Origin of the sequence: Mesorhizobium sp. M0088 (genome assembly GCF_040322895.1) — a bacterium.
Taxonomy (GTDB): Bacteria; Pseudomonadota; Alphaproteobacteria; order Rhizobiales; family Rhizobiaceae; genus Mesorhizobium.
This window is the reverse complement of record NZ_JAMYUI010000009.1, coordinates 54,464-166,316: the sequence shown is the minus strand read 5'-3', so window position 1 is coordinate 166,316 and position 111,853 is coordinate 54,464. Positions and strand designations below refer to the sequence as shown.

At 61.4% G+C, this 111,853-nt stretch carries 110 protein-coding genes and 3 tRNA genes; 65 read left to right on the top strand and 48 right to left on the bottom strand.

Features of this window, described 5'->3' with window-relative positions; translation table 11 throughout:
- Positions 1–6 precede the first annotated feature (6 nt).
- From NKJ67_RS13270 to NKJ67_RS13230, 9 genes are all read left to right on the top strand, one after another.
- Complete coding sequence (locus NKJ67_RS13270; protein WP_352581602.1) at positions 7–246, top strand: helix-turn-helix transcriptional regulator; 240 nt, start codon at positions 7–9, stop codon at positions 244–246.
- A 137-nt stretch (positions 247–383) separates the two neighbouring features.
- The gene (locus tag NKJ67_RS13265) at positions 384–623 is read left to right on the top strand and encodes a ubiquitin family protein (protein ID WP_352581601.1); all 240 of its coding nucleotides are present in this window, start codon (positions 384–386) and stop codon (positions 621–623) included.
- Positions 620–1,210 carry an MT-A70 family methyltransferase gene (locus tag NKJ67_RS13260; RefSeq protein WP_352581600.1) on the top strand — a complete coding sequence of 197 codons (591 nt, stop codon included), beginning with the start codon at positions 620–622 and terminating at the stop codon, positions 1,208–1,210. The genes NKJ67_RS13265 and NKJ67_RS13260 overlap by 4 nt, the downstream gene beginning before the upstream one ends.
- A gap of 58 nt (positions 1,211–1,268) precedes the next feature.
- Positions 1,269–1,454, top strand: a complete 186-nt coding sequence (locus NKJ67_RS13255) for a hypothetical protein (protein WP_352581599.1) — start codon at positions 1,269–1,271, stop codon at positions 1,452–1,454.
- Positions 1,451–2,323, top strand: a complete 873-nt coding sequence (locus NKJ67_RS13250; RefSeq protein ID WP_352581598.1) for a toprim domain-containing protein — start codon at positions 1,451–1,453, stop codon at positions 2,321–2,323. The genes NKJ67_RS13255 and NKJ67_RS13250 overlap by 4 nt, the downstream gene beginning before the upstream one ends.
- A complete protein-coding gene (locus tag NKJ67_RS13245) occupies positions 2,323–3,528 on the top strand; it encodes an AAA family ATPase (RefSeq protein ID WP_352581597.1) in 1,206 nt (401 codons plus the stop codon). The genes NKJ67_RS13250 and NKJ67_RS13245 overlap by 1 nt, the downstream gene beginning before the upstream one ends.
- 353 nt (positions 3,529–3,881) lie before the next feature.
- The gene (locus NKJ67_RS13240; RefSeq protein ID WP_352581596.1) at positions 3,882–4,145 is read left to right on the top strand and encodes a hypothetical protein; all 264 of its coding nucleotides are present in this window, start codon (positions 3,882–3,884) and stop codon (positions 4,143–4,145) included.
- Positions 4,138–4,461, top strand: a complete 324-nt coding sequence (locus NKJ67_RS13235; protein ID WP_352581595.1) for a hypothetical protein — start codon at positions 4,138–4,140, stop codon at positions 4,459–4,461. Before NKJ67_RS13240 ends, NKJ67_RS13235 begins: the two co-directional genes overlap by 8 nt.
- A 53-nt stretch (positions 4,462–4,514) precedes the next feature.
- Positions 4,515–5,075, top strand: a complete 561-nt coding sequence (locus NKJ67_RS13230; RefSeq protein WP_352581594.1) for a terminase small subunit — start codon at positions 4,515–4,517, stop codon at positions 5,073–5,075.
- 100 nt (positions 5,076–5,175) lie between these two features.
- On the opposite strand, the gene NKJ67_RS13225 is transcribed toward NKJ67_RS13230, so the two are convergent.
- On the bottom strand, positions 5,176–5,850 hold the full coding sequence (locus NKJ67_RS13225; protein ID WP_352581593.1) for a peroxiredoxin-like family protein: 675 nt from the start codon (positions 5,848–5,850) through the stop codon (positions 5,176–5,178).
- Positions 5,851–6,072: 222 nt separating this feature from the next.
- Between NKJ67_RS13225 and NKJ67_RS13220 the strand changes: the two genes are divergently transcribed.
- Both NKJ67_RS13220 and NKJ67_RS13215 read left to right on the top strand, forming a co-directional pair.
- Positions 6,073–6,900, top strand: a complete 828-nt coding sequence (locus NKJ67_RS13220) for a recombinase family protein (protein ID WP_352581592.1) — start codon at positions 6,073–6,075, stop codon at positions 6,898–6,900.
- A gap of 37 nt (positions 6,901–6,937) precedes the next feature.
- On the top strand, positions 6,938–7,210 hold the full coding sequence (locus NKJ67_RS13215) for a hypothetical protein (RefSeq protein WP_352581591.1): 273 nt from the start codon (positions 6,938–6,940) through the stop codon (positions 7,208–7,210).
- A 153-nt stretch (positions 7,211–7,363) separates the two neighbouring features.
- Here the strand turns inward: NKJ67_RS13215 and NKJ67_RS13210 are convergent, their stop codons facing one another.
- The 3 genes from NKJ67_RS13210 to NKJ67_RS13200 are packed head-to-tail and all read right to left on the bottom strand — an operon-like array spanning position 7,364 to position 9,899.
- On the bottom strand, positions 7,364–7,864 hold the full coding sequence (locus NKJ67_RS13210; RefSeq protein ID WP_352581590.1) for a hypothetical protein: 501 nt from the start codon (positions 7,862–7,864) through the stop codon (positions 7,364–7,366).
- A gap of 1 nt (position 7,865) precedes the next feature.
- A complete protein-coding gene (locus NKJ67_RS13205) occupies positions 7,866–9,050 on the bottom strand; it encodes a hypothetical protein (RefSeq protein ID WP_352581589.1) in 1,185 nt (394 codons plus the stop codon).
- A gap of 30 nt (positions 9,051–9,080) precedes the next feature.
- A complete protein-coding gene (locus NKJ67_RS13200; RefSeq protein ID WP_352581588.1) occupies positions 9,081–9,899 on the bottom strand; it encodes a hypothetical protein in 819 nt (272 codons plus the stop codon).
- Between the two features lie 161 nt (positions 9,900–10,060).
- Here NKJ67_RS13200 and NKJ67_RS13195 point away from each other — a divergent pair, with 161 nt between their 5' ends.
- Together NKJ67_RS13195 and NKJ67_RS13190 are read left to right on the top strand one after the other, a co-directional pair.
- Positions 10,061–10,393, top strand: a complete 333-nt coding sequence (locus tag NKJ67_RS13195) for a hypothetical protein (RefSeq protein WP_352581586.1) — start codon at positions 10,061–10,063, stop codon at positions 10,391–10,393.
- Complete coding sequence (locus NKJ67_RS13190; RefSeq protein ID WP_352581585.1) at positions 10,390–11,628, top strand: hypothetical protein; 1,239 nt, start codon at positions 10,390–10,392, stop codon at positions 11,626–11,628. The genes NKJ67_RS13195 and NKJ67_RS13190 overlap by 4 nt, the downstream gene beginning before the upstream one ends.
- A gap of 130 nt (positions 11,629–11,758) precedes the next feature.
- Here the strand turns inward: NKJ67_RS13190 and NKJ67_RS13185 are convergent, their stop codons facing one another.
- Positions 11,759–11,947, bottom strand: a complete 189-nt coding sequence (locus tag NKJ67_RS13185; protein WP_352581647.1) for a recombinase family protein — start codon at positions 11,945–11,947, stop codon at positions 11,759–11,761.
- Between NKJ67_RS13185 and NKJ67_RS13180 the strand changes: the two genes are divergently transcribed.
- From NKJ67_RS13180 to NKJ67_RS13170, 3 genes are all read left to right on the top strand, one after another.
- Entirely contained in the window at positions 11,934–12,203 is a 270-nt protein-coding gene (locus tag NKJ67_RS13180; RefSeq protein ID WP_352581649.1) for a hypothetical protein, read from the top strand. The genes NKJ67_RS13185 and NKJ67_RS13180 overlap by 14 nt on opposite strands.
- A gap of 702 nt (positions 12,204–12,905) precedes the next feature.
- Positions 12,906–18,758, top strand: a complete 5,853-nt coding sequence (locus NKJ67_RS13175; protein ID WP_352581584.1) for an ATP-binding protein — start codon at positions 12,906–12,908, stop codon at positions 18,756–18,758.
- Positions 18,759–18,853: 95 nt separating this feature from the next.
- Positions 18,854–20,653, top strand: coding sequence for a hypothetical protein (locus NKJ67_RS13170; RefSeq protein WP_352581583.1), 1,800 nt, complete (start codon positions 18,854–18,856; stop codon positions 20,651–20,653).
- A gap of 363 nt (positions 20,654–21,016) precedes the next feature.
- Here the strand turns inward: NKJ67_RS13170 and NKJ67_RS13165 are convergent, their stop codons facing one another.
- The 5 genes from NKJ67_RS13165 to NKJ67_RS13145 form a co-directional block, all read right to left on the bottom strand.
- A complete protein-coding gene (locus NKJ67_RS13165) occupies positions 21,017–23,602 on the bottom strand; it encodes a DEAD/DEAH box helicase (protein ID WP_352581582.1) in 2,586 nt (861 codons plus the stop codon).
- A gap of 23 nt (positions 23,603–23,625) precedes the next feature.
- Positions 23,626–24,624, bottom strand: coding sequence for an ATP-binding protein (locus NKJ67_RS13160; RefSeq protein WP_352581581.1), 999 nt, complete (start codon positions 24,622–24,624; stop codon positions 23,626–23,628).
- Positions 24,625–25,061: 437 nt separating this feature from the next.
- Positions 25,062–26,051 (bottom strand): hypothetical protein, encoded by a 990-nt coding sequence (locus NKJ67_RS13155; RefSeq protein WP_352581580.1) that lies wholly within the window; start codon positions 26,049–26,051, stop codon positions 25,062–25,064.
- 612 nt (positions 26,052–26,663) lie between these two features.
- Positions 26,664–28,346: a DEAD/DEAH box helicase family protein gene (locus NKJ67_RS13150; protein ID WP_352581578.1), complete on the bottom strand. Its 1,683-nt coding sequence runs from the start codon at positions 28,344–28,346 to the stop codon at positions 26,664–26,666.
- Positions 28,343–30,697, bottom strand: coding sequence for an ATP-binding protein (locus NKJ67_RS13145; RefSeq protein WP_352581576.1), 2,355 nt, complete (start codon positions 30,695–30,697; stop codon positions 28,343–28,345). Before NKJ67_RS13145 ends, NKJ67_RS13150 begins: the two co-directional genes overlap by 4 nt.
- Positions 30,698–30,772: 75 nt before the next feature.
- On the opposite strand from NKJ67_RS13145, the gene NKJ67_RS13140 reads away from it, so the two are divergent.
- Positions 30,773–31,465: a hypothetical protein gene (locus NKJ67_RS13140; protein WP_352581575.1), complete on the top strand. Its 693-nt coding sequence runs from the start codon at positions 30,773–30,775 to the stop codon at positions 31,463–31,465.
- 14 nt (positions 31,466–31,479) lie between these two features.
- On the opposite strand, the gene NKJ67_RS13135 is transcribed toward NKJ67_RS13140, so the two are convergent.
- From NKJ67_RS13135 to NKJ67_RS13115, 5 genes are all read right to left on the bottom strand, one after another.
- On the bottom strand, positions 31,480–32,007 hold the full coding sequence (locus tag NKJ67_RS13135) for a class I SAM-dependent methyltransferase (RefSeq protein ID WP_352581574.1): 528 nt from the start codon (positions 32,005–32,007) through the stop codon (positions 31,480–31,482).
- 395 nt (positions 32,008–32,402) lie between these two features.
- Positions 32,403–33,587, bottom strand: a complete 1,185-nt coding sequence (locus NKJ67_RS13130; RefSeq protein ID WP_352581573.1) for a DNA cytosine methyltransferase — start codon at positions 33,585–33,587, stop codon at positions 32,403–32,405.
- Entirely contained in the window at positions 33,574–34,005 is a 432-nt protein-coding gene (locus NKJ67_RS13125; RefSeq protein WP_352581572.1) for a very short patch repair endonuclease, read from the bottom strand. Before NKJ67_RS13125 ends, NKJ67_RS13130 begins: the two co-directional genes overlap by 14 nt.
- 452 nt (positions 34,006–34,457) lie before the next feature.
- Positions 34,458–35,027, bottom strand: a complete 570-nt coding sequence (locus NKJ67_RS13120) for a hypothetical protein (RefSeq protein WP_352581571.1) — start codon at positions 35,025–35,027, stop codon at positions 34,458–34,460.
- A 425-nt stretch (positions 35,028–35,452) separates the two neighbouring features.
- A tRNA-Asn gene (locus tag NKJ67_RS13115) sits at positions 35,453–35,527 on the bottom strand.
- A 223-nt stretch (positions 35,528–35,750) separates the two neighbouring features.
- Here NKJ67_RS13115 and NKJ67_RS13110 point away from each other — a divergent pair.
- From NKJ67_RS13110 to NKJ67_RS13070, 9 genes are all read left to right on the top strand, one after another.
- The gene (locus tag NKJ67_RS13110; RefSeq protein WP_352581570.1) at positions 35,751–36,008 is read left to right on the top strand and encodes a hypothetical protein; all 258 of its coding nucleotides are present in this window, start codon (positions 35,751–35,753) and stop codon (positions 36,006–36,008) included.
- Positions 36,009–36,458: 450 nt separating this feature from the next.
- Positions 36,459–36,532: transfer RNA gene (locus tag NKJ67_RS13105), tRNA-Cys, on the top strand.
- A gap of 90 nt (positions 36,533–36,622) precedes the next feature.
- Positions 36,623–37,291, top strand: a complete 669-nt coding sequence (locus NKJ67_RS13100; protein WP_352581568.1) for a protein-L-isoaspartate O-methyltransferase family protein — start codon at positions 36,623–36,625, stop codon at positions 37,289–37,291.
- 181 nt (positions 37,292–37,472) lie between these two features.
- A complete protein-coding gene (locus tag NKJ67_RS13095) occupies positions 37,473–38,864 on the top strand; it encodes a TolC family outer membrane protein (RefSeq protein ID WP_127322716.1) in 1,392 nt (463 codons plus the stop codon).
- 205 nt (positions 38,865–39,069) lie between these two features.
- Positions 39,070–39,894, top strand: coding sequence for a DUF2497 domain-containing protein (locus NKJ67_RS13090; RefSeq protein ID WP_352581567.1), 825 nt, complete (start codon positions 39,070–39,072; stop codon positions 39,892–39,894).
- A 220-nt stretch (positions 39,895–40,114) separates the two neighbouring features.
- Positions 40,115–42,898 carry a valine--tRNA ligase gene (locus tag NKJ67_RS13085; protein ID WP_352581566.1) on the top strand — a complete coding sequence of 928 codons (2,784 nt, stop codon included), beginning with the start codon at positions 40,115–40,117 and terminating at the stop codon, positions 42,896–42,898.
- A 358-nt stretch (positions 42,899–43,256) separates the two neighbouring features.
- Positions 43,257–44,477: an outer membrane protein transport protein gene (locus tag NKJ67_RS13080; protein ID WP_352581564.1), complete on the top strand. Its 1,221-nt coding sequence runs from the start codon at positions 43,257–43,259 to the stop codon at positions 44,475–44,477.
- Positions 44,478–44,783: 306 nt separating this feature from the next.
- Positions 44,784–46,508 (top strand): dihydroxy-acid dehydratase, encoded by a 1,725-nt coding sequence (ilvD, locus tag NKJ67_RS13075; RefSeq protein WP_352581563.1) that lies wholly within the window; start codon positions 44,784–44,786, stop codon positions 46,506–46,508.
- Positions 46,495–47,334, top strand: coding sequence for a tetratricopeptide repeat protein (locus NKJ67_RS13070; RefSeq protein WP_127270686.1), 840 nt, complete (start codon positions 46,495–46,497; stop codon positions 47,332–47,334). The genes ilvD and NKJ67_RS13070 overlap by 14 nt, the downstream gene beginning before the upstream one ends.
- 48 nt (positions 47,335–47,382) lie before the next feature.
- Here the strand turns inward: NKJ67_RS13070 and NKJ67_RS13065 are convergent, their stop codons facing one another.
- From NKJ67_RS13065 to erpA, 4 genes are all read right to left on the bottom strand, one after another.
- Complete coding sequence (locus NKJ67_RS13065; protein ID WP_352581562.1) at positions 47,383–47,544, bottom strand: hypothetical protein; 162 nt, start codon at positions 47,542–47,544, stop codon at positions 47,383–47,385.
- A 155-nt stretch (positions 47,545–47,699) separates the two neighbouring features.
- Positions 47,700–48,494 (bottom strand): exodeoxyribonuclease III, encoded by a 795-nt coding sequence (xth, locus tag NKJ67_RS13060; protein WP_127270660.1) that lies wholly within the window; start codon positions 48,492–48,494, stop codon positions 47,700–47,702.
- A 17-nt stretch (positions 48,495–48,511) separates the two neighbouring features.
- Positions 48,512–48,907 (bottom strand): VOC family protein, encoded by a 396-nt coding sequence (locus NKJ67_RS13055; protein ID WP_127329517.1) that lies wholly within the window; start codon positions 48,905–48,907, stop codon positions 48,512–48,514.
- A gap of 1 nt (position 48,908) precedes the next feature.
- Positions 48,909–49,256, bottom strand: coding sequence for an iron-sulfur cluster insertion protein ErpA (gene erpA, locus NKJ67_RS13050; protein WP_127270656.1), 348 nt, complete (start codon positions 49,254–49,256; stop codon positions 48,909–48,911).
- A gap of 90 nt (positions 49,257–49,346) precedes the next feature.
- Here erpA and NKJ67_RS13045 point away from each other — a divergent pair, with 90 nt between their 5' ends.
- The 13 genes from NKJ67_RS13045 (at position 49,347) to NKJ67_RS12985 (ending at position 65,364) form a co-directional block, all read left to right on the top strand.
- Positions 49,347–50,561: a deoxyguanosinetriphosphate triphosphohydrolase gene (locus NKJ67_RS13045; protein WP_127270655.1), complete on the top strand. Its 1,215-nt coding sequence runs from the start codon at positions 49,347–49,349 to the stop codon at positions 50,559–50,561.
- Positions 50,562–50,636: 75 nt separating this feature from the next.
- Positions 50,637–52,394: an arginine--tRNA ligase gene (gene argS / locus NKJ67_RS13040; protein WP_352581560.1), complete on the top strand. Its 1,758-nt coding sequence runs from the start codon at positions 50,637–50,639 to the stop codon at positions 52,392–52,394.
- 103 nt (positions 52,395–52,497) lie between these two features.
- A complete protein-coding gene (locus NKJ67_RS13035) occupies positions 52,498–55,866 on the top strand; it encodes an SPOR domain-containing protein (RefSeq protein WP_352581559.1) in 3,369 nt (1,122 codons plus the stop codon).
- Between the two features lie 132 nt (positions 55,867–55,998).
- Positions 55,999–57,018 (top strand): beta-N-acetylhexosaminidase, encoded by a 1,020-nt coding sequence (nagZ, locus tag NKJ67_RS13030; protein ID WP_352581557.1) that lies wholly within the window; start codon positions 55,999–56,001, stop codon positions 57,016–57,018.
- A gap of 60 nt (positions 57,019–57,078) precedes the next feature.
- Positions 57,079–57,879 (top strand): segregation and condensation protein A, encoded by an 801-nt coding sequence (locus NKJ67_RS13025; RefSeq protein WP_050596706.1) that lies wholly within the window; start codon positions 57,079–57,081, stop codon positions 57,877–57,879.
- Entirely contained in the window at positions 57,876–58,640 is a 765-nt protein-coding gene (gene scpB / locus NKJ67_RS13020; protein ID WP_127267597.1) for an SMC-Scp complex subunit ScpB, read from the top strand. The genes NKJ67_RS13025 and scpB overlap by 4 nt, the downstream gene beginning before the upstream one ends.
- Positions 58,641–58,809: 169 nt before the next feature.
- The gene (locus NKJ67_RS13015) at positions 58,810–59,031 is read left to right on the top strand and encodes a twin-arginine translocase TatA/TatE family subunit (protein ID WP_023812188.1); all 222 of its coding nucleotides are present in this window, start codon (positions 58,810–58,812) and stop codon (positions 59,029–59,031) included.
- A 29-nt stretch (positions 59,032–59,060) separates the two neighbouring features.
- Positions 59,061–59,882, top strand: coding sequence for a Sec-independent protein translocase protein TatB (gene tatB, locus NKJ67_RS13010; RefSeq protein ID WP_256747577.1), 822 nt, complete (start codon positions 59,061–59,063; stop codon positions 59,880–59,882).
- Positions 59,879–60,754: a twin-arginine translocase subunit TatC gene (tatC, locus tag NKJ67_RS13005; protein WP_127320714.1), complete on the top strand. Its 876-nt coding sequence runs from the start codon at positions 59,879–59,881 to the stop codon at positions 60,752–60,754. Before tatB ends, tatC begins: the two co-directional genes overlap by 4 nt.
- Positions 60,755–60,950: 196 nt before the next feature.
- The gene (gene serS / locus NKJ67_RS13000; RefSeq protein ID WP_352581556.1) at positions 60,951–62,255 is read left to right on the top strand and encodes a serine--tRNA ligase; all 1,305 of its coding nucleotides are present in this window, start codon (positions 60,951–60,953) and stop codon (positions 62,253–62,255) included.
- Positions 62,255–63,013, top strand: coding sequence for a 5'/3'-nucleotidase SurE (gene surE / locus NKJ67_RS12995; protein ID WP_023812184.1), 759 nt, complete (start codon positions 62,255–62,257; stop codon positions 63,011–63,013). The genes serS and surE overlap by 1 nt, the downstream gene beginning before the upstream one ends.
- Positions 63,010–63,663: a protein-L-isoaspartate(D-aspartate) O-methyltransferase gene (locus NKJ67_RS12990; protein WP_352581555.1), complete on the top strand. Its 654-nt coding sequence runs from the start codon at positions 63,010–63,012 to the stop codon at positions 63,661–63,663. Before surE ends, NKJ67_RS12990 begins: the two co-directional genes overlap by 4 nt.
- Positions 63,664–63,855: 192 nt before the next feature.
- Complete coding sequence (locus NKJ67_RS12985; protein ID WP_352581554.1) at positions 63,856–65,364, top strand: peptidoglycan DD-metalloendopeptidase family protein; 1,509 nt, start codon at positions 63,856–63,858, stop codon at positions 65,362–65,364.
- A gap of 99 nt (positions 65,365–65,463) precedes the next feature.
- Here NKJ67_RS12985 and NKJ67_RS12980 read toward each other — a convergent pair whose 3' ends face one another.
- On the bottom strand, positions 65,464–66,339 hold the full coding sequence (locus NKJ67_RS12980; RefSeq protein ID WP_352581553.1) for an ATP-binding protein: 876 nt from the start codon (positions 66,337–66,339) through the stop codon (positions 65,464–65,466).
- Between the two features lie 276 nt (positions 66,340–66,615).
- Between NKJ67_RS12980 and yajC the strand changes: the two genes are divergently transcribed.
- The 6 genes from yajC to NKJ67_RS12950 all read left to right on the top strand — a co-directional run bounded on the left by yajC (position 66,616) and on the right by NKJ67_RS12950 (position 72,268).
- Complete coding sequence (yajC, locus tag NKJ67_RS12975; protein ID WP_127270542.1) at positions 66,616–66,954, top strand: preprotein translocase subunit YajC; 339 nt, start codon at positions 66,616–66,618, stop codon at positions 66,952–66,954.
- Positions 66,955–67,005: 51 nt separating this feature from the next.
- Positions 67,006–69,555: a protein translocase subunit SecDF gene (gene secDF / locus NKJ67_RS12970; protein WP_352581552.1), complete on the top strand. Its 2,550-nt coding sequence runs from the start codon at positions 67,006–67,008 to the stop codon at positions 69,553–69,555.
- Positions 69,530–69,964, top strand: a complete 435-nt coding sequence (locus NKJ67_RS12965; protein WP_352581550.1) for an Mth938-like domain-containing protein — start codon at positions 69,530–69,532, stop codon at positions 69,962–69,964. Before secDF ends, NKJ67_RS12965 begins: the two co-directional genes overlap by 26 nt.
- A gap of 1 nt (position 69,965) precedes the next feature.
- The gene (locus NKJ67_RS12960) at positions 69,966–70,808 is read left to right on the top strand and encodes a phytoene/squalene synthase family protein (RefSeq protein WP_352581548.1); all 843 of its coding nucleotides are present in this window, start codon (positions 69,966–69,968) and stop codon (positions 70,806–70,808) included.
- Positions 70,809–70,943: 135 nt separating this feature from the next.
- On the top strand, positions 70,944–71,318 hold the full coding sequence (locus NKJ67_RS12955; protein WP_352581547.1) for a hypothetical protein: 375 nt from the start codon (positions 70,944–70,946) through the stop codon (positions 71,316–71,318).
- The gene (locus NKJ67_RS12950; RefSeq protein ID WP_352581546.1) at positions 71,318–72,268 is read left to right on the top strand and encodes a sterol desaturase family protein; all 951 of its coding nucleotides are present in this window, start codon (positions 71,318–71,320) and stop codon (positions 72,266–72,268) included. Before NKJ67_RS12955 ends, NKJ67_RS12950 begins: the two co-directional genes overlap by 1 nt.
- 17 nt (positions 72,269–72,285) lie before the next feature.
- Here NKJ67_RS12950 and NKJ67_RS12945 read toward each other — a convergent pair whose 3' ends face one another.
- The 5 genes from NKJ67_RS12945 to NKJ67_RS12925 form a co-directional block, all read right to left on the bottom strand.
- Positions 72,286–72,618 (bottom strand): type II toxin-antitoxin system RelE/ParE family toxin, encoded by a 333-nt coding sequence (locus NKJ67_RS12945; protein WP_081738917.1) that lies wholly within the window; start codon positions 72,616–72,618, stop codon positions 72,286–72,288.
- Entirely contained in the window at positions 72,602–72,892 is a 291-nt protein-coding gene (locus tag NKJ67_RS12940) for a type II toxin-antitoxin system ParD family antitoxin (RefSeq protein ID WP_027039163.1), read from the bottom strand. The genes NKJ67_RS12945 and NKJ67_RS12940 overlap by 17 nt, the downstream gene beginning before the upstream one ends.
- Positions 72,893–72,964: 72 nt before the next feature.
- Positions 72,965–74,383: a methylenetetrahydrofolate--tRNA-(uracil(54)-C(5))-methyltransferase (FADH(2)-oxidizing) TrmFO gene (trmFO, locus tag NKJ67_RS12935; protein ID WP_352581545.1), complete on the bottom strand. Its 1,419-nt coding sequence runs from the start codon at positions 74,381–74,383 to the stop codon at positions 72,965–72,967.
- Positions 74,384–74,767: 384 nt separating this feature from the next.
- A complete protein-coding gene (locus NKJ67_RS12930) occupies positions 74,768–74,908 on the bottom strand; it encodes a DUF1127 domain-containing protein (RefSeq protein WP_013531314.1) in 141 nt (46 codons plus the stop codon).
- Positions 74,909–74,957: 49 nt separating this feature from the next.
- The gene (locus NKJ67_RS12925; RefSeq protein ID WP_013531315.1) at positions 74,958–75,098 is read right to left on the bottom strand and encodes a DUF1127 domain-containing protein; all 141 of its coding nucleotides are present in this window, start codon (positions 75,096–75,098) and stop codon (positions 74,958–74,960) included.
- Between the two features lie 237 nt (positions 75,099–75,335).
- Here NKJ67_RS12925 and NKJ67_RS12920 point away from each other — a divergent pair, with 237 nt between their 5' ends.
- From NKJ67_RS12920 to NKJ67_RS12910, 3 genes are read left to right on the top strand one after another with little or no spacing between them, the layout of a single operon-like run.
- The gene (locus tag NKJ67_RS12920; RefSeq protein WP_352581543.1) at positions 75,336–76,454 is read left to right on the top strand and encodes a DUF2157 domain-containing protein; all 1,119 of its coding nucleotides are present in this window, start codon (positions 75,336–75,338) and stop codon (positions 76,452–76,454) included.
- The gene (locus NKJ67_RS12915) at positions 76,451–77,035 is read left to right on the top strand and encodes a GDYXXLXY domain-containing protein (RefSeq protein WP_352581542.1); all 585 of its coding nucleotides are present in this window, start codon (positions 76,451–76,453) and stop codon (positions 77,033–77,035) included. The genes NKJ67_RS12920 and NKJ67_RS12915 overlap by 4 nt, the downstream gene beginning before the upstream one ends.
- Positions 77,036–77,061: 26 nt before the next feature.
- Positions 77,062–78,510, top strand: a complete 1,449-nt coding sequence (locus NKJ67_RS12910) for an aromatic amino acid lyase (RefSeq protein ID WP_352581541.1) — start codon at positions 77,062–77,064, stop codon at positions 78,508–78,510.
- A 241-nt stretch (positions 78,511–78,751) separates the two neighbouring features.
- Here the strand turns inward: NKJ67_RS12910 and NKJ67_RS12905 are convergent.
- The 3 genes from NKJ67_RS12905 to NKJ67_RS12895 all read right to left on the bottom strand — a co-directional run bounded on the left by NKJ67_RS12905 (position 78,752) and on the right by NKJ67_RS12895 (position 80,730).
- A tRNA-Leu gene (locus tag NKJ67_RS12905) sits at positions 78,752–78,837 on the bottom strand.
- 282 nt (positions 78,838–79,119) lie between these two features.
- A complete protein-coding gene (locus NKJ67_RS12900) occupies positions 79,120–79,785 on the bottom strand; it encodes an outer membrane protein (protein ID WP_128304023.1) in 666 nt (221 codons plus the stop codon).
- Between the two features lie 93 nt (positions 79,786–79,878).
- Positions 79,879–80,730, bottom strand: a complete 852-nt coding sequence (locus tag NKJ67_RS12895; protein WP_352581540.1) for an alpha/beta fold hydrolase — start codon at positions 80,728–80,730, stop codon at positions 79,879–79,881.
- A 147-nt stretch (positions 80,731–80,877) separates the two neighbouring features.
- Here NKJ67_RS12895 and ade point away from each other — a divergent pair, with 147 nt between their 5' ends.
- On the top strand, positions 80,878–82,686 hold the full coding sequence (ade, locus tag NKJ67_RS12890; RefSeq protein ID WP_352581539.1) for an adenine deaminase: 1,809 nt from the start codon (positions 80,878–80,880) through the stop codon (positions 82,684–82,686).
- A gap of 293 nt (positions 82,687–82,979) precedes the next feature.
- On the opposite strand, the gene NKJ67_RS12885 is transcribed toward ade, so the two are convergent.
- Both NKJ67_RS12885 and NKJ67_RS12880 read right to left on the bottom strand, forming a co-directional pair.
- Entirely contained in the window at positions 82,980–84,143 is a 1,164-nt protein-coding gene (locus NKJ67_RS12885) for an alpha/beta hydrolase (RefSeq protein ID WP_127409048.1), read from the bottom strand.
- 143 nt (positions 84,144–84,286) lie between these two features.
- Positions 84,287–85,360 (bottom strand): alpha/beta hydrolase, encoded by a 1,074-nt coding sequence (locus NKJ67_RS12880; protein WP_352581538.1) that lies wholly within the window; start codon positions 85,358–85,360, stop codon positions 84,287–84,289.
- A gap of 465 nt (positions 85,361–85,825) precedes the next feature.
- Between NKJ67_RS12880 and ilvA the strand changes: the two genes are divergently transcribed.
- Together ilvA and NKJ67_RS12870 are read left to right on the top strand one after the other, a co-directional pair.
- The gene (ilvA, locus tag NKJ67_RS12875; protein ID WP_352581537.1) at positions 85,826–87,082 is read left to right on the top strand and encodes a threonine ammonia-lyase IlvA; all 1,257 of its coding nucleotides are present in this window, start codon (positions 85,826–85,828) and stop codon (positions 87,080–87,082) included.
- Entirely contained in the window at positions 87,079–87,645 is a 567-nt protein-coding gene (locus NKJ67_RS12870; protein ID WP_128308265.1) for a DUF1697 domain-containing protein, read from the top strand. The genes ilvA and NKJ67_RS12870 overlap by 4 nt, the downstream gene beginning before the upstream one ends.
- 8 nt (positions 87,646–87,653) lie before the next feature.
- On the opposite strand, the gene NKJ67_RS12865 is transcribed toward NKJ67_RS12870, so the two are convergent.
- The gene (locus NKJ67_RS12865; protein WP_292660526.1) at positions 87,654–87,947 is read right to left on the bottom strand and encodes a DUF2218 domain-containing protein; all 294 of its coding nucleotides are present in this window, start codon (positions 87,945–87,947) and stop codon (positions 87,654–87,656) included.
- Between the two features lie 146 nt (positions 87,948–88,093).
- Positions 88,094–88,534: a lactoylglutathione lyase gene (gene gloA / locus NKJ67_RS12860; protein WP_127332092.1), complete on the bottom strand. Its 441-nt coding sequence runs from the start codon at positions 88,532–88,534 to the stop codon at positions 88,094–88,096.
- 217 nt (positions 88,535–88,751) lie between these two features.
- Between gloA and NKJ67_RS12855 the strand changes: the two genes are divergently transcribed.
- The 3 genes from NKJ67_RS12855 to NKJ67_RS12845 are packed head-to-tail and all read left to right on the top strand — an operon-like array spanning position 88,752 to position 90,721.
- Positions 88,752–89,348, top strand: coding sequence for a cold-shock protein (locus NKJ67_RS12855; protein ID WP_032901396.1), 597 nt, complete (start codon positions 88,752–88,754; stop codon positions 89,346–89,348).
- 24 nt (positions 89,349–89,372) lie between these two features.
- Positions 89,373–89,933 carry a DUF192 domain-containing protein gene (locus NKJ67_RS12850; RefSeq protein ID WP_256746161.1) on the top strand — a complete coding sequence of 187 codons (561 nt, stop codon included), beginning with the start codon at positions 89,373–89,375 and terminating at the stop codon, positions 89,931–89,933.
- A 20-nt stretch (positions 89,934–89,953) separates the two neighbouring features.
- A complete protein-coding gene (locus tag NKJ67_RS12845; protein WP_292567339.1) occupies positions 89,954–90,721 on the top strand; it encodes an alpha/beta fold hydrolase in 768 nt (255 codons plus the stop codon).
- Between the two features lie 38 nt (positions 90,722–90,759).
- Here NKJ67_RS12845 and speB read toward each other — a convergent pair whose 3' ends face one another.
- The 7 genes from speB to NKJ67_RS12810 form a co-directional block, all read right to left on the bottom strand.
- A complete protein-coding gene (gene speB / locus NKJ67_RS12840) occupies positions 90,760–91,725 on the bottom strand; it encodes an agmatinase (RefSeq protein ID WP_352581536.1) in 966 nt (321 codons plus the stop codon).
- Positions 91,726–91,737: 12 nt separating this feature from the next.
- Positions 91,738–92,508 (bottom strand): creatininase, encoded by a 771-nt coding sequence (locus NKJ67_RS12835; RefSeq protein WP_127291462.1) that lies wholly within the window; start codon positions 92,506–92,508, stop codon positions 91,738–91,740.
- A 12-nt stretch (positions 92,509–92,520) separates the two neighbouring features.
- Positions 92,521–93,228: an SDR family NAD(P)-dependent oxidoreductase gene (locus NKJ67_RS12830; protein ID WP_352581535.1), complete on the bottom strand. Its 708-nt coding sequence runs from the start codon at positions 93,226–93,228 to the stop codon at positions 92,521–92,523.
- The gene (locus NKJ67_RS12825; protein ID WP_352581534.1) at positions 93,222–93,977 is read right to left on the bottom strand and encodes an SDR family NAD(P)-dependent oxidoreductase; all 756 of its coding nucleotides are present in this window, start codon (positions 93,975–93,977) and stop codon (positions 93,222–93,224) included. Before NKJ67_RS12825 ends, NKJ67_RS12830 begins: the two co-directional genes overlap by 7 nt.
- Complete coding sequence (locus NKJ67_RS12820) at positions 93,974–94,744, bottom strand: ABC transporter ATP-binding protein (protein ID WP_128308272.1); 771 nt, start codon at positions 94,742–94,744, stop codon at positions 93,974–93,976. Before NKJ67_RS12820 ends, NKJ67_RS12825 begins: the two co-directional genes overlap by 4 nt.
- Before the next feature lie 10 nt (positions 94,745–94,754).
- Positions 94,755–95,537, bottom strand: a complete 783-nt coding sequence (locus NKJ67_RS12815; RefSeq protein ID WP_352581533.1) for an ABC transporter permease — start codon at positions 95,535–95,537, stop codon at positions 94,755–94,757.
- A gap of 103 nt (positions 95,538–95,640) precedes the next feature.
- A complete protein-coding gene (locus NKJ67_RS12810; RefSeq protein ID WP_256746166.1) occupies positions 95,641–96,633 on the bottom strand; it encodes an ABC transporter substrate-binding protein in 993 nt (330 codons plus the stop codon).
- A gap of 121 nt (positions 96,634–96,754) precedes the next feature.
- Here NKJ67_RS12810 and NKJ67_RS12805 point away from each other — a divergent pair, with 121 nt between their 5' ends.
- Positions 96,755–97,660, top strand: a complete 906-nt coding sequence (locus NKJ67_RS12805) for a LysR family transcriptional regulator (RefSeq protein ID WP_256746167.1) — start codon at positions 96,755–96,757, stop codon at positions 97,658–97,660.
- Positions 97,661–97,690: 30 nt separating this feature from the next.
- Here NKJ67_RS12805 and NKJ67_RS12800 read toward each other — a convergent pair whose 3' ends face one another.
- Positions 97,691–98,296: an HD domain-containing protein gene (locus tag NKJ67_RS12800; protein WP_128308274.1), complete on the bottom strand. Its 606-nt coding sequence runs from the start codon at positions 98,294–98,296 to the stop codon at positions 97,691–97,693.
- A gap of 147 nt (positions 98,297–98,443) precedes the next feature.
- Between NKJ67_RS12800 and cysE the strand changes: the two genes are divergently transcribed.
- Together cysE and NKJ67_RS12790 are read left to right on the top strand one after the other, a co-directional pair.
- A complete protein-coding gene (gene cysE / locus NKJ67_RS12795; protein WP_013531333.1) occupies positions 98,444–99,292 on the top strand; it encodes a serine O-acetyltransferase in 849 nt (282 codons plus the stop codon).
- 151 nt (positions 99,293–99,443) lie between these two features.
- The gene (locus NKJ67_RS12790; protein WP_013531334.1) at positions 99,444–99,647 is read left to right on the top strand and encodes a DUF3126 family protein; all 204 of its coding nucleotides are present in this window, start codon (positions 99,444–99,446) and stop codon (positions 99,645–99,647) included.
- 69 nt (positions 99,648–99,716) lie between these two features.
- Here the strand turns inward: NKJ67_RS12790 and NKJ67_RS12785 are convergent, their stop codons facing one another.
- On the bottom strand, positions 99,717–100,442 hold the full coding sequence (locus NKJ67_RS12785; protein ID WP_352581531.1) for a hypothetical protein: 726 nt from the start codon (positions 100,440–100,442) through the stop codon (positions 99,717–99,719).
- Between the two features lie 125 nt (positions 100,443–100,567).
- Here NKJ67_RS12785 and NKJ67_RS12780 point away from each other — a divergent pair, with 125 nt between their 5' ends.
- The gene (locus NKJ67_RS12780; RefSeq protein WP_127291442.1) at positions 100,568–100,909 is read left to right on the top strand and encodes a DUF6949 family protein; all 342 of its coding nucleotides are present in this window, start codon (positions 100,568–100,570) and stop codon (positions 100,907–100,909) included.
- A gap of 19 nt (positions 100,910–100,928) precedes the next feature.
- Positions 100,929–101,456 (top strand): gamma carbonic anhydrase family protein, encoded by a 528-nt coding sequence (locus NKJ67_RS12775; RefSeq protein WP_352581530.1) that lies wholly within the window; start codon positions 100,929–100,931, stop codon positions 101,454–101,456.
- Between the two features lie 43 nt (positions 101,457–101,499).
- Here NKJ67_RS12775 and NKJ67_RS12770 read toward each other — a convergent pair whose 3' ends face one another.
- The 4 genes from NKJ67_RS12770 to NKJ67_RS12755 form a co-directional block, all read right to left on the bottom strand.
- Positions 101,500–102,060 carry an ankyrin repeat domain-containing protein gene (locus NKJ67_RS12770; protein WP_352581529.1) on the bottom strand — a complete coding sequence of 187 codons (561 nt, stop codon included), beginning with the start codon at positions 102,058–102,060 and terminating at the stop codon, positions 101,500–101,502.
- A 269-nt stretch (positions 102,061–102,329) separates the two neighbouring features.
- Entirely contained in the window at positions 102,330–102,938 is a 609-nt protein-coding gene (locus NKJ67_RS12765) for a transglutaminase-like cysteine peptidase (RefSeq protein WP_352581528.1), read from the bottom strand.
- Between the two features lie 271 nt (positions 102,939–103,209).
- On the bottom strand, positions 103,210–103,827 hold the full coding sequence (locus NKJ67_RS12760; RefSeq protein WP_023812149.1) for a PilZ domain-containing protein: 618 nt from the start codon (positions 103,825–103,827) through the stop codon (positions 103,210–103,212).
- Positions 103,828–104,004: 177 nt separating this feature from the next.
- Positions 104,005–104,637, bottom strand: a complete 633-nt coding sequence (locus NKJ67_RS12755; RefSeq protein ID WP_023812148.1) for a PAS domain-containing protein — start codon at positions 104,635–104,637, stop codon at positions 104,005–104,007.
- A gap of 388 nt (positions 104,638–105,025) precedes the next feature.
- On the opposite strand from NKJ67_RS12755, the gene NKJ67_RS12750 reads away from it, so the two are divergent.
- Both NKJ67_RS12750 and NKJ67_RS12745 read left to right on the top strand, forming a co-directional pair.
- Positions 105,026–105,784: a rhomboid family intramembrane serine protease gene (locus tag NKJ67_RS12750; protein WP_352581526.1), complete on the top strand. Its 759-nt coding sequence runs from the start codon at positions 105,026–105,028 to the stop codon at positions 105,782–105,784.
- Positions 105,785–105,871: 87 nt separating this feature from the next.
- Positions 105,872–106,303, top strand: a complete 432-nt coding sequence (locus NKJ67_RS12745; protein WP_027039198.1) for a CBS domain-containing protein — start codon at positions 105,872–105,874, stop codon at positions 106,301–106,303.
- Between the two features lie 48 nt (positions 106,304–106,351).
- Here the strand turns inward: NKJ67_RS12745 and NKJ67_RS12740 are convergent, their stop codons facing one another.
- Complete coding sequence (locus NKJ67_RS12740) at positions 106,352–106,609, bottom strand: YjhX family toxin (protein ID WP_127269620.1); 258 nt, start codon at positions 106,607–106,609, stop codon at positions 106,352–106,354.
- 296 nt (positions 106,610–106,905) lie between these two features.
- Between NKJ67_RS12740 and gatB the strand changes: the two genes are divergently transcribed.
- From gatB to NKJ67_RS12725, 3 genes are all read left to right on the top strand, one after another.
- Entirely contained in the window at positions 106,906–108,405 is a 1,500-nt protein-coding gene (gatB, locus tag NKJ67_RS12735) for an Asp-tRNA(Asn)/Glu-tRNA(Gln) amidotransferase subunit GatB (protein ID WP_352581525.1), read from the top strand.
- Positions 108,406–108,409: 4 nt separating this feature from the next.
- Positions 108,410–108,898 carry a GNAT family N-acetyltransferase gene (locus NKJ67_RS12730; RefSeq protein WP_352581524.1) on the top strand — a complete coding sequence of 163 codons (489 nt, stop codon included), beginning with the start codon at positions 108,410–108,412 and terminating at the stop codon, positions 108,896–108,898.
- An 83-nt stretch (positions 108,899–108,981) separates the two neighbouring features.
- Positions 108,982–109,326, top strand: coding sequence for a VanZ family protein (locus NKJ67_RS12725; RefSeq protein ID WP_023812139.1), 345 nt, complete (start codon positions 108,982–108,984; stop codon positions 109,324–109,326).
- 100 nt (positions 109,327–109,426) lie between these two features.
- Here the strand turns inward: NKJ67_RS12725 and panC are convergent, their stop codons facing one another.
- The gene (panC, locus tag NKJ67_RS12720; RefSeq protein ID WP_352581523.1) at positions 109,427–110,278 is read right to left on the bottom strand and encodes a pantoate--beta-alanine ligase; all 852 of its coding nucleotides are present in this window, start codon (positions 110,276–110,278) and stop codon (positions 109,427–109,429) included.
- Positions 110,275–111,117, bottom strand: coding sequence for a 3-methyl-2-oxobutanoate hydroxymethyltransferase (gene panB / locus NKJ67_RS12715; protein ID WP_352581522.1), 843 nt, complete (start codon positions 111,115–111,117; stop codon positions 110,275–110,277). The genes panC and panB overlap by 4 nt, the downstream gene beginning before the upstream one ends.
- 228 nt (positions 111,118–111,345) lie before the next feature.
- On the opposite strand from panB, the gene NKJ67_RS12710 reads away from it, so the two are divergent.
- A complete protein-coding gene (locus NKJ67_RS12710) occupies positions 111,346–111,744 on the top strand; it encodes an NADH:ubiquinone oxidoreductase subunit NDUFA12 (protein ID WP_013531353.1) in 399 nt (132 codons plus the stop codon).
- Positions 111,745–111,853: the final 109 nt, after the last annotated feature.

Genomic DNA, 111,853 nt, shown 5'->3' with positions numbered 1-111,853 from the left:
AGAAGGATGCAGCAATCTGATCCTCTGGACGAACTGATCGACGATCTTGTCGATGAGGCAGATGCCTGTCGCATTATCGGCGGTCGGAATACGCCGATTCATCGCTCGACGTTGTGGCGCGGCATCAATGCGGGTCGCTATCCCAAGCCCTTGAAGATTGGACCGAATTCCAACCGCTGGCGGAGCGGTGAACTTTACGCGGATCTCCAGAAAGCAGCTGCCGCGCGCCACGAGAGCACCGAATAGCCAGAAGCCGCCGCGATTGTGGGAGCGCGAACGGCTTCGAAGGGACATTATTGGGTACCGGAACAGTCGGAATTTAGTCCTGCGAAACCTGAAGCGCAAGCGTCGCGGCGGTTCTCCAACCCTGGAGGAACCCCAGCATGAACAGCGTTCCCATCAAGGCAATCCTGCGGACACTCTGCGAACGGCTCGAGGCACTTTGCGATCAGCAATCCTCTGATGATCTCATGGCAGCCGTTGCGATCCTTGAGGAACTTGCCCGGACAAATCCCCGGCTTGAAGCGATGCGGCCCGAGCTGCAGCGCATCCTCGAAGCTGACGACCGGCTTCTTGATGAGATCGCTCTCAGCATTGCGGCGCCGTATGGAGGCAAACAGTGAACGCGTCCATGCTTCCGGCCGGCCCTTTTGGGTGCCTGCTTGCCGATCCGCCGTGGGCTTCCGGCACGTACAGCAACAGGACCGGCACGACGCCGCATCGCGGCAAGGACGATCACTACAGCGTCATGTCCTTCGATCAACTGGCTGCCCTGCCGGTCGGCTCTGTTGCGGCCAGGGACTGTGCGATGTTCATGTGGGTTGTCGACTCGCACCTCGACGCGGCGCTGCGGCTCGGCGAGGCCTGGGGCTTCCGGTTCAAGACCTGCGCATTTGTCTGGTTCAAAAGCCGGAACGAGGGCGTCCTTCCCAAGATCGGCATGGGGTACTGGACCCGAAAGCAGACGGAGCAGTGCTGGCTGTTCACACGAGGCAGGCCTCCGCGCCTGAGCAAAGGTATTCGGCAGGCGATCTTCTGCGAGCGGGGGCTGCATTCGGCGAAGCCCGATGAACAGTACGAGCGCATCGAGGCGCTGGTGGCCGGACCTTACCTCGAACTGTTCGCGCGCCTTTCCCGCCCTGGCTGGACGGCTTGGGGCGACCAGAGCGGGTTCCGCGACACCCTATTCGGGAACGAGGCCGTGGCATGACGCGCTTTGATGCGGCTCACAGCGGTAGTCCCCGCTTTGTCGGCCGGGAGTTTCGGCCATGACGGTATCCATCCTTGAGCTGCTCCGGACCTGTCGTGATCTCTTCGACCTGCGCGAGCATGATATCGAGCGGCTTTTCGCGAAACAGGAGTCTGTGCTTCGCCTCGTTCTGGCACAAGTTAAGAACGGCCATGTCACTGCGGCGAAGGACATCATTCGGCGGCAGTTGGGGGCACGGCCATGACGGTCGATTACACCGCGCTCGCCTGGCTACTCGGCAGCCAAGACCGCGCCGACGTGCCGTGCCCTGCTTGCAGCCCCCATCGCAAGCCCGCCAACCGGCGCAAGCCGGTGCTGCGCCTGTGGCGGATCGTGGAGAGGCTCATCTCCTACCATTGCGTCCACTGCGAAATTTCCGGGTGCGTATGGGAAAGCGGCAAGCCGGGCCCGATCAGTCCCGAGAAGCTGATCGAGGCGAGACAGCAACGCGAAGCGTTGCAGGCCGAGGCTGTTGCGGCGTCGCGTGAACTTGCGCGTTCCATCTATGCACGCCGTCGGCCTATCGAAGACAGCTTAGGCGAGGTGTACTTCCGCCAGCATCGCAAGATCACCTGCAGGCTGCCTGCTACGATGGGCTTCCTGCCAGGCGACGGGCGCTACCCGCCAGCGGTCGTTATGCCGTTTGGACTTGCGCACGAGGTCGAGCCAGGGCTGCTGGCGATCCGACCAGAGGCGATCATGGCTGTCCACCTGACGCGCCTCACCAGCGGCGGCGACAAGCACACCGTGAATGCGAAGCTCATGATCGGACACGGTGCGCAAGGATTTCCCATTGTCGTCGCGCCGCCAAACGATCTCCTCGGGCTGGCAATCACGGAAGGCGTGGAGGATGCGCTCTCTGTGCATGAAGCGACCGGGCTCGGCGCATGGGCGGCAGGTTCGGCCTCGCGGCTGCCGGCGCTGGCGGGCATTGTGCCCGGCTATATCGATTGCGTCACCGTGCTGGCGGATGACGATGCCGCCGGTCGGCGCCACGCGCCGGCTTTGGTCGAACGGCTGGTTCAACGCGGCATCCAAGCCGAATTGAGCGCCCCCGGAACGGAGGCTCTGTGATGGCTCGTGATGCCAACGACATCCTGCGCGAAAATGGCGAGGCGATCCTGCGGGAGAAGATCGACCGGACCCGTCAGCCGGAAGCGGCGACGAAGCCATCGAGCTACGACAGCAATACCCGATATCAGCCTGAGTACAGCGCTACATGGTCCGATCACCAGGAAATGAGGACGGCGAGACGTAGCCGGCGCAATCGCGACTTTCACGACCTGATGTCGTCGGCGGAGTTTGTGGCGCTGATGCGCCCGCCGGATTATCTGATCGATGGCCTGCTGCTGCGCGGCGCTGCCTACACGCTTACCGGCAACGCCGGCCACTGCAAGACGCTGATTGCTTTGCTGCTGGCAATCAAGGTTGCTCGGGGTGACTGGTTTTGTGGCAGAAAATGTAAGCAGGGCACAGTCGCCTTTTTCTGCGGCGAGAACCCCGAGAACGTCATGGTCCAGTTCTATTCCCTGTGCCGCGACCTCGAAATTGACCCGCAGATGCTGCCAATCATCTGGCACAAGGGTGCCTTCGATCTCGACGGCGCGTTGAAGAAGGCGCGCGCTGCGCTGGCCTCGTATTCTGACCTCGCCCTCTGCGTCTACGATAGTCTGCAGGCCTTTTTCAGCGGCGAAGACGACAACCAGAACATGGCAGTGCTCGCTGCCGCTATCGACTTCCGCAACCTTTCGGAAGGCCATCCAAACCGGCCCACCAGCCTGATCCTCGCCCATCCCGTCAAGAATGCCTCGCGCGACAACCTACTGCCGCGCGGCGGTTCGGCGCTTACCAACGAGCTTGACGGAAACCTGACTTGCTGGCTCGACGGCGAAAGAAACGTGGTGACGCTGCACTGGCACGGCAAGATCCGGGGCGTGCCGTTTGACGCCATCAAGCTGGAAACGAAGGTGATCAAGCCGGAGGGCCTCGTCGATGCCGACGGCAACCAGATGCCCTGCACCATCATCCGACCGCTGCTGGACAGCCGCGAGGCCGAACTGACGCAACAGAGCAATGCACGCGAAATCGCGATCTTGCAGGCCGTTCGGGTATCGCCCACCATTCCGCAAACGCAGTTGGCGAGCCTGCTCGGTGTTGGCCGGTCCACGGTCCAGCGGGAAATTGCGGCGCTCAAAAAGAAGAAATGGCTGCGCGATTACTCCGGGCGTTTCAAGCTCACGAAAGAGGGCGAAACCGCCCTCGAACTGGGGTCGGGCTGAATGCAAAAATCTCCCCGACTTACGGCGAGTAATGGTGCCAAAAAGCGGTGGGCAGGTGCCCATGCCAACATTAGCCTGCCCGCGCGGGTGCCCAGACAAAATATTGAATGGGCAGCCATGACGAATTTCGCAATCGTTGCAATAGGTTACTTCACAATATTGCACGGGCAGCTTCAGGCCGGCGACCATCTCCCGCCGTGGTGCCCGCCCAATCCCAATCCCTTAGGGATTGGGGCGGGCATCCAAGGGAGGTTTTGGGCGTCGCGCGTAGGCAGAAAGATACCAAACCCATGCACGACCGCCATTCCGCCGGATGGCAAGCCAGAGGGCACCCCTCACCGCAGGAGCCTGCCATGACCGAAGCCGAAATTTTGGAATTGTACCGTAAGCACCGCAAGAAAATTAAACAGGCGCTGAGATCAATACCGCCCATGCCGGTCTTCGGTCCCGACGGCTCGTTTGAGGGCATCAGGCACAACTACGTGATAATGCTGACCGGCGCTCTGCTCGCATCCGGTGTGCCAGTGGGCGATGCCAAACAGCTGGCCGTCGACATCGGTATGGCCGCCGGCAGCCGGGTGCGCGAAAACCTGGGCCGTGAGGCCGGGCATGGATGAAGAGGAGGAAGGAATGATGATTGCCAATTCCAAGCTTGATGCGCTGATCGATGATATCCTGACTGGGATCAGGGACGCCGGTTTAGATCCGACCGAGCTTCTGGTCGAACAGGACAACGAACCGTTTCCCGACGAGTTGATGGCCATGATCGAGCGGAGCAGTCGCGTCTGTGCTGATGATTGCTCGATCACCGACGCGCTGATGTCAGATGTGAATTTTCAGCGACTGAAACGGAACCCGATCCTCCATCGACATCTCTTACTGCAAGGCGTGCTCGTTCTGCTCGGAGAACGGCTCGAAGCGCGCAGGCGCTGACAGCGCGCACAATTTGCCACCGCGCTCGGTTGCGCTATTCTCCGGACATGTCGATGCTTAAAAACCCGCGCCACGAACGTTTTGCGCAAGGTCTCGCTAAGGGCCTGAGCGGCAAGGCTGCCTACGTCGAAGCCGGTTATCGGTCGACCGGCAATGCCGCTGAAGTCGGAGCAACGAAATTGGTCAGGAATGGTAAGATTGCGGCCCGTGTTGCCGAATTGCAGGCGCGGCAGGTGCGGCGGCTCGATGTGACGGTCGAAAGCATCGTAGCGGAGTTGGAGGAGGCACGCGCGGCTGCGCTGGCCCACAAACAGCTTGCAGCGGCGGTCGCGGCCTCCTTGGGCAAGGCGAAGCTCTTGGGGCTGATTGTCGACCGGGCCGAGGTCGAACAGGTCCAGCGCAAGCCGCTGCGCGAGCCCGGCGAGGCCAAGCAGATGAGCTTGGAGCAGTGGCAGAAAGAATTTGCGCCGAAGATGCTCGATCCGAAGCCCAGCGACGGCGACGGCGCCGCCGAACCGGAGAAGCCGGAGCCGGCGGACGAGATCGGGATCCTCGAAACCATCCGGCGGGCCAAGGCGGCAAGACGTGACAGGTCGACCTCGCCTAGGGGTTAAAGCCCAATCACCCTGAACGACCGAGTTCGACCCAGTTCCTGTGCCCCAGTCGTGCAGCTTCTTCCCCTGCCGCTTGCAGCCGATGTCCGCAACCGCGCCGCTACTGACCAATATGCGACGCGACCGACATCATCGCCTCAGAGTTCGGGTGGGCGCCCAAGCCGCCATCGAAAACCTCGGAGAACGTCCAGCGAACGACGCCGTTGCGGTCGAGCAGAAACTGGCCGGTGAGCTGGCCCACGCCGGTCGCCATCATTTGCTGGTCCGCTTCAGTGATGTCGTAATTGTCTTTTTTGTTCAGATATTCGAGCGTGGCAAACGGATCCATCGGCTCAGGCATTTCGCCCGGCACGTTGAGCCGCATCGCCTTCACATCGCTCATCGAAACCTTTTGCGGCCATGCGCTTTCGCCGTCGGTGATCTGCATATTCGGCAATCCAAAGGCTCGGTGTGACGCCCGCTCCGGATCGGATGCAGCAAGCAAACCAACCATCGGATGGTACCGGAGATAAAGGCGCGCCCGCTCGATGGGCGTGTTCACCACCGTGAGGCTTTCGATGCCCTTTGCGTTGAGGGCGGGTGTGAGCAGCGAAACGGTCGCGATATGACGCCTGCAAAACGGACAATGCAGACCTCGATACAGCCCAACCAGCACTGGCTTCTCGCCGCGGAAATCGTCGATAGCTATCTTGCCCTCGCGAGTAATTGCGTCGAGTACGAAATTGGGCGCTCGTTCGCCCAGTTGCAGAGGGCCTACGTCGGCGCGGTCAGACATGCTTGATCCTCCTCGCGGGTCAATCCAGCAACGAAAGCGCGGGGCTCCAGCCCGTGTTCGGCACACACTTCCTGTGCGTGTTGAAATTGCAATGTAGCACAAGATGGGCGGACGTTGGGGCGCTACCTTAGTGTCGGCACTTTCTGAGCTTGATTTCCGGCCATTTTCGCGTCAAATTTATCAAATGCTGAAGCAATCGATATGGAATTTTGGCGACAAGCTATGACTAGCAAGGTTTTGAGACAGGCTGTGGCTTATCTTCGTACCTCGTCCGCAGCCAACGTTGGCGCCGACAAAGACAGCGAGCGGCGCCAGGGCGAGGCCGTTGAGGCGTTTGCCCGGTCAAACGGCTATGAAATCATCGAGAGCTATTACGACGCGGCGGTGAGTGGCGCCGATGCAGTCACAGCGCGCCCCGGCTTTTCCGCGATGCTCGAGCGGCTCCTGTCAAATGGCGTGCGCACCATCCTCGTCGAGACTGCCTCCCGCTTCGCCCGCGACCTGATCGTTCAGGAGACTGGCTACGAGATGCTGAAATCACGCGGGATCGAGCTGATCGCTGTCGACAGCCCAGACAGTTTTGTCGGCAACACCCCGACGGCGAACCTGATCCGCCAAGTGCTCGGCGCGGTCTCTGAGTTCGAGAAGGCGATGCTGGTGGAGAAGCTCAAGGGTGCCCGCGAGCGCAAGCGCCGCGAGACCGGAAAGAAAGTCGGCGGGCGCCGAAACTATACCGAGATTCTCGGCGGACTTGAGATGATTGCGCTCGCAAAGAAGCTGCACCGGTACCCGGTCAATGGCCACCAGCGCACCTTGGCCGATATTGCGAAGGCGTTGGCGGGGGCCGGGTATCTGTCTAGTGCTGGAACGCAGTACACACCGACTGCCATCTCGCGAATGCTGGCAGCAAGGGTAGGTGAGCGCAGGACGACACAAAAGATCGTAGCCAAGTCATCATCGTCGACGCTTAAACCAATTGCCACCGAGCTGAAAAACGACGCCGAGACCGCGGATCCCTTGATGCGGACACCCCTCGGATCGCGGTGGTAGCCATGCTGCCGATTGTTTTGATTTTTGGGAGGACGGGATGGCTCTTCAGCTCTGGGTCAACGATAGCGGCCACTATTTCGTGGATACTATGCTTGGCGGTATCCAAGTAGGCCAAACTTGGTGCACGCCTTATGGCGACTGGGCGGTTGAGGTTAACGATGAGGAGCTTTCCGCGCCCGACCTCGAGGCAGCAAAGCGGTTGTTTGTCGACCTATATGATCGAGCCAAGGTAATGGTGAGCCCATTCTCCGTTTCGGCCGAAGGAGACGACTTGGAAGCGGATTTCAAAATTATCGACCTGCGCCGATAAAAACGCGCAGGCAATCTGCCATCGTAGCCGCTCCCGGCACCTGCCCCGCCGGGGTGTTGTCGGTGGCGGGGGGTAGGGGTGGCTTGTGGGGCCCCTATCAGGCGCGCCCGTTCGACATCCTCGTTCGCCACGCGACTCATGTAGTCACGCATACTAGTCGCTTGTATGACCCGTAGGTGGTTTCCTTGACGCGGGCGCCAGCGTGTGTGACTCGTCTCTTGGTGCTACCGCATCTGAACCAAACAACGCACCAACAAGAAGGGCCGCATAGCCAGCGAACAATGCCTCAGCGATGCCCAACAGTATCTTAAACTGCTCAAACGATGTGATACCCAAATTTGCTGCCCTAAGGACTACCAAGCCGACTATTGCCACAACGAACATGATCGGGATGAAGGTCGAAATGAAAGAAAATACGAATGTTTGTGGTGCGTCTCGGTGCGGCTGAGTCTTGGCGTCGCGATGCTTGACTGAAAATCGTATGATGCCAGAGGCATAAGCCGCAAACACCGGAGCAACTATAGCCACCGTTGTAGTCGTCTCATCAAATGTGAAACCTCGCAGAAAATAAAGGACTATTACGAGGAATACGGTCAAAATGTTTGAAGTGATGAACACCACCGCCACGAAACCAGCCAAAAAGCGCTCGCTCACGTCATCCCCCTAAATAAGTTTGCAGTGCAGTGGTCAGTTCGTCTGAATACTTTTGGAGTTGTTCAAAATAGTCACGATCCATATCGCTATAACTTTCTTTGGACGGGCGAATCGAACCGATACCGCCAGCATACCGTCCGGTCGTATTGATAAAGAATTCTGTTTTCTGACGATCCTCTGAGAACACGCAATTAACTAGCAACACTTCCCAGAAGCCTTCAGCCGGAAGAACCTCCCCACGCAAACCATCAATCATTATCGAGACTCGTTTTTCGCTCTTTTTTAATATTATTACGTCAGCCTTGCTAAGATAATCTTGCTTGAAAAACTCAACAGCCCTTTCGACGGTTGTAGTCGCCCTGGTCGATGCGGGGAGCACTGGTACTCTCGGTTGTCGATTAAGTGCCTCGTACTCCGCGACAAGGCCCTGACTGTCCACTGCTGCCAACTCAAGTCGTGCGCGGGACGCCTCAGCGACTTCCGGCAGCCGTTTTAGAAATCTTACCCACGCCTCTTCCGATCCCACATCTACACTTATCGTGTAGTACGTCTCGTCGCTATGGCCGATGACCTCGGTCTTCATGAAAGCGTGAAGATCATAGGATGCGCTCAGCCTCTCACGTCCTTCATCTGCTCGACCAATACGGAATTGAACGGAAATATAGCCGGGAGAAAGTATGGCTCCTCCGCACACCACACCGGCATTTTCAGATGCGGCGCAATGGGGAGAGGACTTAAAAGAGCGATACATCACACCGTTGGCGGCGCGGTAAATATACACCGCTGTTCCGCCATTGCAGTTCAGATTGCGAGCCCCCGTAACATGCGTCTTCAGATCGTCAAAAGACGAGTATTCGATGGCGAGAGCGGGAGCCTTATTAGATAGAACGACAAGAACTGTGGATGTGTCTGTGGGCGTAACGTGGATACTCTTGTTCTGACCCTCAATGTATTCGGCCATAGCACGGCAAAAACCTGAGGCTGCCAACACGCGGGCTGTGCTGTCGGCGTCGATAGTTGGGATCTCCGGGTAGTTCTCCATGGAGGATGAGGCACTAAGGCCGCAAAATACCCCAAGAAGCACAATACCGGCAGTAAGAAATAGCTGGGAGGCGCCTAGGGCACGCCAAGCGCCCTGCGCCTGTTGGGAGGAGTAAGGACCGAATTTGAACTGAGATCGGCTCATTTGCCCACGTGCCGCTTCAACAGAAGGTGTTTATGCTAGTCCCTCTGCAGGGGCGAATGCTGGAAACCGGGGCTCCCCACAGTTGACATGTCGGCAAGCCTCGTCGAGTGCATGTTGAAGGGTCTTTCGCTCTTCGGAGCTCTCCCACAGTTCTTTTATGTGGTTCTTTCGCCGCTCTTGAGCTTTGGCCCGGGCGCGATCGCGCCCATTGCGGTCAAAGGGTACCCGCGTGTAGCTAGCAACGTCAACGAATTGTCGGTCAAAATAGTACCCGACGGTAGCGACGAGACCTTCCCCAGCGCCTACCTCGGCTGTCTCGAAGACCCCGCCGCTAAATCGCCGGGCGTTTATTGTCTCAACACCGGCTAGAGCACCCTGAGTTCCATCTCTGATCAAAACGAACTGCTCAAGTGCGCTATCAAAATCACTGGCCTTGCGCAGTTTCGTTAGCTCGATATGCGCAAATGCCCGGGCACAACTGACGAGCAGCCATGCGACAAAAAACTTATGATATTCTATATCAACCGGAGCGAAATCTCTTATCCTTCGGGCAAGCTCTGTCTGAGCACTAATGCCGTCTATAGATGTAATATCCTGAAGTCGCTTGTATTCTTCTCTTCCTCTGTCATAGCTCCTGAATACTTCTATTATTGCAGTCGCAGCGTCCAGCAGCCGTTCATCGTTCACCTCCCGAATGGTCGAGAGTATCTCCACTTTTGCAGCATTGATTGCCTCGAGGATTCGCCTTTCCATGCGTTCAAATCGCTCGGCCTGCTCCCTCTGCGCGTACTGATCGGCGGCGTAGGTCGCGACCGCTTTGATTACGCCAAGAGCAACCTCGGTATACATCTGTTTCTCCCTTCAATAATACAACATAGTATTCATGCACGCCCTCATTGCGATTGCAATCAGATTGTTGGGCCGTCTCGAAATCGCCCTGGGGTCGAGATATTCCTAGTGTGGGGGTTCGACTTGTGTTTAACTTTGGTTGGAGTTTGGGGAGGGTTAACATGCGTCTTGGGGAACTCTATGCATTCAGTCGCGATACCAGAACCATTAGGGTCGGTCAGATTGGCCGGCGGGTCCGAAAGATTCTGGACCCAAACGGAACCATAGGGGTCAATACAACGGACCCGCTAACCAAATTCTTCGCCGGTGGCAACCCGGCGAATATATTGCCCAACATGATCAATAGCGATCCCGCATTCAGGGCCGACTTCAACGCCGTGAATGGAATGGGCATCTCAGTTGGCGAATTGCGCGACGCCGAAACCGTCCTCGATGTCATCACCGTGATTGTGGACGAGTATCAGGACCACAGTTGGAACGTGAGGGCCGGATGAGCGCTCGCTGTTCGACCGCCGGTCTGTCGGCAATTCTCTGGCTCGTTCTGCATTCACCCGCGGCGGGCCAAGATACTGATGCCTCCCGCTTCGATCTCGATCGAGACGGTTTTCTTGAGGCGGGTAAGGAGATGCATGTGCTCGCCCTCCACATCTCGAGTCCGATCCTGAGGCAGTACGACAACGCTCCGCTCGACGGCCGGCTGAGCGACAACGAGATCGCCATGATCTATGCCGACGCGGAGAAGAAAGCCGTCTCTCGCGCCGTCCTTGGCGTGCTTGCGCTCGTCGACGACAAACTTCTAGAGAACGACCGCGCCCCCGTCGGCGAGATCAAGATCCCTGACCTAACAAGCATCGACGAGGCGCTAGATACCGCGACCAAGCAGCTCGATCCGGAATGTGAGGTGAAAGATCGGTTTTTCATCAGGCGCGACAAGATCGACATGTCGATATACAATAAGAAACTCGGCGTGAAGGAAAAGGCGGGAGCGTCGTTTGTACTTGACCGGGACTTTGTGGACAATGTGACCTCGGCGACGATAGATGCCGCCGCCGCGTTCGTCCTGTTCCGCAACACGTGCCGCGACTTTGGTCCCGGCAATGACTTGGATGACGCGTTCGCCTCGGGCTTTTCTCTCGCGACTTACGCGGACCTGGCCGGCAACATCGGCTTTGACGAACCTTCGAGAGGCAATGCTCAATTCGGCCTTGACGGGCAACTTGAGCTTCAGGGCGGGCTGTTTCGCTACCAGTATCTGACGGCGGGCGTGTACGTCCTGACTGATTTCGACGGCAATGGTTTCGCTTATGGCGGCGAGTTCACATGGGAACCGGTCGACGAGCGTCTCCACATGGGCATCACGCGCCGCGGAAACCCGTGGCTCGAATGGTATTGGTCGCCAATCTTCCGAGTAGATGGCCTGCGCACGGTTGATGCGGGGAGCTTCAACCTCGACCCCGAATCCAACTATGTCTGGCTCGGAGCCGATATCGAATTCACGGCGAATCTGCTGCCGTCGATGTTCGACCAGCGTCTGTACGCCAAGGCCTTCGCCAATCTCTACTGGGAAGCCGTCACCTATGAGTTCACTGACCAATATGGCGCGGGTCTGTTCTATAACATCGATCCGGCCGGTTTTACTTCAGTCTCGACGGAGTATGTTTACGGCACAGACCGGAAAGAGCGCGTACATGAAGAGGCTCTCACGATGCGCTTGAACTTCAAATACTGAGCCAACCAGTCGCGCGATCAACTTTGCGCCACCCCTATCGGGCGTAGTTGCGGGGGAACTCAGGCGCGTCGATACCGGCGAAATGGGTGTGCGGCCGTCCATGCGAGCGGTGTCGAGAGTAAATTCCCATCTAGCAAAAGCCTGTCGGCGCTCTCGCTACTAGATAGCGGACGTTCGATACCTGCCAACGTCCCCCTCGCGCAGTTCGGACTCCGCGCCCGTTCAGGGCATCGGCAATCCCCCGATAGCTCGTTGCGGCAGCCTCGCTCAGCCTGGCGATGGTCGGGTAGAACTCCTGCCGCGTAGTGGTTGGCCGCATCGACCTGAGCCTGCCGCCCTGCCAATGCCGCATCGCTCGCATTCCGCGGATTGCCCAGCTTCGCCCCGCACATATCTGGTATGACGGTGGGGAGCAGGGCTACCCTTCTCGCAATCGGCCCTTGGGATGTCTGCCCGCCGCCGACCTGGGGCGAATTCTTCACCAGGAAGGCATTGCATACGCCACCGAACTCGAATTCCACGCTATCTGGGAAAAGCACGGGATCGGCCCGGAGGATTACGACGAATCGGGTTGACGGGTGGTTCTGGGAAATCCGCTTCGATCTCGAGACCGGCCCGTGCGCCAAGGCCTACCACCGGCTGAAGAAACTTGATCTTGGTCCAAAGCTCAGGCGCGGGAGCGATGAGCCACATCTGATATTCTGCGAGGGCGACGTCGCCAACGACGACAGCCGGTGGGTTGATGCAAGGGATCAACTCACCGTTGGGGTGTACCCAACGGACACTATGCTGGTTTTCCTCCCACGATTTTGGGGATGATAGCAGACAGGAACACGCCGCTCCGGCGACGGTCGACACCCGCCCCGGGGGGTGTCGGCGGCGGGGGCGGGGGTGGCATGTGGGGCAATGCTAGTCGGATATGCGGTGTGCGACAGCTAAAATTCCTGCGTCTGCTTTCGCCCAGAGCCGCACATGGATCATCCGACGATAAATGACCAGGTCAGCGCCGTTCCCGATCGTAGGCCGTTCTCTCCGATAGTTCTGAAACTGGGCAGAAATGGAGGGACGTCCCGCCTATCGCGTGGGAAGCAGGAGAGCACGCGCGTTTGCTGGTCACCGTCCCTCCGTCCGGAACGAGTAACAAATAAAGTGTTCATGCTGCTTAGGGCGGATTGATCTGGCGGCAAATCTGCTCTTCTTGGATAAGGAAGCCTAGGCGCGACTCGTCGCATCATTTGGATGGTTTTGTATTTGCCGAGGAGGGGTTGGAAATTCTAGTGGCTGCATCGACAAGGACGGGCGAGCTGCAAGAGCAGTCTTTGCCGCTCATAAAATGCTGGCCGCTAGATCCTGACGGGCCGCTTCCGCCTCAGCTGATCGACGCTGATGTTGTTCGCTCAGCGATATTTGAAACCTTGCCGGCCCTTCGCAAGTGGTCAACCTCGGCTGTACGGCAGGCGCTCAAGCACAACGCCAAGCGACTTGGCCTTACGGTGGAGAGAACGACGCAAACCAGTGGCGACCCGCAGCCGCTGCGCGACCGCGCCCTTGCCCTAGCCTTCGCCGACAGTCCCATCGGGCGCGCGCAACTTCCTTCCATCGACGTGTACGTAGACGACTACGCGCGCGGCCGGCAGCGCCGACGAAGTTTTCCGATCGAAAGCACGCTGCCAGACCTGATATGGAGCTGGCACTGCAACAATCCAGCGTTCGACGCGCTGACGAAATGGGCACTAGACGTGAGCATCCCGCGCCCTGACCTCAACCAGAATGGCTATTTTATCACATTCGACGTTTTCGTTGGCGCAGCGGTCAATGGGAAACTTCCTACACCCGTCGAGAATCCTGATCTGGGGAGAGCGCTTCTCCTGTTTGCCTCGAAACTGCCGCGCGAAGAGGCGATCCAATTGCTTCAGGGTGCGGCCGAGCTCGGCGTCATCTGTTTCTCCGAACTCCGCGACGAACATGCAAGTGTTGCGCCCGCCGTTCCGGTTGATAGCCCGGCACCTGGGATCGAATTGATGCCGCAGCCGCAGGTGGAGGATGATGCGCAACGAGCGACGCAGTGGGAGTTCCGTCCTCGGTTGATCATGGCAACGCTAGCAGATTGCGCTCTCGCTGAGCTTGCGCCAGCGCGATCTGACATGATCGAAGCGATCGAAATCCTACGACGCAGGAAGGCGGAAGCGAGCGATGCTGAAGAAGCTATACGCGGGCTTCCATCGACAATTGCGATAGCCAAGATCGTGGCGCTGCCGTCGAGCGACTATGATGAGTTTCTGAGCATCATCAAGCAAGTTCGAACGGGCCGCGAGCAACTTGCGACAGAGCTGGAAGCCCGGCGCGCGCAGGTTCGGCGGCAGCTCGAGCGCGCACTTGGCATCGCGCAAGCACCAGTTGCGGGATGGTTGGTGCAGCTGGTTGACCAGGCGTCGCCCGACCAGTTGTGCGACCTTGCCATACGCGTCGACGGAATGGATCAACTCGTATCCGCGCGGCTTACGCCCCAAGAGCAGGGCTTGTGGGCCCCGATTGTCGCCCAGGCGAAAGATTTTCACCAGTTGGTGGACGCATATCGCCGTCTACCGTCCCTGAGGGCAGAAATAGCTGCGCACGCCGATGCAGAGGCGGCGTTCGTTGCCGAGGCCAAGGTCTTTCTAAAGGCTAGCCCTCCAGGGTCGGCGGCGGAGTGGCTGTTGGGGCTTAGCAGTCTCGAGATAGCGAGCTTGCTGCGTGAAATGCCAGCCCAGCAGTGGTCTGTGCAGCGCAGTCTGCTCTTTCGGCTTGGCTTTGAGACGGGCGCGGCGTTTATCGACTTCTGCCAGCGCGCGCTGGCAGAAGAGGAGGATCTCCACGCTCGTCGCGCCGCTTTGACCTTCTTCAATCCGGCCTCCGTGGCGATCGATCAGCATCCGGTCTTGCAACGCATCATGGCTGCTGAGCGGTTCCTTGATCTTGTCGAGTTCGGTCCGCTCGCCGCGATCACCGATCCGACCAGCCGGCTGGGAGATGCAGAGCTAGTCGGGAACCCCATTGCGGAACTCGTAGGCGCAATCGTGAGGCATCTTGATGTTGTCGGCGCAGGTGCAGAGCTCAAACGCCTTGCTCGTGCCGACCGGCCGCTCGACGACGGCGCCGCGCAAGCGCTGCTGGTATTCGCGACGACCTCGCTAGGTTCGGCCAACATCTACTATCAGCTCAAGGAGATCGCGCGGGAGCAGTTCTTCGCGCCTATTTTTCACGGCGGCAAGATTGTCCCGGCCGAAGCCATGAGGCTCGCGCAGACATTCAATGTCGAGGACGCTCTGAGCTATGCCGTGGAAACGATAAAAGAGACGGTTGCAAGGTCGGCCAGGGTAGAGAAGCGCCATGAAGCAGCGCTGGAGCGCTACCTCCGAATAGGAGGTGATCTGCTCAATGCTTATGCTGCCGTAGTACGACCGGATAATCAAAGCCGCCGTCGCGCATTCAAGCGTTCTCTCCTTGAGCACGTCTCCACGCTCTCCACCGCGCCCGGCCCCCGAGGCGGCAAAGCATGGCTCGAGCAGCAGATCCGTTCGATGCTTCTCGATCCCGATGGAGACGACCTTCAGCCTACCTTGTTGGGCGATGCGACGCCTCTTTCGCAGCAGTATTGGACCGAAGCTGACAGCTTGCGCGTGCAGGAGTCTCTGCTACTGCCGGAGTTCTATCTCGAGGACCCCTTGACGCGCCTTGACGTGTGCGCGCTCAGCCTCCGCTGCTGGGCAGCGGACGAGTCGCCGACGGCTTCAATCGTCGTCGAGGAACTGCTCTCGCGAGAGCGGTACCCCGCTGCCATCTCGCTCGTTGAGCAGGCGCCGCTCGCTGAAGACGTTCGCACGGCGCTCCGAGACCGTGTGACAACGTCCATTACCGTAGCAGCCGCCCCCCTCAGACAGCAGCTGGCGGAGTTGGAGACGAGGTTTGGCGAGGATGTGGTCGCGGCATCGATCGGGGGCCAAGGTATTAGGGCGGCGCTCGATAGAACCGACTTGGCCGACGCTTGCGCCTATCTGGAGCTGACTGAGCTCGAACTCACCGAAGCTGAAGAGCGCGGTCCAAGGCCGCTGTCAGAAGCGCCGTTCGACCCCGAGGCGAATGAGCTGCTGCGCATCTTGCTCAAGGCGGGCGTCGAAGGGGTGAGCGCCTCATGGACCGCGAAGGACCTCGAAGCGCGATGGCGCACGGAACTGCAGCAGCGCGTCGGGGAACGGTCACACCTGCTTCTCGTAGAACGAGCGCTTCATCCTGCGCTCGATAACCCCGCCATCGGCGCGGAAGTGCGGAGCTTTGTTGCCCAGACGGAGAACCCGGATCTGTGGTTGCCCGCTGATCGTGCTCGGGACCTAGTGGACCTATTGGAGGCGCCCGCCGGGAAGTTGAGGACTTGGATCGAGTCCTCCGCAGCTTTTGAAGCCAGGGCGCGCACTTCGATCGTAGATATAGTTCGCTGGTTCCAACGCTTTATCGTTGAGCAATCCACCACGCTCAAGGCGATCGGCGAAGGCGAGGACATCTATAATGTCCTGGAGCACGTCCTCGAGGCGAGCGATTGCATAGACCAGTCGCCTGATCCCGTCAGCTGCTTCCATGCGTTGATCGCAATCGGCGAGGTGGAGGAGGGATCGCCCGATGAGATGATGGGTGCCGCGATCTCCGCAGCCGCCCCCTCGTCGCAAAGCCCAGAGCTTGCCGCCATTGTTGAGAGAGGGAACTGGGCGGCGCTGTCGGCCAACTGCCGGGGCCTTCGGAGCCAAGCCAGTCAGGAAGAGGCACGGCGGCTCGATGATCTCGCTGAGTTCGGGGATACGCTGCTCGCGCTGGAGAAAAAGAACACTATGGCGGCGGCTCCGGGCCTAGTCGGGTCAGCACGGCTACTTGGGGCCGGCGGACAGGTTGTCAGCCGAGCTCTGCCGCTCAAGCGCCAGCTTGACATCGCCGCTCGGTTTCTTGCCGCAGCGCTGGCGGCGGGACAGAGTCCAGGCGCTGAGCCCGCCAATCCCGCGCCCGATGGCTCCTGGGCCCCCTTGTTTGGTCGGCGCGGCGAACTGATCGGCGTTCTGCAAGGCGCCTCTCAAGCGACCAGGGTCCTTGAGCAGCTCTGCATGGGCGTGTTGGGGCGTGACGTGATCGATCTGATTTGGGAAGCGCCGACCAAAACCGCGGATCCCGGCCAGCTGCGTGCTGCGTTTCTTACGTTTCTCCATGACAAGCGCCTTGACGAACACATCCTCTTCCTGGCGCAGAGGCACGATCCGGGCATCAGGCCGCGCCTAGGACAGCTGCTCGAACTGCGCGCGGTCGCCGCGCAACGTCCGGACCTCATCCCCATGTCGGAAGCAGTCGCCGAGCAAGTCGCCGGATCGGCCCGGACGCTACCCTTCCGATTGTTTGTCAAGAACCTGCCCAGCGCAGGCGTGTCGCTGGACGTGGATCTCGACGTTGAGGTTGAGAAGGACATCGTCCTGCGATTCGATCAGCGCCAGCCCAACAACGTGATAGTCGCGGTGTCGGTTCGGCCTCGCGGCATGGTGCCCGAGCGCCTCGAGTTCAATTTGTTCCCGGAGGACGATGTGAGCTTTACAGATGGCTCGCGGCGCCTCACCGTATCAGACCAACCGATTTACATGCCCGGCGAGTGGTCGGTGACGATCGCATTCGGCGAGAGCTGGCGTGGCGCAGAACTGGAAAAGGACAGTTTCCGGCTGCGCGCGAGCGCCCGCCTGCTGACCGGCGAGCTTGTCAACCGAGACGTTCTCTGCTCGCTCATGCGCGTGAGCCGCGAGGCGAGCGGTTTGCGGCGAATTGACAACGAGACGCTCCTAGATACCTACCCCGGCGTCGAGAGCACACCGGCGCAGGACGACGCGTTCATCGGGCGGTTCGAAGAGTTGGAGCAGCTCACCGAATCGCTGGTCGCGGCGCGACGGCCAAGTCCAGTGCTTCTTACAGGAATGCGCCGCATCGGCAAAACCTCACTGCTCTATGCTTTCCATGCACAGCACCGGCGTCTCGTACCGAACGGAACGGTGACGGTCTACTTCTCAATCGCTGAGAAGCGCGCCGCGCTGATGGATCCCGAACGCGACGTCGGCAGCGTGATCTATTCGACGATCTTGCATGCACTCAGCAAAAGGCGCTTTGGCCTTCACGATCATAATCGCCATGTCGGCGAGAAGCTACAGCAGCATTTTGGCGGGGAGAAGGACGCAGTCCGAAAGGCGCTCGCGGACCTGCGTGAGCCCGACAGCTTAGCCGACAGCCTGATCCTACTCAGCGAAGCATTGCTGAAGTGTCTTGGTGGTGTCAGTCGGGTTGTCTACCTAATCGACGAGGCGGAAACCTTAGTCCTTCCGTATCGAGCTGGCGGCGCGAAGCGGCTGGAACTGGAGCAATTCCTCCAAAGCATGCGTGAGGTCTCGCAATCCTCACCTGCTGTCGGACTCCTGCTGTCGGGGAGCAATCACATCGCCGAATTTGCAAAATCCTACAAGAACGCCTTCTTCGGCAGCTCGCGGCAAGTCGAGCTTGGCGGCATCTTCGACTACGAACTCGCCCGCCGCATGGTCGCGCCCGATAAACTTCAGCCTTATGTGCGGTTTGACGCAGAGGCCGTACGCCATGCTATCTATATGTGCGCTGGGATGCCGCAGTTTATGTGGCAGGTCGGCGCGGCGACTACCGCCTTGGTCCGCTCGGGTCCGGTTACGCGGTCCGATGTTCGACGCGGAGTTGCCGCGATTATCGCTGACCGCATCTCGGAGCTGCCGTTTAAGGCATACAATGTGCTCGAGCCCATCGAGCACATGCTCGGTCTGCAGGGGGAGCGCGAGCAGGACCTCCTCTGGCTTCTCCTGTGGCGCGTCGCGAACTCAAGCTCGCTTGTCGCCGATGAAGCGCAGCAGCACTTCATCATTGACCAATCCTTGCTTGAACTCGATGATCCGGATGCGTGGAAACAGCGACTTATCAAGCTCGTCGACCTGAATATCCTCGAGATGCCTCGCCAAGCGATGTACCGGTTCAGGGTCCCCATTTTCGCCGAAGGCTTTCGCGCGCTGCGGCATCGACAGAACTACAATCTGCGCCATCAGCGAGCGGGCGCTTGAGGACCGACGTCAGCTGGTTCGCCGGACGCGTGGCGACGACCTGGGCCGTCCAACCCGGCCGATCCTTCCTCCTCGTCGTTCCGGCTGGATGCGATATGGACGGTGCGGCCAAGAGCGTCAAGATATGGTGTGCGGAGAACATCCGGCTGCCGGGAGGCAGCGACAATCAACGCACTGCGCTCGTTTCGCTCACGGTTGACAATGTCAGCTCGACCCGCCACTTCGTGCATCGGCTGGGTCGGCAGCTAGCCAAATTCGATGCCAGCGTGACCGGCTCAGAGGAGTATCCCTCCGACCAGCTGATGGCCTTAATCGAGAGCGCGCATGAGCAAGGGCTCCATCCGGTCGTCATCATCAACCGGTTTCACGCATTCGCCCGCATCGCTGACGATCATCTGCTTTCAATGCTTTCGACAATGCGCTCTCTCGAACATGACGGTCTACTGACGACGCTTGCATTCTCAACATTGCGCTATCAGGCGCTGCGCACGAAGCTCAGCCGGGCGGGCCATTTCCCCTTCGTGAACTCGGCCTATGGGGACAACCACGACGAAGTAGCTTTGCGCCCGATCACGCGCGACGACTTCATTAGCGCCGCCTCCGCTGCTGGGCTCACGACCGCCGAGGGTTACCAGCTTCATCGGTACGCAGGCGGGCCGGACAAGGTGTTCGAGGCGTTGCTGACCTGCGGCAACGATGGCCTACCAGGCGTCGCGGAGCGGGCGTGCGCATTGATCGGCAACCAGCTCGAAACCTTCTTCGAGAACGCGATCGATCCAGAGTTGCCGGACTGCGATGAACTGCGGGTCCGGCTGGCGACTGGCCAGCTTCAGCCATCCCAGGAAGACTATCTCGAAAACACGGAAAGCGCCGGCTTTCTTGTGCGAAGGACCTCCTCGGGTCGGCTAATCGCCACATCGCCCGTGCTTAGCCGCCTTCTGCTAAGGGGCAGGGATGGTCCTTGGCGCCGCTACACCGAGGTGCTCGAGCATCTTTACGCTGAGGACTTTAGTGCGGCCGCCGCGATGGTTTCTCTGCTCGACCAGCGTTCGCCGCACCTCAAGGTATTTGCACAGCTGGTCGACATGCTGCGAGCGGTCTACGCCGAGAACATTGGCCTGCTTGGGATTGACTGGACGACAATCGAGCGCATCGGCCAGGCGCTTCTCACCGAAAGGTCACCGATTGGGCGGCACGCCGAGTGGGTGCGGGCGCTTGTCGGCTGGGCACGTCGAGTGAAGGCGGCGGTAGACACCAGCATCAGCCCTGACGTGCGGCTGGACGTTCTTGCGCGAGGCGCGACCGACGAAGAGGTAAAGAAACTCTTTGTCTTCGTCGTGGCGACCTTTCTCAAGAAGGCTGGACGGAGCGATTCCCCGACTAGGCGGGTGCGGGACGCGGCTGTTGTCCCCGAATCAATTCTGCAGGCGCTCGCCTATTCGCTCGGGCTCGACGTGCGCTCAGCTCCAGATCGGCTTCCTGAGCTCGACTATCAGATCTACTTCGGCCGGAAGGATGCCTTCCAGCCGCCTGTGCCCGGGCAGCCGATCACCATGACTCAGCTGCTGGTCATCGTGCCAGCGCTGGTCGCAGGCGCGCGCAACAGCGACGCGTCCACGCTGGGGCTTACAGATGCGGGACACGTCGTTCCTCTCCATGAGAAGCTGGTTGTCCGTTTCCGCAATGCGGCTTCCCATACCTACACCGAAGCGACTGAGAAAGATGCGCACTATCTCTATTCGATCTGCGGCGCGTGGTTGGAGGATCTGAAGATTATCTGGAATCTCGCGGATCTGGATGAGACAGCAATGCGACCCGTGCCGCCGACGGCAGAGGATCTCGCCCAGCTACTTTACGGCGAGGACCGACCGTACTTCGAGGCGACGTCTGCATAAATCCGGATCGATTCATACAGGAGACAGATCGCGAAGGTGTACGAGGCGATCCTTAACGCGATCGTTCATCACGACGCGAGCATCGCGGATTAGCCTCGCTGGTGCTCCTTGCCCGACATGAACTCAAAGAGCCATCTTGCAGCGGTCAAGCGCACCGTGTGACGTCGTTTTCGGTTTCACTCCACCTTCAAACGCACAAGTTCAGGATCGTGGTTACTTTGTCGCGACGTAGTCTGGTGAGAATTCACATACAGAGTGTTCATGGTGGCTGAATGGCCCTCGCCTAAGAGAACGAGGGCATGGTCCAGCGATTGCGAATTGCCTTCAAACACATAGCTGATCCGCTCAACCGTGGTTTACCCCTCAGAAGCTGTCACCTGACAGCCTTTCCGGATCTACATACTCACCCGTCTCGGGATTCCAGAATACATGTTTCCAATCCTGGCCCGTGGCCTCAACTTGCTCATGCGGCACCCAAGCGTCGCCGTCTCCGCGGTTCTTATAGCGATACATCAACATTTGAGTATCGCCGAGCATAAACAGTCTTGGCTCAAGAAGCTCGCGCTCAATCAACGCACCTGCGATACGGACGCTCACTATGCTGCCCGGCTCAAATACGATCAGTTCTCCGTCCGGTGCGACAAGCTTTTGATCCGTTCGAGCCTCTCCTTCAGACAACGAAACGAACCACCCGCTTAGCTTTTCAACAACCTCCTTCGAAACCAGCGCATTTGTTCCCGCCATATCGGCCGCCCTGCCAAGGCGTTCAAGGTACTCACCAAACTCTTCGAACAGCGGCTCAGTGAGCCGTAGGCCACCATAGATGCTGTCGTAAACCACTATGGTGTCGGTTGCCCGTTGAGGAACACCCTGCTGATAGAACGCGATGTGGGTGTGCGCGCTGTCAACGTCGGTCGGGGCGATGCTTTTCTCCCGCAGAAGCATCTGTTTCAACGCCTCTGCTACCATTGCTCGCACATTTGCCTGCGGGCCGCTCCCCGCGAACCACGGCTCCTGAATTCTAAGCACGAGGCCGGTTGTGCCGAACTCCCGCTGTTTTTTTGTCATGGCAGGGTCTTGGCTTCGCAAGTCCTTGTATAGGAAAGGTTTGCTACCAATCTGGAAGCCCAAAACTGCTTCATTCACCTGTAGAGAGACTTCAGCTAGCAGTCCGGTTCCACCTGTTAGGAGTCGACCGGATACTACCTCTTCTGTGCCTGTGCCCACATTGACCGACTTGTGCAGGATTGGTCGCGTTAATGTTTGGCTCTTTGCATCCTCTAGGCGTATCGAACGATCATAGGAACTGGACTTCCATTCCCGAACCTTCATCGGGCGCTTCAGGTGGAGGTAAAGAGCCCCAGGATAAGCTTCTCGGATTGCCTGATTAAGAGCAATATCCCCTATTGCCTCGGGATCGCTACGAGAGCCCTCTTTCAGCTTGTAGTTGGCTTCACCCACTTGGCGGAGGGGATAGTTGAAATGTGGGGAGTCGGCTCCAAGGAGCGCGATCAACTCGTATTCCCTTGGTCTTCTAACGCCAGGTTTTGCAAGGGCATATACCTTTTCGAAGGAAGCCGGCCACTGAATCCCAGGTGGGATTTGGTTGTCGTTAAAACCAAGCTGTTCCGACTCGTCCATGAGGCAACGGGCATGTGCAAACTGAATGAACCTATTATCCAAGTATAGATAGGACGGTTCGACGGATCCGGCGTAGTATTCCGCAAAGCTCGAACCCAACTGGGTGAAGGCGTGACGCGGCGCGATCACGGCGAATACGCCGGCCGAAGCACGACCCACGCGACCAACTCTCTGCCGAAATGCCTTCTTTGATTGCGGCACTCCGAGATTCATGCCCACGGTGAACCCACTGATGTCGATACCCACTTCGAGCGCCGAGGTGGCTACCACGCCGCGCAATGCGCCGCGTCGAAGTTGCTCCTCAATTTTCTTGCGGTCCTGCCCCTCATATCCGCTGCGATAGGGGAGAATATCGTCGTGCCCAATGGATCGGGTTACCCGCTCCACTCCTTGCCGAGAGTTGTGGAATGCGAGGAAGGAGTCCGAATCAGCATGCGACATCTCGCGGATAACGTCGGCTAACATTGCTTCCCCAGGACCGCCCGATTCAGGACCATCGATGTGCAGTAATGTGCGACCGTGGCTCGGCGAGCCGTCCTCCTCCTCCATCACCACCTCGAAGTTCCATCCTGTCAGGCAGACCATGTGGTCGACGGGCGCATAGATGGTTGCGGTTGCCGCGATGATCTGGAGCGGAATAGGTGACCGCCTATCTTGCGCTGCGCGTCGCCGCGCAACGAGAAAACGACGGAAAAGATAGGCCGCGTTGCTGCCGAACACTGATTCGTAAACGTGTGCTTCATCGATGACGAGGTAGCGAAGCTTCGCTAGGAATTCCTTGAAACTGGGCGCGGACACTTGCCGCATGAACCAGGCCTGCAAAATGTCAGGCGTGACGACGAGAATACGCGCTGACCGCAAGGCTTCTTGCCGCTCGTCCATTCTGACATCGCCGTGCAATTCGGCGACAGTATTGTCAGGAAGTCCAAAGTCGCGCACTAGGCTCCGCCAACGCGCCAGCTGATCTGACAACAGCGCCTTGAGTGGGTATACGACGATTGCTAGCCCATCACCTTCAAGCAATTCCCGCACAATGGCGAGTTGGAAGATCAGCGACTTCCCTGATGCGGTACCCGTTGCAATGACTACGTTCGAGCCGCCCGCAATTTTGTCGAGGGCCAAGCTCTGGTGGTTCCAAGCTGTATCAGCCTGACCGAATTTTGACTTGAGCCAGTTGCGGATCGGGCCGCGACTAAACTCGGTCGGGAGTTTGCGAATAAGCTCGCGCCTGCCTTCGGTCTCAATCCGCTCGACAATCGTGAGTTTTCCACTCGCAACAATCGAATCGAACGCCTCCTTCATGTTCATTGCACTTCCCCCAAATGCATGTGTTACTCGGCAGTCGGTCGGACCTTTGACGACATGGATGCTGTTGACGGCTCTGTCCGCGCTGCGGCATTGTCAAATTTGGTCGCTTTCTTCCGTAAGTCGGCTAGGCGGTCGGATAATGCCCCAAACGCGCTGCCATCCAACCGCATGATCACAGTCGTGCCGAGGGCGTGAGTATCAGCAACCTCAACTTTGTCATCCTTCCAAGTCGCAGCCTTCGAACCGGACAGGAGCGAAAAGGAGCCGCCGTACGCGCACAGGCCCCTCACCATATACAAGCCATAGCCACTGTTAGCCCAAGCATCGCCTGAGCGCTGATTTCGCCAGGTCTTGGAAGAAACACCTGGTTGAACTGCGAGCCGAATAGCTTCTAGGTCGTCGATAGTGGAATGCTTTGGGTGTGATGAAAGCGATTTCGCAATCCCCATGCCGCGATCGCTAATAATAATTTCTGCCCTTTGAGACGCAGGCCAATATTGCGAGGCGTACGCATAATCTTCTGATCCGCTGTGCTCGATCACGTTCCGGGTGATCTCGCGAAGAGAGTAGGCAAGCGTATCGAATGCATCTCCGGTTTTGGTCTGAAGGAGTACTTCGGCAAGCTCTTCGGATGCAGTTTGTATTACATCCCCATGATGCCGCTTTTCGCCGAACGCTTGATTTCGGATGTCATCGGTCTTTATCTTGGTAATTGGAATGAACCGGTCCGTAGATTTTACGGCAGCAGGAGCATAACCAAAATTGAGACCAAAAAATTGAAAGAAGCCTGAGTGCGCCGCGTAACCGAGATGTTTGTAGTTAGTTGCTGTTCGTTGTGCCTCAGGTCGCTCCTCTCGGAACTGGCGAAGCGCATTCCCGACTACAATCATCCAAGCAGGAGTAGCAAAACCCACGGCGCCGAAGTCAAATTCATAGGCGCCTTTCTCCGGCAGTTCCTTAAGAAACGAACTAAAGCCGAGATAATCGTTGTCAGAGCCTGGAACGCTAATCTTATGGATCATTCCGACACTTCGTTTTGCTGCCGCTTTCAAGTGCTACATTAATGTATCGATTTCCCTAAGATTTTGATAGCTGCAGTTGATTGTCCCGAAGCGAAACCCGGGTGGGCGCGCACCTGTGCTGGAGTGGCGATCCCAGTCAGCTGATACGATGTGAGATCCTGTCACGCAGATCGAGTGGCGAAGGCGAGGCTAGATAGCGCGACCCATCCGAGGTAAGGCTTCGTCCACCAGGGCCGACGCGGATCAAGTCGAGACGAGACAAATATTTAGATACGATCACGAAGTCGGTCCTATTCGAAATGCCCGAAGCCCGGCGGTTCTAGACCGGCTCAAGGGCAGTGCCAACAAGCCGGTGCTGGATATCAACCCGCTGTCGGCGATCGCGCCCGGAATATTCAGGTCGATTCGAGTACCGCGACGCGCTCCTATCGCGACTCTCATTTCGCCAAAATACTGAGCACCAATTCGACGCCCGGAACTCCTGCTGGCACCAACTGCCCTATCGGCAGAGGATGGGGCGCAAATGGACGGCACTCCTCAAGGATATCCAGGAGCGCCTTGTCCGCCGTGATCACCCGGTCGGTTTCCAATAGGTAGGTAAAGAGCTGGTTGTCCGCCCCCGAGCCCTCAGTCACCTTACGGAATCGCTGAGCAAAGGAATGCGCCCACCGCATCCACTGTCGGGGCAGAGCTTCCAAGCTGACGAGGTGTAGCCAGAACTCGACCCATTCTGGGCTATTCAGTAGCCCGCTGTCAGCTTCAACGAAGGGTGCAATCCAGTCGCGATAGGCATTTCCGGGGCGGGACAACGCATAGGTCACGCACGCCCAGCTCTCGATCCGCCAAGCTTCTACCATCTCGCCGTTCCAGCCGGGAACTGGATAGGGCAGCGCTGCGAACGTCTTGTCCATTGATGGGTTGGTCTTCCAGCCTACCTCCATCATCTCCTTGCGCGCCCCTTTGATTTGCTCGAAGGCTCGTTTGAGCAATGTGCCTTCTGCCGCTTGCTGGTGGATGGCTTCCTCTTCCGGTGATCGTGCGCACCTGACCCAGAATCCTCCCATCTTTCGAGACCAGTCTCTCCGGCTGCGATCAAAGAAATCTTTGTCGGGCTGCGGGCGGAGCCAGTCCGGCCTGAGCCGCTGGACCTCACTCAATATCTCCATAGCCTCGCTATACGCTTCGGGCATCAAGCGCTCGAAACGGCGATTCGTCATAAGAGAGATTAATCGATTGCGTAGCGGCACGTCACGAAGGCGTAGAGCCTCGTAGACCACGGCTGGGGCAATCTGAACCGTGTAGCTACCATGGCGAGCGGCTTGCAAGAGCGCTCCTTGCTCGCCCCCATCTATCACGTACCGCCATATGCTGGAATCCAGCAGGGCGCGCTTTCTTCTTGCTTGCTGCCCGTTGATGGCGCGTGCCATGGTCGGTGACATCCATTGATTGATCTAGAGGGAGTACCACGCGCTGGGACGCCGATGTGGGAGGGTTGGCCCATGTCGCCGAACTCTACGCTCGTCAGTCGAACCAAACACACTTGGTTATTCCAAGGCAGTGCGCGGCTGCTTCCACGAGTTCCCGGGTTGACGGGCGAACGTACCTCGGCGCGGCTCGAAATAGAAATGCTGTTAGTTCCGTGCCGCGAGTTCCGTAAGATCGTTCGAACAGAGCACCTAGTAGCGATTTCCAATCGTCCGCTCGTCCCCACGCCACAAACGCGCCGTCGGTGAAACGAAAGCCATGGGGTTTTATGAAGCTTTCCACGACGTCTTGGCGGAGTCGCTGTAGGACGCGCAATACCTGGCCTTCATGCAGGTTAAGCTGTTGGCGGCTGAAGCCTTTGAGGAGCGTGTCCTTGATATAGACCCTTACAGACCGAGCATCCATGTGGGCGGCGAGGGTTCGGCCGATATCGCTGTCGGTCCATTGCTGATAATGGCGCGCTTTCTCCGATTGGGTGAGCGAATCCCACTGGAGGCGGTCTGCCGTTTGCCAAAGGCGCTCCCTAATCACGTCTCGGATTTCCCTCGGGACGGTCAATGCACGCCCCCGTGCGGAAGCGTGTTCGGATATTCGAAGCTGGGCAAATCTAACGTAGGATCCCCTTCTCGAAGCAACAGGGACGCTTGGTCCTTGACCCATTCCATCAGGAGGGAGCCGGCGGACCGATCCGCGAATTCGATGAGATGGCCGCCCAATGGCAGCTTCTCGGTCGGCGCGTTTAGTCCCGCCATTCGTTCCAGTTCGGTGACTTCGGCAATGCGGCGCAGATCTGTTACGAAATCAAGGATAACCACCTTGTCCTTGCCTGGCTTTATCCGAAGACCGCGGCCCAGTTGCTGCACGAAAATGCGACGGCTGTGGGTCGAGCGCATGAACGCGATCAGATCAACGTCGGGTACATCGACGCCCTCGTTGAATAGATCGACCGTACAGAGGACATCAATGGTACCCCTCTTAAATTGCGACATCAGCTTGTCTCGCTCGCGTGCTGGCGAGGCTCCGAACATCGCTTCAGACCGGAAGCCGAACAGGCGAAGCGTCGCAGTGAAGTGCTCCGCGTGATCGACGCTCGGCGAGAAGACTAGCGCGGACTTGCGGTTCTCCTGCTTGAAGACGTCGGCGAAGATGCGAGCCGCTTCTTCGTCCCGGGTGGGAATAATCAGCCGCCGGTTCAATTCAGTCAGCGTGTAGCCATAGGCCGAGGCGTTCTGAATAAATTCCCAGTCAATGTTATCAGCAAGCAGCCGATAATCGACCTCGCTCAAATAACCAAACTTCAAACCCTCAGCGATGCCAACGCGAGAAAGAGGTTGGCCAAGGACGCTATCAATGTCGAATTCGTCGCCGCGCCATGGGGTGGCAGTCACGCCGGCGAGCCGCTTAGGAGCGAGTTTATGCAACACCTCCTGATATGTCCGCGAACCTATGTGATGCGCCTCGTCCACGAAGACAGCGTCAAATTCCGGCAGCTTCTCAACCCGGCTGTGAACCGTCTGAACCGTCGCAAATGTGACTCCCTCCCAGTAGGCAGGTTCCTCTTCCGGCGCGAGAAGATGTGTGGCGACGTTCTTCGGCAGCTGTGCCCAGAACCCGATTTGGAGCTGGCGAACAAGTTCACGCTTGTCGGCGAGAACTAGGATGCGTCTGTTTTCTAGGGCGCCGGCGTCAAAAAGGCGCGATGCGACCTCGGCCATCACGACCGTTTTTCCCAGCCCCGTCGCCAGGACAAGTTGGCCTCGACCTGTCTCCTCCAGCGCAGCAAAAAGACGATCACAAGCGTAGTCCTGATAGGGTCGTAATTCCCTGCGCGCAGGCGGCAGATCGGGTACGCTCGCCATAATCTGCATAAGTTTGTTTGGGCTGAGCAGCTCGACCTTGAACCCAAGTTCCTTTACACGGGCCAACTCGTCGATAAGGGCTTTGCCTGGCGCGCGGCTGGTCGCCAGAGCCATGCGATGGGCTTCGTAAAATCGGCCAGCCGCGAGCACCTCCTCGACCGCTGCTTTCGGGGGTGATGAGGTGCTCGTGAACTTACATTGGACAACCCAAACTTGGCCGGCCTTCACGCCCACGACATCGGCGCCCATGTCGCCGGTGCCACCGACGATGCGGACATCGTCGAACCCCGCAAACATAAACGCTCTTGCGACGTCGCGCTCAAAAGCCTGCCATGGACCGTCGAGCAGGCGGCGCTCATCGAGGAACGGGTGGCTCACAGGATTTCCCGGTCAGGACGCAGGAGACTGACGGACATCAATCCTCGGACCAGCTCCTCCTTGCGAATGTCGCCTAGAATTGTGCTGTCAGCCTCCGCGAGCCAAGAGGCGTCCGAGACGAGCGACTTCGCTCGGTCGATGACTTGCTGTTTAGCGCGCTCGGTAAGCTGGGCGTCACCATAGTCAAGCGAGGAATAGGGTGTGTCCCAGAACGTTCCGTCGAAGACGAGGTTCGGGAACGCCTCGATAATCTGCCCGAGGATCGTCACAGGTGCGGCGGTGAGAAACGAGCCGTCCGCGATTGGAGCTGCGGGCGCGATACCTTTTCGAGCCAGTGCTCGCATGACATCGGACCGTTGCTCAACAGTGAGGGCGTCGAACAGCTTGCTGGTTTCAGTGCCTGGCATGTTGTGGAGAATCGCTCTAGCCAATGTGGATAGCGCGTCGCTCGCGTCCAACGCGATCATTCTAGCGTCTAAGCTTGCCGTCTGGGCGTAGTGCTCACGATAGTAACCTAGCAGCGCCGCATTGGAAGGCGCTACTTTCGCGGTCCGCAGATACTCGCCGGTGAGAAACGAGAGTTCGATGAGAAGCGCGTCTAGAGGTTCGAGCGTGATGGAACGAAACACATCGGCTCTTGGCTTGAACAAGAAATGATAGGTCCTGGTCGCGACGTCGCCCATAAGGAGACTCCAGGCGGCGTCAGTGCCGATGTCTGGATCATGCGCGACGCACTCAAACGCCCTAACGGTGAAGGTTTGACCAGCTGGGGCGTAGACATAGGTTCTGGATAGGCTCGGAGCCTCGCGCCGTTGCGCGCGATAGTCTGGCGAGGGTGGTGGCGGGACCTGTGGTGCTTCCGCTTGTGGCTGCTCAGGCTCGTCGAGCAAGCCTTCCGGCAGCTCATCGTCATCACTACTGTCGTCACCCGGCGCGCCGGACGTTGTAAGCAGCCGCCGCTCGGCCTCCTCGATGAGGCGCCACCAATGGGTATCCTCCTGATAATCGGGATGTCCGTCATAGAACTTTTGAGAGAGTTCCTTGGCGATCCCATTGTCGGGGACCGCCAGGAGGCGCCTCCAACCGCCAGCGACGCTGCTATGCGGCCTTATTCGGCGGAACGCTCGATAAAGCTTGAAGAGAGGACTGCTGTTGTTGGTGTGCCCGAGTTCTCGAGCCTTCTCTGGACGTAGCGGCCCTTCGCCACGAATGAGCTTCACCATTTCATCCCAAGCCGGGTCAGTCCTGTCGAAGCGTTCCTTGGCGAAATTCACTCGGCAGTGATCAATGTGGATTTCGCCCACAAACCGACCGCGTCGGCTCGGGTCATCGATCGGGTATTCAGGCTCCTCACCGTTGTCGCCGCGCCAGATGAAGAGGTCTTTGCTGCTGAGCTCGATCTTCCGTCCGTTCCGGATGAAATCGAGGCCGAAGTCGACGGTATCCGCATAGCGTTGTAGGCCGATCCAACCATGTACACGCCGTGCTCGTCTCTGCAGAGTTCCTTCGCCTCCACACACCGGGCACACCTCGGGCGCGGCTGTCGGGATTGCGACCCAGTTCATGCAAGATATGCAATGGTGGCGATCGCCGAGAGGATAGTTGAACGTTTGGACAGCGAGCACCTCGCCAAGGTCGGGCAACTCGGCTGATCGAGTTTCCCCCCAAAGACAAAACGGGCGCGATTGGACCACGCGGTTATTTAGATACAGCTTGAACTCAATTGGGTGGCCATTAGGTCGGAGCATCGCGGCATAGGCTTGCGACAGCCTCTTTCTGAGCTGTGATTGATTGCCGGACTTCGCAAGCCACTGGCGCTGAGCCGGCTTAAGCCGACGTATGATAATCTTCGTTCCGTGGACAGACGTGTCGGGCTTCGGCGTAGTTAGCAACGGGGTTCGGAAATTCCCTTGACGCTGCAGGCGATCGAAATCGATCTCAAGACCATGCCATTCCGCATCGCCGGCCTGGGTCGTCCACACTTCAGTGGTCAGGCCTAAGCGCGCGGTTGCAATGTTGAACCCCATTCCGAAAAGACCGAGATTGTCGGTGGGATTGTTGCCAGACCAACCCGCCTTCACGGCTTTCTCGAGGTTCTCGGTCGTCATTCCCGGACCGTTGTCGACGATCTGAACGACGGCCTCCTCTCGGTCAGCTTCCGGAAGGGTGATCTGGACGACGGGATCGCCTATACCTTCGCCACGTCGCTTCGCGTGAAGAAAGCCGTCAATCGAGTTGTCCACCAACTCACCAATGCACCGCCACTGGTCGAGGTTGATTTCGCCGAGCATCGGGAGAACACGCGGCGAAGGAGCGAGATCAAACTCCCTCGTGCCGGCCGTCTCAGGCATTGGTTGCGCCATCGTCCCCCCGTCGATTCGGTAGTGCGTGTACCACCGTAGATGATACAAGTTCCGGGGGCGATGATGAAAGAGCGACATACAGAAGATCTTGAGGCCTTCTTGGTGCGGATGCAGCCGACGCTAAACGCGGCGCTAACCAAACTGGCCGACACGAGCTTTCGAGCCGATCCAATCGGAGGCGCGAAGTATTCACGCGCGACAAGCATTATTAGTTCTGCCTACAAGCGACATGGCCAGATCCTGGGCCGCGCGCTGCTTGAGAGATTGAAGGATTGCGGACGTTTCCAAGTATGGACCGAGGACGAATTCAAACTCAGCCCAGCTTCCCGACTTGAACTGCAAAAAGCCATGCCGCCCGCCGCCTATAGAGAGATATCAATTTCATATGGCGAGTATGATCAAACCATACCGGTTGATCTTCTCGTTTTCGACAGCGCTAACGGCAGTATCGGGTCGTACAATGTGAAACGTGGCAACGGCGAATATGATGCTGGGAAAAAGCGCCTGATCCTGAACGAGCTTCTGCGCACCCAAATGCATCTCAGGGGCTATGCCCGTTCGATGGGGATCCCGGCGCGAGGCGCCACCGCCAACATCGTATTCTACTACGGGCTACGGTCCATCCCTGAACCATTCTCGTTGGTCGGAGATGACCTCGATCAGCACTTCGATTTTCCTGTTCAGGCCGCGATTGAGGCGGTTAACGCTCGATTCCGCGATGGGCTCTACGCCCTGATCGAGCATGGAGCTATCTGACTGACGATATGCGCCTAAAGGTCTGAGAATAGATCTTTGAAAATCCCGCGCGACTCACCTGATACATTCCCGGGCACGGAGGAATGACTGAGAAACCCGGGCTCATAATCCATGCTACGCTCCAGCGCTTTGCGGCAAGGCGGTATCCAGACAAGGCGGGTGTCCGAAATCAGTGGCTTTCGCCAGACGATCCAGGCGTATCCGGTCGCAGTAGACGCCTTTGGGTCTAACCGCCCTTTTACCATCGGCACTCGCTCCGAGAATTGAGCGACCATTGTTGGAGCGAATTTGGAGAAGAGCCGCAGGTGTCGGCCAATGCTCTCGAGAAAGACGGTGCGCACTAGAAGGGCGACGCCGACGCGCGCGATTTCGTGAGCGCGGAGAAAGAAGTCCTCAGCCAAGCGAAAGGGCGGGTTGGTGATAACCCAGTCGGTGATCGGGCGGCTTTCAAGCGAAAGAAAATCGCGGCGATCACCGTATCCGAAGCCGCCGATGTCGCTCACTTCCAGCGTACGAAAGTAGGGTCTCAGCGCTTCAGCCATGTGGCCGCGTCCACACGCGGGTTCGAGACAACTCATCGACCCGACGTCATCTACTCCAAGCACATGCTCGATGAGCGCCCGAGCGGCCCACGGTGGAGTCGGAAAATCGTCTAAACTATCGGCGGCCTCGTACCTTTGGGCCATGACCGCATGGGACTTGTTTTGGGTAACATTCATTAGATCGCTCTAGCGCCCGCCTAGTCCATGTACACTAGTAATGTAGGCGAATCGAATTGACGATCCGACCACATCACGGTGATTGTTCCGGGTGTTCTCGGTTCGGCCAACAGAATTGAATGGCGGACAACACGAGATCGCGTTACCGACCGCAGAACAACCCGGCGGCAACGCATTCCCGAAGATCATAGACGGGAGTGAATGATAGATAGGATAACTCATGCTCGGCCGGCATGGGCGTTCGCTCGATTCAAATGTTCGCGAACTGACGAAGCCACTACGTGGGCGAGGTCGACCGGAACAGCGTTGCCCAGTTGACGCATCGTCTCGCTCCAGGAGCCGTGAAATACATAGTCGTCCGGGAATGTCTGCAGCCGCGCGCTCTCGCGCACCGTGAAATAGCGTACCGAGCCGTCGGAACGGCGCAGCATGTTCTCGCCGCCGGGTACCCCATGAACACCTGCCTTCAAAGTCTTGGCAGGTTCGTCAAGCGGGCTTCCGGTATGTCCTTGGTACGAGCGGGCGCCGGCTTGCAAGCGGTGGTCCTTGAACCCGTGCGCCGCCTGTGGCGACAGTTCGGGATCCGGCAGCCCGATCAGCGCGTCGCGGGTGGTTGCCCACGGAAGCGTGGCAGGCCTAACGGTAATCGCCTCGGCAGCGCGTACCGCAGGCTCGTCGGCCAGGCGATGCCGCTTAGCTATCTCATGCCGATCCCAATAATCGCCGCCTCGATACTGATCCCATAGGAGCGCGTCACGGGAATGCGTCTCGCGCGGGAACGACCATTCAACGCCCAGGTCCGAGCGAAACCCAACGAAGAAGACGCGCGCACGCTTTTGCGGCACACCGTAATTGGCCGCATTGAGCACTTTTGGCGGGAGCACCCGGTAGCTCAGCCCTGAGGACCGGCTCGAGGTGTGGTGCTGTTCTAATCGCGCGCGATGACCAAGCCATGTCTCATCGGCACGAAACACGATTTCGGGATACGTGAGTTGAAGGAAAATGTAGCTGAAATAGATCGCGAACGTCTCGCGAGTGAGACCCTTCACATTCTCAAAAATAAACGCTGACGGTTGGGTCTCGCGCACGACACGCACCGCCTCTGGCCACATGTCGCGATGATCATGCTGCGCGCGATGCCTCCCTCCCAATGAGAAGGGTTGGCAGGGTGGGCCCCCCGTGACCAGATCGATGCCGGCGAGACCATCAAACGAGAGACTGCGGACGTCAGCTTCGCGCGGCTGCGGCCAGTGACGCACCCCATCCGATCCCCGCGCGCGGTTCTCGCGAATGGTGTCGCAACACCAGCGATCCCATTCTACCACTTCGATCGGCGTGAACCCCGCCCGGCTAACCCCTAGTCCTAGGCCCCCGGCGCCTGCGAAAAGCTCAATCGCCTTCATCAATCCCCTCGACAAACCGATAAAGTCTGTTTCCCAATTGTTCTCTATCCTTCATCCTACATTCCCACACAAGCAGCACCCGCCATCCGAGCGCTTTAAGTTGCGAAATATTTTCCACGTCGCGCTCGCGGTTAGCCTCCAGCTTCGGCACCCAGAAGTCGAGCCGGCTTTTCGGCAAACGCGCAAGGCGGCACGTTGGATCGGGGTGGCGGTGCCAGAAGCAGCCGTTCACGAAAATCGCACACTTGCGACCGCGAAACACAACGTCGGGCTTGCCGGGTAGGTCCCGTGCATGGAGGCGGTATCGGTATCCCATGTGCCACAGCTGCCGCCTGACGATCAGTTCGGGCCTAGTGTCCGCGCCGGTGACGCGCGCCATGCGCTGACTTCGTTCGAGAAAAGTAAGGGTGTCGGCCACTAGGCAACGATAAAGTATGAGTGGGCCGTGGGAAAGCGTCCTTAAATTTGAGCGAGGCCTGCACTGCGCACGCTTGACAAGCAACGATCGATCCTGACGCAGGTCGGTCAGCCGGTGAGCATCTCCGCCCAGTGCACCACGGCAACGGGCGGCGATGGTGTTCGCGCCACATGCGACTCCGAGGAAGCAATCCTCGGGGGCCTTTCCTCTGGAAACGATTCGAAACAGGAACGCCTTATGGACCGACGCTGTCGATGTTCTCCGGGGGCCTTCCCCAGTCGAGGACCATTAGGCTGCAAGCCCACACCCGATCGCCAAAAGGGCATTGGTCGGGCTGCGGTTTGCAAGACCTCAAAGCAGCCGATTAGTCCGCAAAAGGTCATAACTTATGTCCGCAAGAATCCCCCGCCGTTCATGGTCCGCTCTAAAGCAGTCGTGAATTAGCCTAGGGTCTACTCTTCTGCAGGGTCGGTCGTTTGCAAGCTCACGCTCTGAACCCAGCGCGTGCGGTTCGTTTTGCGCTCGTGTATAGCCAGGAACAGAGCTCGTCCGTTGCTCAGCAGCGCGAGTGCGTCGCTCGTAAAGCGTGGGGAAACGCGAAGCCATGCCGTCCAGCCCGGCTGGCCGCGGATCTTGTCGATCAGCCCCATGCCCGGGGGTGGCTTGTAGATCGGGATCTGCCTACCGCGGTATTGACGATATTTGGGCGAGCCGTACTCATCGCGCTCCTGCACATCCTTGAGCGTCGCACGAATGTCGCCTGAGCCCAAGTTGTCGCCATAGATTGTGACCTCATAGGTGTCGCCCGCCCGTTCCTCTGGGTAGGTGGATATTCCGGCGACGGTCAGTCGCGTAGTGAACCGATACAGTGGGTCGTCATCATCCGAGTTCCAAGCGGACTCCGGCGTGTAGACGTTGTAGTTGACCGCAGCTTCGACGCTCGCCTCGCAGTGTTCTACTCTGATGGCGAGTTGCGTGTGTACGTCTTCGTCCCCCTTCTGGCGCTTCGTCTTGCGGGGCATGGGATCATCCGCCTAGCTGTTCATCGATGGATGATGGCTTGAGAGCCATCCGCCCAACCTTCGCGCATCGTAGCCCAGATCAGGCGATACATTGCGGTTTTGCTGGCGAAAGCTGCTGTGACTCGGCTATCGCGCAGCAGCTGAATCGGCTGCGGTAGCACTGCTTTTTCGGGTCTCTTATCGGGACCGAAGTTTGGATGGGCGAGCTAACTTATTGATTTTGTTGGTACGCCCAAGGAGAATCGAACCCCTGCTACCGCCGTGAAATGACGTTGGGCGATACTGAAGTTAGTCCAAGGCCTTCCGTCACGCGCCGATCGCGGCAATCATCAGATCAGGCCCATAGCGAAACCAGATTCTGTAGATATGCTGTAGATCAGCCGCTTTCCGGAGATTTTCAGGATCGACTAAGCACTTGAAAATGGTGGCTCCCCGGGCCGGATTCGAACCAGCGACCAACCGGTTAACAGCCGGTTGCTCTACCACTGAGCTACCGGGGAACGGATGCTCTTATGTGAGTGGCGCAGCCTATAGCTGCCCTTTTCGGCTTTGCAAAGAAGCTTTTCACATTTTTCCGAGGCTTTTTCGCGCAGGCCTTTCTCGCAATCGTCGACGGTTGCCCTCATATTAGCCGTCTTGGCAGGGATATGGAACCGAAAGCGCGGCGGCGGCTTTGGTTCCAGCATGCTTGCGAACAATCAAACGGGTCAATTTTTCGAGACGATGACAGCACAAGACAACCAGATGCCGGCGCGGAAAATCTCCGTTTTCGGGCGCGAGTTCAAAATGCCGCGCTCGCGCGGGCTCAGAATCACGATCGGCATCCTGCTGACCATCGGCGGTATCCTCGGTTTCCTGCCGATCCTCGGCTTCTGGATGGTTCCGCTCGGGCTGCTGGTGCTGTCCTATGAATTCGCCGTGGTTCGCCGTCACCGGCGTCGCTTTGTCGTCTGGTGGGAACGGCGTCGCCGGCCCGATTGACCGCCGATAGCGCAGGGTGGGTGTTCAACGGGCGGCGTGTTCTTCCAGTGCCTCATGGATCTGCTTGAGAATCGCCGCGGCCGAGGCAAGCCTTGCCCTGTCGTGCGGCGACAGGCTTGTCCGCACCTTCGATGGACAGACGGTCGATTGCGCAATGCAGAAGCTCTCCGCATTGTAGCAGGGACAGGCCGGACGAGGCACTCGTATTTGCTGCCATTGTCCGGCGCATGGCTCTTCCTCCTGCCATGTCCAACGCACGGGCCGCCGATGAGTTTCTCCTCCGGGCAGGCTATGCTTAATTGTCCGCTAATGGAGCGGTCAGGCCCGGTCCGACGATTTGCCGGATGCCGTCCGGACTGACGCCAGGAAACCGTTCGGAATGCACGGTGGCCGCTTGACGGCATTTTCGCCGCAACCTATTGGAACCGGGTGGAACGCCGGGAGCAATGAGGCCTCGTGGCGGAGTGGTTACGCAGAGGACTGCAAATCCTTGCACCCCGGTTCGATTCCGGGCGAGGCCTCCAATGCCCGGGCCCCCGCGCGGCAGCGCAGGGGCCTGAAGTTCCTGACACAATGGACCGCGGTTCTGGCGCGGCAAGCGGATTGGTTGGGACATGAGCGCTGATTTCTCCGAACTACGCGTCAAGATGGTCGACGGCCAGGTCCGCACCACCGATGTGACCAGCGCGCCGCTGCTTGATGCAATGCTTGTCATCCCAAGAGAGATTTTTGTCGGCGCCGCCCAGCGCGATCTCGCCTATATCGACGAGGACATCCGCATTGCCGCCGGCGCGGACGGCGCACGCTACCTGATGGAAGCATCGCCGTTGGCCAAGCTTATTCAACTGGCCGAGATCAACCCGGCCGATTCGGCGCTCGATGTCGGTTGCGGAACCGGCTACGCCTCGGCCATCCTCTCGCGGCTGGCCAGGTCCGTAGTGGCGCTTGAAAGTGATTCGGCGCTGGCGGAAACCGCCAGATCGACGCTTTCGTCGCTGGGCTGCGGCAATGTGACCGTCGTCCAGGGCGCGCTGCCGCAAGGGCATGCCGCCCAGGCGCCTTACGACGTCATCTTCGTCGGCGGCAGCGTCGCTGAAGTCCCTGTGACGCTGCTGGACCAGCTCGCCGAGGGCGGCCGCCTTGTCGCCGTCGAAGGGCAGGGCAATTCCGGCGTGGCTCGTCTCTTTTTCAAGGCCGGGGGGGTTGTAACCGGAAGACGGGCATTTAATGCGGCAATTAAGCCACTACCGGGGTTTGAACGCATTCGTGCTTTCGAATTCTGAATGATTTGGCCTTGCAGCAGAGGCTTTGTCATGGTCGCTTGCATTTGAACGATCGCTGCTGATGCCAAACTGGGGGCACTTTGGGGTGAGCAGCAGGGAACATCGAACACGCGGCGCCGGCTGATCTATGAGAGAAGCAGGCGCGGCGCGGTTCCCATGGAAAACGAATGAGGGTTTAACCGTGCCGTCTTTACGCAAGTCACTTTTCACCGCCGTCCTCGTTTCGGCGACCATGCTGTCCCCACTGGCCGCTTCAGCCGAAACCATCTCCGGCGCGCTTGCAAAGGCCTACCAGTACAATTCTTCGCTGAATGCATCCCGCGCCGGCGTTCGCGTCACCGACGAGGGCGTCGCCATCGCCAAGTCGGGCTACCGTCCGGTTGTCACCGGCTCGGCGAATATCGATTATTCGAGCAGCCATCTCAACGGCACCAATTCAAGCGTGCGGCTGACCACCGGCAATTTTGGCGTCCAGATCGACCAGACGCTGTTCGACGGCTTTCAGACCAGGAACAATGTCGCTGCCGCCGAAGCGCAGGTCCGGGCTTCGGTCGAAAGCCTGCGCAACACCGAAGAGGGTATCCTGTTCAGCGCGGCCCAAGCCTATATGAACGTGATTCGCGACCGGCAGGTCGCCGTGCTGACCGAGCAGAACCTGCAGTTCCTGACCGAGACGGCGCGCGCGGCGCGTTCGCGTTTCGAAGTTGGTGAAGGCACGCGCACCGATGTCGCCCAGGCCGACGCCTCACGCGCCGCCGCCGTGGCATCGCTGAGTGCTGCCCGGGCGCAGGCGCTGGCAAGTGCGGCGCTCTATCGCCAGATCGTCGGCGACGAGCCGGGCAAGCTCAAGGGCGCTTCGCCGGTGGCAAAGCTGTTGCCGTCGAGCCTCGCCGCCGCCGTCGGGGTGGCTTCGAACGAGCATCCGGCCATCCTTGCCACGCAGCATCTGGTCGACGCGGCAGCGTTTTCGGTGAAGTCGGCCGAAGGCGCGCTGTTGCCGCAGCTCTCGGCTTCCGCCGGCGTTTCGAGCGCCTATCGCAATACCTCGCCTTTGCCAGGCGTCGGTTCGCAGGATGGCACGACCAATTCGGCCAGTGTCGGGGCAACGCTGACGATCCCGATCTATTCGGGTGGCCGCACCTCGGCGATCGTGCGCCAGAACAAGGAATCACTCAGCCAGGCCCGCATCCAGGTCGACGTCAGCCGCGACCAGGTACGCCAGGCCGTCACCGCCGCCTGGACCGAGTATACCGCCGCGCAGCAGCAGCTGACGGCCAACAGGCAAGTGATCGAGGCCGCGAAGCTGGCACTGAACGGTGTCATCGAAGAACGCAATGTCGGCCAGCGCACCACGCTCGACGTCCTCAACGCACAGGCGACGGTCATCACCGCCCAGATCAACCAGGCCGGTTACGAACATGATGTGGTGGTGGCGAGCTACGCCATCCTGCAGGCGACCGGCCGTCTGTCCGTCGACCGCCTTGGCTTGCAGGTAGCGAAGTACAAGCCTGAAGAGCATTACAACGCGGTCAAGGACAAGTGGTACGGCCTGCGCACGCCGGACGGCCGCTGAGGCGTTCGGCCAGGACTGGCCGTGTTCCCCGTTTGAGCAGGATCTTTCGCACTCGGGGTCAGATCGCGCTAATCTGTTGAAATCCCACAAGTCCCCAGATTGGGGATTCTCGTGCGGCGATCCGTCGGTTACGCTGTCGCCATGATTCGATCCGGCTCTGCCGGAGCGGAAACCCACAGGGGTCACAAAGGCGGCGGATGTGACGATGGCAACGGCAAGCAGCGCACAGCGCGAACCTTCCATGGAAGAGATACTGGCTTCCATCAGGCGGATCATCGAGGACAGCGACGGCGGCCGCAAGCAGCCGGGCGACGCCGATGAGCTGAGCCAGGATCTGGAGCGCGCGTCGAGCGCCCATGCGGCGCCCGACGTGGAAGCATTCCGTGCCGACCTGCATGCCGCCCCCGAGGGCAGAAAGCCGGTGACGCTGGCGGAAGTCCAGGCACAGTTGCCGGCGGCCGAGCCGGTGGTCGCGCGCATGGAAACGCCTGCGCGCCCCGATCCCAGCCCGGCAAAGCCATCGATGACACTTGCCGAAGTCAGCGCCCGCGTCGCCGCCGAGCCAATCACGGTTGAATCGCCGGGATCGCGTCCTGTCGCCGACGCTTCCATCGCCGATTGGCGTCGCGAGATCGCCGCGGTCGGTGAGCAGGCGAGGGCGGTGTCGGACCGGAGCGAGGCACGCAAGGCGGCTGCCCAGCCGTCCGTGGAGACTCCAAGGGACGAACCGACCGCGAAAGTAGCCGTCGAACCCGAGTCGTCTCGTCCGGATGCAAGCGTGGTGCGGCCGGTGGCGGCCAGCGACGCGCCGCGTCCGGCAATCGTTTCCGAGCATACCGGCCGTCAGGTCGCGGCTGCCTTTGGCGAGCTTTCCGATGCGTTTGCCAGCCGCAGCAAGAAGACATTCGACGAGATGGCCGAAGAGATGCTGCGGCCGATGCTGCAGGATTGGCTGGACAACAATCTGCCGACACTGGTCGAAAGGCTGGTGCGCGAGGAGATCGAGCGCGTGGCGCGCGGGGCGCAGTAGCTCCCCATGCCGATTGCTAGAGGAAACGGCGCCTTCGTGGCGCCGTTTCTTTTGGTGAGGTCAGTTTGTTGGCAGGACGGCGGATCGCTTTCCGTTGAAATGACCAAGGCCGCGCCTATCTGGTTGTGAGGATCCGAGACAGCCCTTGCGGTTGACTTGGCCAAAACCTTCCGATTTACACCGGACCAGCAAAACTCCCGACAGCGCGGACCATTTTCCCATGCTTGAAAAGACCTACGACGCCAAAACCGTCGAGCCGAAGATCGCCAAAGTCTGGGAAGAGGCCGACGCGTTTCGCGCCGGCGCCGGGGCCGAGGAGGGGGCGGAAGCCTTCACCATTGTCATTCCGCCGCCGAACGTCACCGGTTCGTTGCATATGGGGCACGCGCTCAACAACACGCTGCAGGATATATTGGTGCGCTTCGAGCGCATGCGCGGCAAGAACGTCCTGTGGCAGCCGGGCATGGACCATGCCGGTATCGCCACGCAGATGGTGGTCGAGCGCCAGCTGATGGAAAAGCAGATCCATCGCCGCGACCTGACCCGCGAACAGTTCATCGAGAAAGTGTGGGAGTGGAAGGCCGAATCCGGCGGCGCCATCTTCAACCAGCTGAAGCGCCTCGGCGCCTCGGCCGACTGGTCACGCGAACGCTTCACCATGGACGAAGGCCTGTCCAAGGCCGTGCTCGAAGTGTTCGTCACGCTCTACAAGGAAGGGCTGATCTACAAGGACAAGCGCCTTGTGAACTGGGACCCCAAGCTGCTGACCGCGATCTCCGATCTCGAGGTCGAGCAGCAGGAGGTCAATGGCAATCTCTGGCACTTCCGCTATCCCATCGAGGGCCAGGTCTTCGACCCGGAAAACCCAACAACCTTCATCACCGTGGCGACGACGCGCCCGGAGACGATGCTGGGCGATACGGCCGTCGCCGTGCACCCTGACGACGAGCGATTCCGGCATCTGGTCGGCAAGAACATCGTCCTGCCGATCGTCGGTCGCAGGATTCCTGTGGTGGCGGACGAGTATTCCGATCCGGAAAAGGGTTCGGGCGCGGTCAAGATCACGCCGGCGCATGACTTCAACGACTTCGAGGTCGGCAAGCGCCACAAGCTGCCGGCGATCAATATCCTGACCACGGAGGCGGCGGTAAGCCTCAGGGGTAATGAGGATTTCCTTGCTGGTCTCGAGATGACGCCGGAGCGCCAGATTGTCTGGGACGAACTCGACGGCCTCGATCGCTTCGTCGCGCGCAAGAAGATCGTCGAACTGATGGAAGAGGGCGGCTTCCTCGAAAAGATCGAGCCGCATCGCCACGCCGTGCCGCATGGCGATCGCGGAGGCGTGCCGATCGAGCCGTTCCTGACCGAGCAATGGTATGCCAATGCGGCGGAACTGGCCAAGCCGGCGATCGCTTCCGTGCGCGAAGGTCGCACGAACTTCGTGCCGAAGAACTGGGAGAAGACCTATTTCGACTGGATGGAGAACATCCAGCCCTGGTGCATCTCGCGCCAGCTGTGGTGGGGTCACCAGATCCCGGCCTGGTACGGGCCGGACGGGCGCGTCTTCGTCGAGAAGACCGAGGAAGAGGCGCTGAGCGCCGCGATCGAATTCTATCTGGCGCTGGAAGGACCGTGGAAGGCCTGGGTCGAGGACAAGCTGGAGAACTTCAAGCCGGGCGAGATCCTGACCCGCGACGAGGATGTGCTGGATACCTGGTTCTCATCGGCGCTGTGGCCGTTTTCGACGCTGGGTTGGCCCGATGAAACGCCCGAGTTGAAGACCTACTACCAGACCGACGTGCTGGTGACAGGCTTCGACATCATCTTCTTCTGGGTCGCCCGGATGATGATGATGGGGCTGCACTTCATGGAAGAGGAGCCGTTCCATACCGTCTATGTCCATGCGTTGGTGCGCGACAAGAACGGGCAGAAGATGTCGAAGTCGAAAGGCAACGTCATCGATCCGCTCGACCTGATCGACGAATATGGCGCGGATGCGCTGCGCTTCACCCTGACGGTGATGGCGGCGCAAGGCCGCGACGTGAAGCTCGATCCGGCGCGCATCGCCGGCTATCGCAATTTCGGCACCAAGCTGTGGAACGCGACGCGTTTTGCCGAGATGAATGAGGTCGCGCGCAATGACGACTTCTGGCTGAACGATGCCAGGCTGGCGGTCAACCGCTGGATTCTCACCGAACTGACGCGCGCGGCGCGCGAGATCACCGACGGCATCACCTCATACCGCTTCAACGAGGCGGCGGGTGCCGCCTACCGCTTCGTCTGGAACCTGTTCTGCGACTGGTATCTGGAATTGCTGAAGCCGGTGTTCATGGGCACCGACGAGGCGGCCAAAGCCGAGAGCCGTGCCTGCGTCGCCTTCGTGCTCGACGAGATCTATAAGCTGCTGCATCCGATGATGCCGTTCATGACCGAGGAACTGTGGGCGCAGACCGCTGGCGAAGGCAAGCAACGCCCCTCGCTGCTGTGCCATGCCGCGTGGCCGTCGCCGGACTTCGAAGACGCCGAGGCTGCAGCCGACATCAATTGGCTGGTCGACCTCGTCTCCGGCATCCGCTCCGTGCGTTCCGAGATGAACGTGCCGCCGGCAGCCATTGCACCGCTCGTCGTGGTCGGCGCCAACAATGTGACACGCGAACGGCTTGTCCGCGAGGATTCGGCGATCAAGCGGCTGGCGCGGGTCGGCGACATCTCGCTTGCCGATGTCGCGCCCAAGGGTTCGGCGCAGATCGTGCTCAACGAGGCGACGATCTGCCTGCCGCTTGGCAGCCTGATCGACCTCGCCGCCGAGGCCGCTCGGCTGCAGAAGGAACTGGCCAAGGTGACCGAGGAGATCGCGCGCCTGCACAAGAAGCTGTCGAACGAAAGGTTCGTCGCCAGCGCGCCGGCCGAGATCGTCGATGCCGAGCGTGAAAAGCTCGCTGAATACCGCGATGCGCAGGACAAGCTGTCGGTCGCGTTGGCCAGGGTTCGCGACGCCGGTTGAGGATAGATTCGCGAGACTTTAGCCCTCTCTAAAGTGCTGGTTTTTCGCGTTGAAAATCTGCATGCCGTTGCGTTAATATTGACGTAAACGGAAGTTTTAGCCCCATTGTTGCCATAATGTAACAATGGGGCTCCTGGAGCCCAAAAAAGGCCTGTTTTCGAGCCTTTTTGGATGGTTCTCTCTGTTTTTTGAGAGCCGCTCAGCCTTCACAGACCATTTTTCGGCTTTGCCGCACTAGGTTGCATTTCCTCGAAAATGCGCCTGGCCAATGTGTACATGTACGCCCGCGAATTCGTTGTTGCACCGTTAACCTGAATTGGTTCTAGCTTGATGCACTCGAATTCGGGGAGGACATTTCATGACTATTCTGCGACTGAAAGCGCTGCTGGGAGCTGGCTGCTTTTCGCTGGCTTTGATCGGGACGGCGATGAATCCGGCACATGCCGGCGGCCTGGAGCGCGGCGGTTACGATATCGATTTGCTGTTCGATCCGGCTCCGTTCGCGACCGAAGCGGAAGCGACCTATGTGATGCCGGACCGCAAGTACAAGAATGCGCGCGGCCCGGGCGGAGCCGATCTCGGTTTGGGCACCACGGCCGACGGAGCCGAGGGCTATTGGGTTCCGCGCATTGGAGCCAAGGTCCAGGTTGTGCAAGGCGTCGACTGCATGGTCGACTATTCGCAGCCCTGGGGCGCGCATACCGCGCCGGGAAATGCGTGGAACGGCGCGTTTTCGAATATCGAAACCGACATCAAGAGCGACAACTACGCAGCTACCTGCTCCTACAAGATGGACGCCGGCAAGGGCCAGCTTCGGTTCATAGGCGGTGTTTTCTACCAGAAGATCTATGGCTTCAAGGAGAACTACACAGATATCGGCTTCGGCACGATGGTCGGTCGTGTCGATCTGGAGGCCGATGGCTGGGGCTGGCGTGCGGGCGTCGCCTATGAAATTCCAGATATCGCGCTGCGCGCCAGCCTTGTCTACAATTCACAAGTGAAGCTCGACAATATCTCTGGTACTCTGAACATCGGCGGCGTCGTATCTGTACCGATTTACGGTGCGGAGGAGTCAATGCCGGATTCACTCGAATTGAAACTGCAGTCGGGCATCGCACCTGGCTGGCTCGCTTTCGGTTCGATCAAGTGGGTCAATTGGAGCGTCCTGCAAAGCGTTCCGATCTGTGCCCAGGGTACACCCTCCTCATTCTGCGTAACGAATGGTCTGGGCCAACTGACTTCACTCGACCTGATGTATCGTGATGGCTGGACTGTCACGGGCGGTATCGGTCACAAGTTCAACGATCAGTGGAGTGCCGCTGGGCAGCTTTCCTGGGATCGTGGCACGTCGCATGGCTATGGTGCACAGACCGATACCTGGACGCTGGGTGGTGGCGTTGCCTACACGCCCAGGCCGAATATCGAGGTTCGTCTGGCAGGTGCGGTCGGTGTGCTGACCAGCGGCCATTCAGGGGAGTTGGCTGGCGAGAATGGCTACATCGCCGGCACCGATGACAGCTATGACTTCGGCAACGATCTGGTCACGGCAATTTCTGGCGGTATCAAGATCAAGTTCTAACCCTTTGAGAGTTCTACAAAAAGGCCGGGGCAATACCCGGCCTTTTTCATTTGGGCGGGCCTTGCCTGCGCGCCATCAGTATAAGCTGCATTTCATATAATTCGCACCACCTTCGCCTCCCGCCGCTGTGATGTTTTGGCAACACTTTCTGAACAACCCCTGCGCTGGAAGCCGGGCTGAGGAAATTGCCCATTTCCCGCCATAAACCCGGCGCACCTCGATCTTGTCTCGGGACACGCGCCAAAAGGCTCGGCGAGGGGGCAGCCGCTCCGCCCCATTTGCAGGGAAGATGGGGCAAGGAAGAGTATGGACGCCAAAGTCATTTCCAAGGCTAAGCTCCCTAGCCGCTATGTGACCGTCGGTCCGGCGCGTGCGCCGCATCGTTCCTATCTCTATGCCATGGGTTTGTCGGCGGCCGAGATTGCGCAGCCGCTGGTCGGGGTCGCCTCCTGCTGGAACGAGGCGGCGCCCTGCAACATCTCGCTGATGCGCCAGGCGCAGGTGGTCAAGAAGGGCGTCGCGTCCGCCAGCGGCACGCCGCGCGAATTCTGCACCATCACCGTCACCGACGGCATCGCCATGGGTCACCAGGGCATGAAGTCGTCGCTGGTGTCGCGCGAGGTCATCGCCGATTCGGTCGAACTCACCATGCGCGGCCATTGCTACGATGGGCTGGTCGGGCTGGCCGGCTGCGACAAGTCGCTGCCCGGCATGATGATGGCCATGGTGCGGCTCAACGTGCCGTCGATCTTCATCTATGGCGGTTCGATCCTGCCCGGCAGCTATCGCGGCCGCCAGATCACCGTGCAGGATGTGTTCGAGGCGGTTGGCCAGCATTCGGTAGGCACCATCGATGATGCCGAACTTCTCGAAATCGAGCAGGCGGCCTGCCCGTCGGCCGGCTCCTGCGGCGCCCAGTTCACCGCCAACACCATGGCCACCGTCGCCGAGGCGATCGGCCTGGCGCTGCCCTATTCCTGCGGCGCGCCGGCACCCTATGAAATGCGCGACCGGTTCAATTTCGCCTCCGGCGAAAAGATCATGGAACTGATCGCGAAAAACATCCGGCCGCGCGACATCGTCACGCTGAAGGCGCTGGAGAATGCGGCCACCGTGGTCTCGGCCACCGGCGGTTCGACCAACGCGGCACTGCATCTGCCGGCGATCGCCCACGAGGCCGGCATCAAGTTCGACCTGTTCGACGTGGCCAAGATCTTCGAGAAGACGCCTTACATCGCCGACCTCAAGCCGGGCGGCAAATATGTCGCCAAGGACATGTTCGAGGCCGGCGGCATTCCGCTGCTGATGAAGACGCTGCTCGACCACGGCTATCTGCATGGCGATTGCATGACCGTGACTGGCCGCACTTTGGCCGAAAACATGCAGCACGTTGTCTGGAATGAGCATCAGGATGTGGTCCGCCCGGCCAACACACCCATTACCCAAACCGGCGGTGTCGTGGGCTTGAAGGGAAACCTTGCCCCCGAAGGCGCGATCGTGAAGGTCGCGGGCATGGCGGAGTTGAAGTTCTCCGGCCCGGCACGCTGCTTCGATTCGGAAGAGGAATGTTTCGAGGCGGTGACGCATCGCAACTACAGGGACGGCGAGGTTCTCGTCATCCGCTACGAAGGACCGCGCGGCGGCCCCGGCATGCGCGAGATGCTGTCGACGACGGCAGCGCTGTACGGCCAGGGCATGGGCGGCAAGGTGGCGCTGATCACCGACGGGCGCTTCTCGGGCGCGACGCGCGGTTTCTGCATCGGCCATGTCGGCCCCGAGGCAGCCGTGGGCGGCCCGATCGGACTGCTCAGGGATGGTGACGTGATCTCGATCGACGCGGTGAGCGGCACGATCGACGTGGCGTTGTCCGATAGCGAACTGGCGGCGAGGGCAAAGACGTGGAAGGCGCGCGCGACCGACTATCAGTCGGGCGCGATATGGAAATATGCACAGACGGTAGGGCCGGCGCGCGATGGCGCGGTGACCCATCCGGGCGGTGCGAAAGAAACACACTGTTATGCGGACATCTGAGTTGTTGAGGTCGTCTGTCTTTTCGGCACTGGTCGTGGCCGCCACATTTGGCGCGACCTTTGGCGCCGTGGGCCAGGCCATGGCCTTCGACGACAAGGTGTTCGACGACAAGACCGGGGTGAAGCCGCAATCCAGCCCCTGGGCGGTCTTCCAGTTCGGCTTCTCCGCCTACAAGAACGGCCACAAGGAACAGGCTGCCGAGGCCTATAAATACGCTGCCGAAAACGGCCAGATCGGTGCCACCTGGAAGCTTGCCCGCATGTATGCCGAGGGCGACGGCGTGGCGCGCGACGACTATGAGGCGTTCAAGTTCTTCTCCGAGATCGTCGACCAGGACGTCGAGCCCGGCTCGCCCGAGGAGAGTTATGTCTCCGACGCGCTGGTGGCGCTTGGCGACTATTTGCGCACGGGCATTCCCGGCAGCCCGGTCGCCGAGAACGAGGTGGCGGCCCAGGAATATTACATGCGCGCCGCCGCCAACTACCGCAATCCGAACGCGCAGTTCGAGATGGGGCAGATGTTCTTGAAGGGCGAGGGCGGCGTGAAGGCCAGTGTCAAGCAGGCCGGGCGCTGGTTCCAACTCGCCGCCGAGAAAGGCCATGCCGGCGCCCAGGCGACACTGGGCCATTTGTTGTTCCAGAGCGGCAAGATCGTTCGCGGCCTGGCGATGATGACGGCAGCGCTCGAACGCGCTTCGCCGGCTGACCAGCCCTGGATCCGCGGCATGCAGGAAGAGGCATTTGCCACCGCCGGCGAGGCCGACCGCCGCACCGCCATCTCGCTGGCCGATGATATCCTCACCAAGGGCAACAACGCGGACCAGTAGTCTCGCGGCTGCGTCAGCTTCACCAGCAGCACTCGATTTCGATCGCGATCAGTTCTCGATCGGCTCCGTCGGCACCATGCTGGGCGCCGGCGTCGAGATCGGCGTGACATGGGGGGGTGGCGCCACGGTGTTTTCCGGGCAGCTATCCCCGATCTTCGTCCATGATGTGTTGTTGAGCACCATGTCGCAGTAAGCATTCCTGGTCGGCAAATGCCGCACCGGGAGCGGCCATGGCAAATGCCAGGCCGATCGGACAAAGATGAAATCGTGCGCTCATGGAACCCCAGCCGCCATGCTGGACCGCAATGAACGGCGCGAAATGTGGCGATATGAGGTCCAGCGCCTGCGTGCCCGGCGAGGTTCTCTCAGGCCGGCTGAAGCGCGAGATCGATCGCCACCGGGACGTGATCGGACGGTTTTTCCCAGGCGCGCACGTGCTTTTCGATCGACGCGGAAGAAAACCGGTTGGCGGCTTCCGGCGACAAAAGCAGGTGGTCGATGCGGATGCCGTTGTTCTTCTGCCAGGCGCCGGCCTGATAGTCCCAGAACGTGTAGGTGTCGTGCGCGTCGGTGACCGCGCGCACCGCCTCGGTGAAACCAAGGTTGAGCAGCCGGCGGAAGGCTTGTCGCGTCTGCGGCTGGAACAGGGCGTCGCCCAGCCAGTTCTCCGGAAACCGCGCGTCGATCCGCTCGGGAATCACGTTGTAGTCGCCGGCGAGCACCAGGGCCTCCTCAAGTCTCAGCCGTTCTTCGGCCCAGCGCTCCAGCCGCGCCATCCAGGACAGCTTGTAAGGAAACTTCTTCTCGTCATCGATCGGATTGCCGTTCGGCAGATAGAGCGAGGCGACGCGCAAGGCGCCCTTGTCGGTCGAGAAAACGCCTTCGATGAAACGCGCCTGTTCATCGGCATCGTCGCCGGGCAGGCCCCGGATGACTTCGTCGAAGCGCAGCTTCGACAACAGGGCCACGCCGTTGAAACCCTTCTGGCCATGGGTTTCGACATTGTAGCCAAGCGCCTCGATCTCGGCGCGCGGGAATTGCTCGTCGACGGTCTTGATCTCCTGCAGGCAGACGATGTCGGGTGCGCTCTCGGTCAGCCAATGGGTGAGATTGCCAATGCGGGCGCGGACACCGTTGATGTTCCAGGTGACGATTTTCATGGCGGTCTCGATGCTATTCAGTTGGATTCTTGCGGCGGATGGCGTTCGACGAGGCCAATCGTATTGCCAGCCGGGTCCTTTAGGAAGGCCATCCATTCGCTTTCCCCCGCTGGACCGAACTGGCCCTCCGTGTCGCGATGGACAAGTGTTGGCGGCGCGGTGAAGGGTACGCCTGCCGCGACCGCAGAGGCATGGAAGTCATCGAGGCCGGATATGTCGAGATAGACGGTTCCGGCCGGTATGCCGTCAGTGAACAGCAGCCTGATATCGCCGGCCATGATGAAGGCGATGCCCGGCGGATCGAAGCGCGCATGAACCGCCATGCCGAGCACGTCGCGCCAGAAAGCCAGCGTGGTGTCGAGATCACGGCCAGCCGACAGCGCGATCTGACGGATCGCCCCAATGGCAGGCATTCTATATGGAGAAACTCGTGCCGCAGCCGCAGGAGGCGACGGCGTTCGGATTGCGGATCTGGAACGACTGGCCCATCAGATCGTCGACGAAATCGATCACAGAGCCGCCCATATAGACCAGCGACAGGTCGTCGATCAGCACGGTGGCGCCGTCCTTCTCGATGGCGACGTCGTCGTCGTTGCGCGTATCGACCAGGTCGAACTTGTAGGAGAAGCCCGAGCAGCCGCCGCCTTCGACCGACACGCGCAGCGCCGTCTTGCCGGCCTCGTTCGAGACAATCCTGGCGATCCGCCTGGCGGCGGCCTCGGTCATATCGACTTTCATGGCAGTCTTGGCATCAGCGCCCATGGGCGTCACCTTGCTTTCGGTTTCACATGATAGGTATGAAGCGCGAGGGGCCAAGTCAACCTGGCTAAGTCAACTGCGGCAGCATCAGCCATGACCAACGAGTTGGGCGACATCGGATTCGGCTATCGGCCGCGCGCCGCCTATGCCTGCGATCCGGCAAAGTCGCGCGGACGGCTGTTCGACGAGGTGGAAAGCCCGACGCGCACGCCATTCCAGCGTGACCGTGACCGCATCATCCATTCGACGGCGTTCCGGCGACTCAAGCACAAGACGCAGGTCTTCATCGCGCATGAAGGCGACCATTATCGCACCCGGCTGACCCATTCGATCGAAGTGGCGCAGATCGCGCGTGCCCTGGCACGGGCGCTGCGCGGCGACGAGGATCTCGCCGAGGCGGTGGCGCTGGTGCATGATTTCGGCCACACGCCCTTCGGCCACACCGGCGAGGACGCGCTGAACGAAAAGATGGCCGCCTGGGGCGGCTTCGACCACAACGCGCAATCGCTGCGCATCGTGACGAGGCTGGAGGCGCGCTACGCCGAGTTCGATGGGCTCAACCTGACCTGGGAAACGCTGGAAGGCCTGGTCAAGCACAATGGGCCGCTGACGAATGCTAACGGCAAAGGTCTGAAAGGGCCGGTGCCGCAGGCGATCCGTGATTACTCTGAACTGCACGATCTCGAACTCGACCGGTTTGCCGGCATCGAGGCGCAATGCGCGGCGATCGCCGACGATATAGCCTACAACACGCATGACATCGATGACGGCTTGAGGGCAGGGCTCTTGACGCTGGACATGCTGGAGACGGTTTCGCTGCCGGGAACGATCCTGAAAGGCGTTCGCTCACGCTATCCCTCCCTCGATGATGTGCGCACTGGCCACGAGCTGATGCGGCGGCAGATAACCGCCATGGTCGAGGACGTGATCAAGTCGACGACCGCCAATCTCGATCGCATCAGGCCGCGGAGCGCCGATGCGGTGAGGGCAGCTGGCGAGACGATGGTGGTTTTCTCGGCCGAAATGGCTGCCTTGGAGAAAGAACTGAAGGCCTTCCTGTACAAGCACCTCTACCGGCACGCGGAGGTTATGCGGGTGCGCGCGGACGCCGAGCAGATCGTCAAAAATCTGTTCGACGCCTATTTCGCCGATCCGCGCGCCATGCCGGACGGCTGGCGCGAGGGGCTGGATCGGGCCGACGACCGCATCAAGGCGCGCAGCGTCGCCGACTTCCTGGCGGGTATGACCGACACCTACGCGCTCAAGGAACACCGGCGTTTGTTTGACCATACGCCCGAATTGGGCTAGGGCGGGCTCGATTTTGCCGGCCAACGAGCCGGATTCGCTGCAAAGCCGCCAGAGCCAGACCCCAGAGTCACACAAATGAACATCTTCGCCGATTTCACCGCGCGAATCATAAAAGCCGTCGAAGCGCTTGATCTGAAAGACAAAGACGGCGTTTCGCCTGACCTGTCGCGCATTGCCGTCGAGCCGCCGCGCGACGCCAGCCACGGCGACCTGGCGACCAATGCGGCGATGGTGCTGGCCAAGCCGACCGGCCAGAACCCGCGCGCGCTGGCTGAAAGACTGGCGCAGGCGCTGCGCGACGACAAGGATGTCGCGGCGACGGAAGTGGCTGGGCCCGGTTTCGTCAATCTCAGGCTCAAGGACGGCTTCTGGCAGACACATCTGACCGCACTGCTCGGCGAGGGCCGCAACTATGGCCGCTCGACGGTTGGCGGCGGCAGGAAGACCAATGTCGAATATGTCTCGGCCAATCCGACCGGGCCGATGCATGTCGGCCATTGCCGGGGTGCTGTCGTCGGCGACGCGCTTGCCAATCTGATGGCCTTCGCCGGCTACGACGTGACCAAGGAATATGTCATCAACGACGCCGGCTCGCAGATCGACGTGCTCGGCCGTTCCGCATTCCGGCGTTACCGCGAAGCGCTGGGCGACGAAATCGGCGAGATTCCGGCCGGATTGTATCCGGGCGACTATCTCGTTCCGGTCGGGCAGGCTCTGGTCGAGGAATTCGGCCGCTCGCTGCTGCAGATGCCGGATGACGAGGCGCTGGCAATCGTCAAGGACCGCACCATCGATGCGATGATGGCGATGATCCGCGAGGACCTGGCGATGCTCAACGTTCATCACGACGTGTTCTTCTCCGAGCGCACGCTGCACGCCGACAATGCCAGGAAGATCCGCTCCGCGATCAACGATCTGACGCTGAAGGGCCATATCTACAAGGGCAAGCTGCCGCCGCCCAAGGGCGAGAAGCCCGACGATTGGGAGGATCGCGAGCAGACGCTGTTCCGCTCGACCGCGGTCGGCGACGACATGGACCGGGCGCTGGTCAAGTCCGATGGTTCGTTCACCTATTTCGCCGCCGACGTCGCCTATCTCAAGGACAAGGTCGATCGCGGCTTCGTCGACCTGATCTATGTGCTCGGCGCCGACCATGGCGGCTATGTCAAACGGCTGGAAGCCCTGGCGCGGGCGATTGCCGGCGACGAGGTGAAGCTCACTGTCCTGCTGTGCAATCTGGTCAAGCTGTTTCGCGAGGGCGAACCGGTGCGCATGTCGAAGCGCTCGGGTGACTTCGTGACGCTGCGCGAAGTGGTGGAGGAGGTCGGCCGCGACGCGATCCGCTTCATGATGCTCTACCGCAAGAACGATGCACCGCTGGACTTCGATTTCGCCAAGGTGACCGAGCAGTCCAAGGACAATCCGGTGTTCTATGTCCAGTACGCCTCGGCGCGCTGTCATTCGGTGTTCCGGCAGGCGAGCGAGCAACTGGGCGAAGCCAATTTCGACCGCAACAGCCTGGCCTCGGCCGCGGCATTGCTGACCGACGAGGGCGAGATCGGCTTGATCCGCAAGCTTGCCGAATACCCGCGGCTGATCGAGTCCGCCGCCCTTGCGCTCGAGCCGCATCGGCTGGCATTTTACCTCTATGACCTGGCCTCCAGCTTCCACGGACACTGGAACCGTGGCACGGATAATCCGGACTTACGTTTTGTTAAGGTTAACGACCGACAATTGACGCATGCCAGACTAGGGCTGGTGCAGGCTGTTTCGGACGTTTTGACGTCCGGCCTGACGTTGATCGGAGCCGCCGCGCCCACCGAAATGCGTTAGGTTTTACTAAATAACCTGTCACCTTTTGCCCACATTGCGCTGGTAAGGGCCAACCCTACGCGACGTCCATGGCGTCCGAATGAGTGCGAGTTCGGGAACAATAATGGCAGACAGAACCCAGCTGAGAGTAGCCGACAACAACGACATCGCTGACGATGATCCGTTCGCGGAACTGACCAGGATCATGGGATTCGACCCGCGCCAGCCGGTCAGGCCGCAATCGCCCGCCCAGCCGCAGGCCCCAGCCGCCGATCACGGGCTCGAAGAGGGCGATTTCGATATCGATCTCGAGAAAGAAATGATGGGCGAGTTCGGCGCTGACGACAGCGACGCCGCTCCGGTTGTTCAGGCTCATGAGCCGACCTTCGTGCTTGAGCCGGCATTCGAAGCGGCTGACGCCAGCGCGATGGACGATGAGCTTTCGGTGTCGCTCGACAACGATTTCCAACTGGACATGGCTGAGATAGACGATCACGTCGCCGGCGCCAGCCATGCGGTCGCAGCTGAAGCGGCGCCGTCCATCGAGCCGGCTTTCGCGTCTGATTTTGACGATGCCGTCGCCGGTTCGCTTGAGGACGTCTCTCCCTTCGAGGACGATCATTCGATGGCGGACGAGCTGGCCATTTCGCTCGACCAGGATCTCCGGATCGATGAGGAAGCCGAAGAGGCCCAGTACGCTGAAGAGGCCCAGTACGCCGTTGCCGACACGCCCGCTACTATCGAGCCAGTTGCCTCCGATGACGAATTCGACGATGCGGTGGCAGTCTCGCTTGAAGACGAGCTGGTGCTCGACGACCATTCGGCGGCCGAACAGTCATTCATGGCCGCCGAGCCCGTCGAGTATCCCATGCCGGAGCAGGCGGCGCGTGACGGCCATGCAATCTCCGATGAGAGCTTTGCCGGCCATTTCGACGACGCGATGGCTGATGTCGACATGGATTTCGACGTTCGCGCGGATGAGCCGAATGCCTTCGACGAGCCGCACGCGCATGATGCGCTTGTCGATATCACTGACGCGAACGGCGATATTCCCATCCCTGAAGGCATGTCGGACGATGCTTTCGACCTAAGTTTGGACGACGCGTTTGCCGAAACGGCCGAAGAGCCGGTCGCCGAGGTTGCTGCCGCTACGGTCCAGCCGGCGGCGCCAGAGGCTCATGTTGCGCCGGCGGCGCATGCCCCGGCCGCGGACGAACGGAGCCTGGAAGACGAGTTGAATGCGCTGCTGGGTGCCATGACGGCGCGCACGGCGCCGGTGGCCAGTGAGCCCGTCACGGCTCAGCCGGCTGTCGCCGCCCTGCCGCCTGTTGCCGAGCCCGCCGAGGAACCGGCCGATCTTGTCGGCGCCCTCGACTGGGATCTTGACGAACCCGCGCCTGAGCAGGACCGGCATGTTGGCACGGCCCAAGCGGCCGATGCGGATATTGACGACCTTATGCTTGATGAACTCCAGGATACGACTTGGCACACGGCTGGCGATGTCGATTTCGACGATGATGCGTTCGACGCGGCTTTGCCCAAGGATCTTGATCCGCGTGACGAAGCCGCTGACCGGGACAATTCGGCGGATTCTCTCGATTGGCTTGCGGAGCGTTCCCAACCGGCAGAGCCGACGCGTTCGTGGAGCCGCGTGACGCCCGTTCCGCAGCAGCCGTCATTCAGTGCTCAGCCTGCGTTTGCTCAGCCGGCCGCTTCGGTGGCATCCGTGGCCGCCGCGCCGGCAGTCGCCGCCATGACGTCCTACCGTTCGTCCGAGCCGGTCGAGGCCGTGGCTCCCGCTGCCCCGGTGTCGGCGCCCCAATCGCGCCAGCCTGCGCATTACGAAGACATGCCCGACGTCGAAACGGTCGATGTACCCGAGCGTGTCGTCGCGCTGGCCGACGATCTCGATATTCCCGAACTGCACTTCGAGGAAGACCAGCCGGCGTCGTCTGGCTACGACGATCTCGATGCGGAGTTCTCCAGCCTTCTCTCCGAGATGAACGCGGTGGAGGTCGCTCCTGTTCCCACGAGCAATGTGGCCAGCGCGTCTTACGATGATGACTCCTATGCCGCGGGCTTCAAGCCGGGCTATGACAGCCTCAAGCCGGCATATGACGGGGTCAAGCCGGGCTATGACGGGGTCAAGCCGGGCTATGAGCCGGAAGCGCGGACCTATGCCGCGCGGCCGATGGACATGTCCGCCCGCGCGGCGGCGCCCACGGGTTATGCCGACGCCTCCGGCTTCGACCTCGACGGCCTGCCAGGGAGCCAGCCGGTTTCGCAAGCCGATGATTTTACTGTCGATGAACTCGACTACGATCCCGAACTCGACGAGGCTATGGCTGTTCCGGGTCTCGGCGAGCGTGAGGCCGGGAGGCCGACGCGCGGACGCGGACTGTTCATCGCCGCGATTGTCGGCGCGGTCGCGGTCGCGGGCGGTCTCGGTGCCTTTGCGCTGTCCTTTGGCGGCAAGGGCGGCAGCGAAGCGCCTGTCATCGTCAAGGCCGACAACGCGCCGATCAAGGTCAAGCCGGAGAATCCGGGCGGCGCCGTGGTGCCCAATCAGGACAACAAGGTCTACGACGCGGTCAGGGGTGCCAAGCCAGCCGAGCCGGTCCAGGAAAAGCTGGTCACCAACGTCGAAGAGCCAGTGGACGTCCAGGCGAAAGATCCGGCCCGCGCCATCGACCTTTCGCCGGACCAGAATGCAGCCGCCGCTGGAACCGATGTCGGCAATGCCGCGCCGATGGCCGGCTCCGCTTCGGCCGACAACGCTTCTGCCGACAATACGGCGCCCGCGCCCAAGTCGGAGGACCGCATTGCGCAGGTGCTGCAGGATGCCGACAAGGGCACCAATGCCGATGTCGTCGCCGTTGCGCCGCGCAAGGTGAGGACCATGGTGGTCAAGTCGGACGGCTCGCTGGTGCCGCGTGAAGATCCGGCGGCGCCCGCCGCGCCGCTAGTGGCCGCTACCGAGCCGGTCGATCCGGCGCCGCAGCATGTTGCCCCGGCGGCCCAAGCCAACGCGGACCAGACCGGCACCGTGGCGCCTGCCGCCGCCCAGGCGGACGACGAGCCGGCCCTCAAGCCGGTCGCCAAGCAGAAAGCCGAGGCCCAATCGGCGAACACGCCGGCAAAGGTTCCGCTCGCGCCGCAGCGTCCGTCCGACCAGCCGGTCGATGTTGTCGGCGAGGTCAAGCCCGATCAGGTTGCGTCCATAGATCCGGCATCGACCGCGGCCGGCGGTGGCTCGTGGTCGATGCAGATCGCCTCGCAGCCGACCGTCGAAAGCGCCCAGTCCAGCTATCAGGATCTGCAGCGCCGCTATGGCAGTGTGCTTGCCGGGCGTACCGCCAACATCGTCAAGGCCGAGATCGCCGGCAAAGGCACGTTCTACCGCGTGCGCGTTCCGGCCCAGTCACGCAATGACGCGATCAATTTGTGCACCAGCTACAAGGCCGCCGGCGGCAACTGCTTCGTCTCGCGCTAAAGCCGGGGCCAACCATCAAAAGCCGGCGCGGTCCACCGCGCCGGCTTTTTTCATGGGGAAAGCAGATCCGGCGTTATCCCGGATGAGTCCCTGGCGATTCCCTTTGATCGCACAAAGCCCTAAACTGCCGACATGACCGAATCAAAATCCATGATCCTCGGCTGTGCCGGGAAATCGCTTACCCGCGAAGAAATCAATTTCTATCGCAATGAATGCCCGTGGGCCTTCATCCTGTTTGCGCGCAACATTGGCGAGACCGAACAGATCCGCGATCTGGTCGCCGAGATGCGGGACTGCATAGGGCGTCCGGACGCGCTGGTGTTCATCGATCAGGAAGGCGGCCGTGTGCAGCGCTTGCGACCGCCGCTGGCACCGAACTATCCCGCCGGTGGCGCGCTCGGCGCGCTGTGGCGCGACGATCATGATGCTGGCGCCCGCGCGGCCTGGCTGATGGCGCGGCTGCATGCCTTCGACCTGCTGCGCTACGGCATCACAGCCGATTGCCTGCCGGTGCTCGACGTGCCGATCGAAGGCGCCAGCGATGTCATCGGCGCGCGGGCCTATGGCAAGGATCCGCGACCGGTGATCGAGCTCGGCCGCGCAGCCGCGGAAGGGCTGATGTCGGGCGGCGTGCTGCCGGTCATGAAGCATATTCCGGGCCATGGACGTGCCTTTGCCGACACGCATTTCGAACTGCCGGTGGTCAATGCCTCGCTCAGCGATCTGCAGCGGCATGATTTCGCCCCGTTCAAGGAGCTTAGCCATCTGCCGATGGCGATGACAGCCCATGTCGTCTACAGCGCGATCGACCCCAACAATCCGGCGACCACCTCCGGCAAGGTTATCGACGAGATCATCCGGCGCGAAATCGGCTTCGACGGACTGCTGATGAGCGACGACACCTCGATGAAGGCACTTTCTGGGGATTTCCCGACAAAGGCGGCATCGATCCTTGCGGCGGGCTGCGATCTGGTCCTTCACTGCAACGGCGTTTTCGAGGAGATGGCCGGCATCGCATCGCGTACCACGGGGCTTGAGGGCACGTCGTTGGAGCGCGCCAAGCGGGCGCTGACCTATATAAATAACCGTGACACGGTCGAAGAAACCGAAATACGTGCCGAATTCGCCACCTACTTCGATGCGGTGGCATAGCAAAGGGAAAGTGACGGAGTGGCGGAGACATTGGAAAGCAAGGCCTCGAAGGCCGCACCGATGGACCGTCTGTGGGCCGAGAATGACGATTCACGCGTTACCGGCGACCCGTCGCTGGTTGTCGACGTGGCCGGCTTCGAAGGTCCGCTCGATCTTCTGCTGCATCTTGCCCGCACCCAGAAGGTCGATCTGGCTCGCATTTCGATCCTGGCGCTGGTCGAGCAATATCTGACCTTTGTCGAGACGGCGAGGGCGCTCAGGCTGGAGCTTGCCGCCGACTATCTGGTTATGGCGGCGTGGCTGGCCTTCCTCAAGTCCAAGCTCCTGATCCCCAAGCAGCCCGGCGACGAGGGCGAAAGCGGTGAGGAACTGGCGGCGGTGCTGCAGTTCCGCCTGAAGCGGCTGGAAGCCATGCGCGACGCCTCGGCGCGTCTGGTCAACCGCAACCGGCTCGGCCGCGATGTGTTCGCGCGCGGCATGCCGGAAATGGTCATCGTCGAAAAGCGTAACGCCTATTCGGCCTCGCTCTACGATCTCTTGACCGCCTATGCCCAGCAACGCCAGAAGCAGGCGATCAACAATGTGACGATCGCCAGGCGCGGTGTCTGGTCGCTAAAGGATGCGCGCGACATCCTGACCCGCCTGGTCGGGGCTGCAAGCGACTGGACGGCGCTGGAAAGTTTTCTGATCGCATACATGACCAGCCCCGAGGAGCGGCGCACGGCAATCGCCAGTTCTTTTGCGGCAACATTGGAACTGGTGCGCGACGGCACGATGGACGTGCGGCAGGATCAGACGTTCGCGCCGATCTACCTGCGCGGGCGCACGCAGGCAATCAAGGCAGTCGAGGTGGCATCATGAGCGAACGCGCCAACGCTTCGGTTATCCCGTTCAAGGTCGGCGATGCACCCGAAGAGGAGTCGCTTTCCCGGGATCCGGCCGAGCAGCTACAGAACCCGGCCGAGCGGCTGCATCTGGCCGAGGCCGTGCGCATGGCCGAGGCGATCGTGTTCGCCAGCGCCGAACCCGTCAGCGAAAAGCAGCTCGCGGCACGCCTCCCTGACGGCATCAACATTGCCCTGGCCATGGCCGAGCTGCAGCAGATCTATGCGCGGCGCGGCGTCAATCTGGTGCGTGTCGGCGACGCCTGGGCGTTCCGCACCGCCGGCGACCTGGCTTTCCTGATGAGCCGCGATACCGTTCAGCAAAGGAAGCTCTCCCGCGCGGCTCTCGAAGTGCTGGCGATCATTGCCTATCACCAGCCGGTGACGCGCGCCGAGATCGAGGACATCCGGGGCGTCGAAACCTCGAAAGGCACGCTCGACACGTTGCTGGAAACGGAATGGGTGCGCATGCGCGGCCGGCGAAAGACGCCCGGACGCCCTGTGACCTACGGCACGACGGAGACCTTCCTCGACCATTTCGCGCTGGAAGAGATCCGCGATCTTCCTGGCATGGAGGAACTGAAGGGGGCTGGACTGCTTTCGGGCCGCATGCCGTCGAATTTCTCCATTCCGCAGCCGCCGGCCGATCCCGACGCATTGACCGACGACGAGGATGCGCTGACCGACATCGATCTCGAGGAACTCGGCCTGCTGACGCCGCGCGTCACGGAAGATTGACTGGCATTGGCGGCCAACTTGATGAGGATGCGCGGATTCGTAGCGGGCGTTCCCGTCGAAAATGCGTGACATCCGTCACCCTTTCATAAACTCTGTCGCAGTTGTGTTTGAATCCCAACGCGAAAACGCATAGATCATCGCCAGGGAAAACATTCGAGAGAGATTTGCTATGGGTTCATTTTCGATTTGGCATTGGCTGATCGTGCTGGTGATCGTGCTTTTGGTGTTCGGCCGCGGCAAGATTCCCGAGCTGATGGGCGACATGGCCAAGGGCATCAAGAGCTTCAAGAAGGGCATGGCCGACGACGAGGTTGCCGAAGACAAGCGCACCGTCGAACATCGTGCCGACGAGACCGTTGCGGCCGCGAAGGAAAAAGCCAGCAAGAGCTGAGCCCAAGGTTCTAGTCGGAACAGAGTGCCATGTTTGAAGTCGGCTGGACCGAAATGCTGGTCATCGCGATCGTCATGATCGTGGTCGTCGGACCCAAGGATTTGCCCAATATGCTGCGCACCTTCGGCCGCACGACGGCGAAGCTGCGCGCCATGGCGTCCGATTTCCAGAAACAGTTCAACGAGGCGCTGAAGGAAGCCGAGCTCGACGACGTCAAGAAGTCCGTCGACGAGCTCAGGGGCATGAGCCCGATGGCTGAGATCAGGAAGCAGCTCAATCCGTTCGAACAGGCCGCGGCCGACGTTCGCTCCGGCGTCGATGCGGCGATGAAGCCGAAGCCGGCAGCCGATCCGGCAAGCTCTGTCGCTTCGACCCCGCAAACGGCCGAGCCGTTGAAGAACGGTGCAACGACCATGCCTGGCGTCAACGGGCCGGAAGCAGCGCCAGCAGCGCCGGTTTTTCCGGCAATGACCGACGAATCGGTGGTGACCTCGTCAGCGCCGGCGGAACCCGTTGCGGCGCCGAAGGCGTCCGCGGCGAAGAAACTAATCAAGCCTGCACCGGCAAAAGCGACGCCGGCTGCAAAAGCTTCGGCAAATGGCGCTAAGGCTCCTGTGCCCGCGAAAACAGTCACCGCGAAGGCAGCGTCTGCGTCCAAGACGCCGGCGAAGGCCGTGACGACGGCACAGCCTGAAACGCCCAGGGCCAAGACGCCCGCTGCGGCCAACGCTGTCGCGGCCAAGACTGTAGCGACCAAGACTGTAGCGACCAAGATGGGGGCGAAAGCCGAACCGAAGCTTGCAGCGGTGAAGAAGCCGGTGGCCAAGAAGACGGCTGGAGCCGCCAAGTGAGCGTTTCGGACACCGAAAAGGACGAGATCGAGAAATCGTCGGCGCCGCTGATGGAGCATCTGATCGAGTTGCGCCGGCGGCTGATCTGGTCGCTGGGCGGCTTCTTCGTTGCCTTCCTGGTCTGTTTCTTCTTCGCCAAGAAACTGTTCAACCTCCTGGTCGTGCCGTTCAAATGGGCGACGCAATGGGCAGGGCTCGATCCGCACAAGGTCGAGCTGATCTACACGGCGCCGCAGGAATTCTTCTTCACCCAGGTCAAGCTCGCCATGTTCGGCGGCATGGTGATCGCCTTTCCGCTGATCGCCACGCAGATCTACAAGTTCATCGCGCCCGGCCTGTACAAGAACGAGCGCAACGCCTTCCTGCCGTTCCTGATCGCATCGCCGATCCTGTTCCTGATGGGCGCATCGCTGGTCTATTTCTTCTTCACGCCGATGGTGATGTGGTTCTTCCTCGCCATGCAGCAGGCCGGCACCGACGATCAGGTGCAGATTTCGCTGCTGCCGAAAGTGTCGGAATATCTCAGCCTGATCATGACGCTGATCTTCTCCTTCGGCCTGGTGTTCCAGCTGCCGGTGGTGACCAGCCTGATGACACGGGTCGGCATGCTCTCGTCCAAGGGACTGGCCGAGAAGCGCAAATGGGCGATCGTCATTGCCTTCGTCGTCGCGGCGATACTGACGCCGCCCGATCCGATGAGTCAGATCGGCCTGGCCATCCCGACCATCCTTCTCTACGAGGTGTCCATCTGGGCTGCCCGGCTGATCGAGCGCGATCGGGAAAAGCAGCGCGTGGCACGCGAGAAGCAGGACGCGGCGGAAGAGGTGGCGGACAAAGCACCGGACGAGCCCCCGGCACCTGCCTCCTCATAGGCGACAGAGCGGCTGCAGCGGCGGAAAAACACAGTCGTCGCCCCGTCCCCTTGCATCGATCTCGGATGCGGTTTACGCCCTCTGGCTGAAACGCATCGCACTCAAAGCGATGCGTTTCAGTTTTGTTTTGAGCATGTCGTTGTCCCAAATCGCTGTGCACTTTTGGGCGACATGCTACCCAGGAGCGTTTCAAACCATGCTTGACATCAAATGGATTCGCGACAACCCGAAGGCCCTTGTCGAGGCGCTGGTGAAGCGCTCGTGGTCGGCCGGTGAGGCGCAGTCCATGGTCGACGGGCTGATCGCCTCGGACGAGGCCCGGCGCGAGCACGTCACCGAGCTGCAGACCAAGCAGGAGCGCCGCAATGCCGCGTCGAAGGAGATCGGCAACGCCATGCGTTCGGGCGATGCCGCCTTGGCCGAGAAGCTGAAAGCCGAAGTCGGCGAGATCAAGGTCTTCATCCAGAACGGCGAGGCGCGCGAACGCGAGCTCGACAAGGCGCTGACCGATGCGCTGGCGGTGCTGCCCAATGTGCCGTTCGACGACGTGCCTGTCGGCAAGGACGAGCACGACAATGTCGTCAAGCACCTCGTCGGCAAGGTGCCGACGCGGCCGAACTGGGTGAAGGAGCATTTTGAGATCGGCGAAGCGCTCGGCATGATGGATTTCGAGCGCGCGGCAAAGCTGTCGGGCTCGCGCTTTACGGTGCTGAAAAGCGGACTGGCCCGGATGGAACGTGCGCTCGGCCAGTTCATGCTGGACCTGCATACGACCGAACATGGCTACGAAGAAGTCATCCCGCCGTTGATGGTCAAGGACGATGTTCTGTTCGGCACCAACCAATTGCCGAAGTTCGAGGACGATCTGTTCTTCACGCCGCACGGGGAGGGCAGGCTTGGCCTGATTCCCACCGCCGAGGTCCCACTCACCAATCTGGTGCGTGAGGAAATCACCGCGCATGAAAAACTGCCGCTGCGCTACACCGCGCTGACGCCGTGCTTCCGCTCGGAAGCGGGTTCGGCCGGGCGCGACACGCGCGGCATGCTGCGCCAGCATCAGTTCTACAAGGTCGAGCTGGTGTCGATCACGGACCAGGAATCGTCACTTGCCGAGCACGAGCGGATGACGCAATGCGCCGAGGAAGTGCTGAAGCGGCTCGGCCTGCCGTTCCGCACCATGACGCTGTGCACCGGCGACATGGGCTTTGGCGCGCGCAAGACCTACGACATCGAGGTCTGGCTGCCCGGCCAGAACGCCTATCGCGAGATCTCGTCCTGCTCGGTGTGCGGCGATTTCCAGGCGCGCCGCATGGACGCGCGCTACAAGGACAGAGACGGCAAGGGCAACCGCTTCGTCCACACCCTCAACGGCTCGGGCACAGCCATTGGCCGCGCGCTCATCGCCGTCATCGAAAACTACCAGAACGAGGATGGCAGCGTAACCATTCCTGAAGTGCTGCGGCCTTACATGGTCGGCCTGGAAAAGATCGAAGCGAAATAATGCGTATCCTCCTGACCAATGACGACGGCATTCATGCCGAGGGCCTGGCGTCGCTCGAACGGGTCGCGCGCACGCTGTCCGACGATGTCTGGGTGGTGGCGCCCGAGCAGGACCAGTCCGGCTACGCGCATTCGCTGTCGATCTCGGAGCCGCTGCGGCTGCGCAAGATCGGCGAGAAGCATTTTGCCGTGCGCGGCACGCCGACGGATTGCGTCATCATGGGCGTCAAGAAAATCCTGCCTGGCGCACCCGACCTGATCCTGTCCGGCATCAATTCGGGCGCCAATATCGCCGATGACGTCACCTATTCGGGCACCGTCGCCGGCGCCATGGAAGGCGCGCTGCTCGGTATCCGCTCGATCGCGCTCAGCCAGGGCTACAGCTATGTCGGCGAAGATCGCGTCGTGCCCTACGAGACGACAGAGGTGCTGGCGCCGGCGCTGCTGAAGAAACTTGTCGCGACGCCGTTGCCGGACGGCGTGCTGCTCAACGTCAATTTTCCCAATTGCACGCCCGAAGAGGTCGCCGGCACGGTGGTCACCACGCAAGGCAAGCTCGTGCACTCCCTGTGGGTCGACGAGCGCCGCGACGGGCGCGGCCTGCCTTACTACTGGCTGCGCTTCGGCGGCGAGCCGGTCGAGGGCAAGCAAGGCACCGATCTCTACGCCTTGCGCAACAGGCTGGTGTCGGTGACGCCATTGCAGCTCGATCTGACCGCGCATGAAATCCGTGACCAGCTGAGCAAGGCGCTTGCATGAACCAGGGGATCGATGATCGCGAAGGCTTTGCCGCCTTTCTGCTGCGCCTGCGTGGCCGGGGGACTGTGCCGAAGGCGCTGATCGCTGCCTTCGAGGCGACGCCGCGGCGCGGCTTCCTGGCGGCCCAGTTCCATCAGATCGCTTGGTCGGACCGCATGCTGCCGATCGAATGCGGCGAGGCGATCGAAGGCGCCGACATGCAGGCGGCGGTGATCGCGGCGCTCGCCATCGAGCATGGCAACCGCGTGCTCGAGATCGGCACGGGCTCGGGTTACACCTCGGCGGTGATGTCGCGGCTGGCCGGGCGGGTCATCACCACCGATCGCTACAAGACGCTCGCCGAGCAGGCGCGGCAGCGCTTCGAGGCGCTCGGCATCGGCAATGTGATCGTGCGCCACACCGATGGTTCCGGCGGGCTGCCGAATGAAGGGCCATTTGACCGCATCGTCGCCTGGGCTGCCTTCGACAGCCTGCCGCGCTTCCTGCTCGACCAGTTGTCGAGCGGCGGTATCGTCATCGCTCCGATCGGCCCTGAAGAGGGCGAACAGGTGCTGGCCAAGCTGACCAAGGTCGGCAGCCGCTTCGAGCGTGAAGACATCGGCCTCGTTCGCCTGCAGCCGATCCTGCGCGGTGTCGCCGCTATCATCTAGCCCGTATGTCGATGTTCGGCTGCGTCGCGCGCCCGTCTTCGACCCCGGTTGGCCTGACCTGAAAATCTCCCCTCAGCTCGCTCTCTAATATTTTAAGAAAAATTGCGTCGGATTCCATGGGGTTAACCGTCGAGTAACATTAACGCGCTTTAATCATGCCTAGTTTGTACCGGGTATGTGCGGGTTAGTGCGATGCAACTCAGTGTTTTGAAGACAAACGGTCGCAATCTGGCGCGAGGCTGCGCCATACTGATGGTCGCGGGTGCTGCTGCGGGGTGCAGTTCCCAGGTTTCGCGGTTCAATGGCGTCGACGACGTCTTTACATCCTCGACCAACAATCAGCGCGCCATCATCAGCAAGCAGGATGCCGTACAGCAGCCCTATCCGGGCGATGTAGCCGCGGCTCCGATCGATGGCAGCCATACACAATCGGTCAGCCGCTCCAGCCTCGAGCCGGTCTCGACGCGGCCGCTGCCGCCGCCCGTTGCCCAAGCGCAGCAGGCGCCGGCATCGAAGCCGGTGCGCACCGCATTGGCCCCGGCACCGCATGTCGACAGGACCACGACCGGCACCGTTGCTCCGGCGGCGTCGCCTTTCAAGGTTTCGCAACCTGACGAACCCCGCGTGGCTGCTTCCGGCACTCCGCATGCAACCGAGATCGTCGTCAGGGACGGCGAAACGATCGGCGGCCTGGCGCAGCGCTACAAGGTGCCGTCCGACGTGATCATGAAGGTCAACGGGCTGAGCGCGACCAAGGGGCTGAAGACCGGCCAGAAGCTGGTCATCCCGGCCTACGCCTATTCGAGCAAGAGCGAGCCGAAGCTCGCCGACGCCAAGCCGGCGAAAGACACCAAGCACAACCTGCCGGCCACTGCGCCGGACAAGGTCGCCGTCCTGCCGCAGCAGCCGAAGCCTAGGGAGGGCAAGTCCGCCGCTCAGGTCGACACGTCGGCCGCCGCGAGCCAGCCCAAGGAGCCGAAGCCGCAGGTGGCCGCGGCCAAGGCGACCAATGCAGCTGGCACCTATACGGTCCAGTCGGGCGACACGCTTTCTTCGATTGCCAGAAAGACCGGTGTCGGCGTCGTTGCCATCAAGCAGGCCAACGGCATGCAGGATGGCTTGCTCAAGATCGGCCAGACCCTGAAGGTGCCGGCCGATGGAACCGCGACCGTCGCCGCCGCCAAGCCGGCCAAGGTCGATCCGGTGACGACGGCCACGACGCAGCCCGCGGCAAAGACCACGCCGTCGGAAACGCTGGCGTCCTACACACCGCCGAAGAAAGATTCGAAGGTCATCCAGCAGGCCGAGGCCGACGATGCCGTCGCGCCGGACGCCACCGGCATCGGCAAGATGCGCTGGCCGGTGCGCGGCCGCGTGATCTCCGGTTTCGGCTCCGGCAAAGACGGCGTTGACATCGCCGTACCCTCTGGCACTCCGGTCAAGGCAGCCGAAAACGGCGTTGTCATCTATGCCGGCGACGGCCTCAAGGAATTCGGCAACACGGTGCTGGTGCGCCACGAGAATGGCCTGGTCACCGTCTACGGCCACGCCAGCTCGATCGAGGTGCAGCGCGGCCAGAAGGTCAAGCGCGGCCAGGAAATCGCGCTGTCGGGCATGAGCGGCACGACGGACTCGCCGAAGCTGCACTTCGAAGTGCGCAAGAACTCCGCCCCGGTCGATCCCTCGGGTTACCTCGAATAGAAGAAAAAAAGCAATTTGCGGGCCGTCTTACCTCCAGTCCGGCCCGCCGGCTCAGCCCGTTCCGCAAGGAGCGGGCTTTTTCAGTTGTTTTTCACCGACTTAGTCCCTCAGCGGTCTACCGAGCCGTCCAGCCAGATCCTGGGTGAATTGCCAGGCGACGCGGCCCGAGCGGCTGCCCCGCGTCGTCGCCCATTCCAGTGCTTCGGCGCGCAGTTGCTCGGGATCCATGACAAGGCCATGGTGCCTGACATAGCCGTCGATCATGTCGAGATATTCGTCCTGCGAACATTTGTGGAAGCCGAGCCACAGCCCGAACCGGTCGGACAGCGATACTTTTTCCTCGACCGCCTCGGACGGGTTGATGGCGGTCGAGCGCTCATTGTCGATCATGTCGCGCGGCAGCAAATGGCGGCGGTTCGAGGTGGCGTAGAAGATGACATTGACTGGCCGACCCTCGACGCCGCCTTCGAGCGCTGCCTTTAGCGATTTGTAGGAGGTGTCGTCATGGTCGAAGGAGAGGTCGTCGCAAAACAGGATGAAGCGGAAGGGGGCCGCCTTGAGCAGGCCCATCAGCTTCGGCAGCGTGTCGATGTCCTCGCGGTGGATTTCGATCAGCTTCAGCGGCAGGTCGGACTTGGTCCTGGCGTTGATCTGCGCATGCACGGCCTTGACCAGCGACGATTTGCCCATGCCGCGCGCGCCCCACAACAACACATTGTTGGCTGGATACCCGGCGGCGAAGCGTTCGGTGTTGTCGACAAGGATGTCGCGGACACGGTCGACGCCACGGATCAGGTCGATGTCGACGCGATTGACCTTGCGCACCGGCTCCAGATAGCCCGGATCGGCCTGCCAGACGAAACAATCGGCCTCGCCGAGGTCGGTTTGGGGCACCGGCGGCGGGGCAAGGCGGCTCACCGCCTCGATCAGCCGGTCGAGTTTCTGGTTCAGGGCTTCAATGCTGCTGTCGGTCATGACTGTCTTTTGTTTTCGCGTTTTTGATGTCTGGGGGCGTGAAGCTGCCCGATTCCGCCTGATACAAAACCGGTCGCAACCTTTTGTTAGAGCATAATCTTTTGCGGAAACCGGCTCGCGCTTTTCGCGATCATGCTCTAACACGGCTCAACAGGCCGGAAAAGCAGCCGATTTGGCCGGCCGCGCAGTTGCATTGACAACTTTACCGACTATATTCCGGCCAAATTTCAAGGGCCGCCAAATTGGCGGCTGTTTTCAAAATTCAGGAGTACCTCGATGTTCGTGACACCGGCATACGCCCAAGGCGTCGGCGCTTCTCCAGACATGTTCATCAGCATTTTGCCATTTGTCCTGATTTTCGTGATCATGTATTTTCTGATCATCCGGCCGCAGCGCACGCAGCTGAAGAAGCGCGGCGAGATGCTGGCGGCTGTCCGTCGCGGCGACACGGTCGTCACCGGCGGCGGCTTCGTCGGCAAGGTGACCAAGGTGATCGACGACAATGAGCTCGAGATCGACCTCGGCAATGGCTTGAAGGTGACGGCGCTGCGCTCGACGATCGCCGATGTGCGCGTCAAGGGCGAGCCGGTGGCCAACCAGAACGCCAAGAAATAATCCAATTTTAGGCGGAGCGATCCGCGGACACGCTCTGACGGACGACGCCATATGCTGTATTTTTCGCGCTTCAAGATGATCCTGATCTGGGTGGCCGTGGCCATCACAGTGATCCTCGCCGCGCCCAACCTGTTCTCCGCCAGCACGCTGGCGCAACTGCCCAACTGGGTGCCGAAGCGGCAGATGACGCTCGGCCTCGACCTGCAGGGTGGTTCGCACATCCTGCTGGAAATGAACCAGAACGATCTGATCAAGGATCGGCTGGAGACGACGCGCGACGAGATCCGCACGCTGCTGCGCGACGCCAAGATTGGCTATACCGGCCTTGCCGGTACGGGGCGGACCCTGCAGGTCCGCATCACTGATCCCGCCCAGATCGATGCCGCCAAGACGGCGCTGAAGACGCTGACCGATCCGGTCGCCGCCGGCCTGTTCACCGGCGGCTCCGTCCAGGAAATGACGCTCGACGATTCCGAGCCCGGTCTGCTCAAGTTCAACGTCACCGACGCCGGCATCAAATACCGCACGTCGACCGCGCTGACGCAGTCGATCGAGGTGGTCGAACGCCGCGTCAACGAACTCGGCACAACCGAACCGATCGTGCAGCGGCAGGGCGACGACCGTATCCTTGTCCAGGTGCCGGGTCTTCAGGACCCGCAAAGGCTGAAGGAAATCCTCGGCCAGACCGCCAAGCTGACCTTCCAGATGGTCGACCAGTCGATGCCGGTGCAGGACGCGCTCAATGGCCGTCCGCCTGCCGGCTCGTCGGTGCTGTATTCGCAGGACGATCCGCCGGTTCCCTATCTGATCGAGAACCGCGTCATCGTCTCGGGCGAAAACCTCGTCGACGCACAGGCGACATACAATTCGCAGAACAACGAGCCGGTGGTTTCGTTCCGCTTTGATTCGAAAGGGGCGGCGCGCTTCGGCCAGGCCACGGCGCAAAATGTCGGCAAGCTGTTCGCCATTATCCTCGACAACCAGGTGATTTCGGCGCCGCAGATCCGCGAGCCGATCCTCGGCGGCACCGGCCAGATCTCAGGCAATTTCACCGCCCAGAGCGCCAATGACCTTGCGGTGCTGCTGCGCGCCGGTGCGTTGCCCGCGACGCTGACGGTGATCGAAGAACGCACGGTGGGTCCGGGCCTTGGCCAGGATTCGATCCATGCCGGCAAGGTCGCCGGCATCATCGGTTCTATCCTCGTCGTAGCCTTCATGTTCGTCGCCTACGGCTTCCTCGGCTTCCTCGCCAACATCGCGCTGGCGGTGCACGTGGCGATGATCGTCGGCGTGCTCTCGTTGCTTGGCGCTACGCTGACCTTGCCTGGTATCGCCGGTATCGTGCTGACCATCGGCATGGCGGTCGATTCCAACGTGCTGATCTACGAACGCATCCGCGAGGAGCGACGCGCCGGCCGCTCCGTGATCCAGGCGATCGATACCGGTTTCACCAAGGCGCTGGCGACCATCGTCGATTCCAACATCACCTCGCTGATCGCCACCGTGGTGCTGTTCTATCTCGGTACCGGGCCGGTGAAGGGCTTTGCCATCACCTACGCCATCGGCATCCTGACGACCGTCTTCACCGCCTTCACCTTCACCCGTCTGCTGGTCTCGATCTGGCTGCGGCGTGCTCGCCCGAAGGAATTGCCGAAGGCACCGGTGACCTTCGTTCCGCCCGGCACCAAGATCCCCTTCATGGGCATCCGTCGCTGGACGTTCACGCTCTCCAGCGCACTGTCGATCCTGTCGGTGGTGCTGTTCATGACCGTCGGCATCAATTACGGCATCGACTTCAAGGGCGGTTCGCTGATCGAGGTGCAGGCCAAGAGCGGCAATGCCGATCTTGCCGACCTCCGCGCGCGGCTGACCGAACTTAACATCGGCGAAGTCCAGGTGCAGCAGTTCGGTACGCCGAACGACGTGCTGATCCGCGTCGGCACGCAGGATGGCGGCGAGAATGCCGAGCAGACCGTCATCGACAAGGTGCGTGGCGAGCTGCAGGACAATTACGATTTCCGCCGCGTCGAAGTGGTCGGACCGACCGTCTCTGGAGAACTCGCCAAGCAAGGCACGATCGCCATGCTGATCGCGCTGCTCGGCATCCTGGTCTATGTCTGGTTCCGCTTCGAATGGCAGTTCGCGGTCGGCGCCATCGTGGCGACGGTGCACGACGTGGTCATGACGCTTGGCTTCTTCGTCATCACCGGGCTGGAGTTCAATCAGTCATCGCTGGCGGCGATCCTGACCATCATCGGCTATTCGCTGAACGACACGATCGTGGTCTATGACCGCGTTCGAGAGGATTTGCGAAAATACAAGCGCATGCCGCTGCCGCAACTCCTGAACAACGCCATCAACGAGACGCTGTCGAGAACGACGCTGACATCGGTGACGACGATCCTGGCGCTGCTGGCGCTGGTTCTGTTCGGCGGCGAGGTGATCCGCTCGTTCACCATGGCCATGCTGTTTGGCGTCGTCTTCGGCACCTATTCGTCGATCTTCATCGCCGCACCGCTGCTGATCCTGTTCAAGCTGCGGCCGCAGGCCACGGCCGACGAGGAGAAGCCGGTCAATGGCGGCAAGGCGGTCGCGACCTGACGCGCCGGGTATAACGGTGACCGGCAAAGGCATCGTCATCCGCGAGGCGCATTTTCCAGGCCGCGCGCCGATCGAAGCCTATGGCAATGGCGGGTTCCGCTTTGCCGACATGTCGCATCGCGGTTCGCTCATGTGTCTGCCGTCCGGCATCCATGGCTGGGAACCGGCTGATCCCCTTGTGCTGACGGTGGCGGATTTCGACAGGGTGCTGACCGAGGCCGACAAGGTCGAGATCCTGCTGGTCGGCATGGGCAGGGATCTCCGGCCGTTGCCTGCGGCACTGCGGGCCGCGCTGAAGGCCGCAGGCATTGCATCCGACCCGATGTCGACGGGGGCCGCGGTGCGGACCTACAATGTCCTTCTGGCGGAAGAGCGCGCCGTGGCCGCCGCGCTCATCGCCGTCGATTGACATGTCTCGAAGCGCTGAAATCGTCATGGAGGCGGTGCGCGTCGCCGACCATGATCGTTATCTGACCGCGCTCTACGCGCCGGCCGACAAGCGCGCCCCGCTGTTTTCGCTCTATGCCTTCAATGCCGAGATCGCAGGCATTCGCGATCGCATCCATGAGGCGCTGCCGGGCGAGGTGCGGCTGCAATGGTGGCGCGATGTCATTGCCGCCGGCGGCGAGGCCGGCGCCGGCCATCCCACTGCCGAAGCCTTGAACGCTACGATAGCGACATTCGGTCTGCCGAAGCCGGCCTTCGAGAACATGCTCGATGCGCGCATCTTCGACCTCTACGACGACCCGATGCCGTCGCGCACCGATCTGGAAGGCTATTGCGGAGAGACGGCCGCAGCACTCATCCAGCTTGCGGCGATGGTGCTCGATCCCGGCGAGGCGCCGCGCTTTGCCGAACTGGCGGGCAGGGCAGGCTGCGCGCAGGCGATGACCGGCCTGCTGTTGTTGCTGCCGCTGCACCGCAAGCGCGGACAGTGTTTTGTCCCGGCCGACATCCTGGCCGCAGCTGGATCGTCGCCGCAGGAGTTCGTTGCCGGCGACGGCGGACCCGGCGCCAGACGCGCGGTGGCGGCGATGATCGCGCTGGCACAGGAACATCTTTCCGCCTTTGAACAGGGCGCGTCGGCTGTTCCGGTCTCGCTGCGCCCGGCATTCCTGCCGCTGGCCCTGTCGCGTGCCTATCTCGGCAAGATGGAGAATGGCTCGCCGCTTGATGGTGTTGCGCGGCTGTCGGCCTTGCGCCGGCACTGGCTGTTGCTGCGTCGTGCGGGCAAGGGCTGGCCGGCACTTTGACGTAAACGTCAATCATGTTAAGACGTCCCGCGCCAAAACTGTTGCCGAAGACAACAGACCGGCCGGAGGAGATCAATGAGCTTACCTGTACTGGTCGCGATCGTTGCCTTTGGCATCGCGCTGTCGGTTGCGGCGGTGCATTTCACCGGCGGCAGCAAGACGGCGACGCTTGCCGACGCCGATCAGGCAATGAGCCGATTCGCCGAGGATTTTCCCGAAGAGATCGCAACGGTGGTCCGCCTGACAGCGGATGCCAAGACGGCGTTTCTGGATATCGGGCGAGGGCGCTTCGGAATCGTTCACAGCATAGGCGACTGCTTTTTGACCCGCATCGTCACGTCTCGAGATGTCGCGGTTTTGAACGCCGAAGATGCGAACACGGTCTCGTTCCGGCTCGCCGATTTCACTTGGAAGGGCGGCCGCTTCCGCTTTGCCAGCGCAGTGGATGCGCAAGGCTTGCTCGAAGCGCTTGAGCCGCAACATTCAAATTCCGCCAGGCAGGCCGCGTGATGGACAGCTACAATTTTCCGCAGGTCACCCAGCTGGCCATCCCGTTCTTCGTTGTCGCGATCCTGATCGAGCTTTGGCTGGTGCGCACCGGCCGCGCCAGGGGTTCGTTCGAAACGCGTGACACGTTGACGAGCCTGATGATGGGCACCGGCAATGTCGTTGCCGGGCTGCTGCTTGGCGTCGTGTCCTACTGGGCGTTGCTGTGGCTCTGGCAATTCCGCGTCTTCAATCTCGGCCTGTCGGTCTGGGTGTTCCTTGCCGCCTTCCTGCTCGATGATCTGCGCTACTATGTCTATCACCGCATCGCACACCGGGTGCGCTGGGTGTGGGCCGAACACGTCAACCACCATTCCAGCCAGCACTACAATCTGTCGACGGCGCTGCGGCAGAGCTGGACGGGCCTGTTCACCTTCATGTTCGTGCTGCAGGCGCCGGCGGTGCTGCTCGGCTTCCACCCCGCGGTGATTGCCTTCACCTTCGGCTTCAATTTGGTCTGGCAATTCTGGATCCACACCGAGACCATCGGCAAGATGTGGGGCTGGTTCGAGTTCGTCTTCAACACGCCCTCACACCACCGCGTCCACCACGCCACCAATCCGCGCTATCTCGATGCCAACTATGCCGGCACGCTGGTCATCTGGGACCGCATGTTCGGCACCTTCGTCGGGGAACTGGAAGAAGACCGGCCGCGCTACGGCATCGTCAGGAATCTCGGCACCTTCAATCCGCTGAAGGTGGCTTTTCACGAGTGGATCGGCATGTTCCGAGATGCCTTTGCGCCAGGTCTTTCGCTCAGCGATCGCCTGAACTATCTGATCAAGCCGCCGGGCTGGAGCCATGACGGCTCGCGCGAAACCTCCGAGAGTCTCAAGGCCGCCTATGTCAGGCGAAATCCGAGCGAAGCGGGGAAGCCGGGATTGCCGGCAACGAGGGTCGAGCCGGCTGAATAGCTGTTCCATCGCGATTGCTATGAGGGCGCGCTCGAACCACCATCACGCATCAGCGTTTCGTAGTCGCGACCGCCGTAGAAGATGTTAACGATGCGGACGACAGCATCATCAATGATGTAAGCGACAAGGGCAGAGTGCTCGAACGGAACCGTTCGCAATCCTGGCACGATGTCGTCGCGCGATCGGCCGCCACGCGGTGCGTCGCCGATGCTCTGGCAGCGGTCTTCGATGCGCAAGGTGAACTTCAGCGCGACGTCAGGACTTCCACCGGCGTTGACGATATGTCTGAAAATGGCGGCCAGATCGGTCCTGGCACTTTCGCCATATTCAACCTTAAGCCGCTGAATCATCGCTGCGGCTCGAATATTGAGCGGCGAGCTCCCGAAGATGGTCGCGAACCTTTTCTCCCGAATGGCTCGGCCTCGTGTCCTCGATCGATGCTTTCACTCGTGCCCTGATCGACGCCATGCGTTCGGCATGCTCATCTTCCTCGCGCTGGAAGGCGCGAAGGGCGGCGCGGATGACCTCGCTCGCTGATCCGAAGGAGCCGTCCTCGACTTTCTCGCGGATCATGCGTGCCATGGCTGGCGTGACTGTGACAGACAGTTTCTCGGCGGATTCCATGGATGCGTCTCCCGGCATAAAGTAGGATACTATCCCCCTTCGTGCCGGGTTACAATCAGAACGCGAAGCTGTTTATTCCGCCGCCTCGGCCGTTTCCGTCTGTGCCGGCAGCCCCAGCCATTGCCGGCAATCGGCACGTGCGCGCGAGGTGATGGCATGCCGCTTGGCAACAGTCTTGTCCTTGCCGCGCATGCGTTTGCCCTCGGTCTTCGGGGCTTCGACAGGCGGGAACAGGCCGAAATTGACATTCATCGGCTGGAAGGAACGCTTTCCCGGTTCGTCATCGGAGACGATGTGGCCGCCGGTGATGTGGTTGAGTAGCGCGCCGAAGGCGGTGGTGAGCGGCGGCAGCGACGGTGCGTGGCCGAGCCGTTCAGCTGCGGCAAAGCGGCCGGCAAGCAGGCCGATGGCCGCACTTTCGACATAGCCTTCGCAGCCGGTGATCTGGCCGGCGAAACGCAGGCCGGGCCGCGACTTCAGTTGCAGCGAGGCGTCCAGCAAGGTCGGCGAGTTGATGTAGGTGTTGCGGTGCAGGCCGCCGAGGCGGGCGAAATCGGCGTTTTCGAGACCCGGTATGGTGCGGAACACGCGGACCTGCTCGGCATGCTTCAACTTGGTCTGGAAACCGACCATGTTGTAGAGCGTGCCCAGCGCATTGTCCTGGCGCAACTGTACCACGGCATAGGCCTTTACCGTCGGATTGTGGGCATTGGTCAGCCCCATCGGTTTCATCGGTCCGTAGCGCAGCGTCTCGACGCCGCGCTCGGCCATGATCTCGATCGGCAGGCAGCCGTCGAAATAGGGCGTGCCTTCCCATTGCTTGAATTCGGTTTTCTGCCCGTCGACCAGCGCTTGCACGAAGGCTAGGTACTGGTCCTTGTCCATGGGGCAATTGATGTAGTCCTTGCCGGTGCCACCTGGACCGACCTTGTCGTAGCGCGACTGGAACCAGCAGGTATCCATGTCGATCGTGTCGAAATGGATGATTGGCGCGATGGCGTCGAAGAAGGCGAGCGCATCGGCGCCGGTCGCTTCCGCGATCGACTGGGCAAGCCCGGGGGCGGTCAACGGACCCGTGGCAACGATCGCCTGGTCCCAATCCGTCGGCGGCAGACCAGGCACTTCCTCGCGCCGGATGGTGATCAGCGGGTGTGCTTCGAGTTTTTTCGTCACGGCATCGGCGAATCCGTCGCGATCGACGGCCAGCGCACCGCCTGCCGGAACCTGGTTGGCGTCGCCTGCGCTCATGATCAACGAGCCGGCCAGCCGCATTTCGGCGTGCAGCAGGCCAACGGCGTTGTTGTCGGCATCGTCGGAGCGGAAGGAATTGGAACAGACGAGCTCGGCCAGGCTGTCGGTCTTGTGTGCATCGGTGCCGCGAACGGGCCGCATTTCATGCAGGATGACGGGCACGCCGGCCTGCGCTGCCTGCCATGCGGCTTCGGAACCGGCGAGGCCGCCGCCGATGATGTGGACTGGATTTTTGCTCATGGACGCCGGAATAATCGCTTGGTGCGGCGATTGCAATTGCCGTGCGCGGCAAACGGCTGCTGATGGGAGCGCCCCCTGAAAACAACAACACCCGCCGGGGGAGGAGGTCCGGCGGGTGTCGTTTTTGGGGTCGACCCTCGGGAGGAGGTGAAGGCCGACCATATTCGTCATCGCCGGGGAGGAGGTCGGCTTCGACGAAATTCCTTTCGCCATTTTAAAAGGGGCGAAACCTCTGGAGCAAAATTCGTTTTGCTCCGGGGAAACAGCGCCCGCCGCGGGAGGAGGTGCGGCGGGCGCCGTTTTTGTGGCCAACCCTTGGGAGGAGGTAAGGGGTGACCGTATTCGTCAAGGTCGGGGAGGAGGTCGACCCTGCCGAAATTCTGGTTAGATCGCCTGGCGGGCGATGATCTTGATTTCGTCGCGGACGATACCGAGATCATGCAGCTGGCGGTTGGAAAGGCGACCCAGCTCGGTAACCGTCTCGCGATAAACGCGCCAGTTACGATAGTTGCGGATCAGGTTCATTGTCGTTCTCTTTTTCAAAACTGGTTCGGACCATTCGCGGTCCGAAAAATTAGACCGCCTTGCGAGCGACGTAAGGAATGTCGCTGCGGCTGATGCCGAGGTCGGTCAGTTCACGGTTGCTCAGGCGGCTCAGCTCGGACACGGTGTCCCTGTAGCGGCGCCAGTTGCGGTAGTTGCGGATCAGGTTCATGGTAGTTCTCGTTTCGTCTTTCTTGCGGATCATTCCGTTTGTGTACGAACCATAAATAGGCGGACCCATATCGATTTAAAAGCGCTATGGCTGCATGGCAGCAATGCAAATTGTGCAATGCAGCATTAACGCGCGTTCACGGACCTGACATAAAGAAACCCGAATCGGAAAATGCCGCTGCGTCAGCGGTTTGACCGGATCGGCTGAAAAAAAGACCGAACTGGGGGGAGATGCAGCATGGCGAGTTATTCGTCGCGGGTCAGGGCGGATATCGCGCGCTGGCAGCAGGCCGGGCTGATCGACGCGGCAACGGCCGATTCGCTTTCGCGCGATGTCGAGGCCAACGAGCGCAAGTCGCTCAACTTCGGCTCTATCCTGGCGATGATGGCTGCCTTGCTGTTCGGCGCCGCCATCCTGATTTTCGTCGCCGCCAACTGGGACGCGATCCCGCGGCTGGCGCGCGTGGCGGCACTGTTTGCCGTCATCCTTGGTGGCTATGTCGGCGGCGCGGTGCTGAAGGCCCGCGACCATGCGGCGATCGGGGAAGCGCTCTGGATCGTGGCGGCTGCGGCTTTCGGCGGCTCGATCGCGCTGATCGGCCAGATGTATCATCTCTCGGGCGACGAGGCCTCGGCTGTGGTCACCTGGGGCGCCGGCACGGCGCTGGCGGCGGTGGCGCTGCGTTCGAACCCGTTGACCATGGCTTCGGTCGGCATCGCCGATGCCTGGCTGTTCCTGAAAGGCTTCGACTACTACAGCCGCAGCGAATTTCCGCATGCCTTCTTGATCATGGCCATCGTGCTGTTTGCCGTCTCGTTCTGGACCCGCAGCCAGGCGGCGCGCCACCTGATCATCCTGTCGGTTCTGTTCTATCTTGTGCTGCTGGTCACCAACCACGACACGCTGCAGGTGGCGATCCCGCTGGTCGTCGTCTCGGCGCTGCTGTTCGCGGCCTCGGTCTTCGCGCCGGATCCGGTCGACCGGGTCGTGCAGCTCGGCGGCCGCTTGCCCTTGCACGCACTGCTCGGCTTCCTCACCGGCCTCGCAATGATCCAGTTCGAACTCGCCGACGAGAGCACTTACAACAGCGGTTTCGCCATCGCTTCGGTGATCGCGCTGGCCGGCATTGTCGCGGCAATCGTGCTGGCAGGACGGGAGAGCCGTGGGCTACGCTGGCTTGCCTATCTCGGCTTCGCCTTCGAACTCGCCATCATCTATGTGGTGACCTTGCAATCGATGCTCGATACGGCCGGCTTCTTCCTTGCCGCCGCGGTGCTGCTCGGCATCCTTGCGATCGTCATCATCCGCGTCGAAAAACGCATGAAGGGTCCAGATGCCAAAGGAGCCACGGCATGATCACCGGGAAAAGGCTTGTCATCTCGGCACTGGTGCTGGCGCTCGTCCAGATCGGCTTCCTGAGCTGGATCATCGCCGGCCGCGCGGCGATCCTGCGCAACGGCAAAGAGGTGCTGCTGAAGATCGAGCCCGTCGATCCGCGCGACCTCCTGCGCGGCGACTATATTATCCTGGGCTACGATATTTCGCGCATACCGGTGAAAATGATCGCCAACATTCCGCCCGACAAACTCTCAAGCGACGACACCACGATAGTCGTCCGCTTGAACAAGGGGTCCGACAACTATTGGCAGCCGACGGCCGCCTGGTTCGGCAAGGCGCCGACGCCCGCCGCTGCCGACGAGGCCGATATATCAGGCCACGTCGCCGAGGGCTGGCACCTTCGCGGCGAAGAGGCGACCATCGCGCCGGACTACGGTATTGAGCGCTTCTATTTGCCGGAAGGCGAGGGGATGGCGATCCAGAACGATATGCGGGTGCGGCCATTCGGCATCCGTCTTGCGCTCGCCGGCGACGGCACCGCGCAGATCAAGGCGCTGGTCGACGGCGACAAGACGCTATTCGAGGAACCACTCTACTAAGTCCCTTATTTCCAGTGGTGTGAAGCATGCCAGTTAGCCTGTCGAAGCGTGACGACATCAACCTCGACACTGTTTTCCGCGTCGCCTGGAAGAAGGACACGGTGGCGATCGGCGAGAAGGCCTTGCAGCGCATCGCCGAATGCCGCGCCTCGTTTCTCAGGCTGATCGAATCCGATCCGCCACCGGTCATCTATGGCGTCACAACCGCCATGGGGGAATTGGCAAGCCGAAAGCTCGAACCTGACGAGCGTGATCGCCATGCGCGCATCAAGGCGTTTGCCGCCGCCACCTCGTTCGGCGATCCCTTGCCGGATCGCGTGGTCAGGGCGATCGTGCTTGCCCGTCTGACGAATTTCATCGAGGGCAACGCCGCCACAACGCCGCGCATCGCGCTTGCCGTGGCCGCTATGCTCGACGGTGAGCCGATGCCAACGGTGCCGGCCTCCGGCCAGGGCGGCGCCGGTGAGATCCTGGCGCTCTACCCCTTGTTTGCAGAACTTTCGACGCGTTTCGACCTCGAGGTCAAGGAACGCGGCTCGCTGATCAACGGCTCGCCTTGCGCTGCTGCTCTGGTGGCAGACGCAGCGCTCGCGGCGCGCCGCCGGATCCGCATGGCGCAAAAAGTGTTCGCGCTGTCGATCGAGGCGTTTCGTGCCCCGCTCGAACACTATGACGCCGCCCTCGATACGCTCTGGGGCGATGAGCATGAGGCCGCGGCCCTGCAGGGTTTGCGGGAATTTCTGGTTGGCGCCGGCGATGGGCGACGCAATTATCAGGCGCCGGTCAGCTACCGCATCGTGCCACGCATGCTCGGCCAGGCGCATCGTGCGCTGTCGTCGGCCGAGCGGGCAGCCAATGTGTCGCTGGCCTCGATATCGGACAATCCGGTCTACATCCCGCCCGACGATGCACATCCGCTCGGCCGCTGCATCTCGACCGGCGGCTATCACAACGCCATGGCGACGCCGGCGCTGGATGATCTGGCGGCGATATGGGCCGACATCTGCCTGCTTTGTGATCGCCACGCCTCCAAGCTGCTCAACGGCAAGGTGTCGCTGCTGCCCGATCTTCTGATGACCGGACGACACTCGGCCGACAGCGACGGCCACGGCAATGTCGGCTACGTGCCGATGGCGATCACCGGCTATCTCGAGCAGGCCAAGCTGGCGGCGCAACGTACCTTCATTCCGGGCACGGAATCGGCCGGTGCGGGGCAGGACGACGTCGCCACGACGGCATTCTTCGCATGGACCAAGGAAGCGACCGCCGGCCGCTGCGTCGATGCGGCCATGGCGATGCTGGCGATGATCGCCTCGCAGGCGCTGCACGTCACCGAACGGACGCCGCCGCCGGCACTGCGCTCCTTCGTCGATCAAATCAGAGCTATCGTGCCGCCTGTCGGCGAGGATCGCGTGCTGGGGCCGGAACTTGCCAGGTTGGCGGAATGGTTCACACAGAAAGTGTTCGAGGCGTAGAGATGCGAACAAGCCGTGGCTGGTGAAATTGGTGCGCCTGAACGGATGAAATTCGAACCGGTCCTCCTTGGCCAAGGCTTCGGAGGACGCTCCTTTGTCTAAAGCGGTGTCGCGCCTTCAGGCGACCCGCTTCAGGTCTTTGTCTTTGTGCATGTCGCTCTCCCAAAACCGAGGTCACTTTGGGCGATATGCACTAACGAGCTTCAGGTGGCTCGCCACTCGAAGCTCGAAGAGCGAAGGCTGGTGCGGACGACGGGAATCGAACCCGTACGATCAGAGATCGAGGGATTTTAAGTCCCTTGCGTCTACCAATTCCGCCACGTCCGCAGGCCAGCCCTTTTCAGACGCCAGACAGAGGCCGTCAAGTCGTGTTGTTGAGCGTTCGACGAACGTGCAACCAGACCGGGCAACTTGATGATACTGGCGCGATCACGGAATTATCGGCGGGGCGGGTAATGGTAGGATGCGTGTGGTGGATTTGATCTGCCAAGGCCGGCGCCTCTCAGGCCCAACCCATTCCCCCCGCCCACTGGGAGCGTCGGCCACCCTTCCATGAAAGAGCCCTTTGAGTGGTTGCCTGGTCCGGCAGCGTCGCGATTGTGGCCCTGCTCAGAACTTGTAGCTCAAATTGATGCCTACCGTGTTGAGCTTCACGTTCTGATCGCGATCGTTGAAGGGTTCCGCCACGTCGTAGTGCTCGGAGCCGAAATCATAGTAGCGATACTGTGCGCCGACGACGAACTTGTCGGTCAACGCGTAGTCGACGCCGGCACCCACGGTCCAGCCGACATTCGTGCGCGTGCTGGCGAACGCCGGACCCGCGACTTGCGATGTTTCGATGCCGGCAAAGGCGACGCCGCCAATGCCATAGACCAGCAGGCGATCCATGGCGTAGCCGGCCTTGGCGTTGACCGACCCGAACCACTTGATGTCGGTGCCGAATGTGCTTCCCAGCGCCGATACCGTCGTGCCGCCGACCGAGGAATAGTTGAGGTCCGCCTCGGCGCCGAGCACCGCCTGGTTGAACTGCCACAGGCCTGCGACATGGCCGCCGACAAAACCGCCGTCAATGTCGGGCGCGATGGAAAACGGCGCGCCTTCTGTCACCGATATATCGGATTGGCCCCAGCCATAGCCGGCCTGCAGACCAGCGTAGTAGCCCGTCCAGTCGAAGCCGGGCGCGGTCATAGGCACGTCGACCGTTGGGTCGGCTGCAAAAGCCGGCACGGCCAGAACGGCGAGAAAACCGGCACTTGCGACTATCAGTCGACGCATCGAACTCCCCAAATGACGATTCAGAAAGATCCTCGCCAGAAGGATAACCGCATTCGCCGCAATCGCAATCCCCCTGTCGCCGCACAGAATCCTCTATTTGGCGTCGATGAAGTCCAGCACAGCCTGGTTATATTCATCCGGCGCTTGCAGCATGGCGAAATGACTGGCGTTGGGCAGGATAATCAGCTTCGCGCCCGGGATGGCGGAGGCGATATATTCGGTGTGTTCGCGCTTGATCGCTTCATCATGGTCGCCGGCAACGATCGCCGTCGGCGTGGTTATCTCAGCGAGCTGCTCCTTGGTCCACGCCGGCTCGGTCTCCCACATATGGCTCATCTGCGCCACGAAGGCGTCATACTGGTCCGGTGTTTTCGACATCTTCTTGTAGTCGCGGCCGGAGCGGTCGATGTAGGCGGCAAAGGTCTTGTTGGTCATCACGCCCGGATCGACGCCGTCGGTGGTTACGTTGGCGGCTTGCGCAAAGAGCCTTGTCAGCCGCTCCGGATGATGCAGTGCGATGTCGATACCGATAATTCCGCCATCGCTCCAGCCGACGAGCGCGGTCTTGTCGATCTTCAGGTGATCGAGCAGCGCCAGATAGTCCGACGCCATCAAGTCATAGCCATAGGGCTGCTCGGTGCGGGTGGAGCGGCCGTGACCACGGCTGTCGGCGACTATCACCTTGTGCGTCTTGGAAAACGTGGCCACCTGGCTGGCCCAGATGTCGGCGTGGCCGAGGCCGCCATGGATGAGCAGCACGGGGTCACCCGCTCCGAAAACGGCGTAGTACATCTGGATGCCGTTCACCGGCGCATATCCGCTCTGATCGGGTTTGGGCATGGCCGCAGGCTCCGGCAAGGTCTGCCAACGTTCCTCAGCGGCGGCAAAAGCGCTCGAGGCGGCGAACAAGATGACGATGGCGAACACTTTGCAAAAACGGGTCATGTTTTCCCCTTACGGCTCGGTCCGTAGCCAGCATCGCGCTTTGGCCAGATTAGTCAACAAGCTCAGTCTGCCGCGGTGTGTTGGCCCGACGGCTCTGGCGGCGCCCGCCGACATTTGCGAGACTGCCGACAACCGAAGGAATCGCCAATGACGAAAGCAACGCCCGCAAAACCCAGACCGTGGACCGAGATGGCGACACATCTGGTCGATGTCGCCATGGGGCGCAAACCCGCTGACCTGGTCGTCCGCAACGGCCGTTGGGTGAACGTGCATTCGGGCGAGATCATCGCCGGCACCGACATCGCCATCGCCGGCGGTCGTTTCGCTTATTGCGGGCCGAACGCCAGCCATGCCATCGGCCAGGGCACCAAGGTGGTCGACGCCGGCGGGCGCTATCTGGTGCCCGGCCTCTGCGACGCGCATATGCATGTCGAGAGCGGCATGGTGACGGTGACCGAGTTCTGCCGGGCCGTTATTCCGCACGGCACCACCTCGATGTTCATCGACCCGCACGAGATCGCCAATGTGCTTGGCCTGCCCGGCGTGCGGCTGATGCATGACGAGGCCGTCGCCATGCCCATCAACGTGCATGTGCAGATGCCGTCTTGCGTGCCCTCGGCGCCCGGGCTGGAACATGCAGGCGCCGAGTTGACGGTCGCCGATGTCGCGGAGGCAATGAGCTGGGAAAACATCATCGGTCTTGGCGAAGTGATGAATTTCCCCGGCGTCGCCGCCAACGATCCGGTGATGTCGGGCGAGATCGCGGCGACGGTCAAGGCAGGCAAGACGGTCGGCGGCCACTATGCCTCGCGCGATCTCGGCCTGCCGTTCCATGGCTATGTCGCCGGCGGTCCCGAGGACGATCATGAGGGCACGCGCGCCGAGGATGCCATCGCCCGTGTGCGCCAGGGCATGAAGGCGATGCTGCGGCTGGGCTCGGCCTGGTACGACGTCGCCTCGCAGATCAAGGCGGTGACGGAGAGCGGGATCGATCCGCGCAACTTCATCCTGTGCACCGACGACAGCCATTCCGGCACGCTGGTCCAGGAAGGTCATATGGACCGCGTGGTGCGCCATGCCATCCAACAGGGGTTGAAGCCGGTGACGGCGATCCAGATGGCGACGCTCAACACCGCTCAGCATTTCAGACTGGAGCGCGAGATCGGTTCGATCGCGCCGGGCCGGCTGGCCGACCTGCTGATCGTCTCGGATCTCGCCGCAATGACCATCGACGAGGTCTATGCACGCGGCGTCAGGCTGGCCAAGGGTGGCAAGCTTGAAGTCGACATCCCGGCCTATGATTACCCCCGGACGGCGAAGAACACCGTCAAGCTCGGCAAGAAGCTGAAGGGCGGCGACTTCGATATCGTTGCTCCCAAAGGCGCCAACGAGGTGCGGGTGCGTGTTATCGGCGTCATCGAGAACCAGGCGCCGACGCGCGCGCTGGAGGCCGATCTGGCGGTCGAGGACGGGCTGGTCGCCATGGACCGCCGCAACGACATCTGCCAGATAGCGCTGGTCGAGCGCCACGGGGGCACGGGCGGCGTCACCAACGCCTTCGTTTCCGGCTTCGGCTATATGGGCGACTGCGCCATGGCGTCCAGCGTCGCGCATGACGCCCATCACATCATCTGCGTCGGCACCAACAAGCAGGACATGGCGTTGGCCGTCAATCGCCTGGGTGCGGTCGGCGGCGGCGTCGTGCTGTTCTCCAAGGGCAAGGAACTGGCGCTGGTCGAAATGCCGATCGCCGGGCTGATGTCGGACGAGCGGGCCGAGATCGTCGCGGCCAAGGCAGAGAAGCTCACCGAGGCGATGCGCAAGATGGGCTGTTCGCTGAACAACGCCTACATGCAGCACTCGCTGCTGGCGCTGGTCGTCATTCCCGAACTCAGGATTTCCGATGTCGGCCTGATCGACGTGACGACATTCCAGAAGGTCGATCTGTTCGTCTAGGATTGTTGATATTCAGGCCATGCCCGGCGGGCAATCGCTTCAGGTTCGAATTCACCTTTGCCGAGCGTCGGCGCCGCCCCTCATCGCCCTGCCGGGCACTTCTCCCCGTATACTGACGGGGAGAAGGGGCTGGCCGCAACGACTGTCCTCTTCTTGCAATGCTGGTCATTGGCGAAACCGGTGATAATAGCGCCCCTCTCCCCGTCACTATACGGGGAGAGGATGCCGGCAGGCAGGTGAGGGGCAGCGCCGACTTCGACACCTGATGGTCTCCACCAGGAAGCTGCCCCCGGCTACCCGCCGGTGGCGATGGTCAGCACCTTGAACGGCGTGGTGATGACGATTTCCGCGACCGAGCCGACGGCCTTGCCGAGGCCCTGGCCGAGATTGTTGAGCTGAGTCGGGACGGGCTCGTCCGAGGCAAGGCCGGCAGGCGCCCGCAGCCGGTCGCCCAGCAGTTGCACCAGCATCGGGTTGTCGGCGAATTTGGCGTGGTTGAGGCGGTCACCGCCCTTGGCCTGGGAAAGGTCGACCACCGACACGCCATAGCTGGCGAGGTCGGCCGCATCGCCGTAATCGCCGACGCGCGGCTTATCGCCCGAGATCAGGGAGGACAGCTTGAGAGCCCGGTCATCCGCCGAGAGCAGGATGGCGAATGGCTTGTCGGGTTTGCCGTAACGGATCATCTGTTTCTTGAACACGTCGACATCGATGTCGGGCGAGGCCAGGATGACGTAACCGAGTTTGTCGTCGAGATCGCGATCGCCGGTGATGGCAAGCTGGCGCAGAGCCTCCATGGTCACCCAGGTCCCCATCGAATGGGCGATGATGTCGATGCTCTTGACCTTGGTCTTGGCCAGCATCCTGAGCGTCGCCTCGAGGTCGTCGCGCGCTGCGTTGGCGCTTTCCTTGTCGTAGATGTAACCCGTGGTCTTGCCGCTCGAAGCCCATGAGAACAGCACCGGGGTGCCGGGATATTTCGTGTCGTGCGCGATCTGCGTCAGCCGGTAGATGCCGTCATCGAAGCCGTTGTTGAAGCCGTGCACGAAAACCAGCGCACGGTCGCCGCGCATGGCGATGTCGGCGCCGACCGCCTTGGCGAACTGCGGCGCGCCTTCATAGAAGGTGACGTCCTTGGCGGTGAAATCCTTGGCCGGGTTGCTGTTTGCCGATCCCTTGGCCCGCTCGATGGCGCCGACCTGGTGGTTTTTCGGGACGGTGACGTCGACACGGGCAAAGCTGGTGGTCAGCGAGCGATCGCCGTCGAACACCTGTCGCGGGTCCTTGGTTGCCCTCTGGCGGGTGGTGGCGACGAAGATTTCATGCGTGGCCGCGATGTCGGAAGCGGGCACCGTGACAGTCGTCTTGTTGAGCAGGTCGTGCGTTTTGCCGCCGGCGCAGCCGGTGACAGCGAGCGCCAATGCAACGACGAGGTAGCTCTTCGAACGCACGGTCACACGCAGGCTCCCGCAAAAGGGGACGTCAAACGAGTGACGTCGCTGGCTATTCCGATAAGGCCAGAGACCGGCGCGGTCCAGTTCAAAGTGAATCCACACGTCCGCGATGCCGGGCAGGCACGGCGAAAACCGCGGGACCGCACCTATTGGCCAAGCAGGCTGATGCGGTCTGTCACGTCACGGTCGCTGGCAAAGCCGTCATCCTCGCGCAGCCGCTGGCCGATCATCTTCACCAGCGTTGGATTGTCGGCGAACTTCGTATGGTTGAAGCTGTCCGATCCCTTGACCTTGGACAGGTCGACGACCGACACGCCATAGGAGGCGAGATCGGCGGCATCCTTGTAGTCGCCGACGCGCGGCCGGGATCCGGCGATCAGGCCGGAGAGCCGCAGCGCGCGGTCGTCGTCCGACAACAGCAGGATGAACGGCTTGTCGGGCTTGCCATAGCGCCGCATCTGGCTCTTGAACACGTCGACATCGATGTCGGGCGAAGCCAGCACCACGTCGCCGAGCTTGCCGCCGAGATCGCGGTCGCCGGTGATGGCCATCTGCCGCAGCGTTTCCATGGTGACCCAGGTTCCGAGCGAATGCGCGACGATGTCGATGCGCCGCGCGCCGGACTGCTCCAGCATCCTGAGCGTCACCTCCAACTGGTCGCGGGCAGCGCTGGCGCTTTCCTTGTCATAGACGTAGTCGGTGGTCCTGGCACCCGATGCCCAGGAAAACAGCACGGGCGTGCCGGGATAGCCGGAATCATGGACGATCTGGGTGAGGCGATAGACGGCGGCATCGAAGCCGGTGTTGTAGCCATGCACGAAGACCATGACGCGGCCGCCACGCGCCGCGATGTCGGCGTTGAGCGCGCTGGAGAATTTCGGCTGCGTGTCGTAGCCGACGACCTCGGAAGCCATGAAATATTTGGCCGGGTCGTCCGACTTGCCGCGCGAGCGGCGCTCGATCTGGCCGGGCTTGTGAAGCCCCGGAACGGTGACGTTGACGCGGGCATAGTTCAGCGTCGCCGAGCGTTCGCCGTCGAAAACCTTGTTGGGATCGTCGGATTTCTTGCGCGTCGTGGCGATGAAGATCGAGTGGTTGCCGGCGATCTCCGTCACCGGCGCGGACACCATGGCGCTGCCCAGCAATTCCTGTGTTTGCTGGCCGGCGCAGCCGGCGACGAACAAGGCCAGGAGAACGGTGAAAATCTTCTTCAAAGGCACGCCTGAATTTCCAACTCCGGCCGAAAGGCCTGTCTATCCTCACGATACCTCCCGGACAGGCAGAGTGCGGCAGAACTAAGTCATGTCCAGTCGAAATGTGATCGGCGCGCCGCTGCGGCCATCGCAGTGTTGCGCGAATGCCAAAATGGCGGGAAACGCCTGCGTGATCCGCGCAATGAGCGGCGTCGCCGCCGGCTCTCCAATTCCCGCAGAGATAGCGGTTTCAAGCCGCCCGGTGCCAGGGGCATGAGAATGTACCCACAAGTAACTGAAAATATTCCGCAAAATTTCCGCTCGGAACGACGCACATGATGGACGATGGCGCCACGTAGCCGGATATGCAATAGGCTGGCTCGCGCCGCACCTTGTCCCGGCGCTCAACAACCGAACGTGTGCGACCCGATCAATGATAGAGGTCCGCGGACAGCGTGCAACACAAGGTGGCTTTCCCAAGGGTGGTTTCCGATGAACAGTTTCTCTTCCCGCGTTGCTGCCGCTGCCGCCGCGATCCGCCAGATCTTTCCTGAAACGCCGCTCCAGGAAAACGATTATCTGTCGAAAAAGACCGGTGCGCGGGTGCTGTTGAAGCGCGAGGACCTGTCGCCGGTCCGCTCCTACAAGATCCGCGGCGCCTTCAATTTCTTCCGCAAGACACTGGCGGCCGGCAACGAGGCTGAACTGTTCGTCTGCGCGTCCGCCGGCAACCACGCGCAGGGTTTTGCTTTCGTCTGCCGCCATTTCGGCAGGCGAGGCGTTGTGTTCATGCCGGTGACGACGCCGCAGCAGAAGATCGACAAGACCAAGCTGTTCGGCGGCGATTTCATCGAGATCAGGCTGGTCGGCGATTTCTTCGACGACTGCTATCGCGCGGCCCTGGAATTCACTGGCAGTTCCGGCGCCCATATGGTGCCGCCCTTCGATCACAAGGACATTATCGAGGGCCAGGCAACCGTCGCCTACGAGATCGCGGACCAGATGCCGGGCGCCCGCATGCCCGATATCGTCATGCTCCCGGTCGGCGGTGGCGGACTTGCCGCGGGCGTCACCCATTATTTCGCCGATCAGGGCAGGGAAGCACGCTTCGTCTTCTGCGAACCGGCAGGCGCGCCGAGCCTGCGCGAAAGCCTTGCGGCGGGAAAACGGCTCAAACTCGCCAAGGTCGACAATTTCGTCGATGGCGCCGCGGTGGCCGAGATCGGCCGCGAGCCGTTGCGTCATCTCAAGGATTTTCCGGCCGACACAGTGCGGCTGATCCCGGAAAACCGGCTCTGCGCCACCATGATCGAAATGCTCAACGTCGAAGGCGTCGTGCTGGAGCCGGCTGGCGCGCTGGCGATCGATGCGCTCAAGGATTTCTCCAAGAAGGAGATCAGGGGCAAGACCATCGTTGCCGTGGTTTCGGGCGGCAATTTCGATTTCGAGCGGCTGCCGGACGTTAAGGAACGGGCGCTACGCTTCGAGGGGCTGAAGAAATACTTCATCATCCGCTTTCCGCAGCGGCCCGGCGCGCTGCGAGACTTCCTCGAACTGCTCGGGCCCGACGACGACATCGCCCGTTTCGAATATCTGAAGAAATCGGCGCGCAATTTCGGTTCGGTGCTGATCGGCATCGAAACCAAGGACCGCCGCAATTTCGATCTGCTCAAGGCGAAGTTCGAGGCCGAGGGCGTCCAGTATCAGGACATCACCGACAACGAGACATTGGCCGGTTTCATCATATGAGCGGCAAGGAGGCAGGAAAAATCTTCGTCGCGCTGTTTTCCGGCATCAATGTCGGCGGCAACCGCATCGTCAAAATGGCGGAGCTGCGGTCGTTCTTCGAGGATCTCGGCTTTTCCGATGTCGCCACCTACGTGCAGAGCGGCAATGCCGTGTTCCGGGCGAAGAAGGGCGACGCAGCGACACTGGCGAAACAGATCGAAGCAGCCTTCGAGAAGAAATGGGGTTTTTATTCGCGCATCATGGTGCGCGATCTTTCCTGGTTCGAGCGGCTGGTGAACGAAAACCCTTACCCGGAAGTTGCCGGGGACCATACCAAGCTGCATGCCTATGTGCTGGAGCGCGAGCCGACAGCGGACGAGGTGGCGCGACTGACCGAAAAGTGCACCGGCCCCGAACGCTTCGAGATCAAGGGCGATGTGCTCTACTTGCACGCGCCGGACGGGCTGGGCAAATCGGTGTTTGCCGGGCTGATTCCGCGCACGCTGAAAGTGCCGGGTACCGCGCGCAACTGGCGCTCGGTGCAGGCGCTGCTGGAGATGGCCGCTCCGGCCGGTGGGAAGTAATTCGCCGCCTAAGCTGCCGGAGCGGGTTTCCAATCGAAGGTCAGTTCTTCGCGGAAAGCAAAGCGCTTGATGTGATCGGCGACAACGCCTTCCAGGCGCTCGATCGATCCTGCTTCGTCAGTCGACACCGTGATATGCAGTGTCGCCGCATCGGCATCCATGACGGTACGGCCCATTGAAAGATCGATGGTGCCGTGGGTGGGATCGAACTCGACCGGGAATTTGTGCGCCCAGTGCTTGCACAGCTGCTGCAGGTAGCGGCTGGCATGTTCGGTGGCGACGTCGGCATGGCTGGTCGGCATGGATTCTCCTGGGCAAGCGCCTGTTGCGTGGCCGGGGCACCGGCCCAAGCCTGGCGCCTCAGCCAGACAGATAGGCGCCGCCCCTGGAAAACCAAACGGTACCGGGCCGTCAGCCTGGCATTGTCCGCTCAAGACAGCGTGATCGGCTACCAGCTTCCGGTGTTCGCCATCGAAGCCCAGGGCTCCGCCTTGGCCTTGGCCGGGCCTTTCTGCAGAAGCTCGATCGAGATGCCGTCCGGCGACTTGACGAAAGCCATGTTGCCGTCGCGCGGCGGCCGGTTGATGATGACGCCATTGTCCATCAGATGCTGGCAGGTGGCGTAGATGTCGTCGACCTCATAAGCGAGGTGGCCGAAATTGCGTCCGCCCTTGTAGTCTTCCGGATCCCAATTGTAGGTCAGTTCGACCAGCGGTGCCTTGTCGGCGATGCCGCTTTGCTCGTCTTCGGAGGCCGCGAGGAAGATCAGTGTGAAGCGGCCTTGCTCGTTTTCGTAGCGGCGCACTTCCTTGAGGCCGAGCTTGTTGCAGTAGAAGTCGAGCGAGGCATCGACGTCGGTGACGCGGATCATGGTGTGCAGATAGCGCATGTGATTTCCTCGATAAATTGCGTTGCGGCGCAACATAGGGTCGGCCCTGTCAAAGGGCAATCGTGCGGCGGTGCGCAATGCCGGCAAAGAACAAATCCGGTATTGCCCAAATGAACCGTGAAAAAAGGCACGGCAGGTCTTGCACAGACCGGAAGCCGCAGTGTTAATCTGTTGGCAAGAATCAGTTGCGGTGTTCTTGAAAAAAGGGGGCATTCTTATGGGGGAAAAGGCCTCTTTGACGGGGCGGGACGGACCCCTCGGCGACGCCTTGCAGCGTGACGAAGGCGGCGATGCCGCGGACCTGCTCGAAATAGCCGGCGCCATCAAGTGGTTCGATGTGGCCAAGGGCTATGGTTTCATTTTGCCGGATGACGGCATTTCCGGCGATATCCTCCTCCATGTGACATGTCTTCGAAGGGATGGCTTTCAGACGGCCCTGGAGGGCGCACGCGTGGTCTGCCTCGTCAAACATGGCGACCGCGGATTGCAGGCCTTCCGGGTGCTCTCTATGGACGTCACCACCGCAGTCCACCCGGCCGAGATGCAGGAGCAGCGCACCCATGTCGCGGTGACGCCGGAGAGCGGTCTCGAACGCGCCCTGGTGAAATGGTTCAACCGCACCAAGGGGTTTGGTTTTCTCACCCGCGGCGAGGGCACCGAGGACATCTTCGTCCATATGGAGACCTTGCGCCGTTACGGTATCACCGAGCTTCGGCCGGGGCAGGTCGTGCTGGTTCGTTTCGGGCGCGGCGACAAAGGCCTTATGGCCGCCGAAATTCACCCCGATATGGGGACCTTGCCGGTCTCGCACTAAGGCGTTCCCGGCCGAGGATCTCGAATGGCTTACAGGAACTGGCTGACCGCGGGCGCGATGTGCGCGATTGCCTTCATCGCCGCCGCCGGTGGTTACTTCTATTCCGAAAAGCCGACCTCGGCGGACAGCCGGGCGATGATCCTTCCGGCCGATCCGGCGCCATTGGTCGTGGTGACGAAAGGCGGTGATCGCTCTTTTTCCATCGAAGTCGCCGACACCGCCGCGGAGCGCGAGGCCGGCTTGATGTACCGCCAGGACATGGCGGACAACCACGGCATGCTGTTCGTCTTCGAGGTCCAGCAGCAGGTCGGCTTCTGGATGCACAACACGCCAATGCCGCTCGATCTGATTTTCGTCGGCCAGGATGGCAAGATCCGGGCGATCAAGCACGGCGAGCCGCAATCCGACGCCGTCATTTCGCCCGGCGTACCGGTTCGCTTCGTGCTCGAGCTCAAGGCCGGCACTGCCGCCAGGAACGGCATCGAGTATGGCGACCTGTTGCGTCATCCGGCCGTGGGCACGGTATCCGGCCCCGGCATGCCACCAGCCGACAATGGCGATGCACCCAATGGCGGTGGCGGTTGAGCACACAGGCGGGATCGCAGATGCAGTCTTTCACCCATGACGGCTTCGAGCTTGCCTTCCTCGACCGTCAGCCGGCATCCGGCGAGGGCGATCCGGTGCTGATGATCCATGGCTTCGCCTCGAGCCATTATGTCAACTGGGTGTCGCCCGGCTGGTTCAAGACGCTGAACGATGCCGGTTACCGCGCTATCGCCTTCGACAATCGCGGCCACGGCTCGTCGTCGAAGAGCTATGAGGAGGCCGACTACACGCCGGTCAAGATGGCTTCCGATGCCGCTGCCTTGCTCGGCCATCTCGGCATCGAGCGCGCCCATGTCATGGGTTATTCGATGGGCGCTCGCATCGCGGCGTTCATGGCGCTGTCCGATCCGGACAAGGTGGCGACGCTGGTCTTCGGCGGTCTCGGCATCGGCATGGTCGACGGTGTCGGCGATTGGGATCCGATCGCCGCCGCCTTGCTTGCCGATGATCCGGCCGCCACCAGCCATCCGCGCGGCCGGTCGTTTCGCGCCTTCGCCGACCAGACCCGCAGCGATCGCCGGGCCTTGGCCGCTTGCATCGCCAAATCGCGCGAATTGCTGAGCGAGCAGGATATCGCCCGCATCGCCCAGCCGACGCTGGTCGCCGTCGGAACCACCGACGACATTGGCGGCTCGCCCGATGAGCTTGCAGCGTTGATGCCGAACGCCAGCGCCTTTCACATCGAGGGCCGGGACCATATGCTGGCCGTCGGGGACAAGACCTTCAAGCAGCGCGTGCTGGAGTTCTATGCCGAGAATCCGCTTTGAGCGGACGGCGATGCATCAGGCGGATTTGATGCTTGTGCTCAGTCCGGCGCTCTCGCTGCTTGAACCGACTTCGCCATCACGCACAGCAGCTCGAACATCATCGTCGCGCCGGCGAGCGCCGTCATTCCGCCCAGGTCGAAAGGCGGCGCCACCTCGACGACGTCGGCACCGACAATGGTCAATCCGTCGAGCAGGCGGACCATTTCCTGGGCCTCGCGGGTGGTGAAGCCGCCTAGCTCGGGCGTTCCGGTCCCAGGCGCCATCGACGGGTCGATGCAGTCGATGTCGAAGGTCACATAGATGGGCGTATCGCCGACGATGCCGCGCGCCTCTTGCATGACGCTGGCCGCGCCCCGCCTGACGAACTCCTCCATGTAGATGATGCGAATGCCTTGGGCGATCGCCCAGTCATGTTCGCCGGGTTCGTATATCGAGCCGCGGATGCCGATCTGGACGATGCGCCTGGGATCGAGCAACCCCTCTTCGATGGCGCGGCGGAATGGCGTGCCATGCGTATAGGGATTGTCACCGAAATAACGGTCGTTGGTGTCTGAATGCGCGTCGAAATGGATCATGCCGACGGGCGCCTTGCGGGCCACGGCGCGCAGCACCGGCAACGTCGTCAGATGATCGCCGCCCGCTGCGAGCGGAATGGCGCCCACTGCCACGATCGCCGCGATGCCGTCCTCGATGCGCTTCAGCCCGTCCAGCAGGTTGATCGGATTGACCGAGAGATCGCCGACATCGGCGACGTTGGCGATGCTGAACGGCTCCGTTCCCGAGACGTGATGGGCGCGCCGCATCAGGCTCGACTGGTTGCGGATCTCGCGCGGGCCGTGCCGTGCGCCGGCCCGATTGGTGGTGCCGCCGTCCCACGGAATGCCGACGAGCGCGATGTCGAGCCCTTCCGCGCTTGCCACGGACGGCAGTCTCATGAAGGTCGAAAGTCCGGCGAAGCGAGGAACGGCGGAAGCGTCGATCGGCTGGAAGAAATTGCTGCTCATGGTGTCGGCACCTCAGAAGAATTCACGTTTGACGATTTCCGCAATGCGGGTCTCGCAGTCGTCGAGCAGCCACCGGCCCTTTTCGGCTGATGAGCCCTCGGTCAGCGACAGCACGCCGGATGGCGGCACTTCCTCTGCCGGCTTGGGATAGCGATCATATGGCCTGAACTGCGCCGGCCCGTCATGCAGTGCCTTGCCGAGGTCGACGAGCTCGGGACGCAGCGCCAGCATCATCGAGGTTTCAATGACGCTCGCATGTTCCAGCTCGATGCCGGGATAACCATCGGGGAACACTTTTGCCAGCGTCTCTGTGCGCACCATTTCCCAATGATCGATGCGCAGGATCGTCAGATCCGCCGCACGCTCGCGGCCGATGGCGTCGAGCGCCAGTTCGATGCCTTCGATCGACGGGCCGATGTTCTCGTAGTGGCCGTTGAGGACGACGATGCGCCGGACCTTCTGGCGATAGAGATCGCAGATCACATCCTTGACCAGCAGCGAAAACGTATGCGCCGTGATGTTGATCGTGCCGGGGAAGGCCGGGCCGCCGCCTGTTCTCGGCTGCGAGCGGTTGCCGTAAGCGATGGTCGGCGCGACGAGGCCGCCGACCTGCTTCGCCACTGTCTCGGCGATGGCGGTGGGAAGCACGACATCGACATTCATCGCCATGTGGTGGCCATGCTGTTCGGTCGAGCCGAGCGGCAGGAAGATAGGCGCGCCGGCGGCGATCCTCTTCTCGGCTTCGGGCCATGGCAGTTCAGCGAGGAAAACTCGGTCTTTCATGATCATCCCATTTCAAAGCATCGCCGCGCCACCATTGGCGCCCAGGCATTGTCCGGTGAAGAAGGTGGCGCCGGGGCCGGCAAGGAAGACCACCGCGGAGGCGATCTCATCCGGGCGGCCGATCCGCCCCAGCGGGTGTGTTGTTTCAAGCGCGCGCTGGCTCTCGCTCAGCGCCTCGAAACCGAGAAGCGGCGTGTCTGTCGGCCCCGGCGCCACGGCGTTGACCAGGATGCGAGGCGCAAGCTCGCGCGCCCAGGATCGGGTCAGGCCGAGCAATGCGGCCTTGGTCGCGCAATAGACCGAGGCGCTCGCCCGGCCGAGATAGGCAAGCTCGGAGGCGATGTTGATGATGCGGCCGCCATCGGGAAGGTACGGCAGGACTTCCCGCGCCACGATGATGGCGCCGCGCACATTGACGGCAAACATGCGGTCGACATGGTCGAGCGAAATCGCGCCAAGCGGTGCTTCCTGCAGGATGCCGGCATTGTTGATCAGGATGTCATAGCCGCCGATTCGTTCCGCTCCTTGCCTGACCGCGGCAATAATGTCGGCCTCATTGGCAAGGTCGCAGGCAAGGATCGGGATATCGCCTTCAGATGCCTTGAGATCGAAGCCGAGAACCATGGCTCCGGCGTCCCGTAAGGCGAGCGCGGTCGCGCGGCCGATGCCGCTGGCCGCACCGGTGACCAGCGCGCGTTTTCCGTGCAGCGGGGTTACCAAGGCACTTCTCCCCTGTCGACGCCGAGCGACTGCCCGGTGATGTTGGCCGCGAGATCCGACGCCAGGAACAGGTAGGTGCCGGCCATGTCGGCCGGCTCCATCAGGCCGGGCAGGGCTTGCGCGCCGACGATGTCTTCGAGCAGTGCTGCTTCACTGACGCCGCCTTGCTCGGCCATGCGGCCAAGCGAGCGCATCGATGCTTCCGTGCGGACCCATCCCGGACAGACCGCATTGACGCGGATGCCTTTCGGCCCAAGTTCCTTGGCCCAGGTTTTCGTCAGGCCGATGATGGCGTGCTTGGAGGCGACATAGGCGCCGAACCGCGCTTCGGCGACGCGGCCCCAGATCGATGCGGTGTTGATGATCGAAGCGCCGGCCTGCATGCGCGGCAAGGCGCGCGCGGTGACAAGCGCCGTGCCGATGACGTTGATCTCGATGATGCGCCGGAAGGCGGCTTCGGCCTCGTCGCTGCTGTCAGTGATCGGCGTCATCAGCTCGAGGCCGGCATTGTTGATGAGCACGTCGATCCGGGAGATCGGTCCGAGGGCCGCGCCGACCGCCTCGCGGTCGGCGATGTCGGCCTCCGTGCCTGTGGCGCCCAAGTCGTGGGCCCGTTCGTGCACGGCCGCGTCGTTGGCAATGAGGTGCAGGCTGGCGCCGGCCTGGGCGAAGCCCTTGGCGATGCCGAGCCCGATGCCTCGGCTCGCTCCGGTGATCACGACCGTCTTTCCGGAAAAGGAGAGGCTCATACGACCACTCCGGTTTCGTTGCGGATCAGATGCAGGACCTTGTTGCGCAGCTCGAAGAATTTCTGGGTTTCGCGAATCTCCAGCGGCCGGTCCGGGCCAAGCTCTGCCGCCACGTCGATATCGGCGACGATCGAGGCTGGACGGCGCGAGAACAGGATGATCCGGTCGGCGAGAAATACGGCTTCTTCGACGTCGTGGGTGACGAAGATGATGGTCTTTTCCTCGCGGATCTGGATCTGCCGCAGCTCGACCTGAAGCCGCTCGCGCGTCAGCGCGTCGAGCGCGCCGAAGGGCTCGTCCATCAACAGCACGTCCGAACCCGCGGCGAGCGTGCGGGCTATGGCCACGCGCTGGCGCATGCCTCCCGAGATACGGTTTGGATAGGAGTCGGCAAAGTCTGCGAGCCCGAACAGCTTGAGATAGTGGCTGATACGCTCGGCTCTTTCGGTGGCACCGAGGTCCTTCCTGTAGCGCATGCCGAAGGCGATGTTGTTTTTGACCGTCAGCCAGGGAAACGACGAATAGGACTGGAACACCATGCCGCGCCGACGGTCCGGCCTGACGACCTTTTCCCCACCGAGCAGGATCGAGCCCGAACTCGGTTCGTCGAGGCCGCCGACCATGCGCATCAGGGTGGTCTTGCCGCAGCCCGAGGGGCCGAGGAAGACTACCAGCGAATTGCGCTCGAGGCCAAGGCTGGTGTTTCGCACGACATCGACGGGGCCAAAGGACTTGGCCGTGTCGACGAATTGAACATATCCGGTCATGTCATGCTCCTTACAGATACCGGAACAGCCGGCGGTGAAGCAGGCGCAAAAGCTGGTCGGTGACAAGGCCGATCAGGCCGATGACGACGACGCCGGCCATGACCTCCGGTGTCTTGACGAAGCGCCGGGCCGTCCAGATCACATAGCCGATGCCGGAATCGGCGGCGACGATCTCGGCGATGATCAGATAGGTCCAGCACCAGCCGAGCGTGATGCGCAGATTGTCGAGCAGCGTCGGGCCCATCCAGCGCAGGGCGACGTCGACCATGACCTGGCTCGAATTGGCGCCGACGGTGCGCGCGACCTCGACGAACTCCTGCGGCACGCGCCGCATGTCGTCGGCGACGAGCAGCACGAGCTGGAAGAACGTCCCCAGCCAGAGCAGGAAGATCTTGGTCTCCTCGCCGACGCCGAACCAGATGATCGACAGCGGCACGAGTGCGGGGACCGGCAGGTAGCGGATGAAATCGATCATCGGCTCGAGGGCGGCGCCGACGATCCGGTAGCTGCTCATCATGATGCCGATCGGGATCGCCATGACGGCGGCCAGCAGGAAGGCAATCCAGACACGGGTGGTCGAAACCGCGACGTGCCACAGCAGGTTCTGCTCGGTCAGCATCGTCCACAGGGCAATGACGACGCGGCTCGGCGAGGGCAGGAACTGCGGCGCAATGATGCCCGCGCGCGCCGCCAGCTCCCACAGGGCAATAACGAGCACAGCCGCGGCGACACTGACGGCAAACTCCAGCATCGGCGATGCGCGACCGCGGAAGACAAACAGGCTGCTGAACAAATCATTATCCCCGGATGATCGAAAGAACGGCCGTCACCGGCGCGAGCCGGAATGACATCGCTGCCGACAGCCGAGACAAGCTGCCGGCCCGGCCGCGCGGCCGCTATTTCGCCGGGATCTTGTTGATCGCCGAATTGTCGATCTGGTCGGCCGCCACCAGTCTGTTGTCGGCGGCGCCGTTCTCCAGGTTTAGATCCATCACCGTGTCGAATATCCCGTGCAACGTGCCTTTTTCTCCCGGCTTGCCCATGTAGGCCAGGGATTCTGCAAGCGTCGTGTAGGACAGGCTGGAGTTGACGATGTCGGTCACTTCGGCAGGCGTCAGGCCGAAATGCTTGGACGCCATGTCGGCGAATTTTTCCGGCTCGGCCTTGATGAAATCGACCGCCTCATAGATGCAGCCGAGGAATTTTGCGTATTTGTCGGGGTTCGCCTTGAAGTCGTCGTTGCGGGCGATGATCGCGTCGATGATGATGCCGCGATGATCCTTGGACGAGATCAGCATGCGGGCACCGGTGCGGGTCGAGGCCTTCAGCGCCTGCGACATGAACGGTTCGTAGGTCGCGATCGCGGCGATCGATTCATCGACGAAAACCGCACCCGTATCGGCCGTCGCGATGTCCTTGATCTGCAGATCCTTCAGCGACAGGCCCGCCTGCTTCAGCTCCATCTGCAACAGCAGGCGCGAGGGGATGTTGGGCTCGGCCGCGACAACCTTGCCCTTGAGATCGGCAACCGACTTGATCTTGTCATCGGTGATGACGCCGTCGCCACCGACGGATTCGTCGATCGTTCCGATGATGATGCCGGGCGTCGAGGCGTCGCGCGGGCGGCCCTGATATTCGCCGACCGAGCGCATCTGCATCTCGATGTCGCCGCGCGCCATCGCCGCCATGACGTTGGTCAGGTCATCCTCGAACTTGATGCTGACATCAAGGCCCTTGGCGGTGAAGCAGCCAAGGTCGCTGGCGATATGGACAGGCGCAAATCCCAGCCATGTCGGCGCCAGGATGCGGATCTGGTCGGCGCTGAGGGCAAGCTGCGAACTGGCGAGCAGCAGGGCTGCGGACAAGGCGGTGCCGAGTAACGGTTTCATGATTGTTCCCCAATTTTGTTCCGTACAGGCTCGCGATTTCTGACATTGATGTAAATGAGTTTATTTAGAACGATACATCGAATAACATCGATGTATCGTTCTGTGCATCATGGGGGGCGCCATGCGCCGGCTGGACAATATCGACATCCGCCTGCTGCGCGTTTTCGTGGCGCTGGCCGATTCAGGCGGGTTCGCCGCTGCGCAAATCACGCTCAACCTGTCACAGCCGACGCTGAGCACGCATCTGGCGGAGCTGGAGAAACGCATCGGTGCCCAACTCTGCCATCGCGGGCGCAAGCAATTCCGCCTGACCGAGGTTGGGCAGGCAACCTACGATGCGGCGCAGAAGCTGTTCCGCGACCTTGACGATTTCGGACATCGCATCAATGCAGCCAGCGGCAGCCTGTCGGGCCGCTTGCGGGTCGGCACGTCTGATGGGGTCTTCACCAGTGGCGAACTGGGTATCCAGCACGCGCTTAGCCGCTTCATGGGGCCGGATTCCGACGTCTTCATCGACCTTTCGGTGGGTACGCCGTCCGAACTCGAGCAACAAGTCGCCGATGGCGGTCGCGACGTTGTCATCGGGCCGCTGTCGCAGAAAGCGCCTGGGGTTGTCTATCGCGACTATTGCGGCGAACCGCATCTTCTCTATTGCGGCCGCCGGCACCCGCTCTTTGCGATGCTCGATTCAAGGATCGATCAAGGCGCCGTCGACGCCGCGCGGTTCTCGGTGCGCAGCTATCGGCATTTCGACGACCTCTACCTGGTCGGCCATCCCAAGGCGAGTGCATCGGTCGTGCACATGGAAGCGCAGTTGATGCTGATCCTGTCGGGCAACTTCATCGGCTTTCTGCCGTGCCATTTTGCCGATCCCTGGGTCGCCGCCGGAGACATGCGGGCAATCAAGCCGAGGGCCTATTCGTTCAGTTCCATACACCGCGTCGCCTATCGCAAGACCGACGCCCAGCGCTCGCTTGTTCAGGCGTTTCTCGGTGCATTGTTCGATGCAACGCCCGTGGCCGGATAGGGCGACATGCAAGCGCGCCACCGGCGAAGATCACAAAGGGCTTTGCAGGGCCTGCAATGACCGCGTCATGTTTTCCCTGGCCTGCGGTTCGCAGCGCTGGCGAAACTCTTCAGTGTGGAAGATATGCGGGCGGGCGAGGAAGCTCTTCAAGACCGCACTGCGTCCGGCTCGCCACATCGGCTCCTCCACCCAGTGATACTCGCGCCGCACGGCGCGCTCATAGGCGTCGAAGGCGTCCGGCGCGGCTCCCAGGATCGACAGGTCCATATCCAGGAAAAGACTTGCGTCCCGTGTGGCCGCCGCGTCTTCGAACGGCGGCACCTGGTGCGTGGCGGTGGCGACGATCATTGCCGAGATGCGGTTGAGGCGTGAAGGATTTGCGCGGCCCGCCAGCTTTTTCTCGGCAAGGGCCGCACTTTGCGCCTCATTGTCCTTGGCCTTGCTGTCGTAGATGGCATCGTGGAACCAGATCGCCGCTTCGATCGCCTCGGGGTCGCCGAGCAATTCTCGACAGTCGCCAGCGAGCGCCAGCATTGCCTCGATATGGGAAAGGTTGTGATAGTGGCGGCCTGGCGCCCGGTAGAGAGCCGAAAGCTCGCTTTTCAGCGCGTCGTCGATCAAGGGTTCGTTTTCCATGGCTGCTTGAATTCCCGCGAACCAAATCCATTTGACAAAGCACTAAGGAAAATTGAGTTCAATCGTGCTATGATCTGGCTTATATGTGCGGCCAGGCAACAGGCAAGCACTACAGGCAAGCCAGGCAGGACGCAGGACCAGACGGCGATGAACAGCATCAGCATTTCCCGACACAGCGCATTGAAGCCGGTCGATCCGATCTGGCGTTCGATCCGCGACGAGGCCATGGAGGCTGTCAACCGCGATCCGCTGCTCGCTGCATTCCTTTATTCGACCATCCTCAACCAGGACAGCCTGGAGGAGGCGGTCATTCATCGGCTGGCCGAGCGGCTGGCGCACCAGGACATCGGCTCCGATCTCATCCGCCAGACCTTCAAGTCCATGCTGGCCGACGACAAGGAGTGGCCGACGACGGTGCGTGTCGACATCCAGGCCTATTACGATCGCGATCCGGCTTGCGACCGCTTCATCATGCCTGTGCTCTATTTCAAGGGTTTCCACGCCATCCAGACCCATCGGCTGGCGCATTGGCTGTGGAACCAGGGGCGCAAGGATTTCGCGCTCTACCTGCAGAGCCGCTCGTCCTCGGTCTTCCAGACCGACATCAACCCGGCCGCCCGCATCGGCAAGGGCATCTTCATCGACCACGCCACCGGCCTCGTGGTCGGCGAGACCGCGGTCATCGAGGACGACGTGTCGATCCTGCATGGCGTGACGCTGGGCGGCACCGGCAAGGCCGGCGGCGACCGCCACCCCAAGATCCGCTATGGCGTGCTGATCGGCGCCGGCGCCAAGATCCTCGGCAACATCGAAATCGGCCATTGCTCGAAGATAGCGGCCGGCTCGGTGGTGCTGTCGCCTGTGCCGCACAACAAGACGGTTGCCGGCGTGCCGGCCCGCGTCGTCGGTGAGACCGGCTGCGATCAGCCGTCGCGCCAGATGGACCAGCTTCTGCCGTCGCAGACGATGGATCAGGTCGTCAGTTTCGACATCTGATTTTCACGGCGCCGTCGTCTGCTGTCGGATTCCGGCCGCGGGCAGGAGCGGGCGGTTGTCTCGCCTTATCAGGCCGCTTGCCTTTACATCGCCATTGTCGACGTGCCAGAAGCGCGTTCGAACGAGCAAGCCCGATGATCGGAGAAGACTGTTGAAGCCGGACGAAATCAGAAAGCTGGACGCCTATTTCAAGCGCGTCTTCCAGAACCCCAAGCTCGAGGTCAAGGCACGGCCGCGCAAGGACGATTCGGCCGAGGTCTATGTCGGCGACGAATTCCTCGGCATCGTCTTCAAGGACGAGGACGACGGCGATTACAATTTCTCGATGGCGATCCTCGACATCGATCTGGCCTGAGCCAGCGATTTTGCGCTCGGCCGGCTCCGCCTCGAATGCGGCCGGCCGGCCGGACCTTCCGAGGCTTTCTTAATGTCCTGTTTTCAGGACGCGCCCGGCTTCAGTGGCGATTGCCGCGTCGAGCGCCTGCCAATCGCCCAGAAACTCCCTTGGGAAGCGATAGGTGAGGCTGAGCTCGTCGCCGACCTGGATGTCGCGCTCGCAAGGCGCCAGCGATTGGTCGGCACTTGGTCCGCTCAGGCAACGGGCCACGAACGGCTCCTTGCCGGGGCGATTGCCGACAACCAGCACCTCGTTCAGATAGCCTGATTTCTCGTTGAAACCGTAAATCATGGTGCCGCCAGGCCCGACAATGCCGGGTTGGGTGATCAACGCGCTGTAGATCGGCGCGAAGCGGCCAGTCATGTCACGCGACATCATCTGCTGTTCGAAGGACAGGAAGACGATGCTTTTGGCTGTCCCCGTATGGTTGAAATCATCCCGCGCGGCCTCGCTGTAGCCGTCCATCTGGGGATAGCGCAAATAGAGGTCGAGCCGCGAGGCGATGCCGTCGCGCCGGGCCTGGGCGAACCGGATGGCGTTGGCCGGGACCGTGATGACATTGTTGCCGATCACCACCTGGTGCATCGTTGCGTCGTCGGTGTATCCGGCCATGGCGATCGAATGGCCAAACCATTTGCCGGCAAGGCTGATCGCTGCTGAAAGCAGGGCCAGCGCCGCGAATCCGTAGAGCACCCGCTTCATCAGCCTGGAATCGACCACGGTGAGTTCGTTGGCGAGCGCTGCCTGCTTCATCTCAGTCCTCGGATCTCGGGCCGCCCGTCCGCCTCCAGTGTCCCTGGGCGGCACACATCGCACGGCACGGCTCTTGCAGCCTGCGTGGAACGACTGTGCAATTTCATGGTAAATGGAAAGTTAAGATGGGACCGCTGGAACTCACACTCTTTGCTTTTGCCGTCGGGTTGACGGCCTGCGGGCTGGCCGGATCGGCTATGGAACTGGTGTCGGGCCGCAAGGTCGCCTTCACCGAACCCTATGTGTCGCCGTCACATGTCTTGCGCTCGCTGCTCGCCACGGCCTGTGCCGGACCCTTCATGCTGGTCAATGATGCCATCGATGCCCGGCGTCAGCGCCGCATTTCAACGTTGGCGCTGATGTCCTGCGGCTGCACGGCAATTGCGTGGACTTTGGCGCTGGGCGTCGTCGTGCTTGCCATTGCCTCATGGACGGTCCGTCTCCTAGGGTCCGAGCTGCCAGGCTGAGACGATTCGGAGACCAGAAATGCCGCTTTATGCGATCGATGGAACAGAGCCCAGCTTCGCCGATGCGGATTCGAACTGGATCGCGCCCGATGCGACGCTGATCGGCGACGTCAGGGTCGGACGCAATGTCGGCTTCTGGTTCGGCGCCGTCATCCGCGGCGACAATGAGCCCATCGTCATCGGCGCCGACACCAATGTGCAGGAACATACTGTCATGCACACCGATCCCGGCTTCCCGCTGACGATCGGGGAAGGCTGCACGATCGGCCACCGCGCCTTGCTGCATGGCTGCACGATCGGTGACAACAGCCTGATCGGCATGGGCGCCATCGTGCTGAACGGCGCGAAAATCGGCAGAAATTCTCTGGTTGGCGCCGGTGCGCTGGTCACCGAAGGCAAGGAATTCCCGGACAATTCGCTGATCGTCGGCTCGCCTGCCAAGGCGATCAGGGTGCTGGACGACGCGGCCGTGGCAAGGTTGCGCGGCTCGGCGGCGCACTACGTTGCCAACGGCAAGCGCTTCCAGGCGGGGTTGAAGAAGGTCTGAGGTCAGCCTGGCATTTGCTGGCGGTGGTTCGTAGCGCCCCAACTCACTGTCTGTCGGAGCTGCGCCCGGCCATCGCATCGCGCAGCAAGGAGGCACCGGCTTCAAAGCCGGCAATCTCGGCTTCCTCGATCACGTTCCTGTAGTCATCGATGCGGGTTTCGAGCACCGGGTCGGCGCCCGCCGCCAAAAGCAGGCCGATCGCATCGACACTGCGGATGGCCACCGAATAGTGCAGCGGAGTCCAGTCGTTGACGCCCCGCATGTTGGGGTCGGCGCCAGCTTCGATCAGCACCCGCACGATGTCCAGTCTGTCGGCCCGGTCGGTGGACAGCGCCGCAATGAAGGACGGAAACCCGCCATGATCCCTGTAATTCGGATCCGAGCCCGCATCGAGCAAGGTCGAGATGAAGCCGACGGGGCTCCAATAGATCGCATATTCCAGCGGATGCCCGAGGCCGAGCTCGAACGGCATGCGCTCGTCGAACCAGCGGGAAGAGCCGCCCAACGCCATGCCGAGGCCCTCGAAGTCGCCGGCCTTGAAGGCATCGTCGATAACGTTGAACAGGCGATGGCGCTCGCATCGATCTTCCGGGATTTCCAACATGGCCGTGATCCAGAAGGCGAAACTGACGGCCTATAGTGCCTCGATCTTCCGGGCGTGGGAAGGCGGGACGATTCGACTGAATGAAGATTGCGATCTTCCAGCCTACCGCAAGCTGATTGGTTTTCGAACGGCCTCCGCAAGAAATGGCGGAGCCGGCCCGGGGACGGGGCCGGCTCCTTTCACCCGGTCGTTGGGGACGGGGAGGGTGGGGACTCGACCGGGTTTCTCCTGAAGCGCCTCGCATTCACGCGGCGCGCTTGATCTCTGTTTTAGCGGACGCTGGCGACCGCGTCGGAGCGGCCGTCATTGATCGTCACCCAAACGCCGGAATTCTGGTCCGACTGGCGCTTGAGATAGGTGTAGTCGGTGTCCGTCCAGGACAGGACCTTGGTTTCCAGATTGTCGAGGATGAATTCTCCGAGGCTCGTGCGCACGGTCAGCACTGCGTGGCCGTCGCCATTCGGCTGGCGCGCCACCGTCATCAGCAGATTGCCGGCCGGCACGCCCGCATCCATCAACTCGCGGCGCTTTTCCAGCGCGTAATCCTCGCAATCGCCATAGCCATTGACCGGATAGGCCCAATATTCCTCGACACCGTAGTTTTCCATGTCGGTGCGCGGCTTGATGCGAGTGTTGACCGAATTGTTGATGTTGACGATCGTCGCCCACAGTTTGCGGGTCAGTTCGACCGGCGCACCCTTCGGGGTCCGTTCGCTGCATTCGCCAGGACTGCGCTGGCAGAACTCATAATGGCCAACAGGCTGGGTGGTGCGTCCGCCGGTGTGCATATAGGCCGGTCCCGCGGCATATGCTGATCCCCAAGCGGAAAGCTGCATCGCCATTGCCACCAGCAACAGCTTGCCCCTCGTTTTCTTCATTGTTGTAGTCTCCCCGTTCGAAGGAGACATTGCCACATGCGGATTTATTTGACGCAAAAGCTCGAAGTAGATATTAAGTAAAACTCCAGTAGAATAAACGTAAAATTTGAATCATTTGAGTATTAATTCGTTTGGATTTTGAGGCGCCAATCTCGACGCGCGGAGGGCTGCCAAGCCCCGCCAAGAGTGGCCTAAGCATGCAGGTCATGGCGTCGAAAACAAAAAACCGGCCACAAGGGCCGGTTTCGTGGAGTGTCGCTGTCGGGCCTGCTCAGGTACGTGGCGTGTTGAATTCGGAATCGAGCGTTTCGGGGCGCTGGATCACAGCGAATTCGATGGCGACGCCGTCCTCGAAATGACGCACGACCTGCCCGCGCATGGTGCCAAGCATAACCTGGATGCCAATCGCCGGCTTGACGTCGATCTCGACCGCGGCGCCGGAGAGCGAAAGGTCGATGATACGGCACTGGTACTGGCGGCCGTCGGTGAGCTGCAGCACGCTGGTCGGATTGCGCGGCGCGACGCGCTCGTGGCGGCGATCTTCCGGCAGGTCGAGTTCATGCTTGTTGGCGAGCCAGGTCAATTGCGCGGCCAGCTTGTCCTTCTTGCGATCCGACGCGATGACGGTCATCGCGAAACCGTCCTGTAAGGTGCGGGTGACGACACCTTCGATGCGGCCGATATGATCGATGTAGGCAATGATTTTTTCGCCGGGCATGCCGATGCGGTCGGTGCGAAACGCGACATTGCCCGGTGACATGTCGACGACCTGGCAGGGGTGTTCGGTGCGGTCTTCCAGCATGAAGCGTCCGTAGATTTTAACCCGGACGCGCTGAAAGTTACGCCTTTCAGCTTGGGACGGCGCATAGTCGACCGCCGCTGACCTCATGACTGCCTACACCCCGTTTGGCATCCCGCGCGCCGATGCGAGGAACTTCATCAGAGAAGTACAACAAAGCGGGTTAACAAAGGGAAAAAGCGGGCGCTCCACGGGTTTCCTTTTTGCAGGTCGCGGTGCCAAAACAGCCGCGCAGTTTTGGGCGACGTGCATCAGGCCGCAAAGGGACTATTCCTCGCGCCCGCCATCGAACACGACGAGATGGCGGATGCGGCGCGCCCGGCCGAGTGCCGAGATCGTCTCGGGTGCTCCAAGTTCATCGGGAACGAGCGAGGGAACATCGATCGCCGGGCGATTGTTGAGAAGCTCCTTCTCCGGATCGATGACGCGTATCGAATCGATCAACGCGTCGGTGATCGGATCGGCACCCAGCCAGAAGGGCTTCTCCACGGCACTGATGACGCCCAGGCAGCGCGGATTTTCGACGCCGCCGTCCAGCGGCAGGGCAAGCAGTTCGAACTTGTTGGAACGCCCGTTGCGGCTGAAACCCTCATAGCTGATGAGCACGACCGACTTCTGCTCGAAGACGCCATGGATCAGCCGCGAGACGAGCCGCTGATCCTTCTCGCGCCACAGCGATGGAAAGGAAAACCCCTTGAGTTCGCGGCCGTAGCAGGCGCAAAGCCTGGTGCCGGCCAGCCGGAATACGGCTTGCCCGCGCGTGTCCCGTTCCAGGATAAAGGTGTCGGCCAGCAGCGACTTGATGTCGGCCGGCTCGACCTCCGAGCGCTTCGGGGCAGGACGTCCGTCACGCAGGCGATTCCAATATTGGAACAGCGTGATCGATCCATTCTGGTTCATGCTATGCTGCTCCGCGCATTCTGTCGTCTGATGTCCCATCGGTGAACAGAAGGGCGCCCTCCGATGACCTACATGCGTTGCGGAGCAGGAAGCGTGCCAGCGTCGTTAACACTTGTTCACGGGTCGGGGCCGTTAAGGTTAACAAGTGGTTTACGTTGCATCGTAGCGAGCCCCGTGGCACACAAAAACCACTCCAGAAGCGGTCGTTTCGCGACGATCGGCAGCACTTCAGTCAAGAGTTTTAGGGGAGCAGGGGGCTCGACCAGCCGTTCAAGGGAAACCTTGAACGGCTTCTTTTTTGATTCGCGCCGCGGCGATTCGCGGTTTGCGGTTCGGTCCGTGGTGATCTAGATGCTCGAACCCCGAATCCCGCAGAGTGCAATTTCAAATGAGTGAACCGGCATCTCCCTCGGAAGTCGACCCGTTCGAGGGCGCACCTGAACCGCGGCGCGAGCCGGTGTTCAACCTGCCGCCTGTCGTGCTGGCGGTGATCGGCATCTGCGTCGTCGTCTACCTGTTGCAGCAATATGTGTTGAGCGAATCCCAGCAGATGACATTGCTGTATGACGGGGCCTTCATCCCCGTTCTCTACACCGGGCAATACGGCTTCGACTGGTTCCTGTTTTCGCGGCCCTTCACCTATGCCTTCATGCATGGCGGCTTTGCCCATATCGCCATCAATATGGTGTGGCTCGCCGCGTTTGGTTCACCATTGGCAAACCGTCTGGGAACGCTGTGGTTCGCGCTGTTTTTTGCCGCAACCGGATTGGCTTCGGTCGCGCTTTTCTGGGCGATGCATCCTTATGGTGAGGCGCCGCTGGTCGGGGCTTCCGGTGCGATATCGGGCATGATGGGGGCTGCGGCGCGTTTCGGCTTCCGCACCGACCGTTCGGCCGGCAAGGCCGCCTTCGCCGGCCCTGTGCTGCCGATCGCATTCGTATTGCGCCTGCGCGGTGTCGTGATCTTCCTCGCCATGTGGATGGTCATCAATCTCGCCACCGGCCTGCTCGGGTTTGCCCCAGGGGTAGATGGTCAGATCGCCTGGGAGGCTCATATTGGCGGCTTTGTCGCGGGCTTCTTCGGCCTGCGCTGGTTCGACAGGCGATGGCAGGCGCCCGAGTGGGAGACGACTGACCACCGCACTTGAAATGCAACCGATCACGGCGCACGATGTTCACTCTTACGTGAAGGCCGGTCAGGGCAGGAACCGGCAGGCAAAGCAGAGGAGGACGCCATGACGGTGAAGGCAATTCTCGAGAGAAAAGGCCATGACGTGTTGACGCTCGGGCCGAACGAAAAGCTGAGCGAAGCCATCCGCATCCTGGCAGAGCACAAGATCGGTGCGCTGGTCATCACCAATGGCGATCGCAAGATCGTCGGCATCCTGTCAGAGCGCGACATCGTCCGGGTTGTCGCCCGGGAAGGTGGAGCCGCGCTCGATATCGCCGTGCGTTCGGCGATGACGCCGAAGGTGAAGATCTGCAACGAAAATCACACCGTCAACGAGGTGATGGAGATTATGACCCGCGGCCGTTTCCGCCATCTGCCGGTGGAAAAGGACGGCATGCTCGATGGCATCGTGTCCATCGGCGACGTGGTCAAGCGCCGCATCGAGGATGTCGAGCGCGAGGCCGACCAGATCAGGGCCTATATCGCCACTGCCTGAACGGTGAGGCGAACCGCCGGCCGGAGAACCGACCGGCGGAACCGCGGGCTACCTGTTGTCGAGTTCGGAGCGGACGAGTGCGAGCCCGCGCCGGGTGATGCGGTAGGGGCCGCCTCCCGACGAAGAAACCGCCTTCTTCCGCTTCAGCTTTCGAAACATGTCGAGATCGACGTCCGGATAGTGCCAGCCGTCGCGGGTCAGGCATTTGACGGAGGCGATCCGCTTCTTGTCGTTCTTTTCGATTTCAATGCGTCCGCCCTGCGCGAGCAGGTGCAGGATGCGCTGTTCAGTGCGCGAAATATCCATGTGAGAGTTTTCCGGGAAAACAAAAAATGCCGCCGCCGCGAAGCTTCGCGGCACGGGGTTTCAGGTTTTCTGCCCTGCCTCGCCAAGAGGTCAGGGCCTTACCGGGACTGAGCGCAAGTGGACATCCACTCTCCATTGGAATGGACGTCCTATAGGCGAAAGCGGCTGAGAAGGCCAGTCCGTGGCTTTGCGCTTGTGTTTTTTGGGCGCTTGTCTCACGAAGCGGTTTGCACTAGCGAAGTTGCAAACCAAAATATGCGTAAATGCATAATCCGAGTTCCAATACGCAGGCCACAATGTCCCTCATCGACACCCGCACACCCGACGCCAAGCGCCTTGTTTCCGGTGCCACCGGCGACTGGGAGATCATCATCGGCCTCGAGGTCCATGCGCAGGTCACGTCGGAAGCAAAGCTGTTTTCGGGCGCCTCGACGGCCTTCGGCGCGCCGCCCAACGCCAATGTCAGCCTGGTCGATGCGGCGATGCCGGGCATGCTGCCGGTCATCAACGAGGAATGCGTCAAGCAGGCGATCCGCACCGGCCTGGGGCTGAAGGCGCAGATCAACCACAAGTCGGTCTTCGATCGGAAGAACTACTTTTATCCCGACCTGCCGCAGGGCTACCAGATCTCGCAGTTCAAGCAGCCGATCGTCGGCGAAGGCACGGTGATCGTTTCGGTCGGCCCGGACCGCCAGGGCGAATTCGAGGACATCGAGGTCGGCATCGAGCGGCTGCATCTGGAGCAGGATGCCGGCAAGTCGATGCACGACCAGCATGCGACCATGTCCTATGTCGATCTCAACCGCTCCGGCGTGGCGCTGATGGAGATCGTCTCCAAGCCGGACATGCGCTCGGCCGACGAGGCCAAGGCTTATGTCACCAAGCTGCGCACCATCGTGCGCTATCTCGGCACCTGCGACGGCAACATGGACGAAGGTTCGATGCGCGCCGACGTCAACGTTTCGGTGCGCAGGCCGGGCGGCGAGTTCGGCACGCGCTGCGAGATCAAGAACGTCAACTCGATCCGCTTCATCGGCCAGGCCATCGACTATGAGGCGCGCCGGCAGATCGCCATCCTCGAGGATGGCGGCAAGATCGATCAGGAGACGCGGCTGTTCGACGCCGTCAAGGGCGAGACGCGTTCGATGCGCTCCAAGGAAGAGGCGCATGATTACCGCTACTTCCCCGATCCCGACCTTTTGCCGCTGGAATTCGACCAGGCCTATGTCGATGCGCTGGCCAAGGAATTGCCGGAACTGCCGGACGACAAGAAGGCGCGGCTGATCGCGTCGCTCGGCCTGTCCGTCTATGACGCCTCGATCCTGGTTTCGGAAAAGCCGATCGCCGACTATTTCGAAAAGGTGGCCGCCGGCCGCGACGGCAAGCTTGCCGCCAATTGGGTCATCAACGATCTGCTCGGGCAATTGAACAAGGCCGGAAAAGACATTGAAAACGCTCCGGTTTCGCCCGAGCAGCTCGGTGCGGTCATCGATCTGATCAAGGATGGCACCATCTCCGGCAAGATCGCCAAGGACCTGTTCGAGATCGTCTGGAATGAGGGCGGCGACCCGCGCCTACTGGTCGAGAGCCGTGGCATGAAGCAGGTCACCGATACCGGCGCCATCGAGAAGGCCGTCGACGACGTTATCGCCGCCAACCCTGACAAGGTCGAACAGGCGCGCGCCAAGCCGAGCATGGCCGGCTGGTTCGTCGGCCAGGTGATGAAGGCGACCGGCGGCAAGGCCAACCCGCAAGCCGTCAACGACCTCGTCAAGGCCAAGCTGGGCATCGAGTAGCGCCGTGTTCGTCCGCACCGCAGGTGAACGCGACCTTGCCGCTGTGCGGACGCTGCTGGTGGAAACGTGGCATGCGACCTATGACGCCATTTATGGCGCTGCCAAAGTCACCGAGATCACCGACGAATGGCACTCGATTGCTTCGCTCCGCTCGCGGCTGACGCGGCCGAATTCGGAATTCCTGGTGGCCGATGATGGCAAGCGGATCGGCGGCATGGCTTTCGCCGCCGCCACCGCCGATGCGAAAATCATCCTGCTGAACCAGCTCTACGTCCATCCGGACTGCCAAAGGCGCGGGACCGGGCAAGCACTGCTCGACGAGGTCGAGGCCAGTTTCCCGGAAGCGCGAACGCTGCGCGTCGAGGTCGAGGAGGCCAATGGCGGCGCCATCGCCTTCTATCGGTCGAAAGGGTTCTTGCCTGTCAGTGCCGCGGAGGAGTCCCGTGATACCTCAAGGCCGACGACGCTGAGTTTCGAGAAGTCGCTCGGATAGATTGCCACCGGGATGAATAGAGCGACCCGGCCATGCGTCATCGCGGCGTTTGCTGTGCCGGCTCACGACGGATATGCAAGAGCATGACCAAACTGTCCCGCATTACAGCGCTGGCGCTGCTCGCCATCATCATTTTCGCGACCTTGTCGCCGATCCAGATGCGGCCGCACCTCGCTGAAGCGAATGTCGAGCGTGCCTTGGCTTATGTCCTGCTGGGCTTCGCCCTGGCGATCGGCTTCCCCAACCGACTGTACCAGGTCGTGATCTTCGTGGCTGTGACCGCCGGCATGCTGGAACTGCTTCAGCTCATTGATCCCGGTCGCCATGCACGCCTCATCGATGCATTGGTGAAAGCCCTTGCCGGGGTGGTTGGGATCGTGGCGGGACACCTGATCGTCAGGGCCGGCGGACAAAAGAGCGAGAGCTAGGCGCGGCAGCAATCCGCCGCGATACGTCGACCCCAAAGAGTACGGGACCATCGACTGTGGTCGGCTCGTGTCTGTCTGGCCGAAGGATCGAGCCTTCGCGCTAGACAGCGGGAATCTCCACATTGTCGATCAGTCTGGTCTTGCCGAGCCATGCTGCCGCGAGAAGACGCCCTTCGCGGTTTCGGCGCCATGGCGCAAGCGTCAGGCTTTGGCGTACCTCGACATAGTCGACCTTCTGAAAGCCGGCGGCGATGAGGGCGCGGCTGGCCTCTTCGGTTGCGTCGCTCTGGCCGGCGCCTGCCACCAGGGCCGCAGCCGTATTGCGCAATATGACGTTGAGTTGGCGGGCGATCTTCAGTTCGGCCTCATCGAGATAGGCGTTGCGTGACGACATGGCGAGACCATGCGCGTCGCGTATCGTCGGTGCGCCGATGATCTCGACAGGCAGGTCGAGGTCGCGGCAGAGCTGCCTCACCACACAAAGCTGCTGGTAGTCCTTCTCGCCGAAGACCGCACAGTCGGGCGTTGCCTGCAGGAGGAGCTTTGCCACCACGGTGGCGACGCCGTCGAAAAAGGTCGGCCGAAAGTCCGATTCGAGCCCGGCTGAGGGGCCGCCGACCGAGATTTTCGTGGCGAAGCCGGCGGGATACATCTCGCCAACCGTCGGTGTGAAGGCAAGGTCGGCGTTTGCCGCGCCCAGTTGGTCGAGGTCGCGGGCGAGTTGGCGCGGGTACTTGTCGAGGTCTTCGCTCGGCGCGAACTGGGTCGGGTTGACGAAGATCGACACGACGCAGCGCTCGGCTCTTTCGAGTGCGATTCTGACCAGCGAGATGTGCCCGTCATGCAAAGCGCCCATGGTCGGCACCATGGCGACACGAAGGCCGTCGCGCCGCCAGTCCCGGATTTGCGCGCGAAGTGCGGCTACGCTGTCGACGACGGCGGGTTGGCTCATGCGTCGTCCCTGCTGTTTGTCGCCGAAAAGACATGGCCGGGGCCGGGGAATGTCCGGCCCCGCACCTCGGCTGCATAGGTTTCCGCCGCATGCGAGATCACGCTGCGCAGATCGGCGTATTCCTTGACGAATTTCGGCACGCGCTCGACGGTCAGCCCGACCATGTCGTCGATGACCAGGATCTGGCCGTCGCATTCACCGCTGGCACCGATGCCGATGGTCGGAATGGCGAGGCGGCGGCTGATATCGGCGGCGACCCTCTCGACCGTGCCTTCGATGACCACCGAGAAAGCGCCGGCATTCTCGACGGCGAGCGCATCGCGAAGCAATGCCGCAACAGCCTCCTCGGTGCGGCCCTTGATCTTGTAGCCGCCGTCCTTCTCGACCGATTGCGGCTGCAGGCCGATATGTCCCATCACCGGAATGCCGGCGGCGACGATGGCCTCGATCTGGCTGATCATGTCGAGGCCGCCTTCGAGCTTCACCGCCTGGCAGCCGGTTTCGTCGACGACCCGCCGCGCCGAGGTGACGGCTTGCGCTGCCGTTGCCTCATAGGTGCCGGCCGGCAGGTCGACGACGACGCAGGCCCTGGCCGAGCCGCGCATCGCGGCCTGCCCATGTGCGATCATCATCTCCAGCGAGGCGCCCAGAGTCGTCTTGTGGCCATGCAGGACCATGGCGACACTGTCGCCGACCAGAAGCAGGTCAACATGGCGATCGAGCAGACGGGCGATGGGATAGGTATAGGCGGTCAGGCAAACGATCGGCGTGCCGCCCTTGCGGTGGCGAATCGCCTCGGCGCTGATGCGAATGTCGGTGGTCGGCAATTCCGTGGCCAATCGTCACCTCCTTGGCCTCAAGCCGGGCTGGATGCAGGCATGGGCGCGCAGAGCTTTAGAAATACCGCAAAGGCTTGGCAAGCGTGCATGCAGCGACCGGGAGGATCACAGGCTTGTGTCGGGCTTCAGGCAAGCCATTTGCGCGCACGCCGTGGCAAAAGCCTTGCCTTCGGCAAGGCCTGACGCCATAAGCAGGAAAACGGGCGCTGCCGGCGCGAGGGTTTTGAAATGAAGACTTTCCTTACGCAGTTTTTCACCTGGTGGAACAGCCAGACGATAGGAACCCGCCTGCACACGTGGCGGTACGGCAAGAAGGTCGGCCAGGACGAGACCGGCAATTTCTATTACGAAGGCGGCATCGATTCGGAAGGCCGCACGCGCCGCTGGGTCATCTACCGCAATTATTCGGAGGCTTCGGCGATACCGCCCGGCTGGCACGGCTGGATGCACCACCGCGTCGACGTCGCGCCGTCCAGCGAGGACTACAAGCCGCGCGACTGGCAAAAGCCGCATCAGCCCAATCTGACCGGCAGCCCGGCGGCCTATCGCCCGAAGGGCTCGGTGCTGACCAATCAGCACCGCCCGCAGGTCACCGGCGACTACGATGCCTGGACACCCGGGTCGTAGGCGACAGGGTGCAAGCCGGTCCTTTATCGCCACAATTGGTGTTTAGCTGCTTGCTGATCAGAAAACGGCGACTAGCCTTGGCGATCGACAGAATCACCCGGGCGCGAAC

What these genes read in the sequence shown, in the direction of transcription:
- NKJ67_RS13070 (WP_127270686.1), top strand. Translation starts at nt 46,495, where the DNA reads ATGCGGACATCTGAGTTGTTGAGGTCGTCTGTCTTTTCGGCACTGGTC.
- yajC (WP_127270542.1), top strand. Translation starts at nt 66,616, where the DNA reads ATGTTCGTGACACCGGCATACGCCCAAGGCGTCGGCGCTTCTCCAGAC.
- NKJ67_RS12910 (WP_352581541.1), top strand. Translation starts at nt 77,062, where the DNA reads ATGCCAGTTAGCCTGTCGAAGCGTGACGACATCAACCTCGACACTGTT.
- NKJ67_RS13265 (WP_352581601.1), top strand. Translation starts at nt 384, where the DNA reads ATGAACAGCGTTCCCATCAAGGCAATCCTGCGGACACTCTGCGAACGG.
- NKJ67_RS12850 (WP_256746161.1), top strand. Translation starts at nt 89,373, where the DNA reads ATGGCTTACAGGAACTGGCTGACCGCGGGCGCGATGTGCGCGATTGCC.
- serS (WP_352581556.1), top strand. Translation starts at nt 60,951, where the DNA reads ATGCTTGACATCAAATGGATTCGCGACAACCCGAAGGCCCTTGTCGAG.
- NKJ67_RS13120 (WP_352581571.1), bottom strand. Translation starts at nt 35,027, where the DNA reads ATGCCCCGCAAGACGAAGCGCCAGAAGGGGGACGAAGACGTACACACG.
- ilvD (WP_352581563.1), top strand. Translation starts at nt 44,784, where the DNA reads ATGGACGCCAAAGTCATTTCCAAGGCTAAGCTCCCTAGCCGCTATGTG.
- NKJ67_RS13145 (WP_352581576.1), bottom strand. Translation starts at nt 30,697, where the DNA reads ATGCCTGAGACGGCCGGCACGAGGGAGTTTGATCTCGCTCCTTCGCCG.
- xth (WP_127270660.1), bottom strand. Translation starts at nt 48,494, where the DNA reads ATGAAAATCGTCACCTGGAACATCAACGGTGTCCGCGCCCGCATTGGC.
- cysE (WP_013531333.1), top strand. Translation starts at nt 98,444, where the DNA reads ATGAACAGCATCAGCATTTCCCGACACAGCGCATTGAAGCCGGTCGAT.
- NKJ67_RS13035 (WP_352581559.1), top strand. Translation starts at nt 52,498, where the DNA reads ATGGCAGACAGAACCCAGCTGAGAGTAGCCGACAACAACGACATCGCT.
- NKJ67_RS13190 (WP_352581585.1), top strand. Translation starts at nt 10,390, where the DNA reads ATGAGCGCTCGCTGTTCGACCGCCGGTCTGTCGGCAATTCTCTGGCTC.
- NKJ67_RS12865 (WP_292660526.1), bottom strand. Translation starts at nt 87,947, where the DNA reads ATGCCGACCAGCCATGCCGACGTCGCCACCGAACATGCCAGCCGCTAC.
- NKJ67_RS12920 (WP_352581543.1), top strand. Translation starts at nt 75,336, where the DNA reads ATGGCGAGTTATTCGTCGCGGGTCAGGGCGGATATCGCGCGCTGGCAG.
- NKJ67_RS13170 (WP_352581583.1), top strand. Translation starts at nt 18,854, where the DNA reads ATGGACGGTGCGGCCAAGAGCGTCAAGATATGGTGTGCGGAGAACATC.
- argS (WP_352581560.1), top strand. Translation starts at nt 50,637, where the DNA reads ATGAACATCTTCGCCGATTTCACCGCGCGAATCATAAAAGCCGTCGAA.
- NKJ67_RS12915 (WP_352581542.1), top strand. Translation starts at nt 76,451, where the DNA reads ATGATCACCGGGAAAAGGCTTGTCATCTCGGCACTGGTGCTGGCGCTC.
- surE (WP_023812184.1), top strand. Translation starts at nt 62,255, where the DNA reads ATGCGTATCCTCCTGACCAATGACGACGGCATTCATGCCGAGGGCCTG.
- tatB (WP_256747577.1), top strand. Translation starts at nt 59,061, where the DNA reads ATGTTTGAAGTCGGCTGGACCGAAATGCTGGTCATCGCGATCGTCATG.
- NKJ67_RS12950 (WP_352581546.1), top strand. Translation starts at nt 71,318, where the DNA reads ATGGACAGCTACAATTTTCCGCAGGTCACCCAGCTGGCCATCCCGTTC.
- NKJ67_RS13165 (WP_352581582.1), bottom strand. Translation starts at nt 23,602, where the DNA reads ATGAACATGAAGGAGGCGTTCGATTCGATTGTTGCGAGTGGAAAACTC.
- NKJ67_RS12725 (WP_023812139.1), top strand. Translation starts at nt 108,982, where the DNA reads ATGACCAAACTGTCCCGCATTACAGCGCTGGCGCTGCTCGCCATCATC.
- NKJ67_RS13045 (WP_127270655.1), top strand. Translation starts at nt 49,347, where the DNA reads ATGACCAACGAGTTGGGCGACATCGGATTCGGCTATCGGCCGCGCGCC.
- trmFO (WP_352581545.1), bottom strand. Translation starts at nt 74,383, where the DNA reads ATGAGCAAAAATCCAGTCCACATCATCGGCGGCGGCCTCGCCGGTTCC.
- NKJ67_RS12770 (WP_352581529.1), bottom strand. Translation starts at nt 102,060, where the DNA reads ATGTTGGAAATCCCGGAAGATCGATGCGAGCGCCATCGCCTGTTCAAC.
- NKJ67_RS13085 (WP_352581566.1), top strand. Translation starts at nt 40,115, where the DNA reads ATGCTTGAAAAGACCTACGACGCCAAAACCGTCGAGCCGAAGATCGCC.
- NKJ67_RS13090 (WP_352581567.1), top strand. Translation starts at nt 39,070, where the DNA reads ATGGCAACGGCAAGCAGCGCACAGCGCGAACCTTCCATGGAAGAGATA.
- NKJ67_RS12740 (WP_127269620.1), bottom strand. Translation starts at nt 106,609, where the DNA reads ATGGATATTTCGCGCACTGAACAGCGCATCCTGCACCTGCTCGCGCAG.
- NKJ67_RS13270 (WP_352581602.1), top strand. Translation starts at nt 7, where the DNA reads ATGCAGCAATCTGATCCTCTGGACGAACTGATCGACGATCTTGTCGAT.
- NKJ67_RS13205 (WP_352581589.1), bottom strand. Translation starts at nt 9,050, where the DNA reads ATGAGCCGATCTCAGTTCAAATTCGGTCCTTACTCCTCCCAACAGGCG.
- NKJ67_RS12745 (WP_027039198.1), top strand. Translation starts at nt 105,872, where the DNA reads ATGACGGTGAAGGCAATTCTCGAGAGAAAAGGCCATGACGTGTTGACG.
- gloA (WP_127332092.1), bottom strand. Translation starts at nt 88,534, where the DNA reads ATGCGCTATCTGCACACCATGATCCGCGTCACCGACGTCGATGCCTCG.
- NKJ67_RS12870 (WP_128308265.1), top strand. Translation starts at nt 87,079, where the DNA reads ATGAGCGGCAAGGAGGCAGGAAAAATCTTCGTCGCGCTGTTTTCCGGC.
- NKJ67_RS12930 (WP_013531314.1), bottom strand. Translation starts at nt 74,908, where the DNA reads ATGAACCTGATCCGCAACTATCGTAACTGGCGCGTTTATCGCGAGACG.
- NKJ67_RS12940 (WP_027039163.1), bottom strand. Translation starts at nt 72,892, where the DNA reads ATGGAATCCGCCGAGAAACTGTCTGTCACAGTCACGCCAGCCATGGCA.
- NKJ67_RS12800 (WP_128308274.1), bottom strand. Translation starts at nt 98,296, where the DNA reads ATGGAAAACGAACCCTTGATCGACGACGCGCTGAAAAGCGAGCTTTCG.
- NKJ67_RS13160 (WP_352581581.1), bottom strand. Translation starts at nt 24,624, where the DNA reads ATGATCCATAAGATTAGCGTTCCAGGCTCTGACAACGATTATCTCGGC.
- NKJ67_RS13140 (WP_352581575.1), top strand. Translation starts at nt 30,773, where the DNA reads ATGAAAGAGCGACATACAGAAGATCTTGAGGCCTTCTTGGTGCGGATG.
- NKJ67_RS13250 (WP_352581598.1), top strand. Translation starts at nt 1,451, where the DNA reads ATGACGGTCGATTACACCGCGCTCGCCTGGCTACTCGGCAGCCAAGAC.
- nagZ (WP_352581557.1), top strand. Translation starts at nt 55,999, where the DNA reads ATGACCGAATCAAAATCCATGATCCTCGGCTGTGCCGGGAAATCGCTT.
- NKJ67_RS13055 (WP_127329517.1), bottom strand. Translation starts at nt 48,907, where the DNA reads ATGCCTGCCATTGGGGCGATCCGTCAGATCGCGCTGTCGGCTGGCCGT.
- NKJ67_RS13080 (WP_352581564.1), top strand. Translation starts at nt 43,257, where the DNA reads ATGACTATTCTGCGACTGAAAGCGCTGCTGGGAGCTGGCTGCTTTTCG.
- NKJ67_RS12755 (WP_023812148.1), bottom strand. Translation starts at nt 104,637, where the DNA reads ATGAACCAGAATGGATCGATCACGCTGTTCCAATATTGGAATCGCCTG.
- NKJ67_RS13185 (WP_352581647.1), bottom strand. Translation starts at nt 11,947, where the DNA reads ATGCGGCCAACCACTACGCGGCAGGAGTTCTACCCGACCATCGCCAGG.
- NKJ67_RS13155 (WP_352581580.1), bottom strand. Translation starts at nt 26,051, where the DNA reads ATGGCACGCGCCATCAACGGGCAGCAAGCAAGAAGAAAGCGCGCCCTG.
- NKJ67_RS12845 (WP_292567339.1), top strand. Translation starts at nt 89,954, where the DNA reads ATGCAGTCTTTCACCCATGACGGCTTCGAGCTTGCCTTCCTCGACCGT.
- panC (WP_352581523.1), bottom strand. Translation starts at nt 110,278, where the DNA reads ATGAGCCAACCCGCCGTCGTCGACAGCGTAGCCGCACTTCGCGCGCAA.
- NKJ67_RS12820 (WP_128308272.1), bottom strand. Translation starts at nt 94,744, where the DNA reads ATGACCGGATATGTTCAATTCGTCGACACGGCCAAGTCCTTTGGCCCC.
- NKJ67_RS13215 (WP_352581591.1), top strand. Translation starts at nt 6,938, where the DNA reads ATGGCTCTTCAGCTCTGGGTCAACGATAGCGGCCACTATTTCGTGGAT.
- NKJ67_RS12775 (WP_352581530.1), top strand. Translation starts at nt 100,929, where the DNA reads ATGCCGCTTTATGCGATCGATGGAACAGAGCCCAGCTTCGCCGATGCG.
- NKJ67_RS12965 (WP_352581550.1), top strand. Translation starts at nt 69,530, where the DNA reads ATGGCGGCAAGGCGGTCGCGACCTGACGCGCCGGGTATAACGGTGACC.
- NKJ67_RS13015 (WP_023812188.1), top strand. Translation starts at nt 58,810, where the DNA reads ATGGGTTCATTTTCGATTTGGCATTGGCTGATCGTGCTGGTGATCGTG.
- NKJ67_RS12780 (WP_127291442.1), top strand. Translation starts at nt 100,568, where the DNA reads ATGGGACCGCTGGAACTCACACTCTTTGCTTTTGCCGTCGGGTTGACG.
- NKJ67_RS12900 (WP_128304023.1), bottom strand. Translation starts at nt 79,785, where the DNA reads ATGCGTCGACTGATAGTCGCAAGTGCCGGTTTTCTCGCCGTTCTGGCC.
- NKJ67_RS12990 (WP_352581555.1), top strand. Translation starts at nt 63,010, where the DNA reads ATGAACCAGGGGATCGATGATCGCGAAGGCTTTGCCGCCTTTCTGCTG.
- NKJ67_RS13195 (WP_352581586.1), top strand. Translation starts at nt 10,061, where the DNA reads ATGCGTCTTGGGGAACTCTATGCATTCAGTCGCGATACCAGAACCATT.
- NKJ67_RS13255 (WP_352581599.1), top strand. Translation starts at nt 1,269, where the DNA reads ATGACGGTATCCATCCTTGAGCTGCTCCGGACCTGTCGTGATCTCTTC.
- NKJ67_RS13200 (WP_352581588.1), bottom strand. Translation starts at nt 9,899, where the DNA reads ATGTATACCGAGGTTGCTCTTGGCGTAATCAAAGCGGTCGCGACCTAC.
- NKJ67_RS12785 (WP_352581531.1), bottom strand. Translation starts at nt 100,442, where the DNA reads ATGAAGCAGGCAGCGCTCGCCAACGAACTCACCGTGGTCGATTCCAGG.
- secDF (WP_352581552.1), top strand. Translation starts at nt 67,006, where the DNA reads ATGCTGTATTTTTCGCGCTTCAAGATGATCCTGATCTGGGTGGCCGTG.
- NKJ67_RS12825 (WP_352581534.1), bottom strand. Translation starts at nt 93,977, where the DNA reads ATGAGCCTCTCCTTTTCCGGAAAGACGGTCGTGATCACCGGAGCGAGC.
- NKJ67_RS12710 (WP_013531353.1), top strand. Translation starts at nt 111,346, where the DNA reads ATGAAGACTTTCCTTACGCAGTTTTTCACCTGGTGGAACAGCCAGACG.
- NKJ67_RS13245 (WP_352581597.1), top strand. Translation starts at nt 2,323, where the DNA reads ATGGCTCGTGATGCCAACGACATCCTGCGCGAAAATGGCGAGGCGATC.
- speB (WP_352581536.1), bottom strand. Translation starts at nt 91,725, where the DNA reads ATGAGCAGCAATTTCTTCCAGCCGATCGACGCTTCCGCCGTTCCTCGC.
- erpA (WP_127270656.1), bottom strand. Translation starts at nt 49,256, where the DNA reads ATGGGCGCTGATGCCAAGACTGCCATGAAAGTCGATATGACCGAGGCC.
- NKJ67_RS13235 (WP_352581595.1), top strand. Translation starts at nt 4,138, where the DNA reads ATGGATGAAGAGGAGGAAGGAATGATGATTGCCAATTCCAAGCTTGAT.
- NKJ67_RS12960 (WP_352581548.1), top strand. Translation starts at nt 69,966, where the DNA reads ATGTCTCGAAGCGCTGAAATCGTCATGGAGGCGGTGCGCGTCGCCGAC.
- NKJ67_RS13135 (WP_352581574.1), bottom strand. Translation starts at nt 32,007, where the DNA reads ATGGCTGAAGCGCTGAGACCCTACTTTCGTACGCTGGAAGTGAGCGAC.
- NKJ67_RS12760 (WP_023812149.1), bottom strand. Translation starts at nt 103,827, where the DNA reads ATGAGGTCAGCGGCGGTCGACTATGCGCCGTCCCAAGCTGAAAGGCGT.
- NKJ67_RS13110 (WP_352581570.1), top strand. Translation starts at nt 35,751, where the DNA reads ATGACAGCACAAGACAACCAGATGCCGGCGCGGAAAATCTCCGTTTTC.
- NKJ67_RS13025 (WP_050596706.1), top strand. Translation starts at nt 57,079, where the DNA reads ATGGACCGTCTGTGGGCCGAGAATGACGATTCACGCGTTACCGGCGAC.
- gatB (WP_352581525.1), top strand. Translation starts at nt 106,906, where the DNA reads ATGTCCCTCATCGACACCCGCACACCCGACGCCAAGCGCCTTGTTTCC.
- NKJ67_RS13100 (WP_352581568.1), top strand. Translation starts at nt 36,623, where the DNA reads ATGAGCGCTGATTTCTCCGAACTACGCGTCAAGATGGTCGACGGCCAG.
- NKJ67_RS13225 (WP_352581593.1), bottom strand. Translation starts at nt 5,850, where the DNA reads ATGTCTGACCGCGCCGACGTAGGCCCTCTGCAACTGGGCGAACGAGCG.
- NKJ67_RS12985 (WP_352581554.1), top strand. Translation starts at nt 63,856, where the DNA reads ATGCAACTCAGTGTTTTGAAGACAAACGGTCGCAATCTGGCGCGAGGC.
- NKJ67_RS12945 (WP_081738917.1), bottom strand. Translation starts at nt 72,618, where the DNA reads ATGATTCAGCGGCTTAAGGTTGAATATGGCGAAAGTGCCAGGACCGAT.
- NKJ67_RS12835 (WP_127291462.1), bottom strand. Translation starts at nt 92,508, where the DNA reads ATGAAAGACCGAGTTTTCCTCGCTGAACTGCCATGGCCCGAAGCCGAG.
- NKJ67_RS13220 (WP_352581592.1), top strand. Translation starts at nt 6,073, where the DNA reads ATGACTAGCAAGGTTTTGAGACAGGCTGTGGCTTATCTTCGTACCTCG.
- NKJ67_RS13130 (WP_352581573.1), bottom strand. Translation starts at nt 33,587, where the DNA reads ATGAAGGCGATTGAGCTTTTCGCAGGCGCCGGGGGCCTAGGACTAGGG.
- scpB (WP_127267597.1), top strand. Translation starts at nt 57,876, where the DNA reads ATGAGCGAACGCGCCAACGCTTCGGTTATCCCGTTCAAGGTCGGCGAT.
- NKJ67_RS12895 (WP_352581540.1), bottom strand. Translation starts at nt 80,730, where the DNA reads ATGACCCGTTTTTGCAAAGTGTTCGCCATCGTCATCTTGTTCGCCGCC.
- NKJ67_RS12750 (WP_352581526.1), top strand. Translation starts at nt 105,026, where the DNA reads ATGAGTGAACCGGCATCTCCCTCGGAAGTCGACCCGTTCGAGGGCGCA.
- NKJ67_RS13240 (WP_352581596.1), top strand. Translation starts at nt 3,882, where the DNA reads ATGACCGAAGCCGAAATTTTGGAATTGTACCGTAAGCACCGCAAGAAA.
- NKJ67_RS12805 (WP_256746167.1), top strand. Translation starts at nt 96,755, where the DNA reads ATGCGCCGGCTGGACAATATCGACATCCGCCTGCTGCGCGTTTTCGTG.
- NKJ67_RS13230 (WP_352581594.1), top strand. Translation starts at nt 4,515, where the DNA reads ATGCTTAAAAACCCGCGCCACGAACGTTTTGCGCAAGGTCTCGCTAAG.
- ilvA (WP_352581537.1), top strand. Translation starts at nt 85,826, where the DNA reads ATGAACAGTTTCTCTTCCCGCGTTGCTGCCGCTGCCGCCGCGATCCGC.
- NKJ67_RS12925 (WP_013531315.1), bottom strand. Translation starts at nt 75,098, where the DNA reads ATGAACCTGATCCGCAACTACCGCAACTGGCGCCGCTACAGGGACACC.
- NKJ67_RS12810 (WP_256746166.1), bottom strand. Translation starts at nt 96,633, where the DNA reads ATGAAACCGTTACTCGGCACCGCCTTGTCCGCAGCCCTGCTGCTCGCC.
- ade (WP_352581539.1), top strand. Translation starts at nt 80,878, where the DNA reads ATGACGAAAGCAACGCCCGCAAAACCCAGACCGTGGACCGAGATGGCG.
- NKJ67_RS12855 (WP_032901396.1), top strand. Translation starts at nt 88,752, where the DNA reads ATGGGGGAAAAGGCCTCTTTGACGGGGCGGGACGGACCCCTCGGCGAC.
- NKJ67_RS12765 (WP_352581528.1), bottom strand. Translation starts at nt 102,938, where the DNA reads ATGAAGAAAACGAGGGGCAAGCTGTTGCTGGTGGCAATGGCGATGCAG.
- NKJ67_RS12980 (WP_352581553.1), bottom strand. Translation starts at nt 66,339, where the DNA reads ATGACCGACAGCAGCATTGAAGCCCTGAACCAGAAACTCGACCGGCTG.